At 61.2% G+C, this 112,443-nt stretch carries 107 protein-coding genes (1 of these 107 only partly in view); 60 read left to right on the top strand and 47 right to left on the bottom strand.

The genetic code is table 11. The annotated features are described in order from the left end of the window. From AC07W0_RS11275 to AC07W0_RS11260, 4 genes are all read right to left on the bottom strand, one after another. On the bottom strand, positions 1 to 269 hold the 5' portion of the coding sequence (locus AC07W0_RS11275; RefSeq protein ID WP_017844731.1) for a SufE family protein. The gene continues 139 nt to the left of window position 1, outside the view; 269 of the gene's 408 nt are visible here — the first part of the coding sequence; it begins with the start codon at positions 267 to 269; its stop codon lies off the left edge, out of view. Beyond that, entirely contained in the window at positions 266 to 1,471 is a 1,206-nt protein-coding gene (locus AC07W0_RS11270) for an aminotransferase class V-fold PLP-dependent enzyme (RefSeq protein ID WP_079442985.1), read from the bottom strand. Before AC07W0_RS11270 ends, AC07W0_RS11275 begins: the two co-directional genes overlap by 4 nt. Before the next feature lie 64 nt (positions 1,472 to 1,535). After that, positions 1,536 to 2,570 carry a 2,3,4,5-tetrahydropyridine-2,6-dicarboxylate N-succinyltransferase gene (gene dapD, locus AC07W0_RS11265; protein ID WP_017844733.1) on the bottom strand — a complete coding sequence of 345 codons (1,035 nt, stop codon included), beginning with the start codon at positions 2,568 to 2,570 and terminating at the stop codon, positions 1,536 to 1,538. Positions 2,571 to 2,602: 32 nt separating this feature from the next. Continuing rightward, on the bottom strand, positions 2,603 to 2,965 hold the full coding sequence (locus tag AC07W0_RS11260) for an ArsC family reductase (protein WP_026139766.1): 363 nt from the start codon (positions 2,963 to 2,965) through the stop codon (positions 2,603 to 2,605). Positions 2,966 to 3,177: 212 nt separating this feature from the next. On the opposite strand from AC07W0_RS11260, the gene AC07W0_RS11255 reads away from it, so the two are divergent. After that, positions 3,178 to 4,821: a Na+/H+ antiporter gene (locus AC07W0_RS11255; RefSeq protein ID WP_017844735.1), complete on the top strand. Its 1,644-nt coding sequence runs from the start codon at positions 3,178 to 3,180 to the stop codon at positions 4,819 to 4,821. A 196-nt stretch (positions 4,822 to 5,017) separates the two neighbouring features. On the opposite strand, the gene AC07W0_RS11250 is transcribed toward AC07W0_RS11255, so the two are convergent. From AC07W0_RS11250 to map, 4 genes are all read right to left on the bottom strand, one after another. After that, positions 5,018 to 5,731 carry a M12 family metallopeptidase gene (locus AC07W0_RS11250; RefSeq protein ID WP_102617373.1) on the bottom strand — a complete coding sequence of 238 codons (714 nt, stop codon included), beginning with the start codon at positions 5,729 to 5,731 and terminating at the stop codon, positions 5,018 to 5,020. 89 nt (positions 5,732 to 5,820) lie between these two features. Next, positions 5,821 to 7,020 (bottom strand): succinyldiaminopimelate transaminase, encoded by a 1,200-nt coding sequence (gene dapC / locus AC07W0_RS11245; protein ID WP_046490180.1) that lies wholly within the window; start codon positions 7,018 to 7,020, stop codon positions 5,821 to 5,823. A gap of 39 nt (positions 7,021 to 7,059) precedes the next feature. After that, positions 7,060 to 9,762, bottom strand: coding sequence for a [protein-PII] uridylyltransferase (locus AC07W0_RS11240; protein WP_017844738.1), 2,703 nt, complete (start codon positions 9,760 to 9,762; stop codon positions 7,060 to 7,062). Between the two features lie 64 nt (positions 9,763 to 9,826). Further along, on the bottom strand, positions 9,827 to 10,609 hold the full coding sequence (gene map / locus AC07W0_RS11235) for a type I methionyl aminopeptidase (RefSeq protein WP_017844739.1): 783 nt from the start codon (positions 10,607 to 10,609) through the stop codon (positions 9,827 to 9,829). 389 nt (positions 10,610 to 10,998) lie between these two features. Between map and rpsB the strand changes: the two genes are divergently transcribed. From rpsB to ispD, 23 genes are all read left to right on the top strand, one after another. After that, positions 10,999 to 11,736 (top strand): 30S ribosomal protein S2, encoded by a 738-nt coding sequence (gene rpsB, locus AC07W0_RS11230; protein WP_017844740.1) that lies wholly within the window; start codon positions 10,999 to 11,001, stop codon positions 11,734 to 11,736. A gap of 191 nt (positions 11,737 to 11,927) precedes the next feature. Continuing rightward, entirely contained in the window at positions 11,928 to 12,791 is an 864-nt protein-coding gene (gene tsf, locus AC07W0_RS11225; RefSeq protein ID WP_017844741.1) for a translation elongation factor Ts, read from the top strand. 210 nt (positions 12,792 to 13,001) lie between these two features. Next, positions 13,002 to 13,745, top strand: coding sequence for a UMP kinase (gene pyrH, locus AC07W0_RS11220; protein ID WP_003172271.1), 744 nt, complete (start codon positions 13,002 to 13,004; stop codon positions 13,743 to 13,745). Next, the gene (gene frr, locus AC07W0_RS11215) at positions 13,742 to 14,299 is read left to right on the top strand and encodes a ribosome recycling factor (protein WP_017844742.1); all 558 of its coding nucleotides are present in this window, start codon (positions 13,742 to 13,744) and stop codon (positions 14,297 to 14,299) included. Before pyrH ends, frr begins: the two co-directional genes overlap by 4 nt. Before the next feature lie 16 nt (positions 14,300 to 14,315). Then, a complete protein-coding gene (gene uppS, locus AC07W0_RS11210; protein WP_017844743.1) occupies positions 14,316 to 15,071 on the top strand; it encodes a polyprenyl diphosphate synthase in 756 nt (251 codons plus the stop codon). After that, positions 15,071 to 15,877: a phosphatidate cytidylyltransferase gene (locus tag AC07W0_RS11205; protein WP_102617374.1), complete on the top strand. Its 807-nt coding sequence runs from the start codon at positions 15,071 to 15,073 to the stop codon at positions 15,875 to 15,877. Before uppS ends, AC07W0_RS11205 begins: the two co-directional genes overlap by 1 nt. Continuing rightward, positions 15,874 to 17,064 carry a 1-deoxy-D-xylulose-5-phosphate reductoisomerase gene (gene ispC, locus AC07W0_RS11200; protein WP_017844745.1) on the top strand — a complete coding sequence of 397 codons (1,191 nt, stop codon included), beginning with the start codon at positions 15,874 to 15,876 and terminating at the stop codon, positions 17,062 to 17,064. Before AC07W0_RS11205 ends, ispC begins: the two co-directional genes overlap by 4 nt. A 53-nt stretch (positions 17,065 to 17,117) precedes the next feature. Further along, the gene (rseP, locus tag AC07W0_RS11195; RefSeq protein WP_017844746.1) at positions 17,118 to 18,470 is read left to right on the top strand and encodes a sigma E protease regulator RseP; all 1,353 of its coding nucleotides are present in this window, start codon (positions 17,118 to 17,120) and stop codon (positions 18,468 to 18,470) included. Between the two features lie 74 nt (positions 18,471 to 18,544). After that, complete coding sequence (gene bamA / locus AC07W0_RS11190; RefSeq protein WP_017844747.1) at positions 18,545 to 20,932, top strand: outer membrane protein assembly factor BamA; 2,388 nt, start codon at positions 18,545 to 18,547, stop codon at positions 20,930 to 20,932. A gap of 44 nt (positions 20,933 to 20,976) precedes the next feature. After that, entirely contained in the window at positions 20,977 to 21,480 is a 504-nt protein-coding gene (locus AC07W0_RS11185) for an OmpH/Skp family outer membrane protein (RefSeq protein ID WP_003172279.1), read from the top strand. A 3-nt stretch (positions 21,481 to 21,483) separates the two neighbouring features. Then, the gene (gene lpxD / locus AC07W0_RS11180; RefSeq protein WP_046384463.1) at positions 21,484 to 22,539 is read left to right on the top strand and encodes a UDP-3-O-(3-hydroxymyristoyl)glucosamine N-acyltransferase; all 1,056 of its coding nucleotides are present in this window, start codon (positions 21,484 to 21,486) and stop codon (positions 22,537 to 22,539) included. Between the two features lie 110 nt (positions 22,540 to 22,649). Continuing rightward, a complete protein-coding gene (gene fabZ / locus AC07W0_RS11175) occupies positions 22,650 to 23,090 on the top strand; it encodes a 3-hydroxyacyl-ACP dehydratase FabZ (protein ID WP_003172281.1) in 441 nt (146 codons plus the stop codon). Beyond that, the gene (lpxA, locus tag AC07W0_RS11170; protein ID WP_046384462.1) at positions 23,087 to 23,863 is read left to right on the top strand and encodes an acyl-ACP--UDP-N-acetylglucosamine O-acyltransferase; all 777 of its coding nucleotides are present in this window, start codon (positions 23,087 to 23,089) and stop codon (positions 23,861 to 23,863) included. The genes fabZ and lpxA overlap by 4 nt, the downstream gene beginning before the upstream one ends. A gap of 2 nt (positions 23,864 to 23,865) precedes the next feature. Further along, on the top strand, positions 23,866 to 25,005 hold the full coding sequence (gene lpxB, locus AC07W0_RS11165; protein ID WP_017844750.1) for a lipid-A-disaccharide synthase: 1,140 nt from the start codon (positions 23,866 to 23,868) through the stop codon (positions 25,003 to 25,005). Beyond that, complete coding sequence (gene rnhB, locus AC07W0_RS11160) at positions 25,002 to 25,634, top strand: ribonuclease HII (protein ID WP_017844751.1); 633 nt, start codon at positions 25,002 to 25,004, stop codon at positions 25,632 to 25,634. Before lpxB ends, rnhB begins: the two co-directional genes overlap by 4 nt. 76 nt (positions 25,635 to 25,710) lie before the next feature. Next, positions 25,711 to 29,232 (top strand): DNA polymerase III subunit alpha, encoded by a 3,522-nt coding sequence (gene dnaE / locus AC07W0_RS11155; protein ID WP_017844752.1) that lies wholly within the window; start codon positions 25,711 to 25,713, stop codon positions 29,230 to 29,232. Between the two features lie 138 nt (positions 29,233 to 29,370). After that, positions 29,371 to 30,318, top strand: a complete 948-nt coding sequence (locus tag AC07W0_RS11150; protein WP_017844753.1) for an acetyl-CoA carboxylase carboxyltransferase subunit alpha — start codon at positions 29,371 to 29,373, stop codon at positions 30,316 to 30,318. Between the two features lie 161 nt (positions 30,319 to 30,479). Beyond that, complete coding sequence (tilS, locus tag AC07W0_RS11145; protein WP_102617375.1) at positions 30,480 to 31,799, top strand: tRNA lysidine(34) synthetase TilS; 1,320 nt, start codon at positions 30,480 to 30,482, stop codon at positions 31,797 to 31,799. 273 nt (positions 31,800 to 32,072) lie between these two features. Then, the gene (gene pyrG / locus AC07W0_RS11140; RefSeq protein ID WP_026139768.1) at positions 32,073 to 33,704 is read left to right on the top strand and encodes a CTP synthase; all 1,632 of its coding nucleotides are present in this window, start codon (positions 32,073 to 32,075) and stop codon (positions 33,702 to 33,704) included. 5 nt (positions 33,705 to 33,709) lie between these two features. After that, the gene (gene kdsA, locus AC07W0_RS11135; protein ID WP_102617376.1) at positions 33,710 to 34,555 is read left to right on the top strand and encodes a 3-deoxy-8-phosphooctulonate synthase; all 846 of its coding nucleotides are present in this window, start codon (positions 33,710 to 33,712) and stop codon (positions 34,553 to 34,555) included. A 152-nt stretch (positions 34,556 to 34,707) separates the two neighbouring features. Then, complete coding sequence (eno, locus tag AC07W0_RS11130; protein WP_017844757.1) at positions 34,708 to 35,997, top strand: phosphopyruvate hydratase; 1,290 nt, start codon at positions 34,708 to 34,710, stop codon at positions 35,995 to 35,997. 171 nt (positions 35,998 to 36,168) lie between these two features. Beyond that, positions 36,169 to 36,447 (top strand): cell division protein FtsB, encoded by a 279-nt coding sequence (ftsB, locus tag AC07W0_RS11125; RefSeq protein ID WP_017844758.1) that lies wholly within the window; start codon positions 36,169 to 36,171, stop codon positions 36,445 to 36,447. Beyond that, positions 36,444 to 37,151: a 2-C-methyl-D-erythritol 4-phosphate cytidylyltransferase gene (gene ispD, locus AC07W0_RS11120; protein ID WP_102617377.1), complete on the top strand. Its 708-nt coding sequence runs from the start codon at positions 36,444 to 36,446 to the stop codon at positions 37,149 to 37,151. The genes ftsB and ispD overlap by 4 nt, the downstream gene beginning before the upstream one ends. A 111-nt stretch (positions 37,152 to 37,262) precedes the next feature. Here the strand turns inward: ispD and AC07W0_RS11115 are convergent, their stop codons facing one another. Further along, entirely contained in the window at positions 37,263 to 38,165 is a 903-nt protein-coding gene (locus tag AC07W0_RS11115; RefSeq protein ID WP_017844760.1) for a LysR substrate-binding domain-containing protein, read from the bottom strand. Between the two features lie 109 nt (positions 38,166 to 38,274). Between AC07W0_RS11115 and AC07W0_RS11110 the strand changes: the two genes are divergently transcribed. The 8 genes from AC07W0_RS11110 (at position 38,275) to rpoS (ending at position 45,394) form a co-directional block, all read left to right on the top strand. Then, positions 38,275 to 39,387, top strand: a complete 1,113-nt coding sequence (locus AC07W0_RS11110) for an S-(hydroxymethyl)glutathione dehydrogenase/class III alcohol dehydrogenase (protein ID WP_017844761.1) — start codon at positions 38,275 to 38,277, stop codon at positions 39,385 to 39,387. An 8-nt stretch (positions 39,388 to 39,395) separates the two neighbouring features. Next, positions 39,396 to 40,241, top strand: coding sequence for an S-formylglutathione hydrolase (gene fghA / locus AC07W0_RS11105; protein WP_017844762.1), 846 nt, complete (start codon positions 39,396 to 39,398; stop codon positions 40,239 to 40,241). Positions 40,242 to 40,295: 54 nt separating this feature from the next. Continuing rightward, on the top strand, positions 40,296 to 40,769 hold the full coding sequence (gene ispF / locus AC07W0_RS11100) for a 2-C-methyl-D-erythritol 2,4-cyclodiphosphate synthase (protein WP_017844763.1): 474 nt from the start codon (positions 40,296 to 40,298) through the stop codon (positions 40,767 to 40,769). Then, positions 40,766 to 41,824 (top strand): tRNA pseudouridine(13) synthase TruD, encoded by a 1,059-nt coding sequence (truD, locus tag AC07W0_RS11095; protein WP_017844764.1) that lies wholly within the window; start codon positions 40,766 to 40,768, stop codon positions 41,822 to 41,824. The genes ispF and truD overlap by 4 nt, the downstream gene beginning before the upstream one ends. Then, the gene (gene surE / locus AC07W0_RS11090; protein ID WP_017844765.1) at positions 41,812 to 42,561 is read left to right on the top strand and encodes a 5'/3'-nucleotidase SurE; all 750 of its coding nucleotides are present in this window, start codon (positions 41,812 to 41,814) and stop codon (positions 42,559 to 42,561) included. The genes truD and surE overlap by 13 nt, the downstream gene beginning before the upstream one ends. Positions 42,562 to 42,602: 41 nt before the next feature. Beyond that, the gene (locus AC07W0_RS11085) at positions 42,603 to 43,238 is read left to right on the top strand and encodes a protein-L-isoaspartate(D-aspartate) O-methyltransferase (RefSeq protein ID WP_169850588.1); all 636 of its coding nucleotides are present in this window, start codon (positions 42,603 to 42,605) and stop codon (positions 43,236 to 43,238) included. A gap of 209 nt (positions 43,239 to 43,447) precedes the next feature. Continuing rightward, a complete protein-coding gene (locus tag AC07W0_RS11080) occupies positions 43,448 to 44,284 on the top strand; it encodes a peptidoglycan DD-metalloendopeptidase family protein (protein WP_026139769.1) in 837 nt (278 codons plus the stop codon). A gap of 105 nt (positions 44,285 to 44,389) precedes the next feature. Continuing rightward, entirely contained in the window at positions 44,390 to 45,394 is a 1,005-nt protein-coding gene (rpoS, locus tag AC07W0_RS11075) for an RNA polymerase sigma factor RpoS (RefSeq protein ID WP_017844767.1), read from the top strand. Positions 45,395 to 45,584: 190 nt separating this feature from the next. Here the strand turns inward: rpoS and AC07W0_RS11070 are convergent, their stop codons facing one another. Then, positions 45,585 to 45,794, bottom strand: a complete 210-nt coding sequence (locus AC07W0_RS11070; RefSeq protein WP_002554837.1) for a cold-shock protein — start codon at positions 45,792 to 45,794, stop codon at positions 45,585 to 45,587. Positions 45,795 to 46,193: 399 nt separating this feature from the next. Between AC07W0_RS11070 and dcd the strand changes: the two genes are divergently transcribed. Both dcd and AC07W0_RS11060 read left to right on the top strand, forming a co-directional pair. Continuing rightward, on the top strand, positions 46,194 to 46,760 hold the full coding sequence (gene dcd, locus AC07W0_RS11065; protein ID WP_017844768.1) for a dCTP deaminase: 567 nt from the start codon (positions 46,194 to 46,196) through the stop codon (positions 46,758 to 46,760). A 107-nt stretch (positions 46,761 to 46,867) separates the two neighbouring features. Further along, the gene (locus AC07W0_RS11060; RefSeq protein ID WP_046490227.1) at positions 46,868 to 47,065 is read left to right on the top strand and encodes a hypothetical protein; all 198 of its coding nucleotides are present in this window, start codon (positions 46,868 to 46,870) and stop codon (positions 47,063 to 47,065) included. Positions 47,066 to 47,298: 233 nt separating this feature from the next. On the opposite strand, the gene AC07W0_RS11055 is transcribed toward AC07W0_RS11060, so the two are convergent. From AC07W0_RS11055 to AC07W0_RS11010, 10 genes are all read right to left on the bottom strand, one after another. Continuing rightward, positions 47,299 to 48,063, bottom strand: coding sequence for an ABC transporter ATP-binding protein (locus AC07W0_RS11055; RefSeq protein ID WP_046384454.1), 765 nt, complete (start codon positions 48,061 to 48,063; stop codon positions 47,299 to 47,301). A 13-nt stretch (positions 48,064 to 48,076) separates the two neighbouring features. Next, a complete protein-coding gene (locus AC07W0_RS11050; protein ID WP_017844771.1) occupies positions 48,077 to 49,195 on the bottom strand; it encodes a succinylglutamate desuccinylase/aspartoacylase family protein in 1,119 nt (372 codons plus the stop codon). A gap of 9 nt (positions 49,196 to 49,204) precedes the next feature. Beyond that, positions 49,205 to 49,915, bottom strand: coding sequence for an ABC transporter permease (locus AC07W0_RS11045; protein WP_017844772.1), 711 nt, complete (start codon positions 49,913 to 49,915; stop codon positions 49,205 to 49,207). Beyond that, complete coding sequence (locus tag AC07W0_RS11040) at positions 49,912 to 50,640, bottom strand: ABC transporter permease (RefSeq protein WP_102617378.1); 729 nt, start codon at positions 50,638 to 50,640, stop codon at positions 49,912 to 49,914. Before AC07W0_RS11040 ends, AC07W0_RS11045 begins: the two co-directional genes overlap by 4 nt. 57 nt (positions 50,641 to 50,697) lie before the next feature. Next, positions 50,698 to 51,477, bottom strand: coding sequence for a transporter substrate-binding domain-containing protein (locus tag AC07W0_RS11035; protein WP_046384451.1), 780 nt, complete (start codon positions 51,475 to 51,477; stop codon positions 50,698 to 50,700). Positions 51,478 to 51,740: 263 nt separating this feature from the next. After that, entirely contained in the window at positions 51,741 to 54,182 is a 2,442-nt protein-coding gene (locus tag AC07W0_RS11030) for a penicillin acylase family protein (protein WP_102617379.1), read from the bottom strand. Between the two features lie 102 nt (positions 54,183 to 54,284). Beyond that, on the bottom strand, positions 54,285 to 54,485 hold the full coding sequence (locus AC07W0_RS11025; protein ID WP_003189235.1) for an SEC-C metal-binding domain-containing protein: 201 nt from the start codon (positions 54,483 to 54,485) through the stop codon (positions 54,285 to 54,287). Beyond that, a complete protein-coding gene (locus tag AC07W0_RS11020; RefSeq protein ID WP_046384449.1) occupies positions 54,482 to 54,964 on the bottom strand; it encodes an LEA/WHy family protein in 483 nt (160 codons plus the stop codon). Before AC07W0_RS11020 ends, AC07W0_RS11025 begins: the two co-directional genes overlap by 4 nt. Before the next feature lie 21 nt (positions 54,965 to 54,985). Beyond that, positions 54,986 to 55,456, bottom strand: a complete 471-nt coding sequence (locus tag AC07W0_RS11015) for a YchJ family protein (RefSeq protein WP_017844777.1) — start codon at positions 55,454 to 55,456, stop codon at positions 54,986 to 54,988. A 4-nt stretch (positions 55,457 to 55,460) separates the two neighbouring features. Beyond that, positions 55,461 to 55,958 carry a DUF6231 family protein gene (locus AC07W0_RS11010; protein ID WP_017844778.1) on the bottom strand — a complete coding sequence of 166 codons (498 nt, stop codon included), beginning with the start codon at positions 55,956 to 55,958 and terminating at the stop codon, positions 55,461 to 55,463. 190 nt (positions 55,959 to 56,148) lie between these two features. Here AC07W0_RS11010 and AC07W0_RS11005 point away from each other — a divergent pair, with 190 nt between their 5' ends. Next, positions 56,149 to 56,844, top strand: coding sequence for a PA1041 family peptidoglycan-binding anchor lipoprotein (locus AC07W0_RS11005; RefSeq protein ID WP_026139770.1), 696 nt, complete (start codon positions 56,149 to 56,151; stop codon positions 56,842 to 56,844). Between the two features lie 171 nt (positions 56,845 to 57,015). Then, positions 57,016 to 57,774: a hypothetical protein gene (locus AC07W0_RS11000; RefSeq protein WP_017844780.1), complete on the top strand. Its 759-nt coding sequence runs from the start codon at positions 57,016 to 57,018 to the stop codon at positions 57,772 to 57,774. Positions 57,775 to 57,876: 102 nt separating this feature from the next. Here AC07W0_RS11000 and AC07W0_RS10995 read toward each other — a convergent pair whose 3' ends face one another. Beyond that, positions 57,877 to 58,341, bottom strand: a complete 465-nt coding sequence (locus AC07W0_RS10995) for a CopD family protein (protein ID WP_102617380.1) — start codon at positions 58,339 to 58,341, stop codon at positions 57,877 to 57,879. Between the two features lie 99 nt (positions 58,342 to 58,440). On the opposite strand from AC07W0_RS10995, the gene dinG reads away from it, so the two are divergent. The 5 genes from dinG (at position 58,441) to pdxH (ending at position 66,175) form a co-directional block, all read left to right on the top strand. Beyond that, positions 58,441 to 60,585: an ATP-dependent DNA helicase DinG gene (dinG, locus tag AC07W0_RS10990; protein WP_017844782.1), complete on the top strand. Its 2,145-nt coding sequence runs from the start codon at positions 58,441 to 58,443 to the stop codon at positions 60,583 to 60,585. A 98-nt stretch (positions 60,586 to 60,683) separates the two neighbouring features. Continuing rightward, entirely contained in the window at positions 60,684 to 62,981 is a 2,298-nt protein-coding gene (locus AC07W0_RS10985; RefSeq protein ID WP_102617381.1) for a beta-galactosidase, read from the top strand. A gap of 82 nt (positions 62,982 to 63,063) precedes the next feature. After that, positions 63,064 to 64,209 carry a serine hydrolase domain-containing protein gene (locus tag AC07W0_RS10980; RefSeq protein ID WP_102617382.1) on the top strand — a complete coding sequence of 382 codons (1,146 nt, stop codon included), beginning with the start codon at positions 63,064 to 63,066 and terminating at the stop codon, positions 64,207 to 64,209. Between the two features lie 142 nt (positions 64,210 to 64,351). After that, on the top strand, positions 64,352 to 65,500 hold the full coding sequence (locus tag AC07W0_RS10975) for an OmpA family protein (protein WP_102617383.1): 1,149 nt from the start codon (positions 64,352 to 64,354) through the stop codon (positions 65,498 to 65,500). 27 nt (positions 65,501 to 65,527) lie between these two features. Continuing rightward, a complete protein-coding gene (gene pdxH, locus AC07W0_RS10970) occupies positions 65,528 to 66,175 on the top strand; it encodes a pyridoxamine 5'-phosphate oxidase (protein WP_017844786.1) in 648 nt (215 codons plus the stop codon). Between the two features lie 54 nt (positions 66,176 to 66,229). On the opposite strand, the gene AC07W0_RS10965 is transcribed toward pdxH, so the two are convergent. Further along, positions 66,230 to 66,472: a hypothetical protein gene (locus AC07W0_RS10965; RefSeq protein WP_102617384.1), complete on the bottom strand. Its 243-nt coding sequence runs from the start codon at positions 66,470 to 66,472 to the stop codon at positions 66,230 to 66,232. Between the two features lie 157 nt (positions 66,473 to 66,629). Here AC07W0_RS10965 and AC07W0_RS10960 point away from each other — a divergent pair, with 157 nt between their 5' ends. After that, positions 66,630 to 67,094: an outer membrane lipoprotein gene (locus AC07W0_RS10960; RefSeq protein WP_003189251.1), complete on the top strand. Its 465-nt coding sequence runs from the start codon at positions 66,630 to 66,632 to the stop codon at positions 67,092 to 67,094. 76 nt (positions 67,095 to 67,170) lie between these two features. Here AC07W0_RS10960 and nhaA read toward each other — a convergent pair whose 3' ends face one another. After that, entirely contained in the window at positions 67,171 to 68,346 is a 1,176-nt protein-coding gene (nhaA, locus tag AC07W0_RS10955; RefSeq protein WP_017844788.1) for a Na+/H+ antiporter NhaA, read from the bottom strand. Positions 68,347 to 68,561: 215 nt separating this feature from the next. Between nhaA and AC07W0_RS10950 the strand changes: the two genes are divergently transcribed. Beyond that, a complete protein-coding gene (locus AC07W0_RS10950; protein WP_046490240.1) occupies positions 68,562 to 69,656 on the top strand; it encodes a PLP-dependent cysteine synthase family protein in 1,095 nt (364 codons plus the stop codon). A 58-nt stretch (positions 69,657 to 69,714) separates the two neighbouring features. Here AC07W0_RS10950 and AC07W0_RS10945 read toward each other — a convergent pair whose 3' ends face one another. From AC07W0_RS10945 to AC07W0_RS10935, 3 genes are all read right to left on the bottom strand, one after another. After that, positions 69,715 to 71,328, bottom strand: a complete 1,614-nt coding sequence (locus AC07W0_RS10945) for an NAD(P)/FAD-dependent oxidoreductase (protein ID WP_102617385.1) — start codon at positions 71,326 to 71,328, stop codon at positions 69,715 to 69,717. Between the two features lie 106 nt (positions 71,329 to 71,434). Continuing rightward, positions 71,435 to 72,106 (bottom strand): COG3650 family protein, encoded by a 672-nt coding sequence (locus tag AC07W0_RS10940; protein ID WP_017844791.1) that lies wholly within the window; start codon positions 72,104 to 72,106, stop codon positions 71,435 to 71,437. 96 nt (positions 72,107 to 72,202) lie between these two features. Then, the gene (locus AC07W0_RS10935) at positions 72,203 to 72,802 is read right to left on the bottom strand and encodes a short chain dehydrogenase (protein ID WP_017844792.1); all 600 of its coding nucleotides are present in this window, start codon (positions 72,800 to 72,802) and stop codon (positions 72,203 to 72,205) included. 104 nt (positions 72,803 to 72,906) lie between these two features. Here AC07W0_RS10935 and AC07W0_RS10930 point away from each other — a divergent pair, with 104 nt between their 5' ends. Continuing rightward, entirely contained in the window at positions 72,907 to 73,815 is a 909-nt protein-coding gene (locus tag AC07W0_RS10930) for a LysR family transcriptional regulator (protein WP_017844793.1), read from the top strand. On the opposite strand, the gene AC07W0_RS10925 is transcribed toward AC07W0_RS10930, so the two are convergent. The 9 genes from AC07W0_RS10925 to AC07W0_RS10885 all read right to left on the bottom strand — a co-directional run bounded on the left by AC07W0_RS10925 (position 73,812) and on the right by AC07W0_RS10885 (position 81,497). Further along, positions 73,812 to 74,297, bottom strand: coding sequence for a DoxX family protein (locus AC07W0_RS10925; RefSeq protein ID WP_017844794.1), 486 nt, complete (start codon positions 74,295 to 74,297; stop codon positions 73,812 to 73,814). The two genes, AC07W0_RS10930 and AC07W0_RS10925, sit on opposite strands and share 4 nt — an antisense overlap. Continuing rightward, positions 74,294 to 75,070 carry an HvfC/BufC N-terminal domain-containing protein gene (locus tag AC07W0_RS10920; RefSeq protein WP_017844795.1) on the bottom strand — a complete coding sequence of 259 codons (777 nt, stop codon included), beginning with the start codon at positions 75,068 to 75,070 and terminating at the stop codon, positions 74,294 to 74,296. The genes AC07W0_RS10925 and AC07W0_RS10920 overlap by 4 nt, the downstream gene beginning before the upstream one ends. After that, a complete protein-coding gene (gene bufB, locus AC07W0_RS10915) occupies positions 75,067 to 75,945 on the bottom strand; it encodes an MNIO family bufferin maturase (protein WP_102617386.1) in 879 nt (292 codons plus the stop codon). The genes AC07W0_RS10920 and bufB overlap by 4 nt, the downstream gene beginning before the upstream one ends. Before the next feature lie 23 nt (positions 75,946 to 75,968). After that, the gene (gene bufA1, locus AC07W0_RS10910; RefSeq protein WP_017844797.1) at positions 75,969 to 76,274 is read right to left on the bottom strand and encodes a BufA1 family periplasmic bufferin-type metallophore; all 306 of its coding nucleotides are present in this window, start codon (positions 76,272 to 76,274) and stop codon (positions 75,969 to 75,971) included. 226 nt (positions 76,275 to 76,500) lie between these two features. Then, complete coding sequence (locus AC07W0_RS10905) at positions 76,501 to 77,202, bottom strand: ABC transporter ATP-binding protein (RefSeq protein ID WP_017844798.1); 702 nt, start codon at positions 77,200 to 77,202, stop codon at positions 76,501 to 76,503. Position 77,203: 1 nt separating this feature from the next. Next, positions 77,204 to 77,971, bottom strand: coding sequence for a high-affinity branched-chain amino acid ABC transporter ATP-binding protein LivG (livG, locus tag AC07W0_RS10900; protein WP_017844799.1), 768 nt, complete (start codon positions 77,969 to 77,971; stop codon positions 77,204 to 77,206). Beyond that, complete coding sequence (locus tag AC07W0_RS10895) at positions 77,968 to 79,221, bottom strand: high-affinity branched-chain amino acid ABC transporter permease LivM (RefSeq protein WP_017844800.1); 1,254 nt, start codon at positions 79,219 to 79,221, stop codon at positions 77,968 to 77,970. Before AC07W0_RS10895 ends, livG begins: the two co-directional genes overlap by 4 nt. Next, positions 79,218 to 80,141 carry a high-affinity branched-chain amino acid ABC transporter permease LivH gene (livH, locus tag AC07W0_RS10890; protein ID WP_003231100.1) on the bottom strand — a complete coding sequence of 308 codons (924 nt, stop codon included), beginning with the start codon at positions 80,139 to 80,141 and terminating at the stop codon, positions 79,218 to 79,220. Before livH ends, AC07W0_RS10895 begins: the two co-directional genes overlap by 4 nt. A 228-nt stretch (positions 80,142 to 80,369) precedes the next feature. After that, positions 80,370 to 81,497, bottom strand: coding sequence for a branched-chain amino acid ABC transporter substrate-binding protein (locus tag AC07W0_RS10885; RefSeq protein WP_017844801.1), 1,128 nt, complete (start codon positions 81,495 to 81,497; stop codon positions 80,370 to 80,372). Between the two features lie 341 nt (positions 81,498 to 81,838). On the opposite strand from AC07W0_RS10885, the gene AC07W0_RS10880 reads away from it, so the two are divergent. Further along, positions 81,839 to 82,141, top strand: coding sequence for a DUF2288 domain-containing protein (locus tag AC07W0_RS10880; RefSeq protein WP_017844802.1), 303 nt, complete (start codon positions 81,839 to 81,841; stop codon positions 82,139 to 82,141). 221 nt (positions 82,142 to 82,362) lie between these two features. Here the strand turns inward: AC07W0_RS10880 and AC07W0_RS10875 are convergent, their stop codons facing one another. Then, positions 82,363 to 84,540, bottom strand: a complete 2,178-nt coding sequence (locus tag AC07W0_RS10875; RefSeq protein ID WP_026139772.1) for a hypothetical protein — start codon at positions 84,538 to 84,540, stop codon at positions 82,363 to 82,365. A 313-nt stretch (positions 84,541 to 84,853) separates the two neighbouring features. Then, on the bottom strand, positions 84,854 to 85,222 hold the full coding sequence (locus tag AC07W0_RS10870) for a YkgJ family cysteine cluster protein (RefSeq protein WP_102617387.1): 369 nt from the start codon (positions 85,220 to 85,222) through the stop codon (positions 84,854 to 84,856). Between the two features lie 253 nt (positions 85,223 to 85,475). Here AC07W0_RS10870 and AC07W0_RS10865 point away from each other — a divergent pair, with 253 nt between their 5' ends. Then, on the top strand, positions 85,476 to 86,828 hold the full coding sequence (locus tag AC07W0_RS10865) for a spinster family MFS transporter (protein ID WP_057004736.1): 1,353 nt from the start codon (positions 85,476 to 85,478) through the stop codon (positions 86,826 to 86,828). A 167-nt stretch (positions 86,829 to 86,995) separates the two neighbouring features. On the opposite strand, the gene rapA is transcribed toward AC07W0_RS10865, so the two are convergent. Next, positions 86,996 to 89,842 (bottom strand): RNA polymerase-associated protein RapA, encoded by a 2,847-nt coding sequence (rapA, locus tag AC07W0_RS10860; RefSeq protein WP_102617388.1) that lies wholly within the window; start codon positions 89,840 to 89,842, stop codon positions 86,996 to 86,998. A 218-nt stretch (positions 89,843 to 90,060) separates the two neighbouring features. Between rapA and AC07W0_RS10855 the strand changes: the two genes are divergently transcribed. Next, a complete protein-coding gene (locus AC07W0_RS10855) occupies positions 90,061 to 90,402 on the top strand; it encodes a hypothetical protein (RefSeq protein ID WP_017844807.1) in 342 nt (113 codons plus the stop codon). Here AC07W0_RS10855 and AC07W0_RS10850 read toward each other — a convergent pair. The 3 genes from AC07W0_RS10850 to AC07W0_RS10840 all read right to left on the bottom strand — a co-directional run bounded on the left by AC07W0_RS10850 (position 90,399) and on the right by AC07W0_RS10840 (position 92,814). Next, positions 90,399 to 91,580, bottom strand: a complete 1,182-nt coding sequence (locus AC07W0_RS10850; RefSeq protein WP_102617389.1) for an aminotransferase class V-fold PLP-dependent enzyme — start codon at positions 91,578 to 91,580, stop codon at positions 90,399 to 90,401. The two genes, AC07W0_RS10855 and AC07W0_RS10850, sit on opposite strands and share 4 nt — an antisense overlap. Further along, a complete protein-coding gene (locus tag AC07W0_RS10845) occupies positions 91,577 to 91,852 on the bottom strand; it encodes a RidA family protein (RefSeq protein ID WP_017844809.1) in 276 nt (91 codons plus the stop codon). Before AC07W0_RS10845 ends, AC07W0_RS10850 begins: the two co-directional genes overlap by 4 nt. Before the next feature lie 89 nt (positions 91,853 to 91,941). Then, complete coding sequence (locus AC07W0_RS10840) at positions 91,942 to 92,814, bottom strand: LysR substrate-binding domain-containing protein (RefSeq protein WP_102617390.1); 873 nt, start codon at positions 92,812 to 92,814, stop codon at positions 91,942 to 91,944. A gap of 132 nt (positions 92,815 to 92,946) precedes the next feature. On the opposite strand from AC07W0_RS10840, the gene AC07W0_RS10835 reads away from it, so the two are divergent. Beyond that, positions 92,947 to 93,108 (top strand): hypothetical protein, encoded by a 162-nt coding sequence (locus tag AC07W0_RS10835; protein WP_017844811.1) that lies wholly within the window; start codon positions 92,947 to 92,949, stop codon positions 93,106 to 93,108. Between the two features lie 143 nt (positions 93,109 to 93,251). Beyond that, the gene (gene ccoM / locus AC07W0_RS10830) at positions 93,252 to 93,368 is read left to right on the top strand and encodes a cytochrome c oxidase subunit CcoM (protein ID WP_017844812.1); all 117 of its coding nucleotides are present in this window, start codon (positions 93,252 to 93,254) and stop codon (positions 93,366 to 93,368) included. Positions 93,369 to 93,544: 176 nt separating this feature from the next. On the opposite strand, the gene AC07W0_RS10825 is transcribed toward ccoM, so the two are convergent. Both AC07W0_RS10825 and AC07W0_RS10820 read right to left on the bottom strand, forming a co-directional pair. Continuing rightward, on the bottom strand, positions 93,545 to 95,020 hold the full coding sequence (locus AC07W0_RS10825) for an inorganic phosphate transporter (RefSeq protein ID WP_017844813.1): 1,476 nt from the start codon (positions 95,018 to 95,020) through the stop codon (positions 93,545 to 93,547). Between the two features lie 333 nt (positions 95,021 to 95,353). Next, positions 95,354 to 95,554 (bottom strand): hypothetical protein, encoded by a 201-nt coding sequence (locus tag AC07W0_RS10820; protein ID WP_003172389.1) that lies wholly within the window; start codon positions 95,552 to 95,554, stop codon positions 95,354 to 95,356. Between the two features lie 541 nt (positions 95,555 to 96,095). Here AC07W0_RS10820 and pcaR point away from each other — a divergent pair. The 11 genes from pcaR to pcaC all read left to right on the top strand — a co-directional run bounded on the left by pcaR (position 96,096) and on the right by pcaC (position 106,786). Beyond that, positions 96,096 to 96,938: a pca regulon transcriptional regulator PcaR gene (pcaR, locus tag AC07W0_RS10815; RefSeq protein ID WP_017844814.1), complete on the top strand. Its 843-nt coding sequence runs from the start codon at positions 96,096 to 96,098 to the stop codon at positions 96,936 to 96,938. Positions 96,939 to 97,082: 144 nt separating this feature from the next. Then, entirely contained in the window at positions 97,083 to 98,423 is a 1,341-nt protein-coding gene (gene pcaK, locus AC07W0_RS10810; protein ID WP_102617391.1) for a 4-hydroxybenzoate transporter PcaK, read from the top strand. Between the two features lie 171 nt (positions 98,424 to 98,594). Beyond that, positions 98,595 to 99,452 carry a CoA transferase subunit A gene (locus AC07W0_RS10805; protein ID WP_017844816.1) on the top strand — a complete coding sequence of 286 codons (858 nt, stop codon included), beginning with the start codon at positions 98,595 to 98,597 and terminating at the stop codon, positions 99,450 to 99,452. Beyond that, on the top strand, positions 99,452 to 100,231 hold the full coding sequence (locus tag AC07W0_RS10800; protein ID WP_017844817.1) for a CoA-transferase subunit beta: 780 nt from the start codon (positions 99,452 to 99,454) through the stop codon (positions 100,229 to 100,231). Before AC07W0_RS10805 ends, AC07W0_RS10800 begins: the two co-directional genes overlap by 1 nt. Further along, positions 100,228 to 101,433 (top strand): 3-oxoadipyl-CoA thiolase, encoded by a 1,206-nt coding sequence (gene pcaF / locus AC07W0_RS10795; RefSeq protein WP_173677806.1) that lies wholly within the window; start codon positions 100,228 to 100,230, stop codon positions 101,431 to 101,433. Before AC07W0_RS10800 ends, pcaF begins: the two co-directional genes overlap by 4 nt. Before the next feature lie 17 nt (positions 101,434 to 101,450). Next, on the top strand, positions 101,451 to 102,155 hold the full coding sequence (pcaH, locus tag AC07W0_RS10790) for a protocatechuate 3,4-dioxygenase subunit beta (protein WP_017844819.1): 705 nt from the start codon (positions 101,451 to 101,453) through the stop codon (positions 102,153 to 102,155). Position 102,156: 1 nt separating this feature from the next. Continuing rightward, positions 102,157 to 102,723, top strand: coding sequence for a protocatechuate 3,4-dioxygenase subunit alpha (pcaG, locus tag AC07W0_RS10785; protein ID WP_102617393.1), 567 nt, complete (start codon positions 102,157 to 102,159; stop codon positions 102,721 to 102,723). A 187-nt stretch (positions 102,724 to 102,910) separates the two neighbouring features. Beyond that, the gene (locus tag AC07W0_RS10780; RefSeq protein WP_017844821.1) at positions 102,911 to 104,206 is read left to right on the top strand and encodes an MFS family transporter; all 1,296 of its coding nucleotides are present in this window, start codon (positions 102,911 to 102,913) and stop codon (positions 104,204 to 104,206) included. A 10-nt stretch (positions 104,207 to 104,216) separates the two neighbouring features. After that, positions 104,217 to 105,581: a 3-carboxy-cis,cis-muconate cycloisomerase gene (locus AC07W0_RS10775; protein ID WP_102617394.1), complete on the top strand. Its 1,365-nt coding sequence runs from the start codon at positions 104,217 to 104,219 to the stop codon at positions 105,579 to 105,581. Positions 105,582 to 105,591: 10 nt separating this feature from the next. Beyond that, complete coding sequence (gene pcaD, locus AC07W0_RS10770; RefSeq protein WP_102617395.1) at positions 105,592 to 106,383, top strand: 3-oxoadipate enol-lactonase; 792 nt, start codon at positions 105,592 to 105,594, stop codon at positions 106,381 to 106,383. A gap of 10 nt (positions 106,384 to 106,393) precedes the next feature. After that, complete coding sequence (pcaC, locus tag AC07W0_RS10765; RefSeq protein WP_017844824.1) at positions 106,394 to 106,786, top strand: 4-carboxymuconolactone decarboxylase; 393 nt, start codon at positions 106,394 to 106,396, stop codon at positions 106,784 to 106,786. Between the two features lie 88 nt (positions 106,787 to 106,874). On the opposite strand, the gene AC07W0_RS10760 is transcribed toward pcaC, so the two are convergent. The 4 genes from AC07W0_RS10760 to AC07W0_RS10745 form a co-directional block, all read right to left on the bottom strand. Further along, a complete protein-coding gene (locus AC07W0_RS10760; protein WP_102617396.1) occupies positions 106,875 to 108,341 on the bottom strand; it encodes a M91 family zinc metallopeptidase in 1,467 nt (488 codons plus the stop codon). 137 nt (positions 108,342 to 108,478) lie between these two features. Beyond that, positions 108,479 to 109,378, bottom strand: coding sequence for a polysaccharide deacetylase family protein (locus AC07W0_RS10755; protein WP_046490263.1), 900 nt, complete (start codon positions 109,376 to 109,378; stop codon positions 108,479 to 108,481). A gap of 111 nt (positions 109,379 to 109,489) precedes the next feature. Beyond that, positions 109,490 to 111,031 carry a M91 family zinc metallopeptidase gene (locus tag AC07W0_RS10750; protein WP_256580918.1) on the bottom strand — a complete coding sequence of 514 codons (1,542 nt, stop codon included), beginning with the start codon at positions 111,029 to 111,031 and terminating at the stop codon, positions 109,490 to 109,492. Between the two features lie 91 nt (positions 111,032 to 111,122). Next, positions 111,123 to 112,373: an OprD family porin gene (locus tag AC07W0_RS10745; RefSeq protein ID WP_046490264.1), complete on the bottom strand. Its 1,251-nt coding sequence runs from the start codon at positions 112,371 to 112,373 to the stop codon at positions 111,123 to 111,125. Between the last annotated feature and the right edge of the window lie 70 nt (positions 112,374 to 112,443).

The raw sequence follows: 112,443 nt of genomic DNA, 5'->3' as shown, positions 1-112,443 counted from the left end.
CCGTTGACCCGCGCCAGCAGCAACGCCACCAGCCCGCGGATCATGCGCGCTTCGCTGCTGGCGGCGAACTGCCAGTGGCCGTCGGATAACCGCCCGACCAGCCATACCAGGCTCTCGCAGCCCTGCACCAGATTGGCCTCGACCTTGTCTTCGTCCGCCAGTGGCGGCAGCCGTTCGCCCCATTGCATCAGCAGGCGCGCGCGTTGCTCCCAGCTGCCCACCGCCTGAAACGACTCAAGAGCGCCGACAGCCTCGGCCGGCAGGCTCATCGCAGCATATCCAGGGCCTGGTCCAGCGCTTCGAAGAATCGCTCCAGATCATCGGAATTGTTGTACAGCGCCAGGGACACGCGAATCGCTCCCGACAAGTGCATCGCCTTGAGCAGCGGCATTGCGCAATGATGGCCGGCGCGCACGGCAATGCCCTGTTCGGTCAGCAAGTGCGCAAGATCGGCGTTATGCACGCCTTCCACCACAAAACTGACCAACGCCACCTGCGGCGCGCCCAGTACGCGCACGCCATTGCGCGCTTTCAGCCCGCGCAACAGGTACTCGTGCAGGGCGGCTTCGTGGGCGATGAGCGCCGGTTGATCCAGTGAATTGAGGTAATCCAGGCTGGCGCCCAGGCCGATCACGCTGGCAATCGGTGGGGTGCCGGCCTCGAACCCCAGCGGCGCGGGGCGGAAGCTGGCGCTGTGGTAATCGGCCTGTTGCACCATTTCGCCGCCGAATTGCCAGTGGCGCAGCTGTTGCAGGGCTTGGGTGCGGCCGTACAGCACGCCGACGCCGTCCGGGCCGTAGAGTTTGTGGCTGGAAAATACGTAGAAGTCGCAGCCCAGGGCTTGTACGTCGTGGCGGCCATGGACGATGCCCTGGGCGCCATCGACCACGGTCAGCGCGCCCTCGGCCTTGGCCATGGCCAGCAAGGGTTCCAGCGGCTGCCAGGTGCCCAGCACGTTGGACAGTTGGCTCACCGCCAGCAGGCGCGTGCGCGGGCCGATCAGCGTGGCGGCGGCCTGAAGGTCGATCATACCGTCGTCGCCAACCGGCAGGATCACCAGTTCCAGCGCGCGACGTTTGGCCAGTTGCTGCCAGGGCAGCAGGTTGGCGTGGTGTTCCAGGGCGCTGATGACTAGTTCATCGCCCGCATTGAATAAGTGCTCGAGGCCGTAGGCCAAGAGGTTCAGCGCCGACGTCGCGCCATGAGTGAAGACGATGTGCCCGCTGTCTCCTGCATTCAACCACTGCGCGACCTTGTTGCGACTGTCCTCGAAAGCCTGGGTCGCGTGGGCGCCCGGCAAATGCTGGGCACGGTGAACGTTGGCGGCGCCATTGGCGTAGTAATGGCTGATCGCGTCCAACAGGGCTTGGGGTTTTTGCGCGGTGGCGGCGCTGTCCAGATAGGTCTGGTCTTGCCGTTGCAGAGCGGCGATGGCCGGAAAGTCGACGCGCCAGGGAGAGGGCACAAGCATGGTGTTCAATACTCGTATAAACGGGCCCCAGGATCGGGGCCCGCGAGTGGCATCGAGTCGCTGCTTAGTTGTGAGCGTGCAGCGCTTCGTTCAGTTCGATGGCCGACTTGTGGGTTTTGCACTCCACGGCACCGGTCTCGGAGTTACGGCGGAACAGCAGGTCCGGCTGGCCGGCCAGCTCGCGCGCCTTGACCACTTTAACCAGCTGGTTGCGCTCGTCGAGCAGGGCAACCTTGGTCCCGGCGGTGACATACAGGCCCGATTCCACGGTGTTGCGGTCGCCCAGCGGGATACCGATACCGGCGTTGGCGCCGATCAGGCAGCCTTCGCCGACTTTGATCACGATGTTGCCGCCACCCGACAAGGTGCCCATGGTGGAGCAACCGCCGCCCAGGTCCGAACCCTTGCCGACAAATACGCCGGCCGACACACGGCCTTCGATCATGCCCGGGCCTTCGGTGCCGGCGTTGAAGTTGACGAAACCTTCGTGCATCACGGTGGTGCCTTCGCCCACGTAGGCGCCCAGGCGGATACGCGCGGCGTCAGCGATACGCACGCCGCTGGGTACGACGTAATCGGTCATTTTCGGGAACTTGTCCACCGAGAACACTTCCAGCAGCTCGCCACGCAGGCGCGCTTCGAGTTGGCGTTCGGCCAGCTCATTGATGTCGATCGCGCCCTGGCTGGTCCAGGCCACGTTCGGCAGTTGCGCGAATACACCGGCCAGGCTCAGGCCGTGGGGCTTGACCAGGCGGTGGGACAGCAGGTGCAGCTTGAGGTAGGCCTCAGGCGTGGAAGTCAGTGCGGCGTCTTCGGCCAGCAGGGTGGCGACCAGCGGGGTATGGCTTTCAGCCAGGCGGGTCAGCAGGGCTGCCTGGGTCGCGTCGACGCCTTTGAGCGCGTCAGCCAGTTGCAGGGCTTGGGCGACGGAGAAGGTGATCGCCTGGTTGCCTTCGCTGTAACCGAGGATCGGCGCGATGGCGGCGACGACTTCCGCCGACGGGTTGAGTACGGGTTGTGCGTAAAACACTTCCAGCCAAGCACCTTGGCGGTTCTGAGTGCCGACGCCGAAGCCCAGGCTGAACAGGGAATTGGACATGCTGTTACCTCTACAAAAATGGGATGGCCAGCCTACTTGAGGGCTGCCGAATAAGTATCTGGCTTGAAGCCAATCAGGGTTCTGTCTCCGAGATCAAGCACCGGGCGCTTGATCATCGAGGGTTGTGCGAGCATCAATTCAATGGCTTTCGACTGATCGAGATCGGCTTTGCGTTCGTCTTCGAGTTTGCGAAAGGTGGTGCCCGCACGGTTCAAAACCACCTGCCAACCGTGCTCGTTGCACCATTGGGTCAAGTGTTCGCGGTCGATACCGACGGTTTTGTAGTCATGGAACTCGTAGCTCACGCCGTGCTCGTCGAGCCAGGTGCGGGCTTTTTTCATGGTGTCGCAGGCTTTGATGCCGAAAAGGTGCAAGGTTTTACTTGATACGGTCAAGGAATTGCCCCCCTTTGGACCAATGAAGATGAAAGGTCTGGGATTATGCCACGACCAGCGGGTTTGGGTGCCGCTCGTCTCTAGCGTGGATTGCCCCGTGCGACTATTGTGCGAAAGCCATCGCACAGCATAGGCAGCTAATATGGCACTTCAATGGTGAGTTGTTGCCTGATGTGTGTCGTTGCAAGTCGATTGTCCGGGAAAACCGCGTTATGCAAACCGCCTACACCGTTCTTATCTTGCTGATGCTGGTCAGCGTTTCGCGTCTGGTCTGGCGAGTCATCCCACTGCCGTTACCGCTGGTGCAGATTGTCGCCGGGGCCTTGCTGGCCTGGCCCACGTTGGGGCTGCATGTCGCGCTGGACCCGGAGTTGTTTCTGTTTCTGTTCCTGCCGCCGCTGTTGTTCTCCGATGGCTGGCGCATGCCCAAGCGCGAACTGTGGCGCCTGCGCGGGCCGATTCTGACGTTGGCAGTGGGGCTGGTGCTGTTCACCGTGGTCGGCGCTGGCTACTTCATTCATTGGTTGTTGCCTTCGATTCCATTGCCGGTGGCCTTTGCCCTGGCGGCGGTGTTGTCGCCGACGGACGCCGTGGCGGTGTCGGCCATTTCCCAGAACCGTTTACCCACGCCGTTGATGCATATGCTCCAGGGCGAAGCCTTGATGAACGATGCCTCGGGCCTGGTGACCTTCAAGTTCGCCCTGGTGGCAGCCTTGACCGGGGTGTTTTCCCTGGCGGATGCCAGCCTGACCTTTGTACTGGTGGCCATCGGCGGTCTGGCGGTCGGGATCGCGTTGAGCTGGCTGGTGGGGCGCTTGCGTGTCTGGATGATTGCGCGAGGCTGGGACGACCCGGCCACCCATGTTGTGTTCATGTTGCTGCTGCCGTTCGCCGCCTATGTTCTGGCCGAACGCCTGGGCGCATCGGGGATTCTTTCGGCCGTGGCGGCGGGCATGATGCAAAGCTGGCTGGACCTGCTGCCCCGCCAGACCAGCACGCGCTTGCTCAATCGCAGTGTGTGGTCGCTGCTGGAGTTTGCCTTCAATGGCTTGATCTTCCTGCTGTTGGGGCTGCAACTGCCGGACATCATCAAGGCGGTGGTGAGTCATGAAACCACGCTGTGGCCGACCCTGCTGTATCGCTGCCTGGACGTGGTCGCGATCTTCCTGGTGTTGTTGGTATTACGCTTCATCTGGGTGCAAAGCATCTGGCGTCTGTCGGGCGTGCTCCGGCGCCTGCGTGGGAAAAGCGAGCTTACCCTGGTGCCGACGGCGCGTTCCTGCTGGCTGTTGACCGTGGGCGGTGTGCGCGGGGCGGTGACGTTGGCCGGTGTGATGTCGGTGCCCTTGCTGCTGGCGCCGGGCAAGGCGTTCCCGGAACGCGATCTGCTGATCTTTATCGCGGCCGGGGTGATCCTGCTGTCGCTCGTCGCTGCCTGTATTGCGTTGCCGCTGCTGCTGCGCGGCATTGAAAAAAGCCCCGATGAAAAACACCACAATGAAGTGCGCGAGGCGTGGAAAAAGACTGCCGTGGCGGCGATCCATGCGCTTGAGGTCGAAGAACCCACCGAGAGCCCTCCCGCGGACGCCGCCCAGGCCGCACTGGCTACCGAGCTGAAGGCGCGACTGATGTCGGAATACCGGCATCAGTTGGACGTCTTCAACGACTCCGCCGAAGCCCAGGCGCTGGCGTCGCAGATGGACCAACTGGAGCGAAAGCTACGGCTCAAGGCGCTGCGGGCGCAGCGCTTGGAGTTGTATAGCCTGAGCCGTCATCACCGGATTGGGGATGACGTGTTGAGGGAGGTGTTGGACGATCTGGACATGAGTGAGGCGAACCTGGGGTCGCCGAAGTAGGCAATTGGGGGCCGCCGTGCCGCCGGCGCTGAGTGTGTGGTGCCTTAAACGGTGCAGTCTGAGTCGGCATCACGAAAGCGTGGATGACGGATCACGGCGGGCATGGGGACGAGACACTGGTTGATTCGTGCCAATTGCAGGAAAGTTCCCGGCGGTGTTGAGTGAATACGTGAGCCGATGTTTACCCCTGGGCCCGCTACGTCGGGTTGACCGGGGGGTACAGCATTCTGATCGTTCGCTTGTCGCCTGCGGAAAGGGTTGTGTTTTTAGGAATGGCCTGGCCGTTGCGCCTCAATGCTGCCGGAATTTCATAATGCATCACGGACTGTGGATCGTATGGGGTGATCTGCAGGCCGGGCCGGTTGTCTGGCTCAAGGATATGCTCGCGTACCATGGCTTCGTTGAAAGAGTCGCTGGTGTAGTAGTCATACACTTGGGGGCTGTCCCAATCCAGGCTGTTCTGCGGGTGTTGGTGCTCGTGCAATAACCCGAGGGCGTGGCCGAATTCGTGCAGGGCCGTACTGCGCAACTTCTTCGAGTCGTCGGTCCGGTTGAGGTGCATCGTGGGTTGATCTTCATCGATGCGCTTGGCCTCTGTGCCAATGGCGGACCAATTGCCCATGAGCCCTTCATCGTCAGAAATACGAATATCGCCCGTCTTGCCTTCGACGATATTGAAGCGCAGGGCCGGCGTGTGGTGGGCCCATTCGCGGATAGCGTCCACCACCAGCGCTTTGCTTTTTTCGCTGCTCAGGTCGAGCGCAACGGTGACCACGCCGGCCGGCCAGCGCTTGTCGCTGTCGGCGATGCCTCTTTTGGTTCGCCCGGCGGATTCGGGAGGGGAGGTGCGGTTATCCGGGAGCGGCTCATAAGCGGGGGGAGGGGCGAGCGACGGGGTGATTAGGCTCATAGGCATTACTCGTAGGAAGTTTGCCTATTGGTGGTGAGCGAGTGAACAAGGTTCCCGCACTGTGCGACACAGTGCGGGATGTGGCGAGGTTACTTCCTGCGTTGAATGAAATCGCGAATGCGCTCAGCCGCTTCCACGCACTCCGCCAGTGGTGCAACCAATGCCATGCGAACGCGCCCGGCGCCTGGGTTGACGCCGTCCACCTCCCGCGACAGGTACGAGCCGGGTACTACGGTCACGTGTTCTTGCACAAACAGATCGCGACAGAAGGCGGCATCGTCACCCTCTACATTCGGCCACAGGTAGAAACCACCATCGGGGGCTTGTACGTCCAGCACCGGCTTGAGGATCGCCAGCACGGCGTCGAATTTTTCCCGATACAGGTCGCGGTTGGCCTGGACGTGGGCTTCGTCCTGCCAGGCGGCGATGCTTGCCAGTTGGGTTTGCACGGGCATCGCGCAGCCGTGGTAGGTGCGGTACAGCAGGAAGGCCTTGAGGATGTCGGCGTCGCCGGCCACGAAGCCGGAACGCAGGCCCGGTAGGTTGGAGCGCTTGGACAGGCTGTGGAACACCACGCAGCGTTTGAAGTCCTGGCGGCCGAGTTCGACGCAGGCGCTCAACAGGCCCGGCGGCGGGCTTTGTTCGTCGAAGTACAGCTCGCTGTAGCACTCGTCGGCGGCAATCACGAAGTCGTATTCGTCGGCCAGGGCGATGAGCTTTTTCAGGGTGTCGACCGGGATCAGCGCGCCGGTCGGGTTGCCGGGGGAGCACAGGAACAGGATCTGGCAGCGCTTCCAGACGTCTGGCGACACGGCGTCGAAATCCGGGTTGAAGCCATTGGCGTCCAGGCACGGCAGGTAGTGCGGCTTGGCGCCGGCCAGGAACGCCGCGCCTTCATAGATCTGGTAGAACGGGTTCGGGCTTACCACCAGCGCGTCGTCACTGCGATTGACCACGGCTTGGGTGAAGGCGAACAGTGCCTCGCGGGTGCCGTTGACCGGCAGGATGTTACGCGCCGGGTCCAGCCAGCCCTTGGGTACATTGAAGCGGCGTTCGCACCAGGCCGCGATGGCTTCGCGCAGCGCCGCAATGCCCAGGGTGGTCGGGTACACCGCCATCTGGTCGAGGTTATTGCTCAACGCCTCGGCGACGAAGGTCGGCGATTTATGCTTGGGCTCGCCGATGGACAGCGCGATCGGACGTTTGTCCGGGTTCGGCGTGACGCTGCCGAGCAGGGCGCGCAGTTTTTCGAACGGGTAGGGCTGCAACTGGTTCAGGGCGTTGTTCATCGGTGGATCTCGTGCAAGGCGTTAAAAACTGGGCGGGTATCAAATCGTCAGGCGCGTCAGCTCGACCCCGGGCTCCTGGTGAACGCTCAACTGCTGGACGATTGCATCCTGCAGGCGGCGGCACAGTTCGGGGTCGGACAGCGGCTGGTTGTCGGCGTCGGTAATGAAGAACACGTCTTCCACGCGCTCGCCGAGGGTCGCAATCTTGGCGTTCTGCAACGACAGGTCGAACTCCAGGAAAATCCCGCCGATCCGCGCCAGCAGGCCCGGGCGATCGGGCGCGCTGAGTTCCAGCACGGTTACCGGGCGCTGGGCGTCGTTGGAAATGGTCACCTGGGGCGCAAACGCAAAATGCTTGAGCTGGCGTGGCACGCGACGCTGGATGATGGTCGGGTAGTCGTCCGGGTTGCGCAACGCTTCGGTCAGGCCTTCGCGGATCTTTTTCACCCGCGCCGGGTTATCGCCGATGGACTCGCCCTCGGTGTCGAGCACGATGTAGGTGTCGAGGGTGAACTGGCTGCTGGAGGTGATGACCCGGGCGTCGTGGATGTTCAGGTTGAGCTGGTCCATGGCCGCCACGGTCACGGCGAAGAAGTCGTGCTGGTCGGGGGCGTAGATGAAGATCTGCGTGCCGCCTTCGAACTCGCGTTGGGTCGTCTCTTTGATCAGCACCAGCGGGCCGCCATCGGCCGGTTGCTGCAGGATTGCATCGCTGTGCCAGGCCACGTCGCCGGCGGTGTGGCGCAGGAAGTAATCGTCGCCCAGTTGCGACCACAATTGTTCGACGTCGTCCGGGTCGTTGCCGCCGCGCACCAGGATATCCAGGGCCGCGCTTTGGGTGCGGCGGATCTGTTCTTCGCGGTCCACCGGGTTTTCCAGGCCCCGGCGCAGGGCGCGCTTGGTCTCGGTGTACAGCTGGCGCAACAGGCTCGCGCGCCAGGAGTTCCAGAGGGTCGGGTTGGTGGCATTGATATCGGAAACGGTCAGCACATACAGGTAGTCGAGACGGGTTTCATCGCCGACGATCCCGGCGAAGTCATGGATCACCTGCGGGTCGGACAGGTCCTTGCGCTGGGCGGTCGTCGACATCACCAGATGGTTCTGCACCAGCCAGACAATCAGGCGGCTGTCCCACAACGGCAACTGGTGACGCTGGCAGAACGCCTCGGCGTCGACTGCACCGACTTCCGAGTGATCGCCGTGGCGGCCTTTGCCGATGTCGTGGTACAGACCGGCCAGGTAGATCAGTTCGGGTTTGGGCAGCTTGGCCATCAGTTTACTGGCCAGCGGGAATTTCTCTGACACCTGGGTGTACTGCAGCTTACGCAGGTGCTTGATCAGGTTCAGGGTGTGGGCGTCGACGGTGTAGATGTGGAACAGGTCGTGCTGCATCTGCCCGACGATAAAGCCGAACTCCGGCAGGTAACGCCCGAGGATGCCGTAGCGGTTCATCCGCCGCAGGTTGCGGTGGATGCCGATCTTGCACTTGAACAGCTCGATGAACAGGCTGGTGTTGCGGATGTCATTGCGAAAGTCATCGTCGATCAGGTGACGGTTTTCTCGCAGCAGGCGAATCGTGTCGGCGCGCACGCCTTTGATTTCCGGCTGCTGGGCCATCAGCACGAAAATTTCCAGCATGGCAAACGGCGTGCGGCGGAACACGTTGTCGTTGCGCGCCTCGATATAGCCGTCGTGCAGCTGGAAACGCGGGTTGATCGGCTGCGGCGGCGCTTCGTCTTCCGGGGCCAGGATCACTTCTTCGAAGTGCTGGATAATCAGGTCGCTGAGCTGGGCGATGCTCATGACCACCCGGTAGTACTGCTGCATGAAACTTTCGATGCTGGTCTTCGCGTCTTCGCCCTCGAAACCCAGCAGGGTGGCGATGGAGCGCTGATGGTCGAACAGCAGGCGGTCTTCGGCGCGCCCGGCGAGCATGTGCAGGGCGTAGCGCACTTTCCAGAGGAATTCCTGGGACGAGGCGAGCAGGGCGTTTTCGCTTTCCACCAGAAAGCCTTCACCGGCCAGGGCGCGCAGGTTCAGGGTGCCGTACTGGCGACGGGCGACCCACAAAATCGTCTGGATATCGCGCAAGCCCCCGGGGGAGCCTTTGACGTTGGGTTCCAGGTTGTATTCGGTGTCGTTGTACTTGTGGTGCCGGGCTTTCTGCTCGGCGCGCTTGGCCAGGAAGAACTCCTTGCTCGGCCACATGTGCGCGGTGCTGGTGACTTCGAGCATGCGTTGGCGCAGACGCTCGGGACCGGCGATGGTGCGGCTTTCCATCAGGTTGGTGATGACGGTGAGGTCGGCGCGGGCTTCTTCGCCGCATTCGGCCACCGAGCGCACGCTCTGGCCGACTTCCAGGCCGATGTCCCACAGCAGCGTCAGAAAACGCTCGATGGAATCGCGAAAGATCTCATGGTCGGCGCTGTCCAGCAGGATCAGCAGGTCGATGTCCGAGTAGGGGTGCAGCTCGCCGCGACCGTAGCCGCCGACCGCCACCAGGGCGATATCGGCGTCTTCGCTCCAGTTGAACTGTTCCCAGGCCTTTTGCAGGATGTTATCGACGAACCAGGCGCGGTCCTCGATCAGCCGACGGATGTCCCGGCCGCTGCGAAAGCGCTCGTCGAGCACCTCGCGGGCCTGGCGGATAGCCTTCTTGAAGGCGGCGATAGGGCTGGCCTTCAGCGCCAGTTCGGCCTGGAACTGGCCACGGTCGAAGAGTTCGGGATCCACCTGGGGCATCGTTCGGCTTTCCTTTCTATCTATCAGTCAGTCACAACACAGTCTGGGAAAACCAGGGCAGCCGTTACGCCGAGATGCGTGGGATGGTGTCGTCCGCGCGCAGGGTGAAGATCTCGTAGCCGGTGTCGGTGACCAGCAGGGTGTGTTCCCACTGGGCGGAGAGCTTGCGGTCCTTGGTGATGGCGGTCCAGCCATCGCCCAGCACCTTGGTGTCGGCCTTGCCCTGGTTGATCATCGGCTCGATGGTAAAGGTCATGCCGGCTTTGAGTTCCATGCCGGTGCCGGCGCGGCCGTAGTGCAGGATCTGCGGCTCTTCGTGGAACACCTTGCCGATGCCGTGGCCGCAGAACTCACGGACCACCGAGAAGCCGTTCTTTTCAGCGTGCTTCTGGATCACTTCACCGATATCGCCCAGGCGGCAGCCGGGTTTGACGATTTCAATGGCCTTGTACATGCATTCCTGGGTCACCTGGGACAGGCGCTCGGCCCAGACCGGCACGGTGCCGACATGGAACATGCGGCTGGTATCGCCGTGGTAGCCGTCTTTGATGACGGTGACGTCGATGTTCAGGGTGTCGCCGTCTTTCAGCGGTTTGTCGCCGGGAATCCCGTGGCAGACCACGTGGTTGATCGAGGTGCAGATCGACTTGGGGAAGCCCTTGTAGTTCAGCGGGGCAGGGATAGCTTTTTGCACGTCGACTATATAGTCGTGGCAAATGCGGTCCAGCGTTTCGGTGGTGACGCCGGGCTTGACGTGTTCGGCAATCATTTCCAGCACGTCGGCCGCCAGTTTGCCGGCAACGCGCATGCCGGCAATGTCTTCGGCGGTTTTCAAGGTAACGGTCATACAGGCTCTCTCTCTAGCGCGAGGCGCTGAAATCAATACGGTTTACGGGTGTGCGACAAAAGGTTGCAGAATTCGCACAAGCCCTGAAAAACGCGATTCTACCAGACGCGGGCGGCAAACCATGAGCGTCTGGCCATCGGTTATCTCTATAAGGTGGGGCTATAGTGGCGCGATTCAAAGGGTTGCGCAAAAGTCGTTGGCGGCAAATGTGATTGCGGGTTTCGTTTTTTCCCTTCGTGTGGTATAAAATGCGCCGCTTTCCGGGGATACCCCGCGAAGCTTAAATCCACACACGTGTCGACACGATGACCTGGGTGCCGGAGGCCTTGATGCCGCTGGTTGGTCATTGGGATACGTGGAGGCCAAACCCGACTTATTAAGGAACTATCATGTCCCAAGTCAACATGCGCGATATGCTGAAGGCCGGTGTGCACTTCGGTCACCAGACCCGTTACTGGAACCCGAAAATGGGTAAATACATTTTCGGCGCGCGTAACAAGATCCACATCATCAACCTTGAAAAAACCCTGCCAATGTTCAACGAAGCTCTGACTTTCGTAGAGCGTCTGGCCCAGGGCAAAAACAAGATTCTGTTCGTCGGCACCAAGCGTTCCGCTGGCAAGATCGTTGCTGAAGAAGCAGCACGTTGCGGTTCGCCGTACGTCGATCACCGCTGGTTGGGCGGCATGCTCACCAACTTCAAAACCATCCGTGCTTCCATCAAGCGTCTGCGTGACCTTGAAGTGCAAGCCGAAGACGGTACTTTCGCCAAGCTGACCAAGAAAGAGGCGCTGATGCGTACTCGCGACCTGGAAAAGCTCGATCGTTCCCTGGGTGGTATCAAGGACATGGGCGGTCTGCCTGACGCACTGTTCGTTATCGACGTTGATCACGAGCGCATTGCGATCACCGAAGCCAACAAGCTGGGCATCCCTGTTATCGGCGTAGTCGATACCAACAGCAGCCCAGAAGGCGTTGACTACATCATCCCAGGCAACGATGACGCCATCCGCGCTATCCAGCTGTACATGGGTTCGATGGCTGACGCTGTCATCCGCGGTCGCAACCACGTTGCTGGTGGTACCGAGCAGTTCGCTGAAGAAGCTCCGGTAGCCGCAGCTGAGTAATTGACGCCCTGGCGTTGACTCAGTAAGCAAAAAGGGGGCTTGGCCCCCTTTTTGCCCCCTCGAAAACCATTTGTCGGCAGCGCAGCTACAACATCTGTAACGTGCAGCGGCCTACAAGGGTGATTCGGGAAGAATTGATCGCCCGTTTGATCGGGTGGAATGGTTGAAAACCTATCCAAGAGGATTTTGAAATGGCAGAGATTACTGCAGCGTTGGTTAAAGAACTGCGTGAGCGTACCGGCGAAGGCATGATGGATTGCAAAAAGGCCTTGACCAAGGCTGGCGGCGACATCGAAAAAGCCATTGATGACATGCGTGCTTCGGGCGCCATCAAGGCTGCCAAGAAAGCAGGCAACGTTGCTGCTGAAGGCGCCATCGCGCTGAAAGAAGACGGTAAATCCGCAGTTCTGCTGGAAGTGAACTCGCAGACCGACTTCCTGGCTCTGCAGGACGACTTCAAGGCATTTGTTGCTGCCAGCATTGAGAAAGCGTTCGCTGACAAGCTGACTGACGCCGCTCCGCTGATCGCCGCTCAAGAAGCTGATCGCCTGGTACTGGTCGGCAAGGTTGGCGAAAACGTCAACATCCGTCGCCTGGCTCGCGTTGAAGGTGATGTTGTCGGTGGTTACCTGCACGGCAACAAGATCGGCGTTGTGGTTGCCCTTAAAGGCGGCAGCGTTGAGCTGGCCAAAGACATCGCTATGCACGTAGCGGCCAGCAACCCTGAATTCCTGCTGCCATCGGAAGTGTCCGCTGAAGCCATCGAACGCGAAAAAGCCGTGTTCCTGAGCCTCAACGCTGACAAGATCGCGGGCAAGCCAGAAAACATCGTTGAAAACATGATCAAAGGCCGTATCAGCAAGTTCCTGGCTGAAGCGAGCCTGGTTGAGCAGGCGTTCGTCAAGAACCCTGAAGTCAAGGTTGGCGAACTGGCCAAGAAAGCCGGTGCTGAAATCGTTTCCTTCACTTACTACAAAGTAGGCGAAGGCATCGAGAAGCCGGTCGACAACTTCGCTGAAGAAGTTGCTGCCCAGCTGGCTGCCGCCAAGCAATAAGACGGTTTTCAACTGTCGCCCGAAAGAGGCTGCCCGCTCACGCGCGCAGCCTCTTTTCAAATGGGAAGGCTAATTTTATTTGGCTTCCCTTCGGAACTGGCTTACAAAGCCGTGTTCCGATGGCGCTGTGATAGCGTCCAGCTAGAGTGAACGCAAGCCGTAAACGGCTCGCCAAGAATTTTTTAAAATACGCCGCAGGAGAGATTCGCAATGGCTCAGCAGGGCAGTGGTTATCAGGCTCGCTATAAACGCATTCTACTCAAGCTCAGCGGCGAGGCCCTGATGGGCTCGGAAGAGTTCGGGATCGATCCCAAGGTACTCGACCGCATGGCGCTGGAAGTTGGCCAATTGGTCGGCATCGGCGTGCAGGTCGGCCTGGTGATTGGCGGTGGCAACCTGTTCCGCGGTGCCGCACTGAGTGCGGCGGGCATGGACCGGGTCACCGGTGACCACATGGGCATGCTGGCCACTGTGATGAACGCCCTGGCCATGCGCGATGCCCTGGAGCGCGCCAACATCTCGGCGATCGTGATGTCGGCTATTTCCATGGTAGGCGTGACCGATCACTATGACCGTCGCAAAGCCATGCGCCACCTGAACGCCAAGGAAGTGGTCATCTTCGCCGCCGGTACCGGCAACCCGTTCTTCACCACCGACTCGGCCGCATGCCTGCGTGCGATTGAAATCGATGCTGACGTCGTGTTGAAAGCGACCAAAGTCGACGGCGTATACACTGCAGATCCATTCAAAGACCCGCATGCCGAGAAGTTCGATCATCTGACCTACGATGAAGTGCTGGATCGCAAGCTGGGCGTGATGGACCTGACGGCAATTTGCCTGTGCCGCGACCACAAGATGCCGCTGCGCGTATTTAACATGAACAAGCCCGGCGCCCTGCTGAACATCGTACACGGCGGCGCGGAAGGCACTCTGATCGAGGAAGGCCAACAATGATCAACGAAATCAAGAAAGACGCCCAAGCGCGTATGCACAAATCCCTGGAGTCTCTGGCCCATGCATTCGGCCAGATTCGTACAGGCAAGGCGCACCCCAGCATTCTGGGTAGCGTGATGGTGCCGTACTACGGTACCGACACCTCCATCACCCAAGTGGCCAATATCACCGTAAAAGACTCGCGCACCCTGCAAGTCGTCGCCTTCGAGCGCAACATGCTCGCGGCGGTCGACAAGGCGATCCAGAGCGCCGGCCTGAACCTCAACCCGACCAACCTGGGCGAGTTGCTGCTGATTTCCATGCCTGCCCTGACTGAAGAAACCCGCAAGGGCTTCACCAAGCAGGCGCGCAGCGCAGCAGAAGATGCACGTGTTGCCGTGCGCAACATCCGTCGCGATGCCCTGGGCGAGCTGAAGAAGCTGGTCAAGGACAAGGAAATCAGCGAAGACGAAGAGCGTCGTGCGGCGGCTGATATCCAGAAGCTGACCGACAAGGCCGAAGCTGATATCGATGCGGCCACCAAGCAAAAAGAAGCGGACTTGATGGCCGTATAAGGGTCAGGGCGCTTTCATGGAAAAGACCAAGCAGACTGTGCCCTCCGTGGTGCCGCGCCATGTCGCGATCATCATGGATGGGAATAATCGCTGGGCGAAAAAACGCTTCCTGCCTGGCGTCGCCGGGCACAAAGCGGGTGTCGATGCGGTACGGGCAGTGATCGAGGTGTGCGCCGAGGCCAAGGTCGAAGTGTTGACCTTGTTCGCGTTTTCCAGTGAAAACTGGCAGCGCCCTGCCGAGGAAGTCAGTGCCTTGATGGATCTGTTCTTCAGGGCCCTGCGTCGTGAGGCCAAGCGCCTCAACGACAACAACATCACGCTGCGCATCATTGGTGATCGCTCGCGGTTCCACCCGGAGCTGCAAGCGGCCATGCGTGAGGCCGAAGCCATTACCGCCGGCAGTAACCGTTTTGTGCTGCAGATTGCCGCCAACTACGGTGGCCAGTGGGACATCGCCCAGGCTGCGCAACGGCTTGCCCGTGAAGTGCAGGCCGGCCACCTGCAGCCGGACGAGATCACGCCCGAACTGTTGCAGACCTGCCTGGTTACCGGCGACCTGCCGCTGCCGGACTTGTGCATCCGTACCGGTGGCGAGCACCGCATCAGTAATTTCCTGTTGTGGCAGTTGGCCTATACCGAGCTGTATTTCTCCGACCTGTTCTGGCCGGACTTCAAACACGATGCCATGCGTAAAGCGCTGGCCGATTTCGCTTCCCGTCAGCGTCGCTTCGGTAAAACGAGCGAGCAGATCGAAGCTGGAGCCCGGGTTTAATGCTTAAACAACGAATCATCACTGCACTGATCCTGCTGCCGATTGCCTTGTGTGGCTTTTTTCTGCTCGACGGATCCGGCTTTGCGCTGTTCATCGGCCTGGTCGTGACGCTCGGTGCCTGGGAATGGGCGCGCCTGGCCGGCTTCAGTGCGCAGTTGCCGCGGGTGGTGTATGCCGTCATCGTGGCGCTGTTGCTGTTCCTGATGTACATCCTCCCCGATCTCGCTCCTTGGGTGTTGGGTGCGGCGGTGCTGTGGTGGGCGTTGGCGACCTTCCTGGTGTTGACTTATCCGCGCACCAGCAGCCAGTGGTCCAGCGTTGCCTGCAAGCTGGTGATCGGCTTGTTGATTCTGCTGCCGGCGTGGCAAGGGCTGGTGGAGATCAAGCGTTTTCCGATCGGCAATGAGTTGATCCTGGCGGTGATGGTGTTGGTCTGGGGTGCCGATATCGGTGCCTACTTCTCCGGTCGGGCCTTCGGCAAGCGCAAGCTGGCGCCGGCGGTCAGCCCGGGCAAGAGCTGGGAGGGCGTGTACGGCGGCCTGGCCTTGACCTTGGTGATCACGCTCGTGGTCGGTGTTGTGCGTGGCTGGTCGGTGAAAGAGGTGTGCCTGGCCTTGCTGGGCGCGGCCATCGTCGTATTGATCTCGGTCGTGGGCGACCTCACCGAGAGCATGTTCAAGCGCCAGGCCGGGATCAAGGACAGCAGTAATCTGTTGCCGGGCCATGGCGGCGTGCTGGACCGTATCGACAGTCTGACCGCTGCGATCCCGATCTTTGCCGTGCTGTTGTGGATGGCTGCGTCGTGAGCCGCCTGCAACAGGTCACCGTGCTGGGTGCGACCGGCTCGGTAGGGTTGAGCGCCCTGGATGTGATCGCGCGCCACCCGGAACGCTATCAAGTTTTCGCATTGACCGGCTTCTCTCGCCTGACTGAGTTGCTGGCGCTGTGCGTGCGCCATGCGCCACGTTTTGCCGTCGTGCCTGGGGTCGCTGCCGCGCGAGGCTTGCAAGATGACCTGCGCGCCGCCGGCCTGGCCACTCAGGTGCTGGTGGGCGAGGAAGGGTTGTGCCAGGTGTCGGCCGATGCCGAGGTGGATGCCGTGGTGGCGGCCATCGTCGGCGCCGCTGGCTTGCGCCCGACCCTGGCCGCCGTCGATGCGGGCAAGAAGATCCTGCTGGCTAATAAAGAAGCGCTGGTCATGTCCGGCACACTCTTTATGCAGGCGGTGCGCAAGAGCGGGGCGGTATTGCTGCCCCTCGACAGTGAGCACAACGCGATTTTCCAGTGCATGCCCGGCGATTTTGCCCGCGGCCTGAGCCAGGTCGGTGTACGCCGGATTTTGCTGACAGCATCCGGTGGGCCTTTTCGCAAAACTCCGCTGGCGGACCTGGAGCATGTGTCTCCGGATCAGGCGTGCGCCCATCCGAACTGGTCCATGGGGCGCAAGATCTCCGTGGATTCGGCCAGCATGATGAATAAGGGCCTGGAGTTGATCGAGGCCTGCTGGTTGTTCGATGCGCGGCCCGATCAGGTCGAGGTGGTGATTCATCCGCAAAGTGTGATTCATTCCCTGGTCGACTATGTGGATGGCTCGGTGCTGGCGCAGTTGGGTAACCCCGACATGCGGACGCCGATCGCCAATGCCCTGGCCTGGCCTGAGCGGATCGATTCCGGTGTTGCACCGTTGGACCTGTTCGCGATTGCACGCCTGGACTTCGAGGCGCCGGACGAGCAGCGCTTTCCATGCCTGCGCCTGGCGCGGCAAGCCGCGGAGGCGGGCAACAGCGCGCCGGCGATGCTCAATGCGGCTAACGAGGTGGCGGTGGCGGCGTTTCTCGAACAGCGCATCCGCTTTCCGCAGATCGCGAGTATCATCGAGGATGTTCTGAGTCTTGAGCCCGTGGTGGCTGTGAATGATCTGGGGGCAGTGTTCGAGGCGGATGCCAAGGCCCGTGCCCTGGCCGAACAATGGTTGAACCGCAACGCGCGTTAGTCTTTGGGCGTGTTTGCGTCTTCAGGCACTGGATTGGAATGCGGAGAAATTAGATGAGTGCGCTTTACATGATTGTCGGCACCCTGGTTGCTCTGGGTGTGCTGGTTACCTTCCACGAATTCGGCCACTTCTGGGTGGCGCGTCGTTGCGGCGTCAAGGTACTGCGCTTTTCCGTTGGTTTCGGCATGCCGTTGCTGCGTTGGCACGACCGCCGTGGCACCGAGTTCGTGATCGCGGCCATCCCCTTGGGCGGCTACGTCAAGATGCTCGATGAGCGCGAAGGCGAAGTGCCGGCGGATCAACTGGATCAGTCCTTCAATCGCAAGACCGTTCGTCAGCGCATCGCTATCGTCGCCGCCGGCCCGATCGCCAATTTCCTGTTGGCCATGGTGTTCTTCTGGTTCCTGGCCATGCTCGGCAGCGAACAGATACGTCCGGTGATCGGCGCGGTTGAAGCGGACAGCATGGCGGCGAAGGCGGGATTGGTCGCCGGGCAGGAAATTGTTTCCATTGATGGCGAACCAACCACCGGTTGGGGCGCGGTCAATTTGCAGTTGGTACGTCGCCTGGGCGAAAGCGGCACCGTCAAGGTGGTGGTGCGCGAGCAGGACTCTTCCGCCGAGACCCCGCGTGAACTGGCCCTCGACCATTGGCTCAAGGGGGCCGATGAGCCGGACCCGATCAAGTCCCTGGGTATTCGCCCGTGGCGCCCGGCCTTGCCGCCGGTGCTCGCCGAGCTTGACCCGAAAGGCCCGGCCCAGGCCGCAGGTCTGAAAACCGGCGACCGCCTGCTGGCCCTCGATGGTCAGGCGCTGGGCGACTGGCAGCAAGTGGTCGACCTGGTGCGTGTACGGCCTGATACCAAAATTGTGCTGAAAGTTGAGCGCGATGGTGCTCAAATCGACGTCCCCGTGACCCTGGCGGTTCGCGGGGAAGCCAAGGCGGCCGGGGGTTACCTCGGTGCTGGCGTGAAAAGCCCGGAGTGGCCGCCGTCGATGATGCGCGAGGTCAGTTTCGGGCCGTTGGCGGCAATTGGCGAGGGTGCGAAACGCACTTGGACCATGAGCGTGCTGACTCTCGAATCGCTCAAGAAAATGTTGTTCGGCGAGCTCTCGGTAAAAAACTTGAGTGGGCCGATAACCATTGCTAAAGTGGCGGGCGCTTCTGCCCAGTCGGGTGTCGCGGATTTCCTGAATTTCCTGGCTTATCTGAGTATTAGCCTTGGGGTTCTGAATTTGTTGCCCATTCCAGTATTGGATGGGGGGCATCTGTTGTTTTATCTGGTCGAGTGGGTGCGTGGTCGCCCCTTGTCGGATCGGGTGCAGGGTTGGGGGATACAGATCGGTATCAGTTTGGTGGTCGGGGTGATGTTGTTAGCCTTGGTCAACGATCTGGGACGACTGTAACGCTTCGCTGAATTGCGAATCTGCCGCATTTTGCGGCAGTTTGTTTATTGCCAGTTGGAATAAGAAAGGACTTCATGAAACGTCTGCTGCTAACTGCGGTTCTCACCGTATTGATGATCGCCGAAGTTCACGCCGAGTCCTTCACTATCTCCGATATTCGCGTCAACGGCCTCCAGCGGGTTTCCGCGGGTAGCGTCTTTGGTGCCTTGCCGTTGAACGTCGGGGAACAGGCTGATGACCGTCGCCTGGTGGAATCCACTCGTGCGCTGTTCAAAACCGGGTTCTTTCAAGATATCCAACTGGGTCGCGAAGGTAACGTCCTGGTCATCACCGTCGTCGAGCGACCTTCCGTCGCCAGTATCGAGATCGAGGGTAACAAGGCGATCTCCACTGAAGACCTGATGAAGGGCCTCAAGCAATCCGGCCTGGCCGAGGGCGAGATCTTCCAGCGCGCCACCCTCGAGGGTGTGCGTAACGAGCTGCAACGCCAGTACGTTGCCCAGGGCCGCTACTCCGCGACCGTGGAAACGGAAGTGGTCCCGCAGCCTCGTAACCGTGTCGGCCTCAAGGTCAACATCAACGAAGGCACCGTGGCGGCCATTCAGCACATCAACGTGGTGGGCAACACCAAGTTCCCTGATGAAGACCTGATCGGCCTGTTCGAGCTCAAGACCACCAACTGGCTGTCGTTCTTCAAGAACGACGACAAGTACGCCCGTGAAAAACTCTCCGGTGACCTGGAGCGCTTGCGTTCCTACTACCTGGACCGTGGCTATATCAACATGGATATCGCTTCGACCCAGGTGTCCATTACCCCTGACAAGAAGCATGTGTACATCACCGTCAACGTCAACGAGGGTGAGAAGTACAAGGTCCGCGACGTCAAGCTCAGCGGCGACTTGAAAGTGCCTGAAGACCAGGTCAAGGCCCTGTTGCTGGTGCAGAAAGACCAGGTGTTCTCGCGCAAGCTGATGACCACCACGTCCGAACTGATCACCCGTCGCCTGGGTAACGAAGGCTATACCTTCGCCAACGTCAACGGCGTGCCGACCCCGCACGATGACGACCACACCGTGGACATCACCTTCGTGGTCGACCCGGGCAAGCGTGCCTACGTGAACCGCATCAACTTCCGTGGCAACACCAAGTCTGCGGACGAAGTGCTGCGTCGTGAAATGCGTCAGATGGAAGGTGGCTGGGCGTCGACCTACCTGATCGACCAGTCCAAGACCCGTCTTGAACGTCTGGGCTTCTTCAAGGAAGTCAACGTCGAAACCCCAGCCGTACCGGGTGTGGACGACCAGGTTGACGTGAACTACGCCGTTGAAGAACAAGCCTCGGGCTCGATCACCGCCAGCGTCGGTTTCGCACAGAGTGCCGGCCTGATCCTTGGTGGTTCGATCACCCAGAACAACTTCCTCGGTACCGGTAACAAGGTTTCCATCGGCCTGACCCGCAGCGAATACCAGAGCCGCTATAACTTCGGTTATGTCGACCCCTACTGGACCGCTGACGGTGTGAGCCTGGGCTATAACGCCTTCTACCGCACCACCGACTACAAAGACCTCGACGTCAACGTTGCCAGCTATGCGATCGACAGCCTGGGTGCCGGCGTCAACATCGGTTACCCGATCAGTGAGACCTCGCGTCTGACCTTCGGCCTGACCGCGCAGCAGGATGAGATCAAGACCGGTGTGTACACCGTGGATGAGATCTTCGACTTCACCCGTCGCGAAGGCGACAAGTTCCTGAACTTCAAGGCGTCTGCCGGCTGGTCCGAGTCGACCCTGAACAAAGGCGTACTGGCCACCCGCGGTCACTCCCAGAGCGTGACCCTGGAAGCCACCACGCCGGGCAGCGACCTGTCGTTCTTCAAGCTCGACTACCGTGGCCAGTTGTTCCAGCCTTTGAGCGACAACTACACCATGCGCCTGCACACTGAACTGGGCTATGGCGACGGTTATGGTTCGACCAACGGCTTGCCGTTCTATGAGAACTACTATGCAGGTGGTTTCAACTCGGTTCGCGGCTTCAAGGACAGCACCTTGGGTCCTCGTGGCACCCCTAGCCGTGGCGCTGGCGTGACCGGTAACACCGGTACCGTGGCGGATACGGACACTAGCGCACTGCCATTCGGTGGTAACGTGCTGATCCAGGGTGGTGCCGAGATCCTGTTCCCACTGCCGTTCGTGAAAGATCAGCGGTCCCTGCGTACTTCGGTTTTCTGGGATGTGGGTAACGTATTCGACTCCAAGTGCGATCAGGTCACTAACCCGACTGGCGTGAAGTCCAATACCCAGTGTAACGAAGTAAGCCTCAGCAACCTGGCGAGCTCCGTAGGTGTTGGCGTGACGTGGGTGACTGCGCTTGGTCCGTTGAGCTTTGCTCTGGCTATGCCAGTCAAGAAACCGGATAACGCTGAAACCCAGATTTTCCAATTCTCCCTCGGCCAGACGTTCTAAGCGTCTGACCCAAGATAACGACAACGGATCTGTAGGAGTACATCGTGCGTAAGTTGACTCAATTGGTTCTGCTGGCCACTGTGCTGGTAACCACCCCGGCCTTCGCCGAGATGAAAATCGCCGTCCTGAACTATCAGATGGCCCTGCTGGAATCCGACGCGGCCAAGAAGTACGCGGTGGATGCCGAGAAGAAGTTTGGTCCGCAACTGACCAAGCTCAAAACGTTGGAAAGCAGTGCCAAGGGCATCCAGGATCGTCTGGTAGCCGGTGGCGACAAGATGCAGCAAGGCGAGCGCGAGCGCCTGGAGCTTGAATTCAAGCAAAAGGCCCGTGACTACCAGTTCCAGTCCAAGGAACTGAACGAAGCCAAGGCTGTTGCCGACCGCGAAATGCTCAAGCAGCTCAAGCCGAAACTCGACAGCGCTGTGGAAGAAGTCATCAAGAAAGGTGCCTTTGACCTGGTGTTCGAGCGCGGCGCCGTGATTGACGTCAAGCCTCAATACGACATCACCCGCCAGGTGATCGAGCGCATGAACCAGCTGAAGTAAGCCATGACCGCGACTATCAAGCTCGGCGAGTTGGCCGAGTTCCTGGGAGCCACCTTGCGTGGTTCCCCGGAGAAAGAAATCACTGGGCTAGCCACCTTGCAGGAGGCTGGCCCATCTCAGTTGAGCTTCCTCGCAAATCCCCAATACCGTAAATACCTGGCCGATAGCCAAGCCGCAGCCCTGCTGCTGAAGGCTGCTGACGCCGAGGGTTACGCCGGGGATGCGCTGGTGGTGCCTGATCCGTACCTCGCTTATGCGCGGGTATCCCACCTGTTCGATCCGAAACCCAAGGCGGCTGGAGGGATCCACCCGACGGCGGTGATCGCCGATGATGCCCAGGTTGATCCTGCGGCGAGCATTGGCGCCTTTGCCGTGATCGAAAGTGGCGCGCGCATTGGCGCCGGTGTCACCGTGGGCGCTCAGTGCTTTATCGGCGCACGCTGTGAAATCGGTGCCGATGGCTGGCTGGCGCCCCGCGTGACCCTGTACCACGATGTGCGTATCGGGCAGCGGGTGGTCATTCAGTCGGGCGCAGTGATCGGTGGCGAAGGCTTCGGTTTTGCCAATTCGAAAGGCGTTTGGCACAAGATTGCCCAGGTCGGCGGCGTATTGATCGGCGACGATGTGGAAATCGGCGTCAATACCGCTGTTGATCGCGGGGCTTTGGCCGATACCGTGATCGGCAATGGCGTGAAGCTCGATAACCAGATCCAGATTGCCCACAACGTACAGATTGGCGATCACACCGCCATGGCGGCCTGCGTAGGCATATCCGGCAGCACCAGGATCGGCAAGCATTGCATGCTCGCCGGTGGCGTAGGGCTGGTTGGGCACATCGATATTTGCGACAACGTCTTCATCACCGGCATGACCATGGTCACCCACTCGATTACCGAGCCCGGTGCCTATTCGTCCGGTACCGCCATGCAGCCTGCGGCTGAATGGCGCAAGAGTGCAGCGCGTTTGAGGCACATCGACGACATGGCTCGACGTCTCAAACAGCTGGAAAAGCGTGTTGGGGACGTGACCCCTGGCGGTAATGCTTCATCAGAAGGCTGATACCATTTCCATATCAAGTGTGCACAGCCGCTAGACTGCCTCCTTGATTTGCTAGCGGGGCGTGCGTTTAGTCGCCCGCCCCCAATCTTTATTACAGGCTTCCCCCCGAAATGATGGACATCAACGAGATTCGCGAATACCTGCCTCACCGTTACCCGTTCCTGCTGGTGGACCGTGTAGTGGACCTCAATGTTGAGGAAAAGCGCATTCGTGCCTACAAGAATGTCAGCATCAACGAACCGTTCTTCAATGGTCACTTTCCCGCGCATCCGATCATGCCGGGCGTGTTGATCATCGAAGCAATGGCCCAGGCTGCCGGTATCCTTGGTTTCAAAATGCTCGACCTCAAGCCTGCCGACGGCACGCTTTATTATTTCGTGGGCTCCGACAAGTTGCGTTTCCGCAACCCGGTCACCCCGGGTGACCAGTTGATCCTGGAAGCCAAGTTCATCAGCTGCAAGCGCCAGATCTGGAAGTTCGAATGCCAGGCCTCGGTGGATGGCAAGCCGGTGTGCTCCGCCGAAATCATCTGCGCGGAACGCAAACTATGAGTTTGATTGACCCTCGCGCAATCATCGATCCGTCGGCCGTACTGGCCGCCGACGTTGAGGTCGGCCCTTGGTCGATCGTCGGCGCAGGTGTGGAAATCGGCGAGGGGACTGTCATCGGGCCGCACGTGATCCTCAAGGGACCGACCCGCATTGGCAGGCACAATCGCATCTATCAGTTTTCCTCGATAGGCGAAGACACCCCCGACATGAAGTACAAGGGGGAAGAAACACGCCTGGTAATCGGTGATCACAACATCATTCGTGAAGGCGTGACCATTCACCGTGGCACCGTGCAGGACCGTGCCGAGACCACGTTGGGTGATCACAACCTGGTCATGGCCTACGCGCATATCGGCCACGACAGCGTGATCGGCAACCACTGCATCCTGGTCAACAACACCGCGTTGGCAGGCCATGTACACGTTGACGATTGGGCGATCCTGTCCGGTTTCACCCTGGTGCATCAGTACTGCCACATCGGCGCCCATAGTTTTTCCGGCATGGGCACGGCTATCGGCAAGGATGTCCCGGCGTTCGTCACGGTGTTCGGCAACCCTGCCGAAGCCCGCAGCATGAACTTCGAAGGCATGCGCCGTCGTGGTTTCAGCGACGATGCGATCCACGCCCTGCGTCGCGCCTACAAGGTGGTTTACCGCCAGGGCCTGACGGTTGAGCAGGCATTGGCTGAACTGACCGAGCCGGCAATGTTGTTCCCGGAAGTCGCGGTGTTCCGTGACTCGATCCAGGCGTCGACCCGCGGCATCACGCGCTGATCATGGCCAATCTGCGTATCGCATTGGTCGCCGGGGAAGCTTCCGGCGATATCCTGGGCGCGGGGCTGATGCGGGCGCTCAAGGCCCAGCATCCGGCGGTCGAGTTCATTGGCGTGGGCGGCCCGTTGATGCAGGCCGAGGGCCTCACCTCCTACTTCCCCATGGAGCGCTTGTCGGTCATGGGGTTGGTGGAAGTGCTGGGCCGTCTGCGTGAGCTGCTGGCACGGCGCAAGCTGCTGATTCAGACCCTGATCCAAGAAAAACCTGACGTGTTCATCGGAATCGACGCGCCGGATTTCACCCTCAATATCGAACTCAAGTTGCGTCAGGCCGGGATCAAGACCGTGCATTACGTCAGCCCGTCCGTGTGGGCGTGGCGGCAGAAGCGCGTGCTGAAGATCCGCGAAGGCTGTGATTTGATGCTGACCTTGCTGCCGTTCGAAGCCCGTTTCTACGAAGAGAAGGGCGTGCCGGTGCGGTTTGTCGGGCACACGTTGGCCGACACCATCCCGCTGCACGCCGATCGTGCTGCGGCGCGTGCCGAACTGGGCTTGCCCGACGGCCCGCTGGTCGCGCTGATGCCGGGCAGTCGGGGTGGCGAAGTGGGCCGCCTGGGCGCGCTGTTTTTTGATGCCGCCGAGCGCCTGCTGATCATGAAGCCTGGCGTGCGCTTTGTGCTGCCGTGTGCGAGCCCGCAACGTCGCGCACAGATCGAAACCTTGCTGCAAGGGCGCAACCTGCCGTTGACCCTGCTCGATGGTCAGTCGCACCTGGCCCTGGCGGCGTGCGACGCGGTGCTGATCGCCTCGGGTACCGCGACCCTGGAGGCGTTGCTGTACAAGCGTCCGATGGTCGTGGCTTACCGCCTGGCGCCGCTGACCTTCTGGATTCTCAAGCGCATGGTTAAAAGCCCCTACATCTCCTTGCCCAATCTGCTGGCCCAGCGCCTGTTGGTGCCGGAATTGTTGCAGGACGATGCAACGCCCGCAGCCCTGGCGCAGACGCTACTCCCCTTGATCGACGGCGGCGAAGAGCAGACCCGCGGCTTTGACGAGATCCACCGCACCCTGCGGCGCGATGCGTCAAACCAGGCGGCGGATGCCGTGTTGACCTTGATCGGCCATAAACAGGAAGCCCTATGACGACGCAAATGGGGCTGGATTTCAGCCTGGTCGCGCAAGCCCACGAACTGGTGGCCGGCGTGGATGAAGTCGGGCGCGGCCCGCTCTGTGGTGCCGTGGTGACGGCGGCGGTGATTCTTGACCCGAACCGGCCAATCCTCGGCCTCAACGACTCGAAGAAACTCACCGAAGCGCGTCGGGAAAAACTCTTCGACGAGATCTGTGAAAAAGCCCTGAGCTGGCATATTGCCCGGGCCGAAGTCGAAGAGATCGACGAGTTGAATATCCTCCACGCCACCATGCTTGCCATGCAGCGCGCCGTCGAGGGTCTGCATATCACCCCGAAACTGGCAATGATCGATGGCAATCGCTGCCCGAAACTGGCGATGCCGGCTGAAGCGGTGGTCAAGGGTGATAGCAAGGTGCCTGCCATCGCGGCCGCCTCGATTCTGGCTAAGGTCAGCCGTGACCGTGAAATGGCTGCGTTCGAATTGATCTACCCCGGCTACGGCATCGCGGGCCATAAAGGCTACCCGACGCCCGTTCATCTGGAAGCACTGGCCCGTCTCGGCCCGACGCCGATCCACCGCCGCTCGTTCGCCCCGGTGCGCCTGGCTTACGAACAGCGCGAGAGCCTCAGCGAGGTTTAGTCGCGAGGCTGATGTTTTTGCCCAGGCCCGGTACAATCCCGGGCCTTGTTGTTTCTACGTTTAAGACAGGATCACTATGCCGGCTTCATTCGTTCACCTACGCCTGCACACTGAATACTCCCTGGTCGACGGCCTGGTACGGATCAAACCGCTGGTCAAAACCCTGGTGGGCATGAACATGCCTGCCGTCGCGGTCACCGATCAGAACAACATGTGTTCCCTGGTCAAGTTCTACAAGAACGCCATGGGCGCCGGCATCAAGCCGATCTGCGGCGCCGACCTGTGGCTGTCGAACAAAGACCCGGATAACCCTCTGAGCCGCATCAGCCTGTTGGCGATGAACGGCGTCGGTTATCGCAACCTCACCGAACTGATTTCCCGTGGCTTCATCGACGGCCAGCGCAACGGCGCGGTGATCATCGAGCGTGAGTGGGTGGCCGAGGCCAGCGAGGGCGTGATCATGCTCTCGGCGGCCAAAGAGGGCGAAATCGGGGTCGCGCTGCTGGGCGGCAACCCGCAGGAAGCCGAAGTACTGGCCCGCGAGTGGATGGCCGTGTTCCCTGACCGCTTCTACCTGGAAGTCCAGCGCACCAACCGCCCCAACGATGAAGAACATCTGCACGCCGCCGTGGCCCTGGCCGACAAGCTGGGCGCGCCGCTGGTGGCGACCAACGATGTGCGCTTCATCAAGAAGGAAGATTTCGAAGCCCACGAAACCCGCGTGTGCATCGGCGAAGGCCGGGCCCTGGATGACCCGCGCCGCTCGAAAAACTACAGCGAAGAGCAATACCTCAAAAGCGCCGAGGAAATGGCCGAGCTGTTCAGCGACCTGCCCGAGGCCCTGGAAAACTCCGTCGAGATCGCCAAGCGCTGCAATATCGAAGTGAAGCTGGGCAAGCACTTCCTGCCCAACTTCCCGATTCCCGAAGGCATGACCATCGATGAGTATTTCCGCAAGGTGTCGTTCGATGGCCTGGAGGAACGCCTCTCGGTCCTGCTGCCCAAGGACACCACCGAAGATTACGAAGCCAAGCGCCAGGTCTACGTCGACCGGCTGAATTTCGAGCTGGATATCATCATCCAGATGGGGTTCCCCGGTTACTTCCTGATCGTGATGGACTTTATCCAGTGGGCCAAGAGTAACGGCGTGCCGGTCGGTCCAGGCCGGGGCTCGGGTGCCGGCTCGCTGGTTGCCTATGTGCAGAAGATCACCGACCTCGACCCGCTGGAATATGACCTGCTGTTCGAACGCTTCCTTAACCCGGAACGGGTCTCCATGCCCGACTTCGACGTCGACTTCTGCATGGACGGTCGCGACCGCGTGATCGAATACGTGGCCGATAAGTATGGCCGCAACGCCGTGAGCCAGATCATCACGTTCGGTTCCATGGCGGCCAAGGCGGTAATCCGCGACGTGGCCCGGGTGCAGGGCAAGTCCTACGGGCTGGCGGATCGCCTGTCGAAGATGATCCCGTTCGAAGTCGGCATGACCCTGGAAAAGGCCTACGAGCAGGAAGAAATCCTGCGCGACTTCATCAAGGTCGACGAAGAAGCCGCCGAAATCTGGGAGATGGCGCGCAAGCTCGAAGGCGTGGTACGTAACGTCGGTAAACACGCCGGTGGCGTGGTGATCGCGCCGACCAAGCTCACCGACTTTTCGCCGATCTATTGCGACGAAGAAGGCGATGGCCTGGTGACCCAATTCGACAAGGACGACGTGGAGGCGGCCGGCCTGGTGAAGTTCGACTTCCTCGGCCTGCGGACTCTGACGATCATCGACTGGGCGCTCAAGACGATCAACCGCGACCGTGCCAAGGTCGGCGAAGCACCGCTGGACATCGCGTTTATCCCGCTGGATGACAAGCCGACCTACAGCCTGCTGCAAAAAGCCGAAACCACGGCGGTGTTCCAGCTGGAATCCCGCGGCATGAAAGAGCTGATCAAAAAGCTCAAGCCCGACTGCCTGGAAGACTTGATCGCACTGGTCGCCCTGTTCCGTCCGGGCCCGCTGCAATCGGGCATGGTGGATGACTTCATCAACCGTAAGCACGGTCGCGCCGAACTGGCCTACCCGCACTCGGACTACCAATACGAAGGCCTCAAGCCGGTACTGGCACCGACCTACGGCATCATCCTGTACCAGGAACAGGTGATGCAGATCGCCCAGGTCATGGCCGGTTACACCCTCGGTGGTGCGGACATGCTGCGTCGCGCCATGGGTAAGAAAAAGCCCGAGGAAATGGCCAAGCAGCGCGGCGGTTTCATCGAGGGTTGCGCCACCAACAATATCGACGCCGACCTTGCCGGTAACATTTTCGACCTGGTGGAAAAATTCGCCGGTTATGGCTTCAACAAATCCCACTCCGCTGCCTACGGCCTGGTGTCGTACCAGACCGCCTGGCTGAAGGCCCACTACCCGGCGCCGTTCATGGCCGCGGTACTCTCGGCGGATATGCACAACACCGACAAGGTCGTGACCTTGATCGAGGAAGTGCGAACCATGAAGCTGCGCCTCGACGCGCCGGACGTGAACGCCTCGGAGTTCAAGTTCACCGTGAACGACGAAGGCCGCATCATCTATGGCCTGGGGGCGATCAAGGGGGTGGGCGAGGGCCCGGTGGAAGCGATCACCGAGGCGCGCCAAAACGGCCCGTTCAAGGATCTGTTCGATTTCTGCGCGCGGGTCGACCTCAAGCGCATCAACAAACGCACCCTCGATGGCTTGATCCGCAGCGGCGCCCTCGACCGTCTCGGCCCGTATTTCCATGATGAGCCGAAGGCCTACCAGGCGAATATCGACCGCAATCGCGCGGTGCTGCTGACCGCCATGGAAGAAGCGATCAAGGCCGCCGAACAGACCGCCCGCACCCACGACAGCGGTCACGCCGACCTGTTTGGCGGGTTGTTCGTCGAAGAAGACGCGGATGTCTACGCCAACCATCGCAAGGCCAAGGAACTGACCCTCAAGGAACGCCTCAAAGGTGAGAAAGACACCCTGGGCCTGTACCTGACCGGTCACCCGATTGACGAATACGAAGGGGAAATCCGTCGTTTCGCCCGTCAGCGCATCATCGACCTGAAACCGGCGCGCGACACCCAGACCGTCGCCGGCATGATCATCGCCCTGCGGGTGATGAAAAACAAAAAGGGCGACAAGATGGGCTTTATCACCCTCGACGACCGCTCCGGCCGGATCGAGGCGTCGCTGTTTGCCGATGCGTTCCATTCGGCGCAGTCGCTGTTGCAGACCGACGCCATGGTGGTGGTGGAAGGGGAGGTCAGCAACGACGACTTCTCCGGCGGCCTGCGCCTGCGGATCAAGCGCGTGATGAGCATGGAAGACGCGCGCACCAACCTGGCCGAAAGCCTGCGCTTGAAGGTCAAGACCGAGGCGCTCAAGGGCGATCAGCTGCGCTGGTTGGGGGACTTGCTCAAACGCCACCGTGGCGCATGCCCGGTGACCATGGAATACACCGGTAACGACGCCAAGGCCATGCTGCAGTTCGGCGAGACCTGGCGAATTGATCCCGCTGATGGCTTGATTCAAGCATTGCGTGACCAGTTCGGTCGTGACAACGTCTTCCTCCAATACCGTTGACGATCAGGTGATGGCAAATAGCCTGATCTCGACCAAACATTTAATCTCGACCTAGACGCGCCTCTCCCTTAAGGTAGGGCGCGAATAGACAACCGGCTGGCCAGGCACTCCATGGCCGTCGACCCAAGACGGACGCTTATGAACCCGAATTTTCTTGATTTCGAACAGCCGATCGCTGACCTGCAAGCCAAGATCGAAGAACTGCGCCTGGTCGGCAATGACAACTCGCTGAATATCGGCGATGAAATCGCTCGCCTGCAAGACAAGAGCAGCTCGCTCACCGAAGACATCTTCGGCAAGTTGACCAGTTGGCAGATCGCGCGCCTGGCCCGCCATCCGCGCCGTCCGTACACCCTGGACTACATTCAGCACATCTTCACCGAGTTCGACGAGCTGCACGGCGACCGCCACTTCTCCGACGACGCGGCCATCGTGGGCGGTATCGCTCGCCTGGACGACCAACCGGTGATGGTGATCGGTCACCAGAAAGGCCGTGAAGTGCGCGAGAAAGTCCGCCGTAACTTCGGCATGCCGCGTCCGGAAGGCTACCGCAAGGCTTGCCGCCTGATGGAAATGGCCGAGCGCTTCAAGATGCCGATCCTGACGTTCATCGACACCCCGGGCGCGTACCCGGGTATCGACGCCGAAGAACGCAACCAGAGCGAAGCTATCGCCTGGAACCTGCGCGTCATGTCCCGCCTGAAAACCCCGATCATTGCCACCGTGATTGGTGAAGGTGGTTCCGGCGGTGCGTTGGCCATTGGTGTCTGCGACCAATTGAACATGCTGCAATATTCGACCTACGCGGTGATCTCGCCAGAAGGTTGCGCCTCGATCCTGTGGAAAACCGCCGAGAAAGCGCCGGACGCTGCCGAAGCGATGGGCATCACCGCCGATCGTCTCAAGGGCCTGGGGATCGTGGATAAAGTCATCGCCGAACCATTGGGCGGCGCCCACCGCGACCCGGCCGCCGCTGCCGCGACCATCCGTGCCGAACTGGGTTCGCAACTGGCGATGCTCAAGAAGCTGGATACCGAAGCACTGTTGGCCCGGCGTTACGAGCGCCTGATGAGCTACGGTCTCTAAACCGCAGCCGTAAAAAATGTGGGAGGGGGCTTGCTCCCGATTGCCGAGTGTCAGTCAATGCATCTGGTGACTGACCTGCCGCAATCGGGAGCAAGCCCCCTCCCACATTTGCTTTGTGTATGCTTGGCCAACGTATTCCAGGTTTGCGGCGGTAACATCTGATGAAACCATTACTTTCCGCCAAACTCCTGCAAACCCTGGCCCCCTGGCGCAACGCTCCGGCCTGGCATATCGCTTTTTCCGGCGGGCTTGATTCCACCGTCCTGCTGCACCTCCTGGCAAATCTCGCCAAAACTGAGAAGCTTCCTACGCTCGGCGCTGTTCATGTCCACCATGGCCTGCAAGCTGCAGCCGATGCCTGGCCCGCTCATTGTCAGTCGGTCTGTGACGCCCTTGGCGTACCCTTGAAGGTGATGCGCGTGCAGGTGCGGGCTGGCGCAAGCCTGGAGCGCGCGGCCCGTGATGCGCGCTATCAGGCATTCAGTGAGGTGGTCGGGGCAGGGGAAGTGTTGCTCATCGGCCAGCATCGCGACGATCAGGCCGAAACCTTGCTGTTTCGTCTGTTGCGCGGCGCGGGGGTGCAAGGGTTGGCGGCCATGCCGATGCAGCGTGCGCTGGCGGGCGGTCATCTGCTGCGGCCGTTGCTGCGCAGTTCACGCGCGCAGCTGCAGGCCTACGCCGAGGAGCACCAGTTGACGTGGATCGAAGACCCTTCCAACGCCGATCCCCGCTTTTCGCGCAATTACCTGCGCCATCGTGTATTCCCGCGGCTGACCGAGCGCTGGCCCCAGGCCGTGGCCAACCTGGCCCGTGCCGCTGAACATTTGAGCGAAGCCCAAGGCCTGTTGGACGAGTTGGCGCACATCGACCTGCAAGCCGCCGAGCAGCCTTCGCCTTTTCCGTGGCTGCCCTTGCCGTCCTTGGCCCTGGCGCCGTTGTGTGAGCTTTCCGACGCGCGCCAACGCAACGCCCTGCGCCATTGGCTGAGCCCGCTGACGCGTTTACCCGACAGCGACCACTGGGCCGGCTGGCATTCCCTGCGCGACGCCAAGCTCGATGCACAACCCCTGTGGCGCTTGGCCAACGGCGATCTGCACCGTTGCGGCGAGCGCATCTGGTGGCTGCCCTCCGGTTGGTCGGAGTTTTCCGACGCATCGGTGAGCTGGGCACAGCCGCAAAACCCGCTAGAGTTACCGGGTAATGGCCAACTCCGGTTGATCGGCCGGGTTCCCGAGGGCGTGTTGCAGGTTCGCTATCGCCAGGGCGGCGAAATCATCGACATTCCGGGGCGCGGTCGGCGCGATTTGAAGCGTCTGCTCAACGAAAGTGGGCTGCCGGGTTTTGTCCGTGGCAGATTGCCGCTGCTGTATCGGGGCGAGCAATTGCTGGCTGTGCCCAGCCTTGCAGGGCTTTGGAAGACGTCGAATGACGGCTGGCAATTACATTGGATGCCACAGACCTGCGATCAAGGTTTGAGCTGATAGCGCCTTTCCGGTAGACTACGCTCCCTTCTTGATACAACTTCTGTGGATTCGCCTGAATCGCAGCAGTTGCCGATTACCAAGCAGTCTTTGCTGGGCGATTCCAAAAAATGTGTAGCGATCAACGTACCGGTGTTTCATTGCTGGTCTGTCACCACGCGGCGGTTTTTTTGAAAGGTGCACTGTGATTAATGCAGGTGATCGGGGGCTTCGGCCTTCCTTCGCTTTCCCCGGCGGCTCGGACCGCTTTAACGCAGACTTCTAGGGTTTTTCATGACGCGCTACATATTCGTCACGGGCGGTGTTGTTTCTTCATTGGGGAAAGGCATTGCCTCCGCTTCATTGGCGGCCATCCTGGAGGCGCGGGGACTTAAGGTCACCATGCTCAAGCTGGACCCGTACATCAACGTTGACCCGGGCACCATGAGCCCGTTCCAGCACGGTGAAGTGTTCGTCACCCACGACGGCGCCGAGACCGACCTGGACCTGGGCCACTACGAGCGGTTCATCCGCACGACCATGACCCAGAACAACAACTTCACCACCGGCCGTGTCTACGAACACGTGCTGCGCAAGGAGCGTCGTGGTGACTACCTGGGTGCAACCATCCAGGTGATCCCGCACATCACCGACGAAATCAAGCGCCGCATCATCAAGGGCGCGGGCGATGCCGACGTGGCGATGGTCGAGATCGGTGGCACCGTGGGTGACATCGAATCCCAACCGTTCCTCGAAGCCATCCGCCAGTTGCGTTTCGAAGTCGGCGCCAAGCGCGCGATGCTGATGCACCTGACACTGGTGCCCTACATCGCCACCGCCGGCGAAACCAAAACCAAGCCAACCCAGCACTCGGTCAAGGAACTGCGTTCCATCGGCCTGCAGCCGGACGTGCTGGTGTGCCGTTCCGATCACCCGATCGATATTTCCTCGCGTCGCAAGATCGCGCAGTTCACCAACGTTGAAGAGCGTGCGGTGATTGCCCTGGAAGACGCCGACACCATCTACAAGATCCCGGGCATCCTGCATTCCCAGGGCCTGGACGATTTTGTGGTCGAGCGTTTCGGCCTGCAATGCGGCGGCGCGGATCTGTCCGAGTGGGAAGCCGTGGTCGATGCCAAGCTCAACCCTGAGCATGAAGTCACCATCGCCATGGTCGGCAAGTACATGGAGCTTTTGGACGCGTACAAGTCGCTGATCGAAGCGATGAGCCACGCCGGCATCAGCAACCGTACCAAGGTCAACCTGCGCTATATCGATTCCGAAGACATCGAGAACCAAGGCACCGCGCTGCTCGAAGGCGTCGACGCGATCCTCGTTCCAGGCGGTTTCGGCCTGCGTGGCGTGGAAGGCAAGATCACCGCCGTGCAGTACGCTCGTGAGCACAAGGTGCCGTACCTGGGGATCTGCCTGGGTATGCAAGTGGCCGTTATCGAGTTCGCTCGTAACGTGCTGGGTTGGAAAGACGCCAACTCCACCGAGTTCGATCATTCCAGCGGCCACCCGGTCGTGGGCCTGATCACCGAGTGGGAAGACGCCACCGGCGCCGTTGAAACCCGTACCGAATCGTCCGACCTGGGCGGCACCATGCGCCTCGGCGCGCAAGACTGCCTGCTGGAGCCGGGTTCGCTGGTCCACGACTGCTACGGCAAGGACGTGATCGTCGAGCGTCACCGTCACCGCTACGAAGTGAACAACAACCTGCTGCCGCAGATCAAGGCAGCCGGCCTGAAAGTCTCCGGTCGCTCCGGTGACGGCAAGTTGGTCGAAGTGGTCGAGGCGCCGGATCATCCATGGTTCGTGGCCTGCCAGTTCCACCCTGAGTTCACCTCGACGCCGCGCGACGGTCACCCGTTGTTCAGCGGTTTCGTTAAAGCAGCACTGACGCAACATCAGAAGAAGGCGTGAAGCTGATGGCCCAGAAGATCATTCGCGTAGGCGACATCGAGATTGCCAACGACAAGCCCATGGTGCTGTTCGGCGGCATGAACGTGCTGGAAAGCCGCGACATGGCGATGCAGGTCTGTGAAGAGTACGTCAAGGTTACCCAGAAACTGGGTATCCCTTATGTGTTCAAGGCCAGCTTCGACAAGGCCAACCGTTCGTCCGTGACCTCCTATCGCGGCCCGGGCCTTGAAGAAGGCATGCGGATCTTCCAGGACATCAAGCAAGCCTTCGGCGTGCCGATCATCACCGACGTCCACGAGCCTGAACAGGCTGCCGTGGTCGCCGAGGTGTGCGACATCATCCAGTTGCCGGCCTTCCTGTCGCGCCAGACCGACCTCGTGGTCGCCATGGCCAAGACCGGTGCGGTGATCAATATCAAGAAAGCCCAGTTCCTCGCGCCCCAGGAAATGAAGCACATCCTGAACAAGTGCGTGGAAGCGGGTAACGACCAGTTGATCCTCTGCGAGCGCGGTTCGAGCTTCGGCTACAACAACCTCGTGGTGGACATGCTCGGTTTCGGCATCATGAAACAGTTTGAATACCCGGTGTTCTTCGACGTGACCCACGCCCTGCAAATGCCGGGTGGCCGCGCCGATTCCGCTGACGGGCGTCGTGCCCAGGTATTGGACCTGGCCAAGGCCGGCATCAGCCAGTCCCTGGCCGGCCTGTTCCTGGAAGCCCACCCGGACCCGGACAACGCCAAATGCGATGGTCCTTGCGCCCTGCGCCTGGACAAACTGGAGCCATTCCTGGCCCAGCTCAAGCAGTTGGACGAGCTGGTCAAGAGTTTTCCGACGGTAGAGACCGCGTAAGCGCCATTTCTCCGTGTAGGAGCCGAGCTTGCTCGCGATGAGGCCCGAGAGGGCACTATTACTGGCAAGTTTGTTCCAAATATTGCAATGTGCGCGACAAGTTAAATCGAGCGGTATAGAGCGTTTTCGTCAACTTTGGAGTGTTTACAACAATGGCAAAAATCGTCGACATCAAAGGTCGTGAAGTTCTCGACTCCCGTGGCAACCCCACCGTCGAAGCCGACGTGCTTCTCGATAACGGCATCATCGGCAGCGCTTGCGCGCCGTCCGGTGCTTCCACAGGTTCCCGCGAAGCGCTGGAACTGCGTGATGGCGACAAGAGCCGTTACCTGGGCAAGGGTGTCCTCAAGGCGGTAGCCAACATCAACGGTCCGATTCGTGACCTGTTGCTGGGCAAAGACCCGCTGGACCAGAAAGCCCTGGACCACGCGATGATCAAGCTCGACGGCACTGAAAACAAAGGCAGCCTGGGGGCCAACGCCATCCTCGCCGTGTCCCTGGCCGCCGCCAAGGCCGCCGCGCAGGACCAGGACCTGCCGCTGTACGCCCACATCGCCAACCTCAACGGCACACCGGGTGTGTACTCGATGCCGGTGCCGATGATGAACATCATCAACGGCGGCGAGCACGCCGATAACAACGTCGACATCCAGGAATTCATGGTGCAGCCGGTTGGCGCCAAGACCTTCTCCGAAGGCCTGCGCATGGGCACCGAGATTTTCCATCACCTCAAGGCTGTGCTGAAGGCCCGTGGCCTGAGCACCGCCGTGGGTGACGAAGGTGGTTTCGCGCCGAATCTGGCGTCCAACGAAGATGCATTGAAAGTCATCTCCGAAGCCGTGGCCAACGCCGGTTACACCCTGGGCACCGACGTGACCCTGGCCCTGGACTGCGCCGCCAGCGAATTCTACGAAGACGGTAAGTACAACCTGTCCGGCGAAGGCCAGGTGTTCAACTCCGAAGGGTTTGCCGAGTACCTCAAGGGCCTGACCCAGCGCTACCCGATCATCTCGATCGAAGACGGCCTGGACGAGTCCGACTGGGACGGCTGGAAAATCCTCACCGACAAGATCGGCGAAAAAATCCAGCTGGTGGGCGACGACCTGTTCGTGACCAACACCAAGATCCTGAAAGAAGGCATCGACAAGAAGATCGCCAACTCGATCCTGATCAAGTTCAACCAGATCGGCACCCTGACCGAAACCCTGGAAGCCATCCAGATGGCCAAGGCTGCGGGCTACACCGCCGTGATCTCGCACCGCTCCGGCGAAACCGAAGACTCGACCATTGCCGACCTGGCCGTGGGCACGTCGGCGGGCCAGATCAAGACCGGCTCGCTGTGCCGTTCCGATCGCGTGTCCAAGTACAACCAATTGCTGCGTATCGAAGAGCAACTGGCGGGTAAAGCCAAGTACAACGGTCGCAGCGAGTTTCGCGGCTGATCAGTAAATGGTAAAAAGTCGGCAGATTGTGTCGGAAAAATCACGAGAGTGTGAAATTCGACGCTAATCTGATGACGATCAAGCACAAGCCTGGGTCTTCCAGGCTTCGTGCTATCCGTTGCTGCAAAAGTTTTGTATGGCGGTCTTTTTTCACTGGATACCCGATATTCGATGCGCAGTCCCAATTGGTTGTTCCTCGTCTTGCTCTTGTTGCTGGCTGGCCTGCAGTACCGCCTATGGGTGGGTAATGGCAGCTTTGCGCAGGTAAAAGACCTGACCCAGCAAATTGCCGACCAGCACGCCGAAAACGAACGCCTGCTGGAGCGCAATCGCGTTCTCGATGCCGAGGTGCTTGAGTTGAAAAAGGGCATGGAGACCGTCGAAGAGCGGGCTCGCCATGAATTGGGCATGGTCAAGGAGGGCGAAACCCTCTACCAGTTGGCCCAATGAATCACCGTTTGCCGGCCTTCTGGGCCGTGATTCCTGCCGCGGGCATCGGTGCCCGTATGGCTGCGGACCGTCCCAAGCAGTACTTGCAACTGGGCGGGCGCACTATTCTCGAACACAGCCTTGGCTGTTTTCTCGACCACCCCTCGCTCAAGGGCCTGGTGGTCAGTCTTGCTGTTGATGACCCTTACTGGCCTCACCTCGCGTGTGCCACTGACCCGCGTATCCAGCGGGCGGACGGTGGCTCGGAGCGTTCGGGCTCGGTACTCAATGCGTTGCTGCAGCTCAATGCCCTGGGCGCCAGCGATGATGATTGGGTCTTGGTGCATGATGCGGCGCGGCCTAACCTGAGTCGTGACGATCTCGACAAACTGCTCGCCGAACTCGCGGACGATCCGGTGGGTGGCCTGCTGGCTGTGCCGGCCCGCGATACCCTCAAGCGTGTAGACAAGCATGGTCGCGTCATCGAGACCGTTGACCGCAGCCTGATCTGGCAAGCCTACACACCGCAGATGTTCCGCTTGGGCGCGTTGCATCGCGCATTGGCCGACAGCCTGGTGGCCGATGCGGTGATCACCGACGAAGCCTCGGCCATGGAATGGTCAGGCCAGGCGCCGCGCCTGATCGAAGGACGCTCGGACAATATCAAGGTGACCCGGCCCGAGGACCTGGAATGGCTGCGACTACGCTGGGCCAATCGGCTGTAGGAGCGAGCTTGCTCGCGAAAAACGTCAACGATAACGCGGACAATCTGGATTGAAGCGGCGCTCTCAAGTTTTTCGCGAGCAAGCTCGCTCCTACATAAACGATAAACGCCATCAATGCTCAGTACCGTACTCGGGCCGTTCGGCCAACCCTGCCTTTAAATAATCCACCAGCTTCCTGACCTTCGGCGACAAGTGCCGCTGCTGCGGATACAACGCCCACACCGCCGTATTCGGCGGCTGATGCGCTTCCAGTAACGACACCAGCGCGCCACTGTGCAAATGCTCGAGCACGTAATAGTCCGGTAACTGACACAAGCCCACCCCTTGCAACGCCGCGTCCAACACCGCTTGCCCACTGTTGCAGCGCCAGTTGCCCTGCACCCTTTGGGAAAATTCGCGCCCGTCCTGGGCCAGTTGCCAGATGTCCGAGCTGCCGATCAGGCAGTTGTGCCGACTCAACTCCGACAAACTGTGCGGCCGCCCATACCGCGCCAGGTAGGACGGCGACGCGCACAAGTACATGCGGCGCGGGGCCAGGCGGCTGGCGACCATGCGCGAGTCTTGCAGGCGTCCCAGGCGAATCGCCAGGTCGAGGCCTTCGTGTACCAAGTCCAACTGACGATTGCTCAGTTCGATGTCCACCCGCAGTTGCGGGTAAAGCCCCATGAACCGCGTCACCAGCGGCACGATGAATCGTTCGCCATACGCCACGGCGCAGGTCATGCGCAGCATGCCCTTGGGCTCGCTGGCGAGGTCGCCGACGGCGCGCAGGGCCTCTTCGCGGCCATCCTGCAGGCGCTGGCAGTGTTGCAGAAAGGTCTGGCCGGCTTCGGTCAGGGTCACCTTGCGCGTACTGCGATACAGCAAGCGCGTTTGCAGCCGTTCTTCCAGGCGAGCCACTTGCCGGCTGATGTGCGACGAAGACACCCCAAGGCGTTCCGCCGCCGCGGTGAATTGGCTGCATTCAGCGACGGCGACGAACTCATCGATGCCTTCCCAGCGGTTTTCCAGCATGGCGATTGTCCCTGTACAGCAATAAAGTTTTGCTTTTGCCTGGATTATTAATCAGTGGGGCATGTTTTACACTCGCCGTCTTAGTTTTTAACTCCCAGGAGAAACCCGGATGATCAAGTCCCGCGCCGCCGTAGCCTTCGAAGCCAAGAAGCCCCTCGAGATCGTAGAAGTGGATGTCGCCATGCCCAAGGCCGGCGAAGTGCTGTTGCGCGTGGTTGCGTCCGGCGTGTGCCATACCGACGCCTACACGTTGTCGGGCGCCGACCCGGAAGGCATCTTCCCGTCGATTCTCGGCCATGAAGGCGGTGCGGTGGTTGAGGCGATCGGCGAGGGCGTGACCTCGGTTGCGGTCGGCGACCATGTGATCCCGCTCTACACCCCGGAATGCGGCAAGTGCAAATTCTGCCTGTCGGGCAAGACCAACCTGTGCCAGGCGATTCGTGCCACCCAGGGCAAAGGCCTGATGCCCGACGGCACCACGCGTTTCTCCTACAAGGGTCAGCCGATTTTCCACTACATGGGCACCTCGACCTTTTCCGAGTACACCGTGCTGCCGGAAATTTCCGTGGCGAAGATTCCTAAAGACGCGCCGCTGGAAAAAGTCTGCCTGCTCGGCTGTGGCGTCACCACCGGTATCGGTGCGGTGATCAACACCGCCAAGGTCAAGCCCGGCGATACCGTCGCCATCTTCGGCTTGGGCGGTATCGGCCTGTCGGCGGTAATCGGCGCGGTAAAAGCCAAGGCCGGTCGCATCATCGCCATCGACATCAACCCGGCCAAGTTCGAAATCGCCAAGCAACTGGGCGCCACCGACTGCATCAACCCGAAAGACTACGATCGCCCGATCCAGGACGTGATTGTCGATTTGACTGACGGCGGCGTGGACTTTTCCTTCGAGTGCATCGGTAACGTGCAACTGATGCGCGCCGCCCTCGAGTGCTGCCACAAAGGCTGGGGCGAATCGGTGATCATCGGCGTTGCCGGTGCCGGCCAGGAAATTTCCACCCGTCCATTCCAGTTGGTGACCGGCCGCGTCTGGCGCGGTTCGGCCTTTGGCGGCGTGCGTGGTCGCAGCGAGCTGCCCAGCTACGTGGAAATGGCCCAGAGCGGCGAGATCCCGTTGGACACCTTCATCACCCACACCATGGGCCTGGAAGACATCAACAAAGCGTTTGATCTGATGCATGAAGGCAAGAGCATTCGTACCGTCATTCACTTCTGAGGTCGGCCATGAGTCTGGAAAACCTGTCGTGCCAGAAGAGCTTCGGCGGCTGGCATAAACGCTACAAGCATCATTCCGAGGTCCTCGGTTGCGACATGACCTTCGCCGTCTACCTGCCGCCGCAAGCGGAGCAGGGCGGCAAGCTGCCGGTGGTGTACTGGCTGTCCGGGTTGACCTGCACCGATGAAAACTTCATGCAGAAAGCCGGCGCCCAGCGCATGGCGGCCGAACTGGGGCTGATCATTGTTGCGCCGGACACCAGCCCGCGTGGTCCTGGGGTGCCGGGCGATCCGGACAACGCCTGGGATTTCGGCCTGGGGGCCGGTTTCTATCTGAATGCCACCCAGGAACCCTGGGCCAAGCACTATCGGATGCATGACTACGTGGTGCAGGAATTGCCGGCGTTGGTTGAGGCGCATTTCCCGGCTTCGCAGAAGCGCGGTATCAGCGGCCACTCCATGGGCGGCCACGGTGCGCTGGTATGTGCATTGCGCAACCCCGGGCGTTACCTATCGGTGTCGGCGTTTTCGCCGATCAACAACCCGATGGATTGCCCATGGGGCCAGAAAGCCTTCTCCCGTTATCTGGGCGAAGAGCGCTCGAAGTGGCGCGAGTGGGACGCTTGCGTGCTGATCAGCGAAGCCGCGGAAAAGCTGCCGTTGCTGGTGGACCAGGGCGACCGCGACGACTTCCTCGCGGTGCAGCTCAAGCCCGAAGCCCTGCAGCAAGCGGCGAAAGCGGCCAACCATCCGCTCGAACTGCGCCTGCAACCGGGCTATGACCACAGCTACTTCTTTATCGCCAGCTTCATCGAAGACCATTTGCGACATCATGGTCGTGCTTTGCTCGGTTAATATGCGACAAAAGTAGGTAGAATCACGCCCTGAATTAAATCGGGGCGTTTTTTTATGCGTATTGGCCACGGCTACGATGTGCACCGTTTCGCTGAAGGCGATTTCATCACCCTGGGCGGCGTGCGGATCGCGCACCACCATGGGTTGCTGGCTCATTCCGACGGCGATGTCCTGTTGCACGCGTTGAGCGACGCCTTGCTCGGCGCCGCGGCGCTCGGCGATATCGGCAAGCACTTTCCGGACACCGACCCGACCTTCAAGGGCGCGGACAGCCGGGTATTGCTGCGCCATGTGGTCGGCCTGATCCACGCCAAAGGCTGGAAGGTCGGCAACGTCGATAACACCATCGTGGCCCAGGCGCCGAAAATGGCCCCCCACATCGAGTCGATGCGCGCGCTGATCGCGGCGGATCTGCACATTGAATTGGATCAAGTGAACGTGAAAGCCACCACCACCGAAAAGCTCGGGTTTACCGGTCGTGAAGAGGGCATCGCGGTACATTCCGTCGCTTTGTTGCTGCGCGCATGAACGACTTGCAACTGCTGGGCCCACGGGCCTATGGCGAGGCCTTGGGCAGCGCCGTGCTGAAGGCTACCGCGGAAGATTTCCAGGTCGACGAAGTGCTCGATATCCCGCTGAGCGGTGAGGGTGAGCACCTGTGGCTGTGGGTGGAAAAGCGTGGCCTCAACACCGAAGAAGCCGCGCGCCGGATCGCCAAGGCCGCCGGCGTGCCGTTGCGCACCGTCAGCTATGCCGGGCTCAAGGATCGCCAGGCGTTGACCCGCCAGTGGTTCAGTGTGCAACTGCCGGGCAAGGCCGATCCGGACCTGAGCGGCGCGGAAAACGACACCCTCAAGATCCTCAAGACCGGCCGCCACAAGCGCAAGCTGCAACGCGGTGCTCATTCGGCCAACGGTTTTACCTTGCGCCTGACGCAACTGGCGGGGGATCACGCGGCCATCGATGCGCGCTTGCAACTGATCGCCCAGCACGGCATTCCCAATTATTTCGGCACCCAGCGCTTTGGCCACAACGGCGGCAATGTGGTGGATGCGCGTGAGTGGGCGGCCCGCAAGGCCTTGCCGGAGCAGCGCAACGTGCGTTCGCGGTTGCTGTCGACGGCGCGCAGTTACCTCTTCAACAAAGTGTTGGCGGCCCGTGTCGCGGACGGTTCCTGGCAGCGTGCGCAGGTCGGCGATCTGCTGGCCTTCACCGACAGCCGCAGTTTTTTCCCGGCGGGGGAGGCTGAATGCAGCGACCCGCGCCTGGCGATCCTCGATCTGCACCCCACCGGACCGCAGTGGGGCGAAGGCGATTCGCCAGCCAGCGGTGCAACCCATGCGCTGGAGCAGGCGGTTGCTGCCAGTGAGGCCGACCTGCGCGATTGGCTGGTGAATGCCGGCATGAGCCAGGAACGTCGCATTCTGCGACTGCCCATTGGCGGGTTGACGTGGCATTATCCCGGGCCTGACATTCTGCAATTGGAATTCGTCCTGCCGGCCGGATGCTTCGCCACTGTCTTGGTGCGCGAGCTTGTTGATCTGGTGCCGGTGGGGCAGACGGACAGCCCATGCGTATTCTGATATCAAATGACGACGGTGCCACCGCACCCGGCCTCGCCGCGCTTCATGCTGCGCTGGCGGATTACGCCGAGTGCGTGGTGGTTGCCCCCGACCAGGACAAGAGCGGCGCCAGCAGTTCGCTGACGCTCGACCGTCCGCTGCACGTACACGTTCTGGCCAATGGCTATATCAGCGTGAACGGCACCCCCACCGACTGCGTACACCTGGCGATCAACAGTTTGTTGGATCAGGAGCCGGACTTGGTGGTGTCGGGCATCAACCTCGGCGCCAACCTGGGGGATGACGTGCTGTATTCCGGCACGGTGGCGGCAGCCCTGGAAGGGCGTTTCCTGGGGCGGACCTCGTTCGCCTTTTCGTTGACCTCGCGTCAGTTGGACAACCTGCCGACGGCCGCGCATTTCGCGCGCAAGCTGGTCGAGGCCCACGGTTCCCTCGATCTGCCACCCCGGACGGTGCTTAACGTCAATATCCCCAACTTGCCCCTCGAGCATATTCGCGGTATCCAGCTCACGCGCCTGGGCCATCGCGCCCGCGCGGCGGCGCCGTTGAAGGTGGTCGACCCGCGTGGCAAGGAAGGTTATTGGATCGCCGCTGCGGGCGATGCCGAAGACGGTGGGCCGGGCACTGACTTTCATGCGGTGATGCAAGGCTATGTATCGATTACCCCGTTGCAGCTCGATCGCACCTTCAGTGATGCCTTCAGTAGTCTCGATGGCTGGCTGGAGGACTTGCGCTGATGGCTCGTGAACAAGACGACCTGTTGCGTCGCGGCATCGGGATGACCTCCCAGCGCACCCGCGAGCGTCTGATCCAGCGCCTGTACGAAGAGGGCCTGTCCAACGCCCAGGTACTGGAAGTGATCCGGCGCACGCCCCGGCACCTGTTTGTCGATGAGGCCCTGGCCCATCGCGCCTATGAAGACACGGCGTTGCCGATCGGGCATAACCAGACCATTTCCCAGCCGTATATGGTTGCGCGCATGAGCGAGCTGCTGCTGGCGGCGGGCCCGTTGGACAAGGTGCTGGAGATCGGCACCGGTTCCGGCTACCAGACTGCCGTGCTGTCGCAGTTGGTAGAGCGCGTGTTCTCGGTGGAGCGCATCAAGGTGCTGCAGGATCGCGCCAAGGAACGCCTGGTGGAACTGAACCTGCGCAACGTGGTGTTCCGCTGGGGCGATGGCTGGGAAGGCTGGCCGGCGCTGGCGCCGTATAACGGCATCATCGTCACCGCGGTCGCCACCGATGTACCGCAGGCGTTGCTCGATCAACTGGCCCCTGGCGGTCGGCTGGTGATCCCGGTGGGTTCCGGCGAAGTGCAACAATTGATGCTCATTATCCGTGAAGACGAAGGCTTTTCCCGGCATGTGCTCGGCGCCGTGCGTTTCGTGCCGTTGCTCAATGGCCCGCTGGCCTGATCATTTATTCGCGAGCAGTGAATTCTGTTGGCGGCGATGTGTCTTACGGCGGGGTCTATAGAGTCAACATGATCGGTCGTTGGTTTTAAACGCGATGAATCTTTCGTTTCAGTCGTGTGCCAGTAAAAAGCCAATGCCCAGTTATACTTACGACATATTTCAAGCCTGATACAGGCATTCATGTTCAGCCACCACAAAGGGAGCGGCGGGTGAGTCTCACAGGTCTTGCGCAGCGTATGAGTAAAACAAGCTTTCAGCGACTGGTGCTTGGCCTTGTCTTGAGTTCCTTATTGGCGGCTTGTTCGAGCACGCCTTCCGGGGGCGCGAGGGTGGTTGATCGCACGAATGCCGCGCCGCAGAAGCCGACCGTGACCACGGGGCAGTATGTGGTGCGCAAGGGCGATACGCTGTTTTCGATTGCCTTCCGCTATGGCTGGGACTACAAGGCGCTCGCCGCGCGCAACAATATTCCGGTGCCCTACACGATACATCCGGGTCAGACGATTCGCTTCGATGGGCGCACCGGTTCAACACCGACATCAGTGGTGACAAACACCACATCTTCGCCCTCGTCCTCGAGCAAAACCACGATCATCACGCGGCCTGCAGGCAGCGCCGCGCCTGCGGTTGCGAGCAAGCCGGCAGCCGCGCCGCTGCCGCCTGCGGGGCCTGCGCCGACCGGCTGGGGATGGCCGTCGAACGGCGTATTGATTGGAAAATTCTCTTCAAACGGTAGTTTGAATAAAGGCATTGATATCGCCGGGGATTTGGGACAGCCTGTTTTAGCTGCATCTGATGGGACAGTGGTGTACGCCGGGAGTGGTTTGCGGGGCTACGGCGAGCTGGTCATCATCAAACACAGCGATACCTACGTCAGTGCTTACGGCCACAACCGTAGGCTGTTGGTTCGGGAGGGGCAGCAGGTCAAAGTCGGACAGACAATTGCCGAAATGGGGTCAACTGGTACAGACCGGGTGAAACTGCACTTTGAGATTCGCCGCCAAGGGAAACCTGTAGATCCTCTGCAATTCCTACCCCGTCGTTGATGTGTTGCCAGCCTGTTCCCTCACGTAGAAGGAACAGGCTCTAGCGTTGCCAAGGATAAAGGCGTCGCTTGAGCTTGAGGTCGAACTCACCAAAGGACTATAACAATGGCTCTCAGTAAAGAAGCGCCGGAGTTTGACATCGACGATGAGGTTCTCCTTACGGAGACCGGCATCGCTATGGAATCGATGTCGAATGAGGGAATGGCTGTACCTTCAGTTCGCACCAAATCCAAGAACTCCACTGCGTTAAAGCAACATAAGTACATTGACTACACGCGGGCGCTCGATGCGACCCAGCTGTACCTCAATGAAATCGGCTTTTCCCCTCTGCTGACTCCCGAAGAAGAAGTCCATTTTGCGCGCTTGTCGCAAAAGGGCGATCCGGCTGGGCGCAAGCGCATGATTGAAAGCAACCTGCGCCTGGTGGTGAAAATCGCCCGACGCTACGTCAATCGCGGGCTGTCACTGTTGGACCTGATCGAGGAGGGCAACCTGGGCTTGATCCGGGCGGTGGAGAAGTTCGACCCCGAACGCGGTTTCCGCTTCTCGACCTATGCCACCTGGTGGATTCGTCAGACCATCGAACGGGCGATCATGAATCAAACCCGCACGATCCGGTTGCCGATCCATGTGGTCAAGGAGCTCAACGTCTACCTGCGGGCGGCGCGTGAGCTGACACAAAAACTCGATCATGAACCCTCTCCCGAAGAAATCGCCAACCTGCTGGAAAAACCGGTGGGCGAGGTCAAGCGCATGCTCGGTCTTAACGAGCGCGTGTCTTCGGTCGACGTCTCGCTGGGCCCGGATTCGGACAAAACCCTGCTGGACACCCTGACGGATGATCGTCCGACAGACCCTTGCGAGCTGTTGCAGGACGATGATCTTTCCCAAAGCATTGACCAGTGGTTGTCGGAGCTTACGGACAAGCAGCGCGAGGTGGTGATTCGCCGCTTCGGCCTGCGCGGTCATGAGAGCAGCACCCTGGAGGATGTAGGCCTGGAGATCGGCTTGACCCGTGAGCGGGTGCGGCAGATCCAGGTAGAAGGGCTCAAGCGCTTGCGTGAGATCCTGGAGAAGAACGGCTTGTCGAGCGAGTCGTTGTTTCAGTAACGACGCAGTCTGAATGTGGGAGGGAGCTTGCTCCCGATGGCAGTGGATCAGTCACTGGATGTATTGACTGACCCACCGCCATCGGGAGCAAGCCCCCTCCCACATTTTTTGCGCTCATGCATGCCCAAATCCAAGGCATAAAAAAACCCCGCTTTTAAGGGCGGGGTTCTTTCGACTGAGTCAGTACAAGTTAGATAACTTGAACTTCTTCAGCTTGCATGCCTTTCTGACCGCGGGTAGCGATGAAAGAAACCTGTTGGCCTTCTTTCAGGCTTTTGAAGCCGTCGGATTGGATAGCTTTGAAGTGAACGAACAGGTCGTCACCGGATTGTGGAGTGATGAAGCCGAAGCCTTTTTCATCGTTGAACCACTTAACGGTACCAGTTTGGCGATTAGACATGGTGTATCTCCTTGGACAAAGTTAACTGCGACTCAGGAAAAGCCCTGGCCGAGACTGAGTGCAAAGAGCAGGAAAAATTCTTGGAGATGGTTGGATCGAAATTCAACATATCGTGTAGAGATTCTCAGTGACACAAGCAGCACAGTGGCGCCACCTTAACCCTTTTTCCGGAACGTGCCAATGGTATTTCCGAAGGTTTCTCTAATTTCGTGACTGGCGGTGGTATTTACGTCCGTCGCGCACGCCGATTCGGGTCCCGGCCCCAATGGGCGCGGCTTGTACAAGGCGGGCATTGATCAACACATTCGTCAACAAAAGCCCCACGCCCTTTGAACCCCAACGCCTGCCCCGGTAAGATGCCCAACAGAATTTTTCCACCTCGCTATCAGGACACCCGCCATGAGCATCAAATCGGACAAGTGGATTCGCCGCATGGCGCAAGAGCACGGCATGATCGAACCGTTCGTTGAGCGCCAGATCCGTGGTGACGACGCCGATCGCGTGATTTCGTATGGTGTTTCCAGCTACGGCTACGACGTGCGTTGTGCCGATGAGTTCAAGGTGTTCACCAATATCAACTCGGCGATCGTCGATCCGAAGAACTTCGACGAAAAGAGCTTCGTCGACGTCAAGAGCGACGTGTGCATCATCCCGCCCAACTCCTTCGCCCTGGCGCGCACCGTAGAGTTCTTCCGTATTCCCCGCGACGTGCTGACCATCTGCCTGGGTAAAAGCACTTACGCGCGCTGCGGCATCATCGTCAACGTGACGCCACTTGAGCCTGAGTGGGAAGGTCACGTCACCCTGGAATTCTCCAACACCACCACCCTGCCAGCGAAGATCTACGCCAACGAAGGCGTGGCGCAGATGCTGTTCCTGCAGTCCGATGAGGCCTGTGAAGTGTCCTACAAGGACCGTGCTGGCAAGTACCAGGGCCAGCGCGGCGTCACCTTGCCACGCGCTTGATCGAAAGCTCCTACGCGTAAAGGGAATTAGTCTGCGGAAAGTGACTCTATTGGGTGTACTGCTTCGGTGCGTGCAATGCGCGCCGAGCCACGCTTGAGGAGTACCTTATGAAACTCGACCCGCGAATCAGCGCCGAACTCGCCCGGCTTGAACCCAACCAGATTGGCGTGATGGCGTGGTCCCTGATGGCCGACCCTGCTTATGCGGGTGGTCTCCCCGGTCAACCTGACCCGGATTCCCCTGAGCCTACCGAACCTGGCGAACCGACCCTTCCGGACGAGCCGCCACCCGCGCCGATGGCCTGATGCCTGCAGATTGGAATGTGGTCAGTCCTTCCGCGGGCTGGCCATTTCTCCTGGCGGCCGATCACAAATATCCGCCGTGTTGCACTCAGTATCCCCAGCAAAGCCCCAAAACGCGGGCAGCGGGCCGCCTGCGCGCTTATCGTGGATTGCCGCGCTCAAGCGCATGGGCCGGCTGGGCGGGCTCTCAGAGCGCTTGGGCGGCGCCGGGGGCGCGTGGGAAGATCGGCGAAGGCTTACTTCAGATTGCCACTCAGGAACTGTTGCAGGCGCTCACTCTTCGGGTTGCCCAGCACATCCTCCGGCGTGCCTTGCTCTTCCACCAGGCCCTTGTGCAGGAACAGCACCTGGCTCGACACCTTGCGCGCAAAGCTCATTTCGTGGGTCACCATGATCATGGTGCGGCCTTCCTCGGCCAGGCCCTGGATCACCTTCAGCACTTCGCCCACCAGCTCCGGGTCGAGGGCCGAGGTGGGTTCGTCGAACAGCATCACTTCCGGTTCCATCGCCAGGGCGCGGGCGATGGCCACGCGTTGCTGCTGGCCGCCGGAGAGAAATGCCGGGTATTGATCGGCCACGCGGGCCGGCAGTCCGACTTTGTCCAGGTAGCGACGGGCACGCTCTTCGGCGTCTTTCTTACTGCAGCCCAGCACCCGGCGCGGGGCCATGGTGATGTTTTCCAGCACGCTCATGTGGCTCCACAGGTTGAAGTGCTGGAACACCATCGCCAGGCGTGTGCGCAGGCGCTGCAGCTCGGCATCGTCGGCCACGCGCATGCCGTGGCGGTCGCTGACCATGCGGATCGGCTTGTCATCGAGGGTCATCGCGCCGTCGTTGGGGGTTTCCAGAAAGTTGATGCAGCGCAGGAAGGTGCTCTTGCCCGAGCCGCTGGCGCCGATCAGGCTGATCACGTCACCGGTCTTGGCCTTGAGCGAGACGCCTTTGAGCACTTCATTGTCGCCATAGCTTTTATGCAGGCCTTCAACGGTCAGTTTGTACATGGGGCGTGCATCCTCAAGGCGAAAGTAGGTAGCCGCTGCGGTAGGCCTCTGAACCTGCGACATGGCCGATGACCATCCCCGCAGTGGCCATGCGCCGTAGCGAACGGGCGTAAAGCAGGCCGGCGTTTTGACAATGCACAGGCGTTACGCGGTCAGTAATGGGGTCGATGATTTCGGCGATCAGTTGCCCGGCTTCGAGGTACTCGCCGGGCAAGGCACTGAACACCAGCAGGCCGCCGACCGGCGTCGCCACCGGTTCGACTCCCGCCAGCGGGGTGGCCGGGTAGGGCAGGGCGGGCAGCGGTGCCACGTCGCCGGCAATCGCGCCGAAGTGAATCAGGTAGTCGATGATCGCCTGGCAGTCGAGGCCGGCCAGGCCGTGGTTGACGTCACCCTGGCCGCGCAGCTCGACGGTCACCGAAAAGCTGCCCATGGGGATCGGGAAGCGCTCGCCGAAGCGTTGCTGCAATTGCCACCACACCAGGCTGAAGCACTCATCGAAAGATTGCCCGCCGGAATCGGTGGCCAGCAAGTTGGCCTCCGAGCCGATATAGCGCGCCAACGGCTCCACCTGCGGCCAGGCCTCGGGCGTGGTGTACAGGTGCGCCACGGCTTCGAAATCGCAATGCAGGTCGAGCACCATGTCGGCATCGCAAGCCAGGCGTTGCAGCACCAGGCGCTGGGACTGCAACTGCGTCGCGGCGGTTTGTGCGGCCAACGCGGTGGAGAGTGCCGTGCGGATCAATTCGACGTTGCGCTGGGGATCATCCCCGAGCACATCCTCGACCCGATCGCCCACCTCTTCACTGAGGTCGACAAACAGGCGATTGAAGTTCTGCCCGCTTTCCAGCTCATAGCGGCCCAGCGGGATGTCCATCAACACTTGTTCGAGGCCCGCCGGGTTGGCGATCGGCACCAGCACGATCTCGCTGCGCAAGCGCCCGGCGGCGGCCAGTTGCGCCAGGCGCGCCTTGAGGTGCCAGGCCACCAGCATGCCCGGCAATTCATCGGCATGCAGTGACGACTGGATGTAGACCTTGCGTTCGGCCAGCTCCGGGCCGAAGTGGAAACTGTGAATCTGCCGTGCCGTGCCAGGCACGGGCGCGATCAGTTCATGAACCTGATGACGCATGAAGGCTCCTTAGTGGCTCGGCCCGAGGAAGGCCAGCCAGCGGCGCTCCGCCAGACGAAACAGACCGACCAGGGCAAAGGTCACGGTCAGGTAGATCAGCGCAGCGATGCCGAACGATTGAAAGGTGAGGAACGTGGCCGAGTTGGCGTCCCGGGCCACTTTGAGAATGTCCGGGATGGTCGCGGTAAACGCCACTGTCGTCGAGTGCAGCATCAAAATCACTTCGTTGCTGTAGTACGGCAATGAACGGCGCAGGGCCGACGGCATGATGACATAGGCGTACAGCTTCCAGCCGCTGAGGCCATAGGCTTTGGCCGCTTCGACTTCGCCGTGGGCCATGCTGCGGATCGCCCCGGCGAAAATCTCGGTGGTGTAGGCGCAGGTGTTGAGGGCAAACGCCAGGACTGTGCAGTTCATCGCATCGCGAAAGAACGCATCCAGCACCGGTTGGGCGCGCACGGCGGCGATGCTGTAGATGCCGGTGTAACAGATCAGCAGTTGGATATAGAGCGGCGTGCCGCGAAACAGGTAGGTGTAGAACTGCACCGGCCAGCGCACCAAGGGATTGCGCGACACCCGGGCGATGGACAGCGGAATCGACACCAGGAAGCCGATCACCAGCGAGGCGCTGAGCAACCACATGGTCATGGCCAGGCCGGTGATGTGCTGGCCGTCGCTGTAAAGGAATGGGCGCCAGTATTCCTGCAAGAGTTCGATCATCGCACGGCCTCCCGCGAGCCTGCCGAATAGCGACGTTCAAGACGGCGCAGGACAAAGTTGGACGCACTGGTGATCAGCAGGTAGATCAGTGCGGCGACCACCAGGAAGTAAAACAGTTGATAGGTGCTCTTGCCGGCATCCTGCGCGGCCTTGACCAGATCCGCGAGGCCGATGATCGACACCAGTGCGGTGGCCTTGAGCATCACCATCCAGTTGTTGCCGATGCCCGGCAGGGCAAAGCGCATCATTTGCGGGAAGGTCACGTAGCGAAACCGCTGCCCGCGCTTGAGGCCGTAAGCCGTGGCGGCTTCCAGTTGACCGCGGGGCACCGCGAGGATCGCGCCGCGAAAGGTTTCGGTGAAGTACGCACCGTAAATAAAGCCCAGGGTGATCACCCCGGCGCTGAATGGGTCGATTTCGATGTATTCCCATTCCATGAAGTCGGTAAGACCGGTCAGCCAGGTTTGCAGGCTGTAGAAAATCAGCAGCATCAGCACCAGGTCGGGCACGCCACGAATCAGCGTGGTGTAGAGCTGGGCGGGAATGCGCAGGAAGGGCAGGCTGGACAGTTTGGCGCTGGCGCCGAGCAGGCCCAGCAACACGCTGACGGCCAGGGACAGCACCGACAACTTGAGGGTCATCCAGGTGCCTTGCAGCAACAGCGGGCCGAAACCCTTCAAACTGAACGCGCTCAGTCCGAGGGTTTGCAACAGTTCTTCGAACATAAATCAGGACCTATGGCGATAAAAAAGCGCCCCTCGCGGGAAGGGGCGCCCCAGGCATTATTTGCCGCTGTACAGGTTCAGATCGCCAAAGTGTTTCTTCTGGATGCTGGCGTAGGTGCCATCATCGTGTAACGCTTTGATACCTTTATCCAAAAGGGCCTTCAGCTCAGTGTTACCTTTTTTGATACCGACCGCGGTTTTCGACGGCAGCAATGGGTCGTCGATGGCCGCGCTGACTTCGTAACCGGCACCGGCCGGCGACTTCAGGAAGCCCAGTTCGGCTTGCAGCATGTCCTGCACGGACGCGTCGAGACGGCCGGAGGTCAGGTCAGCGTAGACCTGGTCCTGGTTGGCATAAGCCTTGGTCGTCACGCCGGCCTTGTCCAGCACGGCCTTGGCGTAGGCTTCCTGGATGGTGCCTTGCTCGTAGCCCACGGTTTTGCCCTTGAGCGACTCAGGCGTGGAGTAGCCGGCACCCTTCTTGAATACCAGCGAAGTCGGGCCGGAGAACAGTTCGTTGGAGAAGTCGATGGCCTTCATGCGGGCTTCGGTGACGGTCATGGACGAAATCACACCGTCGAATTTGTTGGCTTTGAGGCCTGGAATCATGCCGTCGAAGTCGCTTTCGACCCACTTGCACTTGACCTTCAGTTCGGCGCAGATCGCATTGCCCAGGTCGATGTCGAAGCCCACCAGGCTGCCGTCAGCGGCTTTGGACTCGAACGGCGCGTAGGAAGGATCGACACCAAAACGCAATTCCTTGTATTCCTTGGCCAAGGCGGAACCAGCGGCCATGCACAGAGCCAGTGCAGAAAGGGTCAGCAATGCTTTTTTCATTATGTAATCCCTGGAAACCAAGATAAGCGCTTGTGGCGCGTTTAGGACTGTTACTGAACGGTGTCAGACGGATCACAAGTAGCAATTTCTGCACCATAGTTCCGAATGCAGCTCCGAATGATCGTTTTAAAAGGTGGGAAGAGGGAGCTATGAGTATAGGAGGTGCCCGAAAATGGGCATGAAAAATAGGCTGCACTATTTTGGATCGAGCGCAGATTAAAAAATGTGGGAGCAGGCAAGCCTGCTCCCACCTGTTGGTACGGTTATTTGCCGGGCGTGAGGGTCAGCCTGGCTTTCCCATACACCTTGTCAAAGTTCTGCGGCTGCATTGGGAAGCTCAGGTATTGCGCCTTGAGCGACGGATCGATGCCATTGGCATAGTTCGGGCTGACCGGGTTGCCGGACTGGCCGATACCGCCCTGGCCCGTCATCGGTTCTGCCTGGCCGAAGTCGACAATCATGCGCAGTGCCGGCACTTGGGTGGTGTCGAAACTCTCCCCCCAGTTGTACGGCGCCGGGTTCAGGGTGTTGTGGTCGCCGCCGCTGGCCAGCGGGCCGCGGATCACCTGGCCATTGCGGTTCTTCCAGGTGGTGCTGTGCAGTTTGCCCCACTGCCAGGCCTTGTGATCGGTACCCAGTTGGCTGTCGCCGACAGTGATCGCGGCGGCCAGGCTGCGGGCGAGGATCGTCGGCTTGTCTTCTTTCTGCGCAGTGCGGACATCGTCCCAGAACGGGCTGTCTTCACGGCCCAGCAGGTGGTCGGCCTGGGCGGCGTAGGACAGGCTCGCGTTGCTGACAAAGGCTTTCCAGCTGGCGCTGTTTTGCGGGCCGAGTTCGTCGAGGAAGATCTGTTTGCTGCTTTCCTGCAGGAACAGCTCATACATCGCTGCGTCGGCGGACGTTGGCGCCAGGCGACCGTCAAACGCCATCAGACGATTCAGCGCTTCACGGGCCTTGGCCTGTTCGGCCGCGGGGAGCGCAGCGATCGCCTGTTTCAGCGGCTGTGCCATGCCTGGCGCCTGGAACATGTTCTTGAGCTTGGCGGCGAACGTGGTGGTCTGGTCGTATTGCATGGCGATCATGCTGCGGCTGTCATGCTTGCCGGCATTGGCCAATTGCGCCAGGCGCTCGCTGCGCTCCGGAGCGTCCCAGGAGTTGGACAGTTGCATGCCATAACCGCGCGGCGCGGTACGCTGGTTGGCGGTGCCGATCCAGCCTTGGGCCGGGTCCTGGTCATAAGGGTGCAGCATCGCGTCGGCGTAACCGTCCCAGTCGAAGCGCGCATCCCAGCCCGGCGAGGGCAGCAGGCCTTCGCCTTCGCGGCGGTTGGGGAAGCGCCCGGTAACCTGCCAGCCGATGTTGCTGGCGTCGGCGAACACCATGTTCAAGGCGATGGCGCGGATTTCCCGGGTCGCATCCGAGGCCTTGGCGGCGTTTTGCGCGCGGGACAGGTCGAAGAACGCATCAAGGCTCTTGTCGTCCTTGAAGTTCGCCGTTTGCAGGGCCAGGCCCAGCCCGCTGGTCAGCGCCTGGCTGCTGTTGAGCAGGGCGCCGTGGCGGGTTTCGTACACCACCTCACGAATCGAGCGTTGGCCTTTGATGAAAAAGGTCTCGTTGCGCACAGCGGCCGGTAGCCATTTACCGTTGTTCTCGTAGTACAGCGCGCTGCCCTGGCGTTTGACCTTTTCCAGGAACAGGTCCTGGGTGTCGCCCTTGACCGTGCTCATGCTCCACGCCACTTTGCCGTTGAAGCCGGACAACAAGGTCGGCAGGCCGGCGATCGAGGCGCCGACGGCCTGGTATTTCGGTGCGCGGATCTGCACGTAGTTCCATGGCGACGGGGCTTGCGGCTGGGCGGCGAGGTCGTTGGCCAGCAGGCTCTTGCCGCTGCGGCTGCGTTGCGGGCCGATGGCCCAGTTGCTCGAAGTGGTCACCGCCAGTGAGTTGAGGCTGCTCAGTTGCTGGCTGACCGTGTCCAGCCCGGCCAGGCCGGTGATCTGGCTCAGGTTCACGCCCTTGAGCTTGTCGGCTTCGGCCAGGGGGATCGGCTCGTCCGGCGCGCTTGGGGTGAGCCAGGCGAGTTTGTCGACACCGACCTTTTGCGCGAGCACCAGCGATGACAATTCTTCCTGCAGGTTGGCCGACTCGCTGAAATTCAGCAGGCAGAACAACAGCGCCGAATCTTCCGGCTTCCAGTACTCGGGTTTGTAACCGGTCTGGGCCAGGTCCGGCGGCAGCTTGTCGCGGTAGCGGAACAGGTAGGCGTTGACGCCACGGGCATACACTTCAAAGAAGCGCTTGAGGCGCGGCGACGAGGCGTTGTAGAGCTCGCCGGCGCTTTTTTTCAGGTTGACCGCGCGCATGAAACGGTCGACATCCAGCACCTCGGGGCCGGACATTTCCGCCAGACGGCCCTGGGCCAGCAGGCGCAACGTGACCATCTGCGTGATGCGGTCGCTGGCATGCACATAGCCGAGGCTGAACAGCGCGTCGTGGAAGGTATTGCTTTCAATCAGCGGTATGCCCTGGGCATTGCGGCGTATCGAAACATTCTGCGCGAGGCCCTTGATCGGCTGGACGCCGGTAACGGGGGGCAGGGTGTCCTGGGTGTTCTGGAGCTGGCAACCGGCCAGGCTTAATGCACTGGCCACTGCCGCGGCAACGCCGAACCGGGGAAGAAAATGTGAAAGGGCTGGCGAGGCCATGGCAAAGCTCCTGCGGGGGGTAGCGTCAGTAAAGGCGCTACGTTAGTGAGCGCGGTGAAACGACGCAAGCAGGAGCTAAAGCTTATTTTCAGTAGCCAGGTTTCAAGCGCCGTGGCACTTCTTGAATTTCTTCTCGCTGCCGCACGGGCATGGATCGTTGCGGCCAACGTCTTTCAGGGCGTTGCGCACCGGCTCCTGGTGAGCGTGGCCGCAGTTCGGGCCGTGGACATGGCCGTGGTCGTGATCATGGTGATCGTGATCGTGGTTGCAGTCAGGACCATGGACATGGGGTTGCTGAGTCATCGATGTCGCTCCGGAATAAAATCGCCGGGGATTATCTCGCCATTGTGGTCCACGCGCACGTCATTACCGATGAATAATCCGGTTTTCAGCTCGCCTTCCAGCCGATAAGGCACGGGCCGGTCGGGGTTTTTCAGCATCTGCACGACGTCACGGATCTGCGGCCAGAGGTTGGTGCGTACCGAGATCTTGAAAAAGGCGTGGCCACGCGGCGGCACGGTGAGCCATTCGTTGGATTCGCCTTCGGTCAGCAGCAAGCGACCCAGGGTGACCTTGTAGATCAGGCCGCGCACCGTGAGGTCGGCGTCGTCGCGGTTATCCACGCGGAAATACAGCTTGAACTTCTGTTCGAGCAACTTGGCCCGCACCACTTCGACCTTCACCAGGGCGACGTGGGGCGGTGGGGCGTCGTCCTCGAACCATGAGGCGCAGCCGCTCAAGCCAAGGGTCAACGCCAGCAACAAGCTGTAAGTGCGGAGCATGGCGCGATCCCTGTGAGGTGGTTAGAGGTAGCTGGAGCAACACTTCTTGAACTTCTGCCCACTCCCGCAGACGCATGCATCATTGCGTCCGGCCTTCACTTCCACGGTGGGGTCGATGAAGTACCAGTGTCCCTCATTCTGTACGAAAGAGGACTGTTCGCGGTGGCTGTGTTCGCCGGTGCTGTCATGCCAGCGCGCGGTAAACGTCACGAACGCATGTTCCGGCTGGCCGCCGAACACCTCGGAGCTTTCCACTTCCAGGCCGAGCCAGGTGCTCTGGGCGCTCCAGGTGGCGATGGCATCACGGTCCAGGCCGGCCTGCTGCGCAGGCAACGTGGTAGCCACCAGGTAGTCCACCAGGCCCAGTACGTAGGCGCTGTAGCGCGAGCGCATCAGCGCGGTGGCGCACGGCGCCGGGTGGCCGGCGTGATAATGGCCGCAGCACGCGTCCAGCAGGTTGCCGCTGCCACAGGGGCAAATGGATGTACTCATCGGGTTACCACCAATACTTTCCGAAGTTTTCCGGGTTGGCCCAGAAGCGGGCGTTGAGCCAGTCCGGCACCTGTTTATAGTCAAGCAGATCATAGGTAAACAGCGTCAGTACCTGCTCATCGCGCTGGAAGCGCTCGCCGGCCTGCAGGGCCAGGGAGAAGAAGTCAGTGTCTTTCCAGTCGCAGGCACCCAGGTCGACCAGCACCGCAATGCGGCTGGCATTGAGGTTGCGGATGCCGCCCAGCAGGGTCAGGCCTTGTGGTTTTGACAGGTGCTCCAGGCAATCGACCACCAGCGCCAGGTCAAAACGCTGCGCCGCGAGGTCCGCCGGCAGCGCGCCAGGCGTCGCGACGGACACCTGAGTCTCAGGGTGCGCCTTTTGAAAGGCCTCCAGCGCCGGGAACTGGCTGGCACCCAACAGCAACAGGCGTTTGGGCTGGTGCAAATCGAGCAAGGCAGCCAGGGCTTGCTGGGGTGTACGGGAAGAAATACCAGCGGTCATCAGAGATCCTCACATCAGGACCCTAGAGACTAGCGCGGCTGAGCGTGCGGGCCTAGAGCGGGTGGTTGCGAAAAGTCCTTCAAGTACGCCCATCCTCAATGAATCCGGGGGTGTGACGTACTGGCGCAGTTGAAAGGAGCGGTCTTTACTCCACCCATCGGCCCCTGCCGATCCCCTCAGGAGAAATCAAATGAGCATCATGCGGACAGCTCTACCCTTGGTTCTGCTCACCGGAGTATTGACAGGTTGTGCAGGTTTGCAAAAAACCGATTGGCCCACCTGCGCCGCCGTGGGCGGCGTGACCGGTGCGGCGATCGGTGCGACGGAAAGCTCAGCCTATGCCGGCTACGGCGCGTTGTTGATCGGCGGCATGGCCGGCGCCTATTGCTGGGTACACGGCGATGGTGACGAAGACGGCGACGGCGTGCCGGACAGCCGCGACAAGTGCCCCGGCACGCCGAAAGGCGTACAGGTCGATGCCAATGGTTGCCCTCCTGCGCCACCCGCGGCGGTGGTTGAAGAGGTGGTTGTGGTCAAGGAAGAAACCATCGTGATTCGCGATGTCCACTTCCAGTTCGACTCGGCGAAGCTGACGGCGGCGGATAAAACCGCGCTCGACACCATCGCCACCCGCCTGAAACGCGAAGCCCCGAGCGCCCAGTTGCGGGTCAGCGGGCATACCGACAGCGTCGGCAAGGACGCCTACAACCAGACACTCTCGGAAAAACGCGCACATTCGGTGACGGACTACCTGATCGGCGCCGGTGTGCCTCGCAGTAACTTCGTGTCGGTGACCGGTGCGGGCGAAAGTCATCCGGTGGCTGACAACAAAACCGCTGAAGGCCGTGCCCTGAACCGCCGCGTAGAAATCCAGATCAACCGCTGACAGGCCTTGCCCCTGTGGGATTCCACAGGGGCATCGTTGGCGATCCTCGCTGAAACTGCCGCCTTCTCAAGTTTTTTGATCCTTCACTGGCAAATCGCCTGTAGAAGTCGTTACTGTGCGCCCAAAGAAAAATTTGAAATAACAAATTCCCCATCACTCAGGAGCCCCATGATGCGTAAGGTTTTTCTGTTGGCCCTGTTGGTCAGCCCCGTTGCCCTGGCCCAGAGCGTGAGTGTTGAAACCAACTCGTTGATGCGCTTGCCCAGCAGTACCGGCGTATTGCAGCTGGAACGCCTGGACGTCGCGGACTACGGCACGTTGCTCATCCCGGCCACGATCAGCCAGATCTCGGTGGATGAGTTGCACCTGGGCCGCGAAGCACGCATCGCCATCGCTCCGGGGAGCACCGGGCTGCAATTGCAGGCGCGGCATGCGCAACTGGAACATGGCAGCCAGATCACCTCGCGTGGCGCTCCCGGTACCCACGAAAAACCAGCCAGGGCCGGACGTGACCTGACCTTGCGCATCAATGCCCTGACGGCGCAGGAACTGTCGGTGGATGCCCGTGGTGGCGCTGGCGCCCAAGGTTATGCCGGGCTGGACGGCGCCAACGGCGAAGACCCTGGTTGCACTTGGGGCTCCGCTGGGCGCGGCGCCAACGGTGATAACGGTGGCGACGGGTTGCCTGGCGCGGCGGGTGCGCAGGTGCGGGTCGAACTGCCGCAGGACTTCCCAAGCGACAAGATCAAGGTCTGGGTCGATGGCGGCGCGGGCGGTTTGGCGGGGACGGCGGGCAAGCCTGGGCGTGGTGGGCAATCCAAGGGTTGCCTGGTGTACCGCGCCGATGGTGGCGAGAAAGGCCGGCCAGGGGTGGAAGGGCAGCCGGGACCGGCCGGGCCTGCGGGAACTGTGACCATTCAGCGACTTTGAGTCGTTCGATCTGACGTCATCGGGAGCAAGCCCCCTCCCACATTTGGAATGCATTTCAAATGTGGGAGGGGGTGTGCTCCCGATGGCCGTTTAAGGCCCGTCTCAGAACATCGGCCGCGCCGACGCAATCGCGACCAGCAGCAACCCAACGATCAGGTTAATGCCCACCAACTTGCGGATCTGCCCCAGTGCAGCCGCACCCGCCGGCCAATCCTCAGCCGCCACCGCTGTGCGCAATTCGGGGAACTTCAACGCCTGGATGCGGATGAACAGCGCCGTCATCACCACATACAAGCCCATCATCACCTGCACGTAACGCGGTGCGGTTTCAAACCCGCTGAAGCGCAGTTGCAACAGGCCGACACCGCTGATCGGCAAAACCAGCACCGCCACCCAAACCCACACGAAAAAACGTTGAAACACATTCGCCCACAGCTTGAGCCGGGCAGGGCCCTCGAGGGCCGCCACAGCGGCCGGGCGCAGGATCATCCAGGCGAAAAACATGCCGCCGACCCAGATCAGGGCGGCCAATACATGCAGGGTGTAAACGAGGCTGAACACGGTCATTGCGGTACTCCGTTCTGCGCGGGATTAATTAGCGGGGTATGATAGCGGTCGATCCGAACCACTGAAAATTTATCCAGCGTTTTTTGCGCCCGACTATCCATGATCAGCACTGAACTCAAAACCACGATCCAGGGCGCCTATTCGCGTTTTCTCGAAGCCAAGAGCTTGAAACCGCGCTACGGCCAACGCCTGATGATCGCCGAAGTGGCCAAGGTCCTCGGGGATATCGACACCGACGACGAAGGCCGGCGCAGCGGTGACCCCGCGGTCGTGGCCGTCGAGGCCGGCACCGGTACCGGCAAGACCGTGGCCTACAGCCTGGCGGCGATTCCCACCGCCAAGGCCGCCGGCAAGCGCCTGGTGATCGCCACCGCCACCGTCGCCCTGCAGGAGCAGATCGTCTACAAAGACCTGCCCGACCTGATGCGCAACAGCGGCCTGAACTTCACCTTCGCCCTGGCCAAGGGCCGTGGCCGCTATATGTGCCTGTCCAAGCTCGACGTGCTGCTGCAGGAAGGCCACGCGCAAACCGCCACGGCCTCCTTGTTCGAAGAAGAAGGCTTCAAGATCGAAGTCGATGAAGTCAGCCAGAAGCTGTTTACCAGCATGATCGAAAAACTGGCCGGGAATAAATGGGACGGCGACCGCGACAGCTGGCCCACCGCCCTGGAAGACGCCGATTGGGCGCGCCTGACCACCGACCACAGCCAATGCACCAACCGTCATTGCCCCAACTTCGGCCAGTGCGCCTTCTATAAAGCGCGCGAAGGCATGGGCAAGGTCGACGTGATCGTCACCAACCACGACATGGTCCTCGCCGACCTGGCCCTGGGCGGCGGCGCCGTGCTGCCGGACCCGCGCGACACGCTCTACGTATTCGACGAAGGCCACCACCTGCCCGACAAGGCCATCGGCCACTTCGCCCATTACACGCGCCTGCGCTCCACCGCCGACTGGCTGGAGGCCACCGCCAAGAACCTCACCAAACTGCTGGCCCAGCACCCGCTGCCCGGCGACCTGGGCAAGCTGATCGAACAGGTGCCGGAACTGGCGCGGGAGATCAAGACCCAGCAGCAGTTCATGTTCAGCGCCTGCGAGCAGGTTGCCGACTTCAAGCCCGGCGAAGACGTCGAAGGCCGCGAGCGCCCGCGCCATCGCTTTGTCGGCGGGCTGATCCCCGAGCACATGCGTGAAATGGGCGTCGAACTGAAGAAGGGTTTTTCGCGCCTGACCGACCTGTTCACCCGCCTGACCGACCTGCTCAAGGAAGGCATGGACGGCGAGGTCAACATCGGCATCGCCAGCAACCAGGCCGAGGAATGGTACCCACTGTTCGGCAGCCTGTTGTCCCGCGCCCAGGGCAACTGGGAGTTGTGGACGGCCTTCACCGTCGAAGACCCGGAAGACAACCCGCCCATGGCCCGTTGGCTGACCCTGTCGGAAAGCGGTGCGCTGTTCGATATCGAGGTCAACGCCAGCCCGATCCTTGCGGCGGAAATGCTGCGGCGCAACCTGTGGAACGTGGCGTATGGCTGCCTGGTCACCTCGGCCACGCTGACCGCCCTGGGCACCTTCGACCGCTTCCGCATGCGCGCCGGCCTGCCGAAAAAAGCCGTCACCGCCGTGGTGCCGAGCCCGTTCCATCACGCTAACGCCGGTGTGCTGCGCGTGCCTGACCTCAAGGCCGACCCTCGGGATGCGCCGGCCCACACCGCCGCGATCATCCGTGACTTGCCGGAGCTGGTCGAAGGTTCACGCGGCACCCTGGTGCTGTTCTCGTCGCGCAAACAGATGCAGGACGTGTTCGACGGCCTCGACCGCGACTGGCGCAAGCAGGTGTTTATCCAGGGCAACCTGTCCAAGCAGGAAACCCTGAACAAGCACAAGGCGCGGGTCGATGGCGGCGATTCCAGTGTGCTGTTCGGCCTGGCGAGCTTTGCCGAAGGCGTGGACTTGCCCGGTGCCTACTGCGAACACGTGGTGATCGCCAAGATCCCGTTCTCGGTGCCGGATGACCCGGTCGAGGCCGCGTTGGCCGAGTGGATCGAGGCCCGTGGCGGCAACCCGTTCATGGAAATCTCGGTGCCGGATGCGTCCCTGAAGCTGGTACAGGCCTGCGGACGCTTGCTGCGGACCGAAGAAGACCGGGGCACCATCACCTTGCTGGACCGCCGTCTGGTCACGCAGCGCTATGGCAAGGCCATCCTGAATGCCTTGCCGCCGTTCCGGCGCGAAATTTCTTAAGCCACAGTGGGCAAAATCGCCCACTTCGTGGTCTATCTCACTGCCATCGCATTATGTCATCAGGCCATTTATCGGCCGTTTGGGAGAACCTTGCTCGTATGATTCGCACGCTGCCCGCCCTTTTTGCCCTGCTGTTCGCTGCGCCGCTGCTGGCCGCGCCCGCCGGGCAACAAACGTTGTTCAACTTCGTCCGACCTGCCGATGTGGTCAAAGTGGCGACCCAGGACGCCAGCCTGCCGCAATACAACGCCGAACAAACCCCTGAAGGCGAGGTGCTGCGCCGCATCACCTTCAACCCGGCCGCCGAACCGAGCCTGGTGCTCAGCCCGCAGACTGGCGCCTGGGACTGGTCGCAATCCGGTGCCATGAGCCTGCGTATCCAGAGCGCCATGGACTGGGCGCTGACCCTGTACGTCAAGGTGCAGAGCAACGACGGCAAGACCCTGGTCAGCCGCATCGACCTGCCGGCCGGTCCGGCCCAGACCCTGCTGATCCCGCTGCAAGCCAACTCGCCGTTGAGCCAGGGCATGAAAGCCGGCCCGCCGATGCCGATCAGCGTCGATGGCCAGCGCGTGTTGCTGGCCAGCAGCGCCGGGGAAATCGACCGCAGCCAGGTGGTGTCGGTGACCCTGTCGATGATCAAGCCGAATGTCGCCCAAAGTATTCTGCTGGAACGCTTTGGCGTGCAGGACAGCGAGCCGGTGCTGAAGGCGGCCTACAGCGAACTGGTGGATGCCTATGGCCAGTCCACCCGTGCGCGCTGGCCGGAAAAGGTCAGCAGCGACGAGCAACTCAAGGCTGCCGCCACCAAGGAGCAGCAACAGCTCAAGGCTTGGCTGGCCGAGCGGGATAAATCCTCCCTGGACCAGTACGGCGGTTGGAACAAAGGCCCGGCGTTCGACGCCAGCGGCTTTTTCCGCACCGAGAAGCGCGATGGTCGTTGGTATCTGGTGACGCCGGAGGGGCATCCGTTCTATTCCCTGGGCGTCAACACCGTGGCTTCGGATAACAACCAGACCTACGTGGCGGGCCGTGAATGGATGTTCGCGGCGCTGCCCAAGGCCGGGGAACCCTTTGACAAGTACTACGGCAGCGGCGACAACCGCACCGGTAACGGCGCCGGCGAAGGGCGTAGCTTTGGCGCCGGGCGTTGGTACGATTTCTACCGCGCCAACCTGCAGCGCACGTATGACACTGACGGTTTCGACCAGAAGCGCTGGGTCAGCCACACCCTCGACCGCCTGCAGGCCTGGGGTTTCAACACCGTCGGCAACTGGAGCGCTGCGCAACTGGCCAGCGCGGACCGCGTGCCGTACACCTTGCCGCTGTCGATCGTCGGCGATTACGCCAGCATCAGCACCGGTACCGACTGGTGGGGCGGCATGCCCGACCCGTTCGACCCGCGTTTCGCCATGGCCACCGAGCGCGCCGTGGCCATCGCCGCCCGCGATCATCGCGACGATCCTTGGCTGATCGGTTTTTTTGCCGATAACGAACTGGCCTGGGCCGGTCCCGGTGACGATGCAAAATCCCGTTACGCCCTGGCCTACGGCACCCTGCGCATGACCACCGATGTACCGGCCAAGCGTGCATTCCTCAAGCAACTGCGCGACAAATACCGTAACGAAGAAGGCCTGTCGAAAGCCTGGGGCATCCACCTGGCGGGCTGGGAACTGATGGAAGACCCGGGCTTCGAACCGCCGATGCCCAATCCTGAGCACCCGGAAATCGAAGCCGACTTCAAACACTTCCAGAAGACCTTCGCCGATACGTACTTCAAGACCATCTCCGATGCACTCAAATGGCACGCGCCCAACCAGTTGCTGCTGGGCGGGCGTTACGCGGTGAGTACGCCGGAGGCGGTGGCGTCTTGTGCGCAGTATTGCGACGTGTTGAGCTTCAACCTGTACACGCTCAAACCCCAGGACGGCTATGACTTCGCCGCGTTGCGCGCGTTGGACAAGCCGGTGTTGATCACCGAATTCAACTTCGGCTCGGCGGACCGCGGCCCGTTCTGGGGCGGTGTGACCCAGTTGGCCAAGGAAGAAGATCGCGGCGCCGCGTATGCCAACTTCCTCAAGCAGGCCATGGCCGAGCCGTCGATTGTCGGCGTTCACTGGTTCCAGTACCTGGACCAGCCCGTGACCGGGCGTCTGCTGGACGGCGAAAACGGCCACTTCGGTCTGGTCGGCATTACCGATGTGCCGTTCCAGGGCTTTGTCGACAGCGTGCGTCGAAGCAACCTGGCGGCGGTCGACCAACTGGGCAAGGAAGCCGAAAAGGCCAAGGCGGCCCGCGCGGTTCGCGAGCATGAAGGCAGCAAGCCCGGGCATGACGGTAAAGGTGCGGGGCAGGGCGTCGGACACTCCGGTGGGCATGCCGGAAATGGTCATTGATTCAGTGTTGACGGGTTCACAAATCCTACAAGGGCTGGAACAATGTCGGCCACTTTTTACAGCGTTTTCCGAGGGGGCTTAGGTGCAGGTTCAGGGGCATTACGAACTCCAGTTCGAAGCGGTACGTGAAGCGTTCGCCAAGTTGTTCGATGACCCGCAGGAACGTGGTGCGGCGCTGTGCATCCAGATCGGCGGGGAAACCGTGGTCGACCTGTGGGCCGGCACCGCCGACAAGGATGGGGCACAGGCTTGGCACAGCGACACCATCGTCAACCTGTTCTCCTGCACCAAGACCTTCACCGCCGTTGCGGCCCTGCAATTGGTGGCCGAAGGCAAGCTGCAACTGGATGCGCCAGTGGCCAACTATTGGCCGGCATTTGCCGCGGCCGGTAAAGAAGCGATCACCTTGCGCCAGTTGCTCTGCCACCAGGCCGGGTTGCCGGCGATCCGCGAGATGCTGCCCACCGAAGCGCTGTACGACTGGTCGTTGATGGTCGACACCTTGGCCGCCGAAGCGCCGTGGTGGACGCCGGGCCAAGGCCACGGCTACGAGGCGATCACCTATGGCTGGCTGGTCGGGGAATTGCTGCGCCGTGCCGACGGGCGTGGGCCGGGCGAGTCTATCGTGGCGCGGGTTGCACGCCCGTTGGGGCTGGATTTTCATGTGGGCCTGGCGGACGAAGAATTTTATCGCGTGGCCCATGTAGCGCGCGGCAAAGGCAACATGGGCGATGACGCCGCGCAACGTTTACTGCAAGTAATGATGCGTGAACCCACGGCCATGACGACGCGGGCATTTGCCAATCCGCCGTCTATTCTGACCAGCACTAATAAACCCGAATGGCGGCGTATGCAGCAGCCAGCGGCAAACGGTCACGGTAATGCGCGTAGCCTGGCGGGTTTTTATAGTGGTTTATTGGACGGTAGTTTGCTGGAAAGCGACATGCTCGAACAATTGACCCGTGAACACAGTATCGGGCCCGATAAAACCTTATTGACCCAAACCCGTTTCGGCCTGGGCTGCATGTTGGATCAACCGCAATTGCCGAATGCGACCTTCGGCCTTGGCCCGCGTGCATTTGGACATCCTGGTGCGGGCGGTTCGCTGGGGTTTGCCGACCCCGAACATGATGTAGCGTTCGGTTTTGTGACTAATACGCTGGGGCCCTACGTACTTATGGACCCACGTGCGCAGAAGTTGGTCAGAATATTGGCCGGTTGTCTGTAAACCCCTTGCTGTTTCACGTTTTTTTGTTACAAATGCAAGTATAAGAAGACGCTGAGCAAAATATTGTAACTTTAATGTTCTGGAAGCGTCTGTTTAACGGGTCATTCAGGCCCTCGGTTTTTTCTCATTTTGTGGATATCTCATGTTATCGAACAAGTCCTTGGCACTGGCGCTGTGCCTATCTATTACTGGCTGCGCACAAACACCACAAAATGATGCCGAAGGCGGGCATTGGTGGTCATTTGGATCTGACAAGGCTGCTACCAAGGACGCAGTGAGCCAAACCGACGCCAAACCGGACGCCAAGCCTGCCGCACCGGTAGCCGCCGCTCCTGCGCCAGCCCCGGTGGCCAAAGCGGATACCGGCTCCAGCTGGTGGCCGTTCTCCTCCAAGAGTGCCGACGAAAAGGCCGCCGATGCCAAGGCTGACCTGAAGGCCGACCTCAAGGCCGCCACCCCGGCGCCAGCCGCTGCTCCTGCCGCCCCCGCCGTGGCCAAGACCGACTCCGAGACTCACTGGTGGTGGCCGTTCGAAAGCACGTCCAAGCCTAAGCCATTGGCCAAGGTCGACGTGACCAACGTGCCAATGCCCGACCCGAAAATCACCCAGGCCTGGCTGGACGACTATGAGCCGCGCCTGCGCGCCGCGATCAAGGACAGCAACCTGCAACTGGAACGTCGCGACAACGTACTGGTGGTGATTGCCCCGGTAGACGGTTCCTACAACCCGAAACGCCCGGCGATGTTGCTGCCGGTCACCCTGGGCCCGTTCACTCGCGTCGCCAAGGCTGTTGAAGCCGACCCGAAGACCGCCGTACTGGTCCTCGGTCACGTTGATGCCACCGGCGCGGCCCCGGCGAGCCAGGCGCTGACCAAAGAACGCGCGCAATCCATCGCATCGATTTTCAGCCTCAGCGGCCTCAAGCAAGACCGTCTGATGCTGCGTGGCATGGGCGACATGATGCCGCGTGCCGCCAACGACAGCACCCAAGGCCGTGCGCTGAACCGTCGCATGGAAATTATGTTTACTCAGCGTACAACTATGTTGGCCTTGCTGAGCAAGTACAACTCGGGCAAGACCCCGCCTGTGGCTGAAATGGTTGCCGTGCAGGACGTTCCCGCGCCTGCGCCGGTCGCAAAAGCCTCGGCGAAAAAGACGGTCGCGAAAAAATCCGCTGCCAAGCCAGCCGCGAAAAAGGCTCCGGCCAAGGCAGCCGCCAAGAAACCCGCAGCGGCCAAAGCCAAGGCCAAGGCTGCTGCACCGGCTGCGAACGACCAGGCCAAAAACTGATCCGCTGAACCAGAAGGATAAAGTCGCATGACCCAGGTGTTGGCTGATATGCGCCGTGACTACACACGGGATGGTTTGAGCGAGGCCCAGGCCCCGAGCGAGCCGTTTGCCTTGTTCCACCAGTGGTTCGGCGATGCGGTGAAAACCGAGCAGCCGCCGGTGGAGGCCAATGCCATGACCCTGGCCACGGTCGACGAGGACGGTCGCCCGCACTGTCGCATCCTGTTGCTCAAGGGCCTGGATGCGCAGGGCTTTACCTTCTTCACCAACTATGAGAGCGCCAAGGGCGATCAGCTTGCGGCGCGGCCCTTCGCGGCCATGACCTTTTTCTGGCCGACCCTGGAGCGTCAGGTACGCATCGAGGGCCGGGTGGTCAAGGTCACGCCGGAAGAGTCGGATGCCTATTTCCAGGTGCGCCCCTTGGGCAGCCGCCTGGGCGCCTGGGCTTCCCCGCAGAGCAAGGTGATCCGTGACCGCGAAGAATTGCACGACTTGCTCAAGGTCACCGAACAGCGGTTCAGCGACACTCAGCCGCACTGCCCTGAACACTGGGGCGGCTATCGCTTGTTACCCGAGCGCATCGAGTTCTGGCAAGGCCGCGCCAGCCGCCTGCATGACCGCCTGAACTACCGCTTGCACGGGGCCGACTGGACCCGTGAGCGCCTGGCGCCCTGATCGTCGTCTTGCGTCACCCTTTCTGACTGTTGCTCGTCACCCCGAAGCCTCTGTTCAAGAGGCCTCGGGCGTGTACTGCTGCGCCGCATTTTTCAACCAGTCCGGCAGCTCGCGGCGGTTGATCTTCAGGGCACGGGCTTTTTCCAGCTGTTGCAGCATGAAGGCCCGCTTGTGCAGGTCGTTGCCCGCCAGGGAGAGCGCCAGGTCGCGATCGATCCAGCGGCGGATGCGCAGGTATAACCAGCCATGGAAATACAAGCCGGCTACGGTCGTGACTATAATGATGAAATAATCCATGAGCGTCCTGTTTACGAGATGAGAGCTACCGTTTGTCGTCTGTTTTGGTGCTGGCACTCTGTACTAGGGCTGAATGAAAGCAATTTTCTGCGGAGCTTGCCGTGACAGGCGTCAAGCGGCCGCGTCTAATGAACACCTGTCCTTTGGAGTTGATGCTATGCGTAAGTCCGTTTTACTAGTTGCCTGCTTTACTACCCTGTCGTTGTTGTTGGGTGGCTGCGCCTCGAGTCTGACCGGCGACTCATACTCCCGTGACGAAGCGCGTCGCGTGCAGACCGTTCGCATGGGGACCATTGAATCCCTGCGTCCGGTGAAAATCGAAGGCACCAAGACCCCAATCGGCGGTGCGGCCGGTGCCGTCATTGGCGGCGTGGGCGGCAGCGCCATCGGTGGCGGCCGTGGCAGTATCGTGACCGCCGTGATCGGCGCCGTCGCCGGCGGCCTGTTGGGTTCGGCCACCGAAGAAGGCCTGACCCGCACCCAGGGCGTGGAAATCACCGTTCGCGAAGACGACGGCAGCATGCGCGCCTACGTGCAGGCCGTGCAGGAAAATGAAATCTTCCGCATCGGTGATCGCGTTCGCATCATGACCGTTGATGGTACCAGCCGCGTGACTCGCTAAGCGTTAAGCCGCGAGCAAAGAAAAACCCCAGCCGGGTGACCGGCTGGGGTTTTTTGTGCGCGGTGTTTTGTGCGAGTCAGGCTTTCTTGCGACTCGCCATCGCCGTCACCGCATAACCGATACACGCCGCGAGTATCGACCCGGTCAGAATCCCCATTCGATCTTCCCCGGCAAATTCGCTGGCGCCCGGCACGAACGCCAGGGAGCCGACAAACAGACTCATGGTGAAGCCGATCCCGCACAGGATCGCCACGCCGAACACCTGGCCCCAGCTGGCGCCGCTGGGCAGCGCGGCGAGGCCGGTCTTGATGGCGAGCCAGGTCAGGCCGAACACGCCGATGGTCTTGCCGATCAGCAGGCCGAGGGCGATGCCCAGCGGTACGTGGTGGGTGAAGCTCTCGAGGCTGACCCCGCTCAGGGACACACCGGCGTTGGCGAACGCGAACAGCGGCAGGATGCCATAGGCCACCCATGGATGCAGGGCATGTTCGAGCGTCAACAGCGGCGAGGTTTCGGCGTTTTTGGTACGCATCGGGATGCAGAACGCCAGCGTTACGCCGGCCAAGGTGGCATGCACGCCGCTTTTCAGTACGCAGACCCACAGGATCAGGCCGATGATCAGGTACGGCCCGAGCTTGATCACGCCCAGGCGGTTCATGGCAATCAAGGCGATCAAGCAGGCGCCCGCGCCCGCCAGGGCGGCGCCGGACAGGTCGCTGGAATAGAACACGGCGATCACGATGATCGCGCCCAGGTCATCGATGATGGCCAGGGTCATCAGGAACAGTTTCAGCGACACCGGCACGCGCTTGCCGAGCAGCGCCAGGACGCCCAATGCGAAGGCGATATCGGTGGCCATGGGGATCGCCCAGCCGGAAAGCGCCGCCGGGTAATCCTTGTTGATTGCCCAGTAGATCAATGCCGGCACGACCATGCCGCCGATCGCCGCGGCGCCTGGCAGGACGACTTGCGAAGGCTTGGACAGGTGGCCGTCGAGCAGCTCGCGCTTGACCTCCAGGCCGATCAGCAGGAAGAACAGGGCCATCAGGCCGTCGTTGATCCACAGCAACGCGGGCTTGGCGATCTTCAGCGCGCCAATCTGCGCCACCACGGGCACGTCGAGGAACGCGCTGTAGAGGTGCGACAACGGTGAGTTGTTGACGATCAGCGCCAACGCGGCTGCGGCGATCAACAATAGACCGCTGGCGGCTTCCAACTGGAAGAAACGGGTGAACGTGCTACGCAGAGCCAAGGGGTGCTCTCCAATCCAGATTCAATAGATGCGTACCCTAACCCGTACCGTTAGTTGTTAAAACAAAAGTTATATTCTTATTTGTTATAAGAAAGGAGCGCGGTCGGAGTTGGGGCGGAGCCTAGCAATTGTGTGTCCGATTGAGTCGTTACTGTATCTGTGTGTGGCGTAGGAAACATCCTAAGATTGAGGCTGAAATCCTTAGAGATCCTCTCATGAGCGACCACCGTCCCTGGGCCCGCGAAGCCATTCGTATCATTGAAGCCGACTTCCAGCGCAGCGCCGACACCCACCTGATCCCTTTGGCGCTGCCCGGCTTGCCGGGTATCGAGTTGTACTTCAAGGATGAGTCCAGTCACCCCACCGGCAGCCTCAAACACCGGCTGGCGCGCTCGCTGTTCCTGTACGCGCTGTGCAATGGCTGGCTGAAGCCGGGAGCGCCGGTGATCGAAGCCTCCAGCGGTTCGACGGCGATCTCCGAAGCCTACTTCGCGCGCTTGCTCGGCCTGCCGTTTATCGCCGTGATGCCGGCCACCACCTCCCAGGAAAAGATCGCCCAGATCGGCTTCTATGGCGGTAAGAGCCATCTGGTACAAGATCCGACGCAGATCTACGCCGAATCCGAACGCCTGGCGCAGGAAAGCGGTGGTCACTTCATGGACCAGTTCACCTACGCCGAACGCGCCACCGACTGGCGGGCGAACAACAATATCGCCGAGTCGATCTTCCAGCAGATGCGCTTCGAGCGTTATCCGGAGCCGAGCTGGCTGATTTCCAGCCCGGGCACGGGCGGCACCACCGCGACCCTGGGACGCTATGTGCGTTATCGCCAGCATTGCACCCGCGTGTTATGTGCCGATGCCGAGCGCTCGGTGTTCTTTGACTACTACCTGAGCGGCGATGCCGGCTTGCGCCTGGAGTGCGGCTCGCGGATTGAAGGCATTGGCCGACCGCGGGTCGAAGCGTCGTTTTTGCCCAAGGTCATCGATGCGATGGTCAAGGTGCCGGACGCGCTGTCGCTGGCGGCCATGCATTACCTGGCCGAGCGGTTGGGTCGGCGGGTCGGCGGCTCCAGCGGGACCAACCTGATCGGTGCCCTGATGGCGGCGCAGCAGATGACAGCGGCGGGGGAGTCGGGGTCGATCGTGGCGATCTTGTGTGACGGGGGCGAGCGATATGCCACCACCTATTACGATCAGGCGTGGCTGGCGGGGCAGGGGTATGAACTGCAGGGCTTGATAGCCGCGGTGGCGGCCAGCGTCGAGCGCGGTGAGCCACTGCCCGATGACATCTTGCGCGCGAATATCTGACACGCCACAAAAACCAATGTGGGAGCGGCCGCGCTCCCACCTTTGGACGGCGCTGTTTTCAGGCCTCGATACCTAACATATCCCGCGCCAACGCCTCGGCAATCCGAATGCCGTCGACGCCCGCCGACAGAATCCCACCGGCATAACCCGCGCCTTCGCCGGCCGGGAACAGGCCTTTGACGTTCAGGCTCTGCATCGATTCGTTACGGGTAATCCGCAACGGCGAGGAGGTGCGTGTCTCGATCCCGGTCAAGACGGCATCGTGCAACGAGTAGCCCTTGATCTGCTTCTCGAACGCCGGCAAGGCTTCACGGATCGCTTCGATGGCGAAGTCCGGCAGTGCCAGGGCCAGATCGCCCATGGATACCCCAGGTTTGTAGGACGGTTCCACGCTGCCGATGGCCGTGGACGGCTTGCCGGCGATGAAATCACCGACCAGTTGCGCCGGGGCTTCGTAATTGCTGCCGCCGAGGATGTAGGCGTGGGATTCCAGGCGCTCCTGCAGCTCGATGCCGGCCAGCGGACCGCCCGGGTAATCGACCTCAGGCGTGATGCCGACGACGATGCCGGAGTTGGCGTTGCGCTCGTTGCGCGAGTACTGGCTCATGCCGTTGGTCACCACGCGATGCGGCTCGGACGTCGCGGCCACCACGGTGCCGCCGGGGCACATGCAGAAGCTGTAGACCGAACGGCCATTCTTGGCGTGGTGTACCAGTTTGTAGTCGGCCGCGCCGAGTTTCGGGTGCCCGGCGTATTTGCCCAGGCGCGCGGCATCGATCAGCGACTGTGGGTGTTCGATACGGAAACCCACGGAAAACGGCTTGGCTTCCATGTACACGCCACGGCCGTGGAGCATGCGGAAGGTGTCGCGGGCGCTGTGGCCGAGGGCGAGGATCACGTGCTTGGAGAGGATCTGCTCGCCGCCGTCGATGACCACGCCGTTCAGTTGACCGTCTTCGATCAATACGTCGGTCACCCGTTGCTCGAAGCGCACTTCACCGCCCAGGGCGATGATTTGCTCGCGCATGTTTTCCACCACGCCGGTCAGGCGGAACGTACCGATGTGCGGCTTGCTGACGTAGAGGATTTCTTCCGGCGCGCCGGCCTTGACGAACTCGTGCAGCACTTTGCGCCCGTGGAATTTCGGGTCTTTGATCTGGCTGTAGAGCTTGCCATCGGAAAAGGTCCCGGCGCCGCCCTCACCGAACTGCACGTTGGACTCCGGGTTGAGCACACTTTTGCGCCACAGGCCCCAGGTGTCCTTGGTGCGCTGGCGCACTTCCTTGCCGCGCTCGAGGATGATCGGCTTGAAGCCCATCTGCGCCAGCAGCAGCCCGGCGAAAATCCCGCACGGGCCAAAACCGACGACGATCGGACGTTCAACCAGATCCGCGGGCGCCTGGCCCACCACCTTGTAGCTGACGTCCGGCGCCGGGTTGATGTTGCGGTCGTCGGCAAACTTGAGCAGCAGGGCGGCTTCACCCTTCACGTTCAGGTCGACGGTGTAGATGAAGCACAGCTCCGACGATTTATTGCGGGCGTCGTAGCTGCGCTTGAACAGGGTGAAATCGAGCAGGTCATCACTGGCGATGCCCAGGCGCTGCACGATGGCGGGCCGCAGGTCTTCTTCGGGATGGTCGATGGGCAGCTTGAGTTCGGTGATTCGTAACATGACAGGATCCGGTGTGCGGCGTTTGGTGGGGCCGGCAGTTTTGCAAACCGGCGATTATAAGCCCCAACGGCAGGTTCCCGTCATGTTAAAACAGCGCGGGCCCGCATCAATCGTCGCGCGAACCGCCGAAAGCCGCGCAGCCACGCTGGACTTGACCGTTGACCCGCAACTCGGCGGTCATGTGTTGCAGGCTGCCGCTGGCACTGTCGACACAGCGCTGGGGGGCCACCCACAGTTCGATGTGCTGGTTATTGGCTTCGGTCATCAGGTTGAAACGCCCGTCACCCAGTTGTTCCTCGACATAGGGAACCGGCAGCGGCGGCTGGCCTTCGCGCTCCAGCACCATGCCCTTGGCGGTGACGTTCAGCGCCCAGGCCGGCTTGTGGCCGTTAGCACGCAGGATCATGCGCTTGAAGTCGGGATCATCGCAGGCCGAGGTCGAGCGCTCGACGCGGTACAGCTGTTGCAGCTCCACTTCGCCCTGGGTGCCGGCAGCGACGCCGGAGAACTTGCCGCGCAGGTCGGCAAACAGTGCGCCTTGCTGGCCGGCCAGGGAAGCGGCTTCCTGCAGGATGCTGGTGCCGCCGGTGTCCTTGACCACGTAGTTGCGCTGGTCGTGGCACGGTTGGAACAACAGCTTGCCGGCGACTGCCGTGAGCTCGCCCTGCATGCGGGTCAGCCCGGCGGTGGACGGTTTGGCCGGCTCGCTTTCGAACAACTGGCAGGCGGTGAACAAGGGGAGCAAGGCAAACAGCATGAGGGTACGGGCGGCACGCATTATCGGGTCTCCTGACAAGTGCCGCCACGTTACGCAGGCTGGCGGTGCATCACAAGCCCACGCGCCAGCTTCAGGCATTTCTTACAGCTTTGGCGTTCAACCTACGATAAAGGTTTGGCCGGTCTGCAAGCCCTCGACGCTTTTCGCGTAGGCCAGTGCCACATCGGCGCCCGCAGCCGGTTTGTACCCGCGAAAGTACGGTGCATAGCTGCCCATGGCTTCCAGCAGCACTGTCGGGCTTACGGAATTGACGCGCAGGCCCCGTGGCAATTCGATTGCGGCGGCTTTCACAAATGCATCCAGCGCGCCATTGACCAGTGCCGCCGAGGCGCCGGTGCGAATCGGGTCGCGGTTGAGGATGCCGCTGGTAAAGGTGAACGAGGCGCCGTCGTTGGCGTACTCGCGGCCGATCAGCAGCAGGTTGACCTGGCCCATCAGTTTGTCGCGCAGGCCCAGTTCGAAATCGGTTTCGCTCATCTCACCCAGCGCGACGAAATTCACACTGCCTGCGGCGCAGACCAAGGCATCGAACCGGCCGGTCTGCTCGAACAGCCGACGGATCGAGGCGCTGTCGCTGATATCCACCTGGAAGTCGCCGCTGCTGCGACCAATGCTGATCACCTCGTGACGCTGCGCCAGTTCCGCCTTGACCGCCGAGCCCACGGTGCCGCTGGCACCAATCAATAGGATTTTCATCGTGCTGTTTCTCCAGTGGGTAAGTGAGGGTTCAGTCTAGTGTGGCTTTTCAAGTGGATAAACGCGCTAATAGGCAACCTTTGGTTTTCAAATGGAAACAATCCATGAGCGAGATGGATGACCTGGCGGCGTTTGCCGTACTGATCGAGGCCGGCAGTTTCACCGTGGCGGCTGAGCAACTGGGCTGCAGCAAAGGGCAACTGTCCAAGCGCATCAGCCAGCTGGAGGCGGGGTACTCGGTGGTGTTACTGCATCGCACCACGCGCAAGCTAAGCCTGACCGCGGCCGGCGCTGCGTTGTTGCCCCAGGCGCAGGCGTTGGTGGCGCAGGTCGAACGGGCACGTCAGGCGCTGGCGCGGCTCAAGGACGACTTGGCCGGGCCGGTGCGTATGACGGTTCCGGTGTCGTTGGGCGAAACCTTCTTCGACGGCTTGTTGCTGGAGTTTTCCGAGCACTACCCGCAGGTGCAGATCGAACTGGAGCTGAACAACAGCTACCGCGACCTGGCACGGGATGGCTTCGACCTGGGGGTACGCTCGGGCGCCATCGAAAATCAGCGCCTGGTGGCCAAGCCGTTGTTGGCCTGGCACGAGATGACCTGTGCCAGCCCGGCCTACCTGGAGCAGCACGGCGAACCGCTGACCCCAGCCGATCTGGCGTCCCACACCTGCCTGCTGAACAGCCACTACAGCGGCCGCGAAGAGTGGCTGTACCACCAGCAGCACGAGCTGCTACGCGTGCGGGTGAGCGGGACCTTCGCTTCCAATCACTACAACCTGTTGAAAAAGGCCGCCCTGGTGGGCGCTGGTATTGCGCGGCTGCCTTCCTACGTTTTACCGGCGGAACTGGCTGACGGCCGATTGCGCTGGCTACTGCGGGATTATCAGACGCGGAGCCTGCCGATGTACCTGGTGCATCCCTATCAGGGCGGCTTGCCGCGACGCACCCAGGTGTTGGCCGACTACCTGGTGGACTGGTTCAAGCGCAGCGGTGAAGCCCTCGACCGACTCTAGCGATAGCGGCGGGCGATCAGGTGGTCGACGGAGAGGCGACCCGGGCCTTTGGCCACTAACAGCAGTAGGACGGCCAGCCAGGTGCCGTGGGTCGGGTAGGCATCGGGGTACACGAACAGTTGAATGGTCAGGGTCATCCCGATCAACGCCAGGGCCGAGAAGCGTGTGGCCAAGCCCAGCAGGATCAGCACCGGGAAGAAGTGTTCGGCAAATGCCGCCATGTGCGCGGCCACTTCCGGTGACAGCCAGGGCAGCTTGTATTCGCTGCGAAACAGCGGCAGCGTCGAGGCGGCGAGGCGCGGCTCGCCCAGTTGGAAGGTGCCGCTGATCAAGTCGATGGCAAAGCCTTCGACTTTGGTTTGCCCGGACTTCCAGAACACCGCCGCGATGGAGAAGCGTGCGAGAAAGGCGATCAAGCTGTAGGGGATTTTTTCGAAAAGCTGGATGGCCCGGTTGATCAGGCGCGTTGATCGAGGGTTCATGGCGATACCTTGTGTTCCAGAGACAGATGAGTGATGGCGGCTTGGTTGATCAGCAGCGCCAGGCATTGGTGCAGGTCGAACTCGGCTGAGGCCTCGAGTGCGTGCGCGAGCGCCTTCTCCAGCACCGCGCCCTGGTTCAGGCTGTCGATAAACGCCACCGAGCCGCTGTCGATGGCGAACACCTTGACCTCCAGGCCCCGGCGCAACACGAGGGCGCCCTGGGCATGCCAGGGATTCAACGTGGCAATCGCGCCCTCGGTCTGGTGCGCCGCCCACACCGCGACGACGGCGTAGCGCGAGTCCAGCGTGGCCAGGGATGGGTGCAGTTGCAGGTGCAATGTGCCCAGCTCGGTGTGCGTTTGCAGTTGCTGCAGAACAGCCTGCGGTTCCAGCGCGGGGGCATCCGCCGCGTGATAGGCACGGACCCGCAAGCGTTCCAGGCGTGCTACATCCGCCAGGTAAGGCACGCTCGCGGCCGGTTCAAAGCCCTGGATAAAACCGGAAAATGTCGCGCCGTATTCGCTGATCAATGGGCTGCCGGGCGGGCATGCCTGTACGTAGCAGCCGGCCATGGCGCGGAAAAACTCCTCGCCCACCAGTTGCAACGTCACCGGGTAAGCAGTCGCCAGCGCGTTGATCAACGAGCCGTGGACATTGTTGCGATACACCGCAAATCGGCTGGCCGGGTCGGCGCCGTTGCTGCTGAACAGGCCGGCCGGGCAGGCTTGGTCCGGCGCCAGCAGGGCGGCGGCAAAGTCTTCGAGAAGGCTCATGGGCGGCCCCGCGACAAGTGCCGTTCGGCCTGCTGTGCCTCGGCCAGCAGCACGCTGAAGGCCGGTACCTGGTTATCCCTTTCGATCAGCGTGGCCACCGGGCCGGTACGCGCGAGCACGTGTTCGTACAACTGCCAGACGGCGTTATCGATGGGCGCGCCGTGATCGTCGATCAGCAGGCGCTCACCCAGGCTGTCGGTGTCTTCGGCAAAGCCTGCCAGATGAATCTCAGCCACGGCGTGCAAGGGCAGCGCGTCGATGTAGGTCAACGGATCGCGCTGATGATTGATGCACGACACATAGACGTTATTCACGTCCAGCAGCAGGCCGCAACCGGTGCGGCGGATGATTTCGCCGATGAAGTCCGTTTCGTCGAGCGTCGAGCGCTGGAACTGCAGATAGGTCGATGGGTTCTCCAGCAGCATTGGCCGCTTGAGGGTGCTCTGAACCTGATCAACGTGTTCGCACACTCGATTGAGGGCGGCGACATCGTAGGCCAGGGGCAGCAAGTCGTTGAGAAACACCGGGCCGTGGGTCGACCAGGCCAGGTGCTCGGAAAAGGCCTGGGGTTGATAGCGCTCGATCAGTGTTGCCAGCCGTGCCAGGTGCTCACGGTTCAGCGGGCTTTCGCCGCCGATGGACAGGCCTACGCCGTGCAGCGACAGCGGGTACTGCGCGCGAATCAAACCCAGGTAGTGATGAAACGGGCCGCCGGCCACCATGTAGTTTTCGGCATGCACTTCAAAAAAACCGATATCGGGGCAGGTGTCGAGCACTTCAGTGAAGTGCTCGTTTTTCAGCCCCAGCCCGGCCCGCAGGGGGAGGCCGGGCACCTGAGCCGTTGAGGGCGTTTGCAGGAACGAAAGCGTCATCATCAGTACTCAGGCTGCGGGCTGCTTCAGGACTTGGCGGTAAAGGCCGCTTCCTGGCCGAAGCCAGTCGACGAGGTGGTGCTTGGGGTTTGGGTGCAGGTGCCGGCCGGGACCAGTTTCCAGGCGTTGGCCTGATCCTTGGTTTTGGAGGTGCCGGCGCAGGAAGTGCCAGCGCCGGCGGCGCAATCGTTCTTGCCGGCTTCGGCGACGCCGAAGCATTTCTGCATGTCGTCGGCCGCGTGGGCGCTGGTGCTCAAGGCGGACAGGCTCAGGGCGGAACTCAGGGCGAGGACGAGGGAAGCAGCGGACAGCGAACGGTGTTTAACGGTCATGGTGTATCTCCAGCAGTGGGATGAGTCGGCGGGCATGATTGCCTGCTTGTACCACTAGAGGCTGGACGCTGGAATTCGTTACAAGCCGTTTGAAAAAAATTTCAGCGATCACCCGAAACAAATGTGGGAGGGGGCTTGCCCCCGATGACGGTATATCAGCCACATATTCTGTGCCTGACATGGCGCCATCGGGGGCAAGCCCCCTCCCACATTTAGCAACCGGGTGTTAACCGCCGAGGTACGCCTCACGCACCTTCGGATCGGTCAGTAACTGCTCACCCGTGCCCTGCATCACCACCCGGCCGTTTTCCAGCACATAGGCACGGTCGGCGATTTTCAGCGCCTGGTTGGCGTTCTGTTCGACCAGGAACACCGTCACACCGTCCTTGCGCAGCTGTTCGATGATGTCGAAGATCTGCTGGATGATGATCGGCGCCAGGCCCAGGGAGGGTTCGTCGAGCAGCAACAGCTTGGGCTTGCTCATCAGCGCGCGACCGATGGCGAGCATTTGCTGCTCGCCGCCGGACATGGTGCCGCCGCGCTGGCTGAAGCGTTCCTTGAGCCTGGGAAACAGGTGCAGCACCTTGTCCATTTGCTCCTGGTAGTCGCCCTTGTCGGTGAAGAACCCGCCCATGGCCAGGTTCTCTTCGACGGTCAGGCGCGAAAACACCCGTCGGCCTTCCGGCACCACGGCAATGCTTTTACGCATGATGTGCGACGACTGCTGGCCCACCAGCTCTTCACCCATGTAGCGGATGCTGCCGCTGTGGGCCTGCGGCGAACCGCACAAGGTCATCAGCAAGGTCGACTTGCCGGCACCGTTGGCGCCGATCAGCGTGACGATCTCACCCTGGCGCACTTCGACGTTGACGCTGTGCAGGGCCTGGATCTTTCCGTAGAAAGTGGAAACGTTTTCGAATTGCAGCATTTTACGCTTCCCCCAGATAGGCTTTGATCACTTCAGGATTGTCGCGGATCTGCTCCGGCGTACCGTCGGCCAGGGGCGTGCCCTGGTTGATCACCACGATGTGGTCGGAAATGCTCATGACCAGTTTCATGTCGTGTTCGATCAACAGCACGGTGGCGTTGTTTTCCTCACGCAACACGCCGATCAGCGCCTTGAGGTCTTCGGTTTCCTTGGGGTTCAAACCGGCGGCCGGTTCGTCGAGCATCAGGATCCGCGGGCGGGTCATCATGCAGCGGGCGATTTCCAGGCGACGTTGCTGCCCATAGGCCAGGGTGCCGGCGGGGCGGTTGGCGAACTCGGTGAGGTTGACCTTGTCCAGCCAATACTCCGCGTATTCCATGGCCTCGCTCTCGCTCTTGCGGAACGCCGGGGTCTTGAACAAACCAGCGAAGAAGTTGGTGTTCAAGTGACGGTGCTGAGCGATCAGCAGGTTCTCGACCGCCGTCATGTCCTTGAACAACCGCACGTTCTGGAAGGTCCGCACCACGCCCTTGCGGGCGATCTCGTGACCGGCCAGGCCCTGGATCGGCTGGCCGTCGAGCAGGATGCTGCCACCACTGGGCTTGTAGAAACCGGTGAGGCAGTTGAACACCGTGGTCTTGCCGGCGCCGTTGGGGCCGATCAGCGCAACCACTTGTTTTTCCTTCACGGTCAGGGCCACGCCATTGACCGCCAGCAAGCCGCCGAAGCGCATGCTCAAGTTTTCGACTTTCAGGATCTCGCGGCTCATTTGCGCAGCTCCATGTGTGGACGTTGCATGGGCAGCAGGCCTTGAGGACGCCAGATCATCATCAGCACCATCATGGCGCCGAACATCAACATGCGGTATTCGCTGAACTCACGCATCATTTCCGGCAGCAGGATCATCACGATCGCCGCGAGAATCACGCCCAACTGCGAGCCCATGCCACCCAGTACCACGATGGCGAGGATGATCGCCGACTCGATAAAGGTGAACGACTCCGGCGTCACCAGGCCTTGGCGAGCGGCGAAGAAGCTGCCGGCAAAACCGGCGAACGCGGCGCCCAGGGTGAACGCGGACAGCTTGATGATGGTCGGGTTCAGGCCCAGGGCCCGGCAGGCGATTTCATCTTCGCGCAGCGCTTCCCACGCACGGCCGATCGGCATGCGCAGCAGGCGGTTGATCACGAACAGTGCGGCCAGGGCCAGCAACAGCGCCACCAGGTACAGGAACACCACTTTGCTCACCGGGTTGTAGGCAATCCCGAAGTACTCGTGGAAGGTCTGCATGCCTTCGGCCGCAGAGCGCTCGAACGACAGCCCGAAGAACGTCGGCTTGGGAATGCTGCTGATGCCGTTGGGGCCACCGGTGATGTCGGTCAGGTTACGCAGGAACAGTCGGATGATTTCCCCGAAGCCCAGGGTCACGATGGCCAGGTAGTCGCCGCGCAGACGCAGCACCGGGAAGCCCAGCAGGAAGCCGAACGTCGCCGCCGCCATGCCGGCCAGGGGCAGGCAGATCCAGAAGCTCCAGCCCAGGTAGTGCGAGAGCAGCGCATAGGTGTAGGCGCCCACGGCGTAGAAACCCACATAACCCAGGTCAAGCAGGCCGGCCAGACCGACCACGATGTTCAGGCCCAGGCCCAGCAACACGTAGATCAGGATCAGGGTGGCGATGTCGACCGCACCGCGCGAGCCGAAGAACGGCCAGATCAGCGCGGCCACGATCAGGCCGATGATGATGTAGCGCTGGGTGCGCGGCAGGGTCAGGAATTGGCTGACCTTGGGCGATACCAGCGGGCCACGGTTGCCCTTGAACAACGCGCCGACCTGCCGGGTGAACAGCACGCGCAGGAACATCAACACCGAACACAGGGCAATGATGGTCAGGGTCACGGGACCGGTGCCATGCACTTCCAGGTTGATGCCGACAATGCTCAGCTTGAGGCCGAGTACCGGGAACGCCACGGCCCACACCAACAGGGCGCTGAAAAACGCCGATTTAAGATATCTGCTCATACTTTCTCAACCTCCGGACGGCCCAGGATGCCGGTCGGACGGAACAACAGCACCAGAACCAAAAGGCCGAACGCCACGACGTCCTTGTACTGGTCGCCGAAGATATCGGCGCCAAACGCTTCGGCCACACCCAGCACCAGCCCGCCGAGCATCGCGCCCGGAATGCTGCCGATGCCGCCCAATACCGCTGCGGTAAAGGCCTTGAGGCCGACCAGGAAACCGGCGTTGGGGTTGATCACGCCGTACTGCATGCTCAGCAACACGGCGGCGACGGCCGCCAGCGCGGCACCGATGACGAAGGTCAGGGCGATGATGTTGTTGGTGTTGATGCCCAGCAGGTTGGCCATCTTGATGTCTTCGGCGCAGGCCCGGCAGGCGCGCCCCAGACGGGAGCGGGAAATGAACAGGGTCAGGCCCAGCATGGCCACCAGGGTGACGACGAAGACCAGGATCTGCATGTACGAAATCAGCACTTCTTGTGCGCCGCCCGGGCCGAAGGAGAAGCTCCCCGGGATCAGGTTGGGAATGGACTTGTCCTTGGAGTCCTGGGACAGCAATACGGTGTTCTGCAGGAAAATCGACATGCCGATGGCGGAAATCAGCGGGATCAAACGGTTGCTGCCACGCAAGGGACGATAGGCAACCCGTTCGATACTGTAGCCATAGGCACTGGTTACGACGATCGACGCCAGGAACGCGGCGGTCATCAACAACGGCAGGGAGTGGATCCCCATCATGGCCAGCCCGGCAAGGGCAATGAAGGCCACGTAGGAACCAATCATGTAGACCTCGCCATGGGCGAAGTTGATCATTCCAATGATGCCGTAAACCATTGTGTAGCCAATGGCTATCAAGGCATAGGTGCTGCCAATGGTCAGGCCATTAACCAGCTGTTGGAAAAAATGATAGATCTCAGGCATTACAACGCTCCTAAAAACCCGATACGCATTTCACTGGTGGAGTCATGTTCCGGCCCTGCGCTGTGTTCTGTGAGCACATTTGCGCAAAGCGTTTGCCAGCGAACCGCTGGTGACGGTTTTAAGATTTTCAGGTGAGCCAGCGCCCGGATCGCGGGTGACAGGCCCATAAACCTCGTAAAACAAAGCCCACTGCTCTCACAGTGGGCTTGTTGACCAGTAACGCCTGGCTTACTGAGGGGAAACTTCGGTTTTCGGTTTGCCGAAGTGCCACTCGTAGACCACGAACTTGAAGTCCTTCAGGTCGCCCTTGGCGTCGAAGCTCAGATCGCCGGTAGGGGTCTTGAAGGTGCCCGCGTGGATGGCTTCGGCCACTTTGGCGGTGTCTTCGCTTTTCGCGGCTTTGATACCACCGGCGATGACTTCAATGGCCGAATAGGCCGGGAACACGAACGGACCGGTTGGGTCCTGCTTGTTCTTGGCGAACTCTTCAACGATGGCTTTGTTGGCCGGGTCGGTGTCGAAGGATTTCGGCAGGGTCACCAGCAGGCCTTCGGAAGCGCCCTGGGCGATTTGCGAGATGGAGTCGTTGCCGACGCCTTCTGGGCCCATGAACTTGGCGTTCAGGCCTTTTTCCTTGGCTTGGCGCAGGATCAGGCCCAGCTCAGGGTGGTAGCCGCCGTAGTAGACGAAGTCGACGTTGGCTTGCTTGAGTTTCTGGATGATCGAGGAGAAGTCCTTGTCACCGGCGTTCAGGCCTTCGAAGACGGCAACCTTGGTGCCTTTCTTCTCGAGGGTCTGTTTAACGGCAGTGGCGATGCCTTCACCGTATTGCTGCTTGTCGTGCAGCACGGCAACGATCTTCGGCTTCACGTGGTCGGCGATGTAGTTGCCGGCCGCCGGGCCCTGGGCGCTGTCCAGGCCGATGGTGCGGAAGATCAGCTTGTAGCCACGGGCGGTGATTTCCGGGCTGGTGGCTGCCGGGGTAATCATGATCACGCCTTCGTCTTCATAAATGTCGGACGCTGGCTGAGTGGAGCTGGAGCACAGGTGACCGACCACAAACTTGACGCCGTCGTTGACCACTTTGTTGGCGACGGCCACGGCTTGCTTGGGATCGCAGGCGTCGTCGTATTCCTTGGCTTCGAGCATTTTGCCATCGACGCCGCCCTTGGCGTTGATGTCGGCGATCGCTTGCTTGGCACCCATGAACTGCATGTCGCCATATTGTGTGACAGGACCGGTTTTAGGCCCGGCGATGCCGATCTTGATGGTATCGGCTGCGAACGAATGGCTGGCAACCCCGGCCAGGACCATAGCGGCAAACAGTTTGGAAATCTGCTTAGTAGCCTTATTCATAGTGCTCCACTCTTACTGTTGTCTTTTTTATAGTTCTAGCGGCCTTGTGAGCTGCAGAACCGGATCAGATATCTTGAATATCCCCCCGGCAGCGCCCTGGCAACTGTACCGGTACAGTGTAGAGCGCCGGTTGATCGCTTGAAAAGCTGGCTGCTGGGGGCAATACCCGGGCGTGTCGCTTAAATGAAAGAAAAAGACAGAATTGCGCCGGGACGCTGCCGCAGTGGCGGACAATCCGTGGCTTTCCTGACGCTTTCAATCGCTCACTCATTTGCAACTGGGTTTTTCTACGAGAGACACGACGTTATGATTGCGCCGATTTTTTCCCAAGGTGAATCCCCATGACGCAAGAACCTAGCACCCTCTATGCCAAGCTGCTCGGTGAAACCGCCGAAATCTCCTGGAAGGAGCTCGAACCGTTCTTTGCCAAGGGTGCCCTATTGTGGGTCGACGCCGGCCTGGATTTGATCGAGGCGGCCGAAGGCATGGCCGAGGATCAGCGCGATAAAGTCGCTGCCTGGCTGGCCTCGGGGAGCCTGGGCGAAGTGTCTGCGACGCGGGCATTGGACCTGCTGGAGCGTGATCCGAGCCTGTGGGCGGTGGTGGTTTCGCCGTGGATTCTGATCCAGGAAAGGGCAGCGTAAGAAAAGCCTGCACGAAAATGGTGCGCAGTTTGCGCCGCTGCAAGTGTGTAGCGGAGTAACCGCTGATGCGGTGATGGCATCTTGCCGTGGAGAAAGGTCACAGCTGCGGGTGACGTGCGCGTCACGGGAACAGTTTTGCCGACGGCGAAATGCCCGGGGAATTGTTTCTTGGTGTTAGCAGATCGCTGTGGCGAGGGAGCGTGCTCCCTCGCCACAGACAACTAGGCGGTTTTGCCGGTATGGTTGTTCAACGAAATAATCTTCGTCTTGCCGATCCGATGACGGTAAATCTCACGCAAGTACTTGATCGCCTTCTTCACGCAATCCCGTGACAGGCGAATGTCATTGATCGAGACAAACTTATCTTTGTCATTGATCAACTCACGGTACTTCTTCTCATACATCGGCTTGATCGCGTACCAGTTGGTGTCGAGGATCTTCGCCGGGTTTTCAAACTCATTGAGCAGTTCGTCGATACGCTCTTCGTCGAAATCCTCGTGGATGATGAAGTCCAGGATCGAGTTGTCCAGCGTGTCGTCGAAACGGTACGGGTTGCGCGCAAAGCAGCGTTTGATGAACGCCACGATCAGCGTCAGGAAATCATCCGACAGGCACGGGCTCTTGGCGATCAGGGTGGTCAGCGACAGGTTGGCCGACGCGCCGATCACCAGGGCGTAGCGCTTGAGCGTGGTGTTGGGGAACAGGCTGTTGAGGTGGGTCTTGAGGCGGTTCAGGTCCATGTAGGACAGTTTGTAATCCTTGGGCAGCGACACGATCGACACCACCGACGAGCAGTTCTTGAAGAAGTGCAGGTCGTGCAGCGCCGCCGCGTCATAGCCGGAGTTCTTGTACTGCTCCAGGGAGGCCTTGTAGCGCTTGGACTCGATCGGAAGCAGGCTGATGCCTTCGATGGCCTGGGTGACTTTGTTGAAGTGCGGCAGGTCGATGGAGCGGAAGAACAGGTCGTCGATGTTCAGGCGCTGCGGCTCTTTGTCGAACACCTTGAACTTGTCACCCGACGGCGCCGGGGTTTCCGGGACCACCGATTCGGCGTAGGCAATCGCCACCGGGCCGGCCAGGCTCATGAACAGGTCGTTGGCATCCAGGCGGATGGTTTCGCCGATGTCGATACCGGCGCGACGGAAGTAGTTCTGGTCGTAGTCGGTGGTGACCGCCTGGGCGGTAAGAATGTTGAAGATCTGTTGCGAGATATACTGGTTGGCGTGCTTTTCCATGGCATTGACATCAATGTTCTGGATATTGCCGTCATCGCTCTCTTCGGCGTAACGCATGATGTCGTTGGAGATCAGCATCATCGCGTTCCACGGGCGGATACGGCCCTTGACGCTGGCTTCGCTGCTGTCTTCATTGGCGAAGTTGTACGAGAAATCCCATTCTTCTGACAGATACTTGCAGAGCAGCCGCCCGGCGTTGATGTGCAGCGCCTCGGACATTTCGCTGCGGTGGTCGGAGATGTTCGGCAGCACGCAGATGCCGCTGGTGAAGATCGGTTCGAAAACGAAGGCGTGGCCGCTTTTGCTGTCGTGCTCGTCGGCCGGCTTGGTGTCGAACGTCTTGTTCATGTACGAATGCTGTTGGGCCAGGCCAAACTCCGACGCCATGCCCGAGCCGGTGCCGCCGCCGGCGCTGAAGATCGAGAAATACAGGCGCGACTGGTTGGCCTTGATGCCGCAGGAGTCGATCAGGTACGAATGGATCATCTTCCAGTCGGGGCTGGAAAAACGCTGGGTGTCTTTATTGAGGATGATCTTGGCCAGGTACTGGCCGAGGATCGGCGCGTTACCGGCGCCACCGGCATGGACTTCCGAGAGGTCCATGATTTTCATCTTGCTGTAATCGCGCAGGAAGCCGCTTTTTTCGCCCTTGCGCGAGAATCGGATGCGCCCGGCGATGTCTTTGTCCAGGTCGCCCAGCATCACCAGCGGCTCCACCAGGAACACCGGTTTGCTGGCCTTGCCGACGCCCAGGCGCAGGTTGTTGCGAATCCATTGGGCGGGGCTGTAGCCCTTGTCTGTCGACTTGTCTTCGGTACTGAATTCGTTCAGGTAGAACTTGCGTGCGTTATAGACCAGCTCGGCCACGTCCAGCGCAATGTTCGAACCGCAGCGGCCCAGGCCGATCAGGCACACCGAGGGGAATTCCTGTTCGCTGCGCGGCTCGCCATCGACTTCCTGATGGGGCAGGCGCGGGAACACCATGTCACGCAGGCCGTCGAGGTTGTCGAGGATGCGGTCGGTATTGGTCTCGGTGAAGTACAGGTATTGCTGGGTCGCCAGTGGACGGGGGCTGCTCAATGACTTCGAACCTGAAGGTTTTTCCGCAGGAGCTGTCGGCAACACATCGGAGACCACGGTGGCAGAGTTATTTTTAGAAGTCATTGTGCGCCATGTACCTGGGCGGATGGCTGTGAAATGTTAAAAAGCCATCACTGAGTGGGAGTTCGCGACTTTACAGTGCGTTCGGGTCCGGGGCGATAGGTTTAACCCTAGCGTTTCAAGGGGAAATCCCGGCCCGACTCTGATGAATCGGCCGTTTACCGGCATTCTTTAGATAAATGATGGCGAAATGCCAAAGATTCGGCGTCAGCGAATTGCTCTGGCAGGCAAGTGGGCGCTGCTGCGGGCAGCGGAAATGTTCATGATCGCGCTGGCGGGCAGCTCACCCGGACCGACATCACGGCCCTGTTGGCGGCTAAGCGCTGATGGGCAGGTCCAGCTCGAAAGGCGGTGGCTCCAGCGGCGCCAGACCAAATGCTGCGCGCGCGGCATCGCAATCGGTGTTTTGCACACCGTGGCTCCAAGAGGAGTCGAACTCGCGGCACACGCTGGAGCGCTGCTCATAGATCGTGCAATGAGTGCCTTTGCCCACTTCGCCCTCAAGGCTGCAGCAGCGCGCGGGTTTCTGGTCGGTCCCGATCATCGCCACGCGTGTGGGGTTGATCTGCACCACCAGGTCATCGGGCACCGTGCCCCCCGACGAGGCGCACTCACCCCAGAAGAAAGACACACGGAAGTGTGAACAGCAGGCACCGCAATTCAGACACGGACTGGCTTCGGACATGGGCGTCTTCGATAAGGAAAGTAAGAAGGGTTGTGACAGGAAGGCTCGCCATTCTAATCGCGCCATGGCCGTTGGGAAGAGCAGGGCACACTTATATTTTTCGTAGGGAAAGTCCCGTAGTTTCGGGTGAAATCATGCCCTATCAGCGTTACGAATCATTACAGACAAGCGTCGCCGGCCTGACTATGTTGCAGATACCTGAGCAGGATGCATCGGGCATCGCAGCTCTCATAACAATAAAAGAGACGGACCCATGCAGAACTCGACCCAAGCGGCGAATGCCTGGCGCATTCTGTTCCTGCTGTTCCTCGCCAACCTGTTCAACTTCTTCGACCGCACCATTCCGGCGATCATCATCGAGCCGATCCGCATGGAATGGCACCTGAGCGACTTTCAGCTGGGCATCATCGGCACCGCCTTCACCATCGTCTACGCCATTGCCGGCCTGCCGCTCGGGCGCCTGGCCGATACCGGTTCGCGCAGCAAACTCATGGGGTGGGGCCTGTTCGCGTGGAGCGGGTTGACGGCGATCAACGGCATGGTCGGCAGTTTCTGGACGTTCCTGTTGGTGCGTATGGGCATCGGCATCGGCGAAGCCAGCTACGCGCCGGCGGCCAACTCGCTGATTGGCGACCTGTTCCCGGCCCACCGCCGTGCGCGGGCCATGGGCATTTTCATGCTGGGCCTGCCATTGGGCCTGTTACTGGCGTTCTTTACCATTGGCGCGATGGTCAAGGCGTTCGACAGCTGGCGCGCGCCGTTCTTTATCGCGGCCGTGCCGGGGCTGATCCTCGCGGTCTTCATGTTCTTTATCAAAGAACCCAAGCGCGGCGCGGCAGAAACCGTGCAAGTCTCCCAGGAACGCGTCGACCGCCCGATCCGCCGCGTGCTGGCGGTGCCGACCTTTCTCTGGTTGGTGCTGGCCGGGCTGTGCTTCAACTTCGCAACCTATGCGTGTAACTCGTTCCTGGTGCCGATGCTGCAGCGCTATTTCCTGATGCCGTTGCAGGACGCGGCGGTTGCCACCGGGGTGATCGTCGGGTTGACCGGGCTGGTCGGCCTGACGTTGGGCGGCTGGATCGCCGACAAAATCCATCAACGGGTTGCCAATGGCCGCCTGTTGTTTGCCGCGTTCAGCCTGATCATTTCCACCGTCACCACCGCCTGGGCCTTGCACGCCGGGCGTATCGAGATCGGTGTGTTTGTCGCGCTGTTCAGTGTGGGTTGGTTGTTTGCCTACAACTTCTACACCTGTGTGTACACGGCGATCCAGGACGTGGTCGAGCCGCGCCTGCGGGCCACGGCGATGGCGCTGTTCTTTGCCGGCCTGTACTTGCTGGGTGGCGGCATGGGGCCGGTGGTGGTGGGGGGCTTGTCCGATCACTTTGCCCATTCGGCGATGTATGCCGCCGGGGCGGAGCAGATGACCGAGGCTTATAAAGCGGTGGGGTTGCATGACGCCATGTACCTGATTCCGGTGGCGCTGTTCTTGACCATGCTGTTTCTGTTTCAGGCGTCGCGCAGTTTTGTGCGGGATGCCAAGCGGATGAAAGACGGGCTGGTGGCGGTGGAGGTGGCAGTGCCGGCTGCTGCTGCGACGGCTTGAGATCGCGTTGACGCCATCGGGAGCAAGCTCCCTCCCACACTGGAACTGCATTCCAAGTGTGGGAGGGGGCTTGCTCCCGATGAGGCCATGACTGGCGAAGACCTTCTTCAGTGAATAAAAAAGACCCGCATTGCGCGGGCCTTCTTTTTAGCTGAGCAACGCAGCAATCAACCCGCCACCAACACCCGGATCGCTTCCAGGCGCAGCGCGGCCTTGTCGAGCATGGCCAGGCCTTGCTCGCGCTGTTGGCGCAGGGCAATCAGTTCGCTGTCGCGCACGGTCGGGTTGACCGCTTGCAACGCGGTCAGGCGCGCCAGTTCTTCGTCGGTGTCGGCTGCCAGGCGACGCTTGGCCTCGGCCACGCGCTCGGCATGGCGCGGGGTGATCTTCTCTTCGCCGGCGTTGATGCGTGGCGTCAGCTGGTCGCGCTGGGCCTGGACGAACTTGTTGGCGCTGGCCCGTGGCACGCTTTCCAGCTGGTCGTTCAAGGTTTCGAACGACACGCGGCCGGACAGGTCGTTGCCGTTGGCGTCCAGCAGGCAGCGCAGGGCGGCCGGCGGCAGGTAGCGGCCCAGTTGCAGCGAACGCGGGGCAACCACTTCGCTGACGTAGAGCAGCTCCAGCAACACGGTGCCGGGCTTGAGCGCCTTGTTCTTGATCAGCGCGACGGCGGTGTTGCCCATGGAACCGGACAGCACCAGGTCCATGCCGCCCTGCACCATCGGGTGTTCCCAGGTGATGAACTGCATGTCTTCACGCGACAGCGCCTGGTTACGGTCGTAGGTGATGGTCACCCCTTCGTCGTCGCCCAGGGGGAAGCTGGCGTCGAGCATTTTTTCGCTGGGCTTGAGGATCAGCGCGTTTTCCGAATGGTCTTCGCTGTCGATACCAAACGCATCGAACAGGGTTTCCATATAGATCGGCAGGGCGAACTGGTCGTCTTGCTCGAGGATGTCTTCCACCAGCGCATCGCCTTCACCCGCGCCGCCGGAGTTGAGTTCCAGCAAACGGTCGCGGCCGGTGTGCAGTTCCTGTTCCAGGCGCTCGCGCTCGGCACGGGCTTCGTCGATCAGGGCTTGCCACTCGCCGTCGTCGGCGTTTTCCAGCAACGGCAGCAGGCGTGGGCCGAACTGATGCTGCAAGGCGTTGCCGGTCGGGCAGGTGTTGAGGAACGCATTCAGCGCTTCGTGGTACCACTGGAACAGGCGCTCTTGCGGGCTGGTTTCCAGGTACGGCACGTGCAGTTCGATCACATGTTTCTGGCCGATCCGGTCCAGACGGCCGATCCGCTGTTCCAGCAGGTCGGGGTGGGACGGCAGATCGAACAGCACCAGGTGGTGGGAAAACTGGAAGTTGCGGCCTTCGCTGCCGATTTCCGAACAGATCAGCACTTGGGCGCCGAATTCTTCATCGGCGAAGTAGGCGGCGGCGCGATCACGTTCGAGGATGTTCATGCCTTCATGGAACACCGTGGCCGGGATGCCGGAGCGCACGCGCAGGGCGTCTTCGAGGTCCATCGCGGTTTCGGCGTGGGCGCAGATCACCAGGACCTTGGTGCGCTTGAGCATTTTCAGCTGGTCGATCAGCCATTCAACCCGTGGGTCGAAGCGCCACCAGCGATTGTCTTCCTCGATATCCGGCTGCGACTGGAAGCTGACTTCCGGGTACAGCTCGGCATGTTCGCCCAGCGGCAATTCGAGGTATTCGTCCGGGTTCGGCAGCGGGTAGGCGTGCAGCTTGCGCTCCGGGAAGCCCTGCACCGCGGCGCGGGTGTTGCGAAACAGTACGCGGCCGGTGCCGTGGCGGTCGAGCAGCTCGCGCACCAGGCGCGCGCTGGCTTCGGTGTCGCCATCGTTGACGGCGGTGAGCAGCGCTTCACCTTCGTTGCCGAGGAAACCCTGGATGGTGGTGTGCGCGGCCGGGGAGAGACGGCCCTTGTCCAGCAGTTCCTGCACCGCTTCGGCCACCGGGCGATAGTTCTCGCTTTCGGCGCGGAACGCTTGCAGATCGTGGAAACGGTTCGGGTCCAGCAGGCGCAGGCGCGCGAAGTGGCTGTCCTGGCCCAGTTGTTCCGGGGTAGCGGTGAGCAGCAGCACGCCCGGGATGACCTCGGCCAGCTGTTCGACCAGCGAGTACTCGGCGCTGGCATTGTCTTCATGCCAGACCAGGTGGTGGGCTTCGTCGACCACCAGCAGGTCCCAGCCGGCGGCGAACAGTGCGTCCTGGGCCTTCTCGTCGTCCACCAGCCACTCCAGGGCCACCAGGGCCAGTTGGGTGTCTTCGAACGGGTTGGCGGCATCGCTTTCGATGAAGCGTTCTTCGTCGAACAGCGCCACTTGCAGGTTGAAGCGCCGGCGCATTTCCACCAGCCACTGGTGCTGCAGGTTTTCCGGAACCAGGATCAGCACGCGGTTGGCGCGCCCGGACAGCAACTGGCGATGGATCACCAGGCCGGCTTCGATGGTCTTGCCCAGGCCCACTTCGTCGGCCAGCAATACCCGTGGCGCGATACGGTCGGCGACTTCACGGGCGATGTGCAACTGGTGGGCAATCGGTTGCGCACGCACGCCGCCCAGGCCCCACAGCGAAGATTGCAACTGGCGGCTGGTGTGTTCCAGGGTGTGATAGCGCAGCGAGAACCAGGCCAGCGGGTCGATCTGCCCGGCGAACAGACGGTCGCTGGCCAGGCGGAACTGGATGAAGTTCGACAGTTGGGTTTCCGGCAGGGTGACCTGCTCGTTCTGCCCATTGAGGCCGTGGTAGACCAGCAGGCCGTCGATGTCGTCGACTTCTTGCACGGTCATTTTCCAGCCTTCGAAATGGGTGATGCTGTCGCCCGGCGAGAACCTCACGCGGGTGAGGGGCGCATTCCGTAGCGCATACTGGCGCGTGTCGCCAGTGGCCGGATAGAGCACGGTCAGCAAGCGGCCGTCCTGTGCCAGAACGGTGCCTAAACCCAGCTCTGCTTCGCTGTCACTAATCCAGCGTTGCCCCGGTTGATACTGCTGCGCCATGCTGCCTGACTCCCGCCGTGAAAAAGCCGACTATCTTAACGGAACAAGGCCCTCATCCAAAGGACTCTGACAAAAACTACGCGGTTTGCGCCGTGCATCGAATGTTGAGTCGACAGATGGCGGGCACTTGTGAGTGTCGACTGGGTCACAGGTTGGCAAGCCTGCGCTCAAGTCCGCCCGCCGCCCGCCGACAGCCTGCTGACAGGAGAACAACTATTATGCTGCCACCTATGCTGCCCGTCAGCGTTGTGCCGGTCACGTCGCAACTCGACCCGGTGCGTCAAAAACCCGATATTCCGCCCGTGGTGCCCGTACAAGCGAGTTCCAACGAGAGCACGATCGACCTGAAAAAAGGCGATGCCGAGCAGTCGACGTTTTTGCTGCGCGAGGAGCAACGTCGCCAGCAGGAGCAGCAGAAACGCCGGCGCGAAGCCGATGACGACCCGGAGGCGCACTTGGCGATCCCCGGCGACGAGCTCAACGCCGATAACACCGTGCCCGTGGCGCCGCTGATCGAAGACGCGCCGCGCCAGGGGTTGTGGGTGGACGTCGAGGTTTAATCGCGCAGTTCGCGCAAGGCCGCCATCAGCCGTTCAATGTCCTGATCGGTGTTGAGCGGGCTGACGGAGATTCGCGCAATGCTGGCCAGGCCTCGTGCCTGCATATCCAGTGGGGTATACGCCACATCGTTGGCGCCGATATTGATGCGCTTGAGCTCCAGGCGACGCTTGAGCTCGAAGGCGTCCCAGCCGGCGAGGTTGAAGGCGATCAAGCCTGATTGGCTGGTGCCCAAGTCATGCAGAGAGATTCCCGGAGTCTGACGCAACGTTTCGCGGATTCGCTCGCTGGTCTGCCGGACCCGGTCCCACACCCGCTCAATCCCCAGTTGATTGAGTTCCTGCAACGCATTGCCCAAACCTGCGAATAAGGCATAGGACGTTTCGCTGGTTTCAAAGCGTCGGGCATCGTTGCGCAGGCCGAACCCCTGGGCGCTCCACGGCGCTGAAAACACATCGCGCTGCGCAGGGTTCAACCGCGCCAGAAAGTCCGGCCGCACGTACAGCAGCGCCGTGCCCCGCGGCCCGCGCAGGTGCTTGCGGCCCGCCGACTTGAGCACGTCGCAGTGCAGCGCCTGCACATCCACCGGCACCTGGCCGACCGCTTGGCCGGCATCGATGAAGTAGGGGATGCCATGCCGCCTGGCCACTTCACCAATCGCCTGGGCGGGGTTGATCAGGCCGCCATTGGCGGGGAGCCAGGTCAGGTCGATCAGTTTCACGCTTGCGTCGATCATCGCTTCCAGGGCTACCGGGCAGACTGCACCGGTTTCATCGCAGGGGATCACCTCGATTCGCGCACCGGCCTGCACTGCCAGTTCCATGCTCGCCAGGTTGCCGCCCCATTCGTGGCGCCCCACCAGAATCCTGTCGCCCGGCTGCCACCGGCCCAGCGCCTGGAACGCCAGGCTCCAGGCGGTCGAGCCGCTGCCGGCAAAGGCAATCGACGCGGTGGGTGCATTGAGCAACTGGCCGGCGGCGCGGCGGGCTTTTTCCACCAGGATGGCGCCATGCTCGCTGGCCTCCATCGGGCCGTCGCACGCTTCGCGTTGCAGTTGCTCGATGATGGTGTCGAGGGTCGCCTGGCTCGGCAATGCAGCACCGGCCGTGTTGAAGTGTACGAGACCGGACCGACAACCCGGCGTGGCCTCGCGCAGGCGCTGGACGTCAAGCGGGCTCATGGCTGCAGCTCGAACACGGCGTCGACTTCCACCGCCACGCCCCCCGGCAGGCTGGACACACCGACAGCCGTGCGTACATGCCGGCCTTTGTCACCGAGGGATTCGCCCAGGCGGCCGACATAGGCCGGTTTGCCGCCCAGCAACGGGATTTGCCCGGAGATAAACAACGGATTCCGGCTGATCACATGGTTGATATAATTGGCAATCGGCTGGCTGGGCGTCGGCAGCGTGAGGCCGAGGGCCTGCACGCGTTGGCGGATGGAATCGCGCATGTTGAATCCTCTGGGTTGAGAGGTTTCAGCATGTTGATCAAGGTGATGGACGACAAACGCATAGATATCATCCGATGTATCTAAATAACTCACGCGTCGGCGCAGGCAGCCTTCAACCACGCGCTGAAACATTCGGCCGCCGCGCTGGCGGGGCCTTGGGGCGCGATCAGCCAGTAGCCGATTTCGCTGCGATACGGCGGCCAGTCGAAGGCTTCTACCAGGCTGCCGTCCTGGAGCCGGCGCTCGATCAAGCGGTGACGGCCCATGGCGATACCTTGGCCGGCCACGGCGGCTTCGACCACGATGTTGTAGTCATGCAGCACCACGCGCGGATGCGGGCTGAGGTCGACTTGATAATGGCCGGACCAATCCGTCCATTCGAACGGGCGGTGCGAGGTGGCCATCAGCAGCGCGCCGTTGTGCTGCCGGCTGGCCTTGAACGCCGGGCTGCACACGGGGGAGAGCACTTCCGGCATCAGCCGCGTGGCCTGCACGTCGGGCCAGTCGCCTTTGCCATAGCGGATGGCCAGGTCGACCTCGGCCGCCGCGACGTTCGCCAGTTGAATCGCTGGCACCAGCTCCACCTCGATCTGCGGGTAGCGTTGCAGAAAACCGGCCAGGCGCGGCGCCAGCCATAAGGTGGCGAAGGACGCGAGCAAGCCGATGCGCAACACCGTGACGCTGGACACCACCCGTTGGCTGCGGGTGGCGGCGGCGATCAGGTCGAGGGCAGGGCGGATTTGCTCGTAGTAGTGTTGGCCGTCTGCGGTCAGATCAATCGCGCGGGTGCGTCGGACAAATAGTGGTTTGCCCAGGTACTGTTCGAGCTTGTGTACCTGATGGCTGAGCGCGCTCTGGGTCACTGACAACTCATGGGCCGCCTTGATGAAGCTCAAGTGCCGCGCCACGGCCTCGAAGGCGCGCAGGGCCAGCAACGGCGGAAGGTCCTTGTGCAGTGCCACCTGTGTGCGCCTCTTGGGTAAGGGGGAAGTGCCGATTTTGGGCGATGACCTGCATTTTGTCGCCCGCTGATTTGCTGTCGGGCAAGTGAGGCCGCATTATTAAGCGATCCCCGCCACGACGTAAGCCAAGCCATGAGTGATGACGACAAACTGATCGACCTGAACGCCGAACGCGCTAAACGGGTGCATGACCTCAACGACAAACGTCTGAATGAGGTTCGCCAGGCGTTTGAACAGGCGATGCCGCTCGGAAAAGTTAAGAAAAAACCGAAAAACAAACCGAAAAAGCGTTGAAACAGCCTGCATCTATTGATGCAGGTCAGTTATTTCCCTTCTTTACGCCCCGTCGTGGGCGACATTGATCCTCGTCAATTTCCCAACCCGCCTTCTCCTTTAACTTAGCCCTATCGCAACAAGGCAACAGCAGGAGGCCAGTCATGTTTTTCGATAATGTGGTATTTGCCGGAGTGCTGACAGTTGGCCTCATGGTGCTGTTCTTCGTAGGGTTTGGATTTTTTATCTGGAGAGACGCGAACAAGCGTAAAAAACCATAGGTTTTTCCAGGTTACATGAGCACGCAAGGCATTTTGGGCGACTTCGGTCGCCCTTTTTTTTGCCCGCGATTTAATCAACACCGCTCTCACTTCTGAACGGCGTTCGGCTTGAGATCGACCGCATAAAAAAAGGTGCGACCCTCGCGGATCGCACCTTTGTCATGGCCAGCGGGCTATCAGCTGCCCAGCGCCTTGGACGCCATCCAGAACAACCCGGCCGACAGGCCTACGGTCGCCGGCAGGGTCAATACCCAGGCCATCAGGATGGTCTTCACCGTGCCGCCTTGCAGGCCGCTCTTGTTGGCAACCATGGTGCCGGCAACACCGGACGACAACACGTGGGTGGTCGATACCGGCAGGCTGAAGATGTTGGCCAGAGCGATCATGCTGGCGGTGGTGATTTGCGCTGACATGCCTTGGGCATAGGTCATGCCCTGCTTGCCGATCTTCTCGCCGATGGTCAGTACCACGCGCTTCCAGCCGACCATGGTGCCCAGGCCCAGGGCGAGTGCGACCGCGATAATCACCCAGAACGGTGCGTATTCGGTGGTGGCGGTCAGGTCTTTGCGCAGCTTGTCGAGGTCGGATTTCTCACGGGCGTCCAGGCCTGGCAGCTTGCCGACTTTCTTCGCGGTGTCGTCCAGGCACAGCAGGTAGCGGCGTACCTCGATGCGCTGGTCGGACGTCAACGAATGGTAGTCGGAAACACCTTTCAAGGTGTCGAGCAGCGCGTTGATGGTCGGTTCAGTCTGCTGTGGGTTGCAGCGGAACTTGCCCGGCAGGTCGTCCTTCACGCTTTTGCCCAGAGCCAGGAATTCGCCCAGGGTTACTTGATTGCGCTGGTAGAACTGGTTCAGGTGCAGGGTGGCGTCGCGGGTACGCTCGATCTGGTAAGTGGTGCTGCCCAGGTCGAGAACGAACTGCGCCGGCACGATACCGATCAGCACCAGCATGATCAGGCCGATACCTTTTTGCCCATCGTTGGAGCCGTGGACGAAACTCACGGCCATGGCGGAAATCACCAGAACCAAGCGGTTCCAGAACGGCGGGCGCTTCTTCTCGTCGACCTTGCGGCGCTCGTCCGGAGTTTTATGCATCTTGGACAGCGGACGCCACCACTTCAGGCTGATCAGCAACAGGGCTGCGACCAGAAAGCCGGCCATGGGCGAGAACACCAGGGACGCACCGATATCGATAGCCTTCTGCCAGTTCACCCCGTCAGCCAGGGGAATGTCGTTGATCAGCGCATTCGCGAGGCCGACACCCAGGATCGAGCCGATCAGGGTGTGAGAGCTGGAGGCGGGAATACCGAAGTACCAGGTGCCCAGGTTCCAGGTGATCGCCGCGGCCAATAATGAGAAGACCATCGCCAGACCATGGCCGGTGTTCACATTGATCAGCAATTCCACCGGCAGCAAATGCACGATGGCGTAGGCGACACCGACACCGCCGAGCAATACGCCGAGGAAGTTGAACAACCCGGAGAAGAACACGGCCAGATGCGGCGGCATGGCTTTGGTATAGATGACTGTGGCCACCGCGTTAGCGGTGTCATGAAAGCCATTGATGAACTCGAAGGCGAGGACAAAGGCCAGGGCGAGCAGCAGGCTCACGAGAACCCAAGCATCCAGTCCGCTGAATAAATCGATCATGAAGGTTTTCTGACCCGGTCGTAAGGGGGCGCGATTATGCCAGAAAACCTCGGTAATCGATGCACTAGCTGCTCATCGGTAACAATCTTCATTGAAAAAAAGCCGGGCAGCAGCGCGCATCCCAGGGTTTTCGGGGGCTCGGCAAGTCTTTGATTTACAAAGCGCGGCGTCGTAGAGGTGGGTTTTTGTCACCTAAACGTCATCTCTGAAACATTTGTACGAAATTTCGTTGGTCGCAGCAGGACGCTGAATAATTGACCCACGAGCGAGGTGCCCTCCGCCGGCGGTGAGCCGGCGGAGACAGCAGAACCCGTTGGACTCAAACCTCGATGCTTATGGCTCTTCGGCTTTGAGTTCCTGTTCAATCTTTTGGATCTCCTGGGCAAAGGCCTGATCGAGCAGACTCGCTCGTTTGCGCCATGGCTTGCGCTCTGGTTCAGGCTGAGCGGCGTAGGTGGTGACTTCCCCGCCGTATACGTCCTTGTAACGTTGCTCCTGGCGCTCAAGTTCCGCGCGCAGTTCATCTTTCGTCACAGTGTTACCTAATTTGAGTTGAGTTTAATTAACGTGCAGTGCTACACCCGAATATTGCCCTCGGCATGTTTTAAGTTGAGCAGGTGAACCCTTCAACTTTAGACGAATTGCCAGCGGTGACTTCCTTGAACCGGTATTTATAAACGGCAGCATAATCAACATACGATGCCGGGCGAGCTCCCATCCCGATATGGATATCGGGCTGACCTCTGCACAGGTTGCATTATAGCGGCGCATTTTAATAACACTATCATCATAAAGTTAAAAAGCGTCAACGTTGTGTGAGGCTTTTGTTACATGCACGCGTCAGTCTTGGTTGGGAAGTGGCCGACATAAATGCCGGCGTAAGCCCAATGCTGTCATGCAATCCGGTTTTTATGATCGCGCCGGCAAAATTGCGATAATCGCATGATCGTCCGATAATCGCCCAACGTTGCTGACCCAACCTTGTGCATCCCGGTTGGGGCGGCTTTCAATAGCGAGCAACCTTCGCGGTTGCCGATAAGCGCCAGCGGTTGAAAATAATAAAGAGGACCTTGAAATGAACGATCAATTGCGCAACTCCTTTGCGTCAGCGGCGCCGCCGATCGTGGCTTCACCGGCCAAACGCATCCAGGCATTCACCGGTGATCCGGACTTCATGACCTCCCTGGCCCGTGGCCTGGCCGTGGTGCAGGCGTTCCAGGAACGCAAGCGTCACTTGACCATCGCCCAAATCAGCCACCGTACCGAAATCCCCCGCGCCGCCGTGCGCCGTTGCCTGCACACCTTGATCAAGCTCGGCTACGCCACCACTGACGGGCGCACCTATTCGCTGTTGCCCAAGGTGCTGACCCTCGGGCATGCCTATCTGTCCTCGACGCCGTTGGCGGTCTCCGCTCAACCGTACCTGGACCGCATGAGCGAGCAGCTTCACGAAGCCTGCAACATGGCCACCCTGGAAGGCGACGACATCCTCTATATCGCCCGGTCGGCCACCACACAGCGCCTGATTTCCGTGGACCTCTCGGTAGGCGGGCGCTTGCCGGCGTACTGCACTTCCATGGGCCGCATCCTGCTGGCGGCGCTGGACGATGCGTCGCTGCAGGACTACCTCGACCACGCCGACCTGCAAACCAAGACCAGCCGCACCCTTACCACGCCTGAAGCCTTGTTCGAGTGTCTGCAACACGTGCGCCAGCAGGGCTGGTGCATCGTCGATCAGGAGTTGGAGCAAGGCCTGCGTTCCATTGCGGTGCCGGTGTATGACGCGTCCGGCCAGGTGCTGGCGGCGCTCAACGTGAGTACCCATGCCGGTCGTGTCAGCCGTAGCGAACTGGAGCAGCGCTTCCTGCCGAGCATGCTCAGCGCCAGCCGTGAGTTGAGTGCGCAACTGTTTGCCTAAGCTGTTCGGTGACCGCACAGATCCCGGTTCGATCAATTGACGTTGTTTCCCCTGGGTTATTACTGTGCGGCAGCGCTCTGAGCGCCGCCCAATAATAATGACGACCCCAGGTCGTTGGCCCGCCATCGGTGTGGAATAACAATAATGAATCAACCTTCTGTCGCTACCACCCTGGACGTGCAGTCCTTCATCAACGCCCAGCCACTGTCACGCTATCAGTGGCGTGTGGTGATCCTGTGTTTCCTGATTGTCTTTCTCGATGGCCTCGACACCGCCGCCATGGGCTTCATCGCGCCCGCGCTGTCCCAGGACTGGGGCATTGACCGCGCCAGCCTCGGCCCGGTGATGAGCGCCGCGCTGATCGGCATGGTATTCGGCGCCCTGGGTTCCGGCCCGCTGGCGGACCGTTTCGGGCGCAAAGTGGTATTGGTGAGTGCGGTGCTGGTGTTTGGCGCCTTCAGCCTGGCCTCGGCCTACAGCAGCAACGTCGATCAGTTGCTGGTGTTGCGCTTCCTCACCGGCCTGGGGTTGGGCGCCGGTATGCCGAATGCCACCACGCTGCTGTCCGAATACACCCCCGAACGCCATAAATCGCTGCTGGTGACCAGCATGTTCTGCGGTTTCAACCTGGGCATGGCCGGTGGCGGGTTTATCTCGGCCAAATTGATCCCGGCATTCGGCTGGCACAGCTTGCTGCTTATCGGCGGTATTTTGCCGTTGATCCTCGCGGTGGTGTTGTGGGGATGGCTGCCGGAATCGGCGCGCTACCTGGTGGTGCGCAACCGCGGCACCGACAAGGTGCGCAAAGCCTTGTCACCCATCGAGCCCGGCATCGTCGCCCAAGCCAGCGGTTTCAGCGTGCCCGAGCAAAAAACCGTGAAGGCGCGCAACGTATTCGCGGTGATCTTCTCCGGCACCTACAGCGCCGGCACCTTGTTGCTCTGGCTCACCTACTTCATGGGCCTGGTGATTGTGTACCTGCTGACCAGTTGGCTGCCCACGCTGATGCGCGACAGTGGCGCGAGCATGGAACAGGCCGCGTTCATCGGTGCGCTATTCCAGTTTGGTGGCGTGTTGAGTGCGGTCGGGGTGGGCTGGGCGATGGACCGGTTCAACCCGCACAAGGTCATCGGCACGTTCTACCTGCTGGCCGGGGTATTTGCCTACGCGGTAGGGCAGAGCCTGGGCAATATCACCGTGTTGGCGACCTTGGTGCTGGTCGCCGGGATGTGCGTCAACGGTGCGCAATCGGCGATGCCGTCCCTGGCCGCACGCTTCTACCCGACCCAGGGCCGCGCCACCGGCGTGTCATGGATGCTCGGTATCGGCCGCTTCGGCGCGATCCTCGGCGCGTGGATGGGCGCCACCTTGCTGGGCCTGGGCTGGAACTTCGAGCAGGTGCTCACCGCGCTGGTGATCCCCGCCGCATTGGCCACGGCCGCCGTGGTGATCAAAGGCATGGTCAGCCATGCCGACGCCACCTGAAGACACGCGCAATTCCTGTGGGCGCAAGAAAGATTAGCTAGACAACAATTGGTTCGATAATCGAACACTGTGTCGATTATCGGATTGTTTGGCTTTTTGCCCCGGCTTAACCTTCAAGTACTTCGGCGCCACCTTCGCGCCTTTTTCGATCCACACCGGGAGCCCGAACCCATGGCTGAAATTCTTGCGCTGCGTGACGCGGTGAAGCGATTCGTGAACGACGGCGATACTGTCGCACTGGAAGGCTTTACCCACCTGATCCCTACGGCAGCGGGTCATGAAATCATTCGTCAGGGCAAGAAAGACCTGACGCTGGTACGTATGACGCCTGACCTGATCTACGACCAGTTGATCGGCGCCGGCTGCGCCCGCAAGTTGATTTTTTCCTGGGGCGGCAACCCTGGCGTGGGTTCCCTGCATCGCCTGCGTGATGCGGTCGAGAAACACTGGCCGCAACCCCTGGAGATTGAGGAACACAGCCACGCCGACCTGGCCAATGCCTACGTCGCCGGTGCTTCCGGCCTGCCGTTCGCGGTGTTGCGTGCCTACGCCGGTTCCGATCTGCCCAAGGTCAACCCGCTGATCAAGACAGTCACCTGCCCATTCACCGGCGAAGTGCTGGCGGCGGTGCCGTCGGTACGTCCAGACGTCAGCGTGATCCACGCGCAAAAGGCCGACCGCAAGGGCAACGTGCTGCTCTGGGGCATTCTTGGCGTGCAGAAGGAAGCAGCGCTGGCCGCCAAGCGTTGCATCGTCACCGTCGAAGAAATCGTCGACGACCTCAACGCGCCGATGAACAGCTGCGTGCTGCCGACCTGGGCGCTGACGGCGGTGTGCCATGTGCCTGGTGGCGCGCACCCGTCCTATGCCCATGGCTATAACCAACGCGATAACCGTTTCTACCAGGCCTGGGACCCGATCGCTCGCGATCGGGGGACGTTTACCGCCTGGATCGACGAATACATCCACGGCACTGCCGATTTCAGTGAATTCCAGGCCAAGCTGGCCGCCGCGCAGGAGGCCAAGTAATGGCTTACTCGACCAATGAAATGATGACCGTCGCCGCTGCACGCCGTCTGAAGAATGATTCGGTGTGTTTTGTCGGCATCGGCCTGCCGTCCAAGGCGGCCAACCTGGCGCGCCTGACGTCTTCGCCGGATGTGGTGCTGATCTACGAGTCCGGCCCGATTGGCGCCAAGCCCAGCGTATTGCCGCTGTCCATTGGTGACGGCGAGTTGGCCGAGACTGCCGACACTGTCGTCCCCACCGGTGAGATCTTTCGCTACTGGCTGCAGGGCGGGCGCATCGACGTCGGTTTTCTCGGCGCGGCCCAGGTCGACCGTTTCGGCAATATCAACACCACTGTGGTCGGCGATTATCACCAGCCCAAAGTGCGCCTGCCGGGTGCCGGTGGCGCGCCGGAGATTGCCGGCTCGGCCAAGAGCGTGCTGATCATTCTCAAGCAGTCGGCGCGTTCGTTTGTCGACAAGCTGGACTTCATCACCTCCGTCGGCCACGGCGAGGGCGGCGATTCACGCAAGCGCCTGGGCCTGCCCGGCGCCGGTCCTGTTGGGATTATTACCGACCTGTGCATCATGGAGCCGGAAGAGGGCAGCCATGAGTTCGTGGTCACCGCGCTGCACCCCGGCGTGACCCGCGAGCAAGTGGTCGCGGCCACCGGCTGGGCGATCCGCTTTGCCGATCAGGTCAGCACCACCGCGGAACCGACGGCAGTCGAGCTGACCGCCCTGCGTGATCTCGAAGCCCGCACAGCGGCCGCCCACGGCCAAGCACCCGGAGAAGCCTGATGCGCGACGTATTTATCTGTGATGCGATTCGTACCCCCATCGGCCGTTTCGGCGGTGGCCTGTCCACGGTGCGTGCCGACGACCTGGCGGCACTGCCGATCAAGGCGCTGATCAAACGCAACCCTAGCGTGGATTGGCACGCAGTCGATGAAGTGTTCCTCGGCTGCGCCAACCAGGCCGGTGAAGACAACCGCAACGTCGCGCGCATGGCGCTGTTGCTGGCGGGCCTGCCGTCGAGCATTCCCGGCGTGACCCTCAACCGTTTGTGCGCTTCGGGCATGGACGCGATCGGCACCGCCTTTCGTGCGATTGCCAGCGGTGAAATGGAATTGGCGATTGCCGGCGGCGTCGAGTCGATGTCCCGCGCGCCGTTCGTGATGGGCAAGGCTGACACGGCGTTTTCGCGCAACATGAAGCTCGAAGACACCACCATCGGCTGGCGCTTCATCAACCCGCTGATGAAGGCCCAGTACGGCGTGGATGCGATGCCGCAGACCGCCGATAACGTCGCCGACGACTACCATGTGTCCCGCGCCGACCAGGACGCCTTCGCCCTGCGCAGCCAGCAACGCACCGCCGCCGCCCAGGCCGCCGGGTTCTTCGCCGAAGAAATCGTGCCGGTGCGGGTCGCCCATAAAAAAGGCGAAACCGTGGTGGAACACGATGAGCATCCACGGGCCGACACCACCCTGGAAACCCTGGCCCGGCTCAAACCGGTCAATGGCCCGGACAAGACCGTCACCGCCGGCAATGCGTCGGGTGTGAACGACGGGGCGGCGGCGCTGATTCTTGCGTCTGCCGAGGCCGTGAAAAAACATGGCCTGACCGCCCGTGCCCGAGTGCTGGGCATGGCCAGCGCCGGTGTCGCGCCACGGGTGATGGGCATCGGCCCGGTGCCGGCGGTTCGCAAGCTGGTGGAACGCCTGGGCCTGGCCGTCACCGATTTCGATGTGATCGAACTCAACGAGGCCTTCGCCAGCCAGGGCCTGGCGGTGTTGCGTGAATTGGGCATCGCCGACGATGCGCCCCAGGTCAACCCGAACGGCGGCGCCATCGCCCTCGGCCATCCTCTGGGCATGAGCGGTGCGCGACTGGTGCTGACGGCTCTGCATCAACTTGAAAAAACCGGCGGCCGCAAAGGTCTGGCGACCATGTGTGTTGGAGTGGGCCAGGGCCTGGCGCTGGCGATTGAACGCATCTAATAAGAGAGGACCGCTCCATGAGTGACAAGCCCGGTTACCGGCGCCCGCAAGCGGGCACTCAACCTGATTACCTGCACCCGGCCTACCAGTCGACGAACCTGCGTTCGCCGTCTCAGCCGTTGGTGTTCCTGCCCCATTCCCTGTCGGAAATCACCGGCCCGACCATCGGCGCCGAGCGCATCAACGAGAAGGACAACGACCTGACTGCGCAGCACGACGGCGAGCCGCAGGGCGAGCGCATCATCGTTCACGGGCGCGTGCTCGATGAAAACGGTCTGCCGGTACCGGGCATCCTCGTGGAGATCTGGCAGGCCAACGCGGCCGGCCGCTACAACCACGCGCGCGATCTGCACGACGCGCCGCTCGACCCGAACTTCACCGGCACCGGGCGTACCGTCACCGACGCCGAGGGCTGGTACCAGTTCCAGACCATCAAGCCCGGCGCCTACCCGTGGGGCAACCACCACAATGCGTGGCGCCCGGCGCATATCCATTTTTCGCTGTTCGGCCCGAGCGTGCTGACGCGCCTGGTCACGCAGATGTATTTCCCCGGCGACCCGCTGCTCGAGTACGACCCGATCTACAACTGCGTACCGGACACCTCGGCCAAGCAACGCCTGATCGCCACGTTCGACCTGGAAAAAACCATTCCTTCCTATGCCCTCGGCTACCGCTGGGACATTGTCCTGCGCGGCCGCGACGCCACGCCGATGGAGAAATGAGATGAGCCTTTACGCGACCACGTCCCACACCGTCGGGCCGTATTACCACATCGGCCTGACCTGGCTGAACCGCGAAGCCCTGGCCAACGCCGCGACCCTTGGCGAACGCGTGGCGATCAGCGGGCAAGTGGTGGATGGCAACGGTGATGTCGTCAACGACGCCATGCTGGAAGTCTGGCAGGCCAATGCCGCCGGCAAGTACGACCACCCGGAGGACGACCAGGACAAAGCGCTGGACCCGAACTTCGAAGGCTTCGGCCGGGTGCCGGTGGATGCTGAAGGGCGCTTCCGCTTTACCACCGTCAAGCCGGGCAGCGTGCCGGGGCTGGCGGGCACGACCCAGGCGCCGCACCTGGTGGTGCTGGTATTTGCCCGTGGCCTGGTGAAACACTTGCTCACGCGGATTTATTTTGACGGTGAGGCGCTGAATGCGGATGACCCGTTGCTCGCGCGCGTGCCCACAGAGCGGCGCAGTACCTTGATTGCCAAGCCGGATGCGGACGGTGTGCATCAGTGGAATGTGGTGTTGCAGGGGACAGATAAGGAAACGGTGTTCTTTGATTACTGAGTTGGCTTGAGAACCTATCGGGGGCAAGCCCCCTCCCACCTTTGATGTGTGAATACATTCAAGTGTGGGAGGGGGCTTGCCCCCGATGAGGCCATTTCAGGCAACACCTATGTAAATGTCTACAAGCGGAACATGGTTGTTGCAAAGTGTGTCTAGGCTATAACCGTTCCCACTGAGTGAAAAAAACATGACAACAACAACCAGTCACTACACCGGAGAAGAACGCAGCAAACGGATTTTTGCGATTGTCGGGGCATCCTCCGGCAACCTCGTCGAATGGTTCGACTTCTACGTCTACGCCTTCTGCGCCATTTACTTCGCCCCGGCGTTTTTCCCCTCGGACGACCCCACGGTGCAACTGCTCAACACCGCCGGAGTGTTCGCCGCCGGGTTCTTGATGCGGCCCATCGGCGGCTGGCTGTTTGGCCGGGTGGCCGATAAGCACGGGCGCAAGAACTCGATGATGATCTCGGTGCTGATGATGTGCGCCGGTTCCCTGGTCATCGCCTTCCTGCCCACCTACAAAGACATCGGCGCCTGGGCCCCGGCGTTACTGCTGGTGGCGCGGCTGTTCCAGGGCTTGTCGGTGGGCGGCGAATACGGCACCACCGCGACCTACATGAGTGAAGTGGCGCTCAAGGGCCAGCGTGGGTTCTTCGCCTCCTTCCAGTACGTGACCCTGATCGGCGGGCAACTGCTGGCGGTGTCGGTGGTGGTGGTCCTGCAACAGATCCTCAGCGAAGACGAATTGCGCGCCTGGGGCTGGCGGATTCCGTTCGTGATCGGCGCCATCGCGGCGGTGATCTCCCTGCTGCTGCGTCGTAGCCTGAAAGAAACCACCAGCAAGGAAATGCGCGAAGACAAGGACGCCGGCAGCATCGCCGCGCTGTTCCGTGACCATAAAGCGGCCTTTATCACCGTGCTCGGCTATACCGCCGGTGGCTCGCTGATTTTCTACACGTTCACCACCTACATGCAGAAGTACCTGGTGAACACCGCCGGAATGCACGCCAAGACCGCCAGCTACATCATGACCGGCGCGCTGTTCCTTTATATGTGCATGCAGCCGCTGTTCGGCATGCTGGCCGACAAGATCGGTCGCCGTAATTCGATGCTGTGGTTCGGCGCGCTGGGCACCTTGTTTACGGTGCCGATCCTGCTCAGCCTGAAAACCGTCAGCAGTCCGTTCCTGGCGTTTGTGCTGATCACGCTGGCGTTGGCCATTGTCAGTTTCTACACCTCCATCAGCGGCCTGGTGAAAGCGGAAATGTTCCCGCCCCAGGTGCGCGCCCTGGGTGTGGGCCTGGCTTATGCGGTGGCCAACGCAATCTTCGGCGGCTCGGCGGAATACGTGGCCTTGGGTTTGAAATCCTTGGGCATGGAGAACACCTTTTATTGGTACGTCACCGGCATGATGGCGGTGGCTTTCCTGTTCAGTCTGCGCCTGCCGAAACAGGCGGCGTACCTGCATCACGATTTATAAAGGAGGCGGTATGACGCTGCGCACGAGCAACCAACTGTTCGACGCTTACTTCAGCGCTGAGAGCATGGCCGAGGTGTTCTGCGACCAGGGGCGCCTGCAGGGCATGCTGGATTTCGAAGCCGCACTGGCACGGGCCGAGGCCCAGGTCGGGTTGATCCCGCAGGCGGCCGTCGCGCCGATTGCCCAGGCGTGCCTGGCGTCGCTGTATGACGTCGATGCCCTCGGCGTGGCGATTGCCTCGGCGGGCAATTCGGCGATTCCGCTGGTGAAGGCGCTGGGCAAGTGGGTGGCCGGTGAAGACCCGAGTGCCGAACGCTATGTGCATTTGGGCGCGACCAGCCAGGATGTGATGGACACCGGCCTGGTCCTGCAACTGCGGCGCGCGCTGGCGTTGATCGAAGCCGACCTGGCTCGCCTCGGCGATATTCTGGCAGCCCAGGCCCAGCGGTATGCGGCTGTACCGTTGGCCGGGCGGACGTGGTTGCAGCATGCCACGCCGGTCACCCTGGGCATGAAAATCGCCGGTTGGTTGGGCGCGGTGACCCGCAGCCGCCAGCGCTTGATCGAGCTGAAACCGCGCTTGCTGGTGCTGCAATTCGGCGGCGCTTCCGGCACGCTGGCCGCGCTTGGCGAACAGGCAATGCCCGTTGCCCAAGCGTTGGCGGCGCAGTTGCAACTGACGTTGCCCGAGCAACCCTGGCATACCCAGCGTGATCGCCTGGTGGAGTTCGCTGCCGTCCTCGGGTTGATCGCCGGCAGCCTTGGCAAGCTGGGCCGCGATATCAGCCTGCTGATGCAGACCGAGGCGGCGGAAGTATTCGAGCCGGCGGCGCCCGGCAAAGGCGGCTCGTCGACCATGCCGCACAAACGCAACCCGGTGGGCGCCGCCGTGCTGATCAGCGCCGCGACCCGCGTGCCCGGCCTGGTGGCGACGCTGTTCAGCGCCATGCCCCAGGAACACGAACGCAGCCTGGGCCTGTGGCATGCCGAATGGGAAACCCTGCCGGAGATTTGCCGCTTGGTCTCTGGCGCATTGCAACAGGCGCTGCTGGTGAGTGCAGGGCTGGAAGTCGACCCCGAGCGCATGGCGCGCAACCTCGACCTGACCCAGGGCCTGGTGTTGGCCGAAGCCGTCAGCATCGTGCTCGCGCAGCGCCTGGGCCGCGACACCGCGCACCACCTGCTGGAGCAGTGCTGCAAACGCGCGGTGGCCGAACAACGCCATCTGCGCGCCGTCCTCGCCGATGAGCCGCTCATTACCGCCGAGTTGTCGGCGACAGACCTGGACCGCCTGCTCGACCCGGCACACTACCTGGGCCAGGCCCAAACCTGGGTCAGCCGCGCTGTAACCGAACACTTTGCACTGACTGCCTGAGGAGATTGCTGTGGCTTTTGTACAACTCGCCGAGGGCGAACTGCATTACCAACTGGATGGCCCCATCGATGCACCGGTGCTGGTGCTGTCCAATTCGCTGGGCACCGACCTGAATATGTGGGACACCCAGGTCCCGGCCTTTGCCGAGCACTTTCGCGTGCTGCGCTTCGATACCCGTGGCCACGGCCAATCCCTGGTGACCGAAGGCCCCTACAGCATCGAACAACTCGGCCGCGACGTGATTGCGCTGCTGGACGCGCTGGACATCCCGCGCGCGCATTTCTGCGGGCTGTCCATGGGCGGGCTGATCGGCCAATGGCTGGGGATTCACGCGGAGGATCGTTTGCAGCGCCTGGTGGTGTGCAACACTGCGGCCAAGATCGGTACATCAGACGTGTGGAACCCGCGTATCGAGATGGTCCTGCGCGACGGTGCGGCCGCGATGGTGGCGCTGCGCGACGCGTCGATTGCGCGCTGGTTCACCGCCGATTTCGCGGCGGCCAACCCGCAGCAGGCCAAGCGCATTACCGACATGCTCGCGGCCACCTCGCCCCAGGGCTACGCTGCCAATTGCGCAGCGGTGCGCGATGCAGACTTTAGCGAGCAACTGTCGGCGATCCACGTGCCGACCCTGGTGATCGCCGGCACTGAAGACGCTGTCACACCGCCCGCCGGCAGCCACTTTATCCAGCGTCAGGTACAGGGGGCCGAGTACGCCGAGTTCTACGCCGCCCACCTGTCCAACGTGCAAGCCGGTGCGGCGTTCAGCGACCGGGTCATTCAATTTCTGCTGGCCCGCTGAGGAGTCTTTTGTGGACGAGAAACAACGTTACGCCGACGGCCTGCAAGTGCGCCGCGAAGTGCTGGGCGACGCGCATGTCGACCGCAGCCTGAATGCCTTGACCGAGTTCAACAGCGAATTCCAGGACATGATCACCCGCCACGCCTGGGGCGATATCTGGACCCGCCCCGGCCTGCCCAGGCACACCCGCAGTTTGATCACCATCGCCATGCTGATCGGCATGAACCGCGGCGAAGAACTCAAACTGCACCTGCGCGCCGCCGCCAGCAATGGCGTGACCCGTGCCGAGATCAAGGAAGTGCTGATGCAAAGCGCGATCTACTGCGGGATTCCGGCGGCGAATGCGACGTTTCATCTGGCCGAATCGGTGTGGGATGAATTGGGGGTCGAGTCGCGCGCTTAGTGCGACTCGGCACTGCACTCCTGGCGAGAGGCAACAGGTTGTCGAGGAGCGGTCGCTGACCGTCACGGGGCTGAGCGGTCAGCTCGACTCACAGGGAGCCGTAGCTTTTTCGCAGGGGCAGGCCCATTTCTTCTCGTAACGCGTTTTCGGTCAGTGGGTAAGGATTTGACGTGGTTGGCGCGGTTGCGGGGTCGTTGTCAAAGTCGAAGGGCGGACTGGCAGTTTCCAGGCCGACGACCTGGCGTTCATCATTGGGCTCCTGGGTGCGTGTGCCGTCCGGGCGGATAATTTCCGTATTGCCGAAAAATGTGCTGCCTGTGGCTGCGTTATAAGCGTGACCCAGTTCGTGGTACAGGGTCGTGGTGGTCGGCAGAAACACACGCGACTCGTCCGAGGCTTCTCTGGGGATGACCGGGTTATAGGTCACAAACGATTCTGTCGTGCCCGCGCCACGGATCCCATCGCGGATGATCGTGGGGTCCTGCCATTCTTCCAGGGGAACGCCCTCCGGCGGCACGACGATGTGAGTATCAGTGATATCTTGCATTATCGTGACTTTGGCTCCGCTGCGCTCTGCGGCGGCGTCCAGTTCATTCAACATGTGCTGGCTGTTGGGAGAGCCTCGGTAAAACTCCAGGTCATCCTCAACCCGTTGCTTGAATGCCGGGGAACCTTCGATATCAATCGCCTTGCGCCCTGCATTTTCGGGCAATGGCACGGTCTCGATAAACTTGAATCCGAATGGCAATCCCAGGTGATCGCTGCGTTTACCGTACACAACGTCGTCGCTTGAGTTGGAATAGACGCTGTCTTGACCTCTACCCGTGTAGATATGGCTTCGGCCATAAGCGTTTATCTGATCATTGCCTTTGCCGCCGTGCATGATGTTGTGGCCGCTTCCGCCGTGCATCAGGTCGTCATCGTTTCCCCCGTCCATGTAGCTGGTTTTGCTGTCAGGACCGTAACCCGCGTACATGCGGTCGTTGCCGTTCCCGCCGTACATGGTGTGATTGCCTGTGCCGCCCATCATGGTGTCATCGCCGTCGTCACCGCCGGCGTAACTGCTTGCGCTGCCCAGTTGGATGATGTCATTACCCGCGCCGCCGTAAACTTGGCTTTTACCACCTCCGGTCTGTATATGATCGTTACCTTCACCTCCATGGATTAGGGTGTAAGCCATCACATCAGGATCAATGCGAACGGTGTCGTCACCCTTGTTCGCCCTGATGGCTATCGCTGTCGCATCGCTGTTAGCAGCGGGCAGTAAATAACTTTTGCCATTTATCACGGCATTGAGTTGGCCGCGTTCGCCTTTGCTGATGTGAATGTCGTCCGCGCCATCGGCAGTATCGATTTTTAGAATCGTCACATTTTTTTTCCCGCTTTCCCCCTGATACGACGTGGTTGTCAGTGTGATATCGACATTTTTGTCACTGACAATCTTGCTGGTCTGGGGGGGAGGGCTGTTTATGAGTGCAGGGGCGCCTGGAGCTGGCGATCCGCCGGGGAGGGCATTAGGTTCGGGCGCTTTAGGCGCAACGGAAGAGGTTTGCATCGTCAATACTCTTTCTTGTGAGCGTCGGTGATTTACCGCCGATCAGTGGTGAAAAAGTTGGAGGGGTTCCCGCATGACGATAACTACTTCATTACAGCATGCATGAAAAAAGACAATGCACAGCCCGATAACGCACATCAGTTGGAATCGGCGTCCCACACCCAATTCCACACCCCGGGCAGATGCACTTCTTCACTCGCTTGCTTCACGGTACGCGCCAATGCCGCCCGCTCCAGTGCTGCGTGAGCGGTGTAGAACGGCTCGGCGGCGGTCTTCAGGCCGTCGATCCGGGCGCTGTCCATCAGGATCTGCAGGTACTCTTGCAGATGCCGTGCGGTGTAGCGGTTGATGTCGTGGAAGGTCACCACCACCGGTATCACGCCGTCGACTGTCGGCAATTCCCCCAAGGCGATGCGTTCGCGCACCACCGACAGCTGGCGGATCAGGTTCTCGCGGCGGCGCGGGCTGGCGTTGAAGCCCCAGATCTTGCCGTCGTTGGCGCTCAGGTCGGTCAACAACACCTTCATGCCGTGGCGCTGGTAGGCGGCGAAGGTGCGCCGGTCATAGTTCCAGAAGGGCGGGCGCACCAGCGTCGGCGACACGCCGGTGATCGCGGCGATATCCGCAGCGCCCTGGCTGAGGGTGCGTTCAAGCTCAGCGTCGCTCAACCAGCGATGGTTGGTATGAAAGGCTGTGGCCGTGTGGAACGCCAGCACATGCCCGGCCGCGAACTCACGTTCCATGGTCTTGCGGCCCCGTGAACTGCCGCCGGAGCGCGAGGCTTCGGTCTGCAGAAAGAACACCGCCTTGATGCCCGGCAATACCGGGTTGTTTGCCAGGTCGGCCATCACCGAGCGGGTCGGGTTGTTGTACCCCGAGGCGCTGGGACCGTCATCGAACGTCAGCAGAAAACGGATCGGTGCCTGGGCCTGCAGGCGTTGTTCGGTCTGTGGCGTCAGCGCGATGGGCGCGCTGATGCAGCCGCTGAGGCTCAAGGCCAGGGCGAGCAAGGCGGATGCGATGGCGAAAGATTTCATGGGTGCGCAGGCTCGAATAAAACCCGCTGCTGGATGGGTCAGCAGCGGCAGGCGCGCACGATACCGCAAGATGCTCGACGTGGGGTTAAAGGCTGACAAACGCGATCTGGTTTAACCTACGTATTGCGCTCGCAGTGGCCTACCCATTTCCTCGTTCAAAGCGTTTTCAGTGAAGGGCTTGGGGTTGGTGGTGATGGCTGGCGTGGCAGGGTCGTTGTCAAAATCAAAGGCGGCTGCGCTGCTCTCAAGGCCGACGGCCTGGCGTTCACTGTTAGGCACTTCGTGCGCCTGCCCCTCGAATACTTCCTGCGTGGAACCCGTGAAGGCGGTGCCGTTGGCGGCGTTATAGGCGTGAGCCATTTCGTGGTAGAGCCCGATGATGGGCGGGTGAGTCGTGCCCGCCGAGGGGTTCAGTTGGGACCGGTTGTATTCAATGCGCGCGCGGTCAGCCCGAGACCCGGGTACTCCGTCGACCATGAACCCCCACTTGGGATCGTCGCCGACTACCGGCGCACGTTCGTCCTGCAGCAGGGCCTGGAGTTCCTGGCTGCCGTAGATGTACCCGCTGCCGTTCTCCTGCCGATCTTCCACAATCGTTACCGGGGCGCCGTTGCGATCGGCAGCCGCGTCCATCTCTGCGAGCATCTGCTGGCCTTGGGGAGAGTGGCGTAACAGCGCCAAATCGTCTTCGACCCGTTGGATGAACGCGGCAGATCCCTTGATCGCAAACCCCTTGATTGGGCCGGCGTGGGCAGGCACGGCCGTCAATAGCGAGCCATTGAGAGGGTTGATCGAATCGCCGGGCTGGGCGTAGATCCGGTCGCCCGGTCGATTGGCAATAACGGTGTCGTAACCGTCGCCGGTGTAGAAGGTGCTTCGGTCGTGGCCGATCAAGCGATCGTGCCCGGTGCCGCCATGCAACACCGTGTGGCCGGAGCCGGCGTACAGCCGGTCATTGCCGTTGCCGCCATCCAGATAGCTGGCTTTTCGGCGCGATCCCGCGCCCGCATAGAGGCGGTCATTGCCGTTGTTGCCATAGAGCACGCTGTCGCCGCTGCCGCCCATGAGCAGGTCGTCACCGTCATTGCCCTCGGCGTAGCCAAGGCCGCTGCCAAGGCGCACGACGTCGTTACCGTTGCCGCCGACTACACGGGTGTCACCACCGCCGGCCTGGATTCGGTCATTGCCGTCCCCCGCTTCAATCACGATGGGCTGCATGACGTTGGCGTCAATGTGTACGTGGTCATTGCCGCCGTGGGTCTTCAGGTACAGGGTCAGCGGTTTGCCATCGTTATCGTGGCTGGCAAAACGATACAACCGGCCATTGAGGCGAATGTTCAACTGATCGTCAGAAGCCTGGCTGATGTGGACCTGGTCCGCGTCGTTGCCGGTTTCCAGGAGCAGGCTGTTGTTCAGGCTGAAGGAATAGCCGTGCTCCCATATCGACTGCCCGCTGGCTTTTAGATTGCCGTCATTCAGGAACGGGTGCAGATAAGTCTGGATCGACGTGCCTGGGAGGAACTGCAAATGGGCAGGTTTGGCCAGCCCGTAGTGACCAGTGTCGAACGTTGCTACTGGACGCACTGCAGGTAAGGGCGGTACGCCATCGAGGAGGCGTGGGAGAGGGCGGGTACTACCGTTGAAAACATCCATGTGTGGTCCTTGTTTAAGCGCCAGGTATCAGCCCTGGCGCTTAACAGTGACCACCCGCAGCAAATCGTTCCCGCCAAGGTGTAATACGGCTTTACAGCAGACTGAGCGGGTAGCTGACGATCAAGCGGTTTTCATCGAACTCATTGTTGCTGAAGTCGCGGCGGATGCTGGAATTGCGCCAGCGCAGCGTGAGGTTTTTCAGGGCGCCGCTCTGCAGCGTGTAGCCCAATTCGCTTTCGCGGCCCCACTCCTTGCCGTCGGTGATGGTGCCGGTATGCACGTTGCTGCCGCTGATATAGCGGTTCATCAAGGTCAGGCCCGGTACGCCGAGGGCGGCAAAGTTATAGTCGTGCCGCACTTGCCAGGATTTCTCCTGGGCGTTGTCGTAGCTGGAGTTGTAACTGTCGTTGGCCAGGGTGCCGCCGCTGGTGCCGTTGACGCGCATCCACGCGCTGTTGCCGGTGAGTTTTTGCAGGCCGACGTAGAAGGTGTTGCCGCCGTACTTGGCCGAAAACAGGCCGGACCAGGTTTTGTTGTCCAGCTCGCCTGCGCGGGCGCTGCCGTCGTCCTTGCCGTAGAAGAACCCGAGGTTGGCGCCCAGGGTCCAGTCGCCCACGGGTTGGCTATGGACCAGGTTGACGAACTGCTGGCGGTAGATGTCTTTGAGCTGGGCATTCCACAGGCCGACCTGGGTGCGTTTGTCGTTGAACGTGTATTCGCCGCCCTGGAAGTTGAAGCGGTCGGAGGTGAAGGCGGCTTTGCCGAACATCGACATGTCCGACATGCTGCTGTCGTCCCGCGGGCTATTGGCGCGGAACTGGCCGCCGTAGAGGGTCAGGCCGTCGATTTCCTTCGAGGTGATCTGCCCGCCGCGCAGGGTTTGCGGCAGGGAACGGCCGTCGTCGGCGCGCAGGATCGGCAGCGTCGGCATCCATTCGCCGACCTTCAGTTCGGTCTTGGAAATACGCGCCTTGAACGCCACACCCAGGCGCCCGAAATCGTCGGCGGGGCGGCCGTCATGGTCCAGCGGCAATAACTGTGAACCGCCAGTGCCGCGCCCGCCATCAAGCTTGAGCGAGTACAGCCCCAGTACATCCACGCCAAAACCCACGGTGCCCTGAGTGAAGCCGGACTTGGCGTCGAGGATGAAACTTTGCGTCCACTCCTGCGCGCCGCCCTGGGCTTTGGTCGGGTTGGTGAAGTTACGGTTGATGAAGAAATTGCGCAGGTTGAGGTTGGCGCTGGCGTCCTCCATAAAGCCGTGTTCTTCGGCGACGACGGGAAACGCAAGGCTGGCGACTGCGGTGGCCAGCAATAGCTGGCGAGGGTGAAAAGTGCTCATGGCATTGGGCCTGTTGTTATTGGGGTTATGCAGGTGGCGGCCATGGTGCGGGGCAGTGCGGGGGTGGTTC

Source organism: Pseudomonas sp. GW704-F2, assembly GCF_059423025.1.
This window is presented reverse-complemented; position numbering and strand designations above follow the sequence as displayed.

What these genes read in the sequence shown, in the direction of transcription:
- AC07W0_RS11270 (WP_079442985.1), bottom strand. Translation starts at nt 1,471, where the DNA reads ATGCTTGTGCCCTCTCCCTGGCGCGTCGACTTTCCGGCCATCGCCGCT.
- dapD (WP_017844733.1), bottom strand. Translation starts at nt 2,570, where the DNA reads ATGTCCAATTCCCTGTTCAGCCTGGGCTTCGGCGTCGGCACTCAGAAC.
- AC07W0_RS11255 (WP_017844735.1), top strand. Translation starts at nt 3,178, where the DNA reads ATGCAAACCGCCTACACCGTTCTTATCTTGCTGATGCTGGTCAGCGTT.
- AC07W0_RS11250 (WP_102617373.1), bottom strand. Translation starts at nt 5,731, where the DNA reads ATGAGCCTAATCACCCCGTCGCTCGCCCCTCCCCCCGCTTATGAGCCG.
- dapC (WP_046490180.1), bottom strand. Translation starts at nt 7,020, where the DNA reads ATGAACAACGCCCTGAACCAGTTGCAGCCCTACCCGTTCGAAAAACTG.
- AC07W0_RS11240 (WP_017844738.1), bottom strand. Translation starts at nt 9,762, where the DNA reads ATGCCCCAGGTGGATCCCGAACTCTTCGACCGTGGCCAGTTCCAGGCC.
- map (WP_017844739.1), bottom strand. Translation starts at nt 10,609, where the DNA reads ATGACCGTTACCTTGAAAACCGCCGAAGACATTGCCGGCATGCGCGTT.
- rpsB (WP_017844740.1), top strand. Translation starts at nt 10,999, where the DNA reads ATGTCCCAAGTCAACATGCGCGATATGCTGAAGGCCGGTGTGCACTTC.
- tsf (WP_017844741.1), top strand. Translation starts at nt 11,928, where the DNA reads ATGGCAGAGATTACTGCAGCGTTGGTTAAAGAACTGCGTGAGCGTACC.
- pyrH (WP_003172271.1), top strand. Translation starts at nt 13,002, where the DNA reads ATGGCTCAGCAGGGCAGTGGTTATCAGGCTCGCTATAAACGCATTCTA.
- frr (WP_017844742.1), top strand. Translation starts at nt 13,742, where the DNA reads ATGATCAACGAAATCAAGAAAGACGCCCAAGCGCGTATGCACAAATCC.
- uppS (WP_017844743.1), top strand. Translation starts at nt 14,316, where the DNA reads ATGGAAAAGACCAAGCAGACTGTGCCCTCCGTGGTGCCGCGCCATGTC.
- AC07W0_RS11205 (WP_102617374.1), top strand. Translation starts at nt 15,071, where the DNA reads ATGCTTAAACAACGAATCATCACTGCACTGATCCTGCTGCCGATTGCC.
- rseP (WP_017844746.1), top strand. Translation starts at nt 17,118, where the DNA reads ATGAGTGCGCTTTACATGATTGTCGGCACCCTGGTTGCTCTGGGTGTG.
- bamA (WP_017844747.1), top strand. Translation starts at nt 18,545, where the DNA reads ATGAAACGTCTGCTGCTAACTGCGGTTCTCACCGTATTGATGATCGCC.
- lpxD (WP_046384463.1), top strand. Translation starts at nt 21,484, where the DNA reads ATGACCGCGACTATCAAGCTCGGCGAGTTGGCCGAGTTCCTGGGAGCC.
- fabZ (WP_003172281.1), top strand. Translation starts at nt 22,650, where the DNA reads ATGATGGACATCAACGAGATTCGCGAATACCTGCCTCACCGTTACCCG.
- lpxA (WP_046384462.1), top strand. Translation starts at nt 23,087, where the DNA reads ATGAGTTTGATTGACCCTCGCGCAATCATCGATCCGTCGGCCGTACTG.
- lpxB (WP_017844750.1), top strand. Translation starts at nt 23,866, where the DNA reads ATGGCCAATCTGCGTATCGCATTGGTCGCCGGGGAAGCTTCCGGCGAT.
- rnhB (WP_017844751.1), top strand. Translation starts at nt 25,002, where the DNA reads ATGACGACGCAAATGGGGCTGGATTTCAGCCTGGTCGCGCAAGCCCAC.
- dnaE (WP_017844752.1), top strand. Translation starts at nt 25,711, where the DNA reads ATGCCGGCTTCATTCGTTCACCTACGCCTGCACACTGAATACTCCCTG.
- AC07W0_RS11150 (WP_017844753.1), top strand. Translation starts at nt 29,371, where the DNA reads ATGAACCCGAATTTTCTTGATTTCGAACAGCCGATCGCTGACCTGCAA.
- tilS (WP_102617375.1), top strand. Translation starts at nt 30,480, where the DNA reads ATGAAACCATTACTTTCCGCCAAACTCCTGCAAACCCTGGCCCCCTGG.
- pyrG (WP_026139768.1), top strand. Translation starts at nt 32,073, where the DNA reads ATGACGCGCTACATATTCGTCACGGGCGGTGTTGTTTCTTCATTGGGG.
- kdsA (WP_102617376.1), top strand. Translation starts at nt 33,710, where the DNA reads ATGGCCCAGAAGATCATTCGCGTAGGCGACATCGAGATTGCCAACGAC.
- eno (WP_017844757.1), top strand. Translation starts at nt 34,708, where the DNA reads ATGGCAAAAATCGTCGACATCAAAGGTCGTGAAGTTCTCGACTCCCGT.
- ftsB (WP_017844758.1), top strand. Translation starts at nt 36,169, where the DNA reads ATGCGCAGTCCCAATTGGTTGTTCCTCGTCTTGCTCTTGTTGCTGGCT.
- ispD (WP_102617377.1), top strand. Translation starts at nt 36,444, where the DNA reads ATGAATCACCGTTTGCCGGCCTTCTGGGCCGTGATTCCTGCCGCGGGC.
- AC07W0_RS11115 (WP_017844760.1), bottom strand. Translation starts at nt 38,165, where the DNA reads ATGCTGGAAAACCGCTGGGAAGGCATCGATGAGTTCGTCGCCGTCGCT.
- AC07W0_RS11110 (WP_017844761.1), top strand. Translation starts at nt 38,275, where the DNA reads ATGATCAAGTCCCGCGCCGCCGTAGCCTTCGAAGCCAAGAAGCCCCTC.
- fghA (WP_017844762.1), top strand. Translation starts at nt 39,396, where the DNA reads ATGAGTCTGGAAAACCTGTCGTGCCAGAAGAGCTTCGGCGGCTGGCAT.
- ispF (WP_017844763.1), top strand. Translation starts at nt 40,296, where the DNA reads ATGCGTATTGGCCACGGCTACGATGTGCACCGTTTCGCTGAAGGCGAT.
- truD (WP_017844764.1), top strand. Translation starts at nt 40,766, where the DNA reads ATGAACGACTTGCAACTGCTGGGCCCACGGGCCTATGGCGAGGCCTTG.
- surE (WP_017844765.1), top strand. Translation starts at nt 41,812, where the DNA reads ATGCGTATTCTGATATCAAATGACGACGGTGCCACCGCACCCGGCCTC.
- AC07W0_RS11085 (WP_169850588.1), top strand. Translation starts at nt 42,603, where the DNA reads ATGACCTCCCAGCGCACCCGCGAGCGTCTGATCCAGCGCCTGTACGAA.
- rpoS (WP_017844767.1), top strand. Translation starts at nt 44,390, where the DNA reads ATGGCTCTCAGTAAAGAAGCGCCGGAGTTTGACATCGACGATGAGGTT.
- AC07W0_RS11070 (WP_002554837.1), bottom strand. Translation starts at nt 45,794, where the DNA reads ATGTCTAATCGCCAAACTGGTACCGTTAAGTGGTTCAACGATGAAAAA.
- dcd (WP_017844768.1), top strand. Translation starts at nt 46,194, where the DNA reads ATGAGCATCAAATCGGACAAGTGGATTCGCCGCATGGCGCAAGAGCAC.
- AC07W0_RS11060 (WP_046490227.1), top strand. Translation starts at nt 46,868, where the DNA reads ATGAAACTCGACCCGCGAATCAGCGCCGAACTCGCCCGGCTTGAACCC.
- AC07W0_RS11055 (WP_046384454.1), bottom strand. Translation starts at nt 48,063, where the DNA reads ATGTACAAACTGACCGTTGAAGGCCTGCATAAAAGCTATGGCGACAAT.
- AC07W0_RS11050 (WP_017844771.1), bottom strand. Translation starts at nt 49,195, where the DNA reads ATGCGTCATCAGGTTCATGAACTGATCGCGCCCGTGCCTGGCACGGCA.
- AC07W0_RS11045 (WP_017844772.1), bottom strand. Translation starts at nt 49,915, where the DNA reads ATGATCGAACTCTTGCAGGAATACTGGCGCCCATTCCTTTACAGCGAC.
- AC07W0_RS11040 (WP_102617378.1), bottom strand. Translation starts at nt 50,640, where the DNA reads ATGTTCGAAGAACTGTTGCAAACCCTCGGACTGAGCGCGTTCAGTTTG.
- AC07W0_RS11035 (WP_046384451.1), bottom strand. Translation starts at nt 51,477, where the DNA reads ATGAAAAAAGCATTGCTGACCCTTTCTGCACTGGCTCTGTGCATGGCC.
- AC07W0_RS11030 (WP_102617379.1), bottom strand. Translation starts at nt 54,182, where the DNA reads ATGGCCTCGCCAGCCCTTTCACATTTTCTTCCCCGGTTCGGCGTTGCC.
- AC07W0_RS11025 (WP_003189235.1), bottom strand. Translation starts at nt 54,485, where the DNA reads ATGACTCAGCAACCCCATGTCCATGGTCCTGACTGCAACCACGATCAC.
- AC07W0_RS11020 (WP_046384449.1), bottom strand. Translation starts at nt 54,964, where the DNA reads ATGCTCCGCACTTACAGCTTGTTGCTGGCGTTGACCCTTGGCTTGAGC.
- AC07W0_RS11015 (WP_017844777.1), bottom strand. Translation starts at nt 55,456, where the DNA reads ATGAGTACATCCATTTGCCCCTGTGGCAGCGGCAACCTGCTGGACGCG.
- AC07W0_RS11010 (WP_017844778.1), bottom strand. Translation starts at nt 55,958, where the DNA reads ATGACCGCTGGTATTTCTTCCCGTACACCCCAGCAAGCCCTGGCTGCC.
- AC07W0_RS11005 (WP_026139770.1), top strand. Translation starts at nt 56,149, where the DNA reads ATGAGCATCATGCGGACAGCTCTACCCTTGGTTCTGCTCACCGGAGTA.
- AC07W0_RS11000 (WP_017844780.1), top strand. Translation starts at nt 57,016, where the DNA reads ATGCGTAAGGTTTTTCTGTTGGCCCTGTTGGTCAGCCCCGTTGCCCTG.
- AC07W0_RS10995 (WP_102617380.1), bottom strand. Translation starts at nt 58,341, where the DNA reads ATGACCGTGTTCAGCCTCGTTTACACCCTGCATGTATTGGCCGCCCTG.
- dinG (WP_017844782.1), top strand. Translation starts at nt 58,441, where the DNA reads ATGATCAGCACTGAACTCAAAACCACGATCCAGGGCGCCTATTCGCGT.
- AC07W0_RS10985 (WP_102617381.1), top strand. Translation starts at nt 60,684, where the DNA reads ATGATTCGCACGCTGCCCGCCCTTTTTGCCCTGCTGTTCGCTGCGCCG.
- AC07W0_RS10975 (WP_102617383.1), top strand. Translation starts at nt 64,352, where the DNA reads ATGTTATCGAACAAGTCCTTGGCACTGGCGCTGTGCCTATCTATTACT.
- pdxH (WP_017844786.1), top strand. Translation starts at nt 65,528, where the DNA reads ATGACCCAGGTGTTGGCTGATATGCGCCGTGACTACACACGGGATGGT.
- AC07W0_RS10965 (WP_102617384.1), bottom strand. Translation starts at nt 66,472, where the DNA reads ATGGATTATTTCATCATTATAGTCACGACCGTAGCCGGCTTGTATTTC.
- AC07W0_RS10960 (WP_003189251.1), top strand. Translation starts at nt 66,630, where the DNA reads ATGCGTAAGTCCGTTTTACTAGTTGCCTGCTTTACTACCCTGTCGTTG.
- AC07W0_RS10950 (WP_046490240.1), top strand. Translation starts at nt 68,562, where the DNA reads ATGAGCGACCACCGTCCCTGGGCCCGCGAAGCCATTCGTATCATTGAA.
- AC07W0_RS10945 (WP_102617385.1), bottom strand. Translation starts at nt 71,328, where the DNA reads ATGTTACGAATCACCGAACTCAAGCTGCCCATCGACCATCCCGAAGAA.
- AC07W0_RS10940 (WP_017844791.1), bottom strand. Translation starts at nt 72,106, where the DNA reads ATGCGTGCCGCCCGTACCCTCATGCTGTTTGCCTTGCTCCCCTTGTTC.
- AC07W0_RS10935 (WP_017844792.1), bottom strand. Translation starts at nt 72,802, where the DNA reads ATGAAAATCCTATTGATTGGTGCCAGCGGCACCGTGGGCTCGGCGGTC.
- AC07W0_RS10930 (WP_017844793.1), top strand. Translation starts at nt 72,907, where the DNA reads ATGAGCGAGATGGATGACCTGGCGGCGTTTGCCGTACTGATCGAGGCC.
- AC07W0_RS10925 (WP_017844794.1), bottom strand. Translation starts at nt 74,297, where the DNA reads ATGAACCCTCGATCAACGCGCCTGATCAACCGGGCCATCCAGCTTTTC.
- AC07W0_RS10920 (WP_017844795.1), bottom strand. Translation starts at nt 75,070, where the DNA reads ATGAGCCTTCTCGAAGACTTTGCCGCCGCCCTGCTGGCGCCGGACCAA.
- bufB (WP_102617386.1), bottom strand. Translation starts at nt 75,945, where the DNA reads ATGATGACGCTTTCGTTCCTGCAAACGCCCTCAACGGCTCAGGTGCCC.
- bufA1 (WP_017844797.1), bottom strand. Translation starts at nt 76,274, where the DNA reads ATGACCGTTAAACACCGTTCGCTGTCCGCTGCTTCCCTCGTCCTCGCC.
- AC07W0_RS10905 (WP_017844798.1), bottom strand. Translation starts at nt 77,202, where the DNA reads ATGCTGCAATTCGAAAACGTTTCCACTTTCTACGGAAAGATCCAGGCC.
- livG (WP_017844799.1), bottom strand. Translation starts at nt 77,971, where the DNA reads ATGAGCCGCGAGATCCTGAAAGTCGAAAACTTGAGCATGCGCTTCGGC.
- AC07W0_RS10895 (WP_017844800.1), bottom strand. Translation starts at nt 79,221, where the DNA reads ATGAGCAGATATCTTAAATCGGCGTTTTTCAGCGCCCTGTTGGTGTGG.
- livH (WP_003231100.1), bottom strand. Translation starts at nt 80,141, where the DNA reads ATGCCTGAGATCTATCATTTTTTCCAACAGCTGGTTAATGGCCTGACC.
- AC07W0_RS10885 (WP_017844801.1), bottom strand. Translation starts at nt 81,497, where the DNA reads ATGAATAAGGCTACTAAGCAGATTTCCAAACTGTTTGCCGCTATGGTC.
- AC07W0_RS10880 (WP_017844802.1), top strand. Translation starts at nt 81,839, where the DNA reads ATGACGCAAGAACCTAGCACCCTCTATGCCAAGCTGCTCGGTGAAACC.
- AC07W0_RS10875 (WP_026139772.1), bottom strand. Translation starts at nt 84,540, where the DNA reads ATGACTTCTAAAAATAACTCTGCCACCGTGGTCTCCGATGTGTTGCCG.
- AC07W0_RS10870 (WP_102617387.1), bottom strand. Translation starts at nt 85,222, where the DNA reads ATGTCCGAAGCCAGTCCGTGTCTGAATTGCGGTGCCTGCTGTTCACAC.
- AC07W0_RS10865 (WP_057004736.1), top strand. Translation starts at nt 85,476, where the DNA reads ATGCAGAACTCGACCCAAGCGGCGAATGCCTGGCGCATTCTGTTCCTG.
- rapA (WP_102617388.1), bottom strand. Translation starts at nt 89,842, where the DNA reads ATGGCGCAGCAGTATCAACCGGGGCAACGCTGGATTAGTGACAGCGAA.
- AC07W0_RS10855 (WP_017844807.1), top strand. Translation starts at nt 90,061, where the DNA reads ATGCTGCCACCTATGCTGCCCGTCAGCGTTGTGCCGGTCACGTCGCAA.
- AC07W0_RS10850 (WP_102617389.1), bottom strand. Translation starts at nt 91,580, where the DNA reads ATGAGCCCGCTTGACGTCCAGCGCCTGCGCGAGGCCACGCCGGGTTGT.
- AC07W0_RS10845 (WP_017844809.1), bottom strand. Translation starts at nt 91,852, where the DNA reads ATGCGCGATTCCATCCGCCAACGCGTGCAGGCCCTCGGCCTCACGCTG.
- AC07W0_RS10835 (WP_017844811.1), top strand. Translation starts at nt 92,947, where the DNA reads ATGAGTGATGACGACAAACTGATCGACCTGAACGCCGAACGCGCTAAA.
- ccoM (WP_017844812.1), top strand. Translation starts at nt 93,252, where the DNA reads ATGTTTTTCGATAATGTGGTATTTGCCGGAGTGCTGACAGTTGGCCTC.
- AC07W0_RS10825 (WP_017844813.1), bottom strand. Translation starts at nt 95,020, where the DNA reads ATGATCGATTTATTCAGCGGACTGGATGCTTGGGTTCTCGTGAGCCTG.
- pcaR (WP_017844814.1), top strand. Translation starts at nt 96,096, where the DNA reads ATGAACGATCAATTGCGCAACTCCTTTGCGTCAGCGGCGCCGCCGATC.
- pcaK (WP_102617391.1), top strand. Translation starts at nt 97,083, where the DNA reads ATGAATCAACCTTCTGTCGCTACCACCCTGGACGTGCAGTCCTTCATC.
- AC07W0_RS10805 (WP_017844816.1), top strand. Translation starts at nt 98,595, where the DNA reads ATGGCTGAAATTCTTGCGCTGCGTGACGCGGTGAAGCGATTCGTGAAC.
- AC07W0_RS10800 (WP_017844817.1), top strand. Translation starts at nt 99,452, where the DNA reads ATGGCTTACTCGACCAATGAAATGATGACCGTCGCCGCTGCACGCCGT.
- pcaH (WP_017844819.1), top strand. Translation starts at nt 101,451, where the DNA reads ATGAGTGACAAGCCCGGTTACCGGCGCCCGCAAGCGGGCACTCAACCT.
- pcaG (WP_102617393.1), top strand. Translation starts at nt 102,157, where the DNA reads ATGAGCCTTTACGCGACCACGTCCCACACCGTCGGGCCGTATTACCAC.
- AC07W0_RS10780 (WP_017844821.1), top strand. Translation starts at nt 102,911, where the DNA reads ATGACAACAACAACCAGTCACTACACCGGAGAAGAACGCAGCAAACGG.
- AC07W0_RS10775 (WP_102617394.1), top strand. Translation starts at nt 104,217, where the DNA reads ATGACGCTGCGCACGAGCAACCAACTGTTCGACGCTTACTTCAGCGCT.
- AC07W0_RS10760 (WP_102617396.1), bottom strand. Translation starts at nt 108,341, where the DNA reads ATGCAAACCTCTTCCGTTGCGCCTAAAGCGCCCGAACCTAATGCCCTC.
- AC07W0_RS10755 (WP_046490263.1), bottom strand. Translation starts at nt 109,378, where the DNA reads ATGAAATCTTTCGCCATCGCATCCGCCTTGCTCGCCCTGGCCTTGAGC.
- AC07W0_RS10750 (WP_256580918.1), bottom strand. Translation starts at nt 111,031, where the DNA reads ATGGATGTTTTCAACGGTAGTACCCGCCCTCTCCCACGCCTCCTCGAT.
- AC07W0_RS10745 (WP_046490264.1), bottom strand. Translation starts at nt 112,373, where the DNA reads ATGAGCACTTTTCACCCTCGCCAGCTATTGCTGGCCACCGCAGTCGCC.